The organism is Flagellimonas abyssi (assembly GCF_019457905.1).
Classification (GTDB): domain Bacteria; phylum Bacteroidota; class Bacteroidia; order Flavobacteriales; family Flavobacteriaceae; genus Flagellimonas; species Flagellimonas abyssi.
In genome coordinates, this window is sequence record NZ_JAHZSV010000001.1 from 403,700 (window position 1) to 519,042 (window position 115,343).

Here is a 115,343-nt window from a genome sequence, read left to right on the forward strand (position 1 = left end):
GGTCGAGGCACTATTTTTAAAAATCTTCAACATAAATCAAACAGATAATCTCATCACACAATACCGCAACAAAAATCAAGCCACAGTATTTTGCTACTCTCCCTCTACCCTCAGCATAAACCCACGGCGGCTTACGTTTACTATGCTCAGTTTGGGGTCGTGCGCCAGATGTTTACGTAAATGCGATATAAAAACGTTGAGACTTTTTTTGTTGAAATAATCATTCTTGTCCCAAACCGTGGTCAAGATTTCTTTATGAGTACACAATTGATTTTTGTTCTTGGCCAATAATGCCAGAAGGTCAAATTCCTTTCCTGTTAATTTGATAGGCTTCCCGTTGTGTTTGAGTTCAAAATTGTCCATGTTGAGAACGTAATCGCCAATCTCATATTCGGACACTTGAACTTCTTGTTCCTCATCCTTTACCAACCTGGCCAACAATGCATTGATACGCACAACAAGCTCTTCTTCATCTATGGGCTTTTTAAGATAGTCAACAGCACCCATTGAAAACCCTTTAAGAACATCTATTTTGAGCGACCTTGCTGTCAAAAAAATAAAGGGCAGCTCGGGATTTATTCCTTTTATCTTTTGTGACAGTTCAAATCCATCCATATCGGGGAGCATCACGTCTAATATGGCCAAGTCAAAAACATTGGTCTTGGTTTTTAGCACAGCCTCCGAAGCATCTTTGGCCCACGTAACCACAAAACCCTTCATTCCTAAATATTCCGATAATAGATACCCTAGGGAATTATCATCCTCAACCAATATCAACTTATATTTTTTATCCATTTTTGGTCAATTTAAAGGACATGGTAAATGTGGTTCCTTGTCCTGGTTCGCTTTGCACCGTAATTTTTCCACGGTGCATTTTGATTATTTTTTGCACATAATACAGTCCTAAGCCGTATCCTTTTACCTTGTGGACATCTCCATTTTTAACCCTATAATATTTTTTGAAGATTTTGGGCATATCCTCCTTGGCAATACCTTGTCCATTATCGGTGGCCCTGATGAACAATCGTCCCTTTTGTTTGCTTGCGGTCAATTTTATTTGTGGATTGTCCGAGTACTTTTTTGCATTTTCCAATAGGTTGCCCACCACATTTTCCAGATGGAACCTTTCGGCCCTAATAATGTATGGACCTTCTTCGAGTTCGAACTCAAACTGAATTTCTTCATGCTTGGCCAACAAACTAAAACCTTCGCAAATTCGCTCCAGTTCTGGTTTAAAATCAATCTCCTGAAACTGCAATAGTTTGTTTCCGGACTCCATGCTGGCCAGCTCCAAAACTTTATCGATATGCTTTTTGAGCCTGTTCGATTCGGCTCGAATCAATTCCACCACGGCTTTTTTATTCTCAGGCACATCTTCCTCCAAGATTTTGCTTGCCAATCCTATGGAGAAGACAGGTGTTTTTAATTCATGTGTCAGGTTATTGATAAAATCGTTCGTGGTAGTGTTGATGCTTCGTTGTAAATAAAATGATCTAAGTACCCATATTACCACTATGATTATCATCAACAAGAATAATAGTCCAGGAACGATGAGCCCCCGTAATTGTCCCAAAAAGTACTTGTTCAAATCTTCAAAACCAATCTCCAGAATAATTTCTTTTTGGAGCAATTCTGGTAAATATCCTTTCACTTTAATTGGGTAAGTAAGGTCTTCTTGCGCTTTTATGTGAGGGCGTACGGAACTCAAATATGTTATGGAATCGCGTGAATACAGTTTATAGGTGAAAGGGGCATCAATTCCGGAAAGGTTTAACTGGTAAGAGATATAGTCGTTTAAATAATATTGGGATGCCTTCTCTAGGCTATCCAACCCGATCCTGACCTCGGAAGTATCTTTTCTGATAGTATTTCCCAGTGTGTAGGTCAATGAGTTTACCGCTGAGAGCTCACTGTTTATATTGTCTCTGGCCTGATCCATTTTATCAGAAAATTGGACACGGGCCAAACCTAGTCCCACCCTCAGATATTGGTATTGCACCACCAACAAACCGACAACTGCGATTATAAAAAAAATAACATAGAGGTTCCTTTTGGTCAGCATACCGCTAAATAAACAAAAATATACCAGCTAATTACCCAATGGTTAACCCTATTAGTCTTTCATTAACCTTTTTGATCTTTCATTAGTCCCTGTGCTTAAACACAAGGTTTATATTAGCGTTGAGTTTAGTTAAAACATATAAAGTAGTAAATCTTCAAACCGACCTGTTCTAGGTCGGTTTTTTTATTTTAATGCAACGGAAGCCCTATTTTCATTTTTCGGCTATGGATTAAGGTTCTATATAGTTTATCTTTGGATTCCAAATTATATGGATGATAAGTATTTTTCAGAAGAAAATTTACTTGGTCGATTATTTGAGCGGCCTTGTGGATATCCACAACCACATTTTACCTGGTATTGACGATGGCGCCAAAACTGTTGGGGATTCGTTGGAGTTGATCAAAGGATTTTCCGATTTTGGGGTGACTAATTTTATATGCACGCCCCATATCATGCACAATTACTATGACAACACCCCAAGTACAATCAAAAAGGCACATGGTAAACTTTATAATGAATTGCAAAAAAATGATGGTTTGCAAGTCAATTTGGAGTATGCCGCTGAACACATGATCGATGATAATTTTGAAAGCATACTGCATGGCAAACAAGTAATGCCTTTGGGAAAGGATTATTTGCTAGTCGAAATGTCGTATTTACAGCCATCCTTTAATTTTGATGTGGCCGTTGACCAAATCGCCAAGCACAAATATTTTCCAATACTGGCACACCCGGAAAGGTATATGTACTATCATGGTAAATATGGGAAGTATGCGTCCTTAAAATCTGAAGGAGTCTTGTTTCAGCTCAATCTATTGTCGTTGAGTCCCAAATCCTATGGAAAGGCTGTGCATAAAACAGCTGAGAAACTATTGAACGACGGTATGATCGATTTTGTAGGAAGCGATGTCCACAACATCAGGCAATTGATGTTGTTGAAAGAAATCAAAATATCAAAAAAGACATTAGATCATCTCTTCCCTATTATCGAAAATACAATTCAGACCTTTTATTGATTATTAGGAGAAATTCCACCATTTTTTAACGGACTTTCCGTAACCATAGCCGTATTTTCCTCCATAGCCCAATTCGGATTGCTTTACATTGTTGACCACAAAGGACAGTCCTTTTAATTTGCCTTCCTCTTTCAGCTTTAATGGAAAATCGATGACTTTAAGTTCAGTTGCACCCGCCTTGACCACATATAGAATTTGGCTGGCATACTCACTGATCAACAACGTGTCGGTCACTACCATTAATGGTGCGGTGTCCACGATAACATAATCGTACATTTTGGATACCTTCTCAAATAATTCACCCATTCTAGGGTTCATGAGTAACTCTGTTGGGTTTGGCGGTATTTTTCCTGAAAATATAAGGTCTATTTCGTTTTCATTGATGTGTGCCGGAACGGTGATGTCCTGTACCTTTAAATCAGAATTGACGAGAAACTCTGTTAGTCCTGCCTTTGTACTCCTTCTGGGTTGAACACCCTCCTTTCCGACCTCAACATTTTCGTCACTGGAAAAGAAATCATAAAGCTTAGGGTTTCGGATATCAGCTCCCACCAATAAGACCTTCTTTCCAGTATCGGCATAAATCTTGGCCAGATTGGATGAAATGAATGTTTTACCCTCCCCAGGAACGCTGGAAGTTATAAATATAAGATTGTCCGGCTTCGATTTCTGGCTCTTTTGAATATAGTTGAGATTGGTCCTTAAGATTCTCAAAGACTCCGCCAAAACTGAACGGTCGTCCTTCTTTACAATCTTTCTGTCTTTTTTCCCAATCTTTGGAAGTTCGGCAATTACAGGGATATTGTTCCCTATGACACCTTCCAAATCCTGTTTGCTATTTAACGTGTTGTCCAATAATCCCGATACATAAATAAACATGAACGGAAGTACAAACCCAAGGAACAGGGCCGCAACATAGTTGATCATCTTGTTAGGTGCCACGGGGGCAGAACTGGTACTATACGCAGCATCTACAATGGATGATGGTGGAGAAGCTGAGGCAAAGGCTATTTGAGCCTCCTCCCGCTTTTCCAGAAGATATAGGTACAAAGACTCTGTGGTCTCCAATTTCCGTGTAATATCACGTAGTTCGCGCTCATTTCCAGGAGCTGAATAAATCCTACTGTTAATTCTGGATTGTTGCCGGGCCAAACTGTTGATCTGCAGTTCCAAGTTTCCCGTGGTATTGTTCAAACTCGAAAGCAAACTACTTTTTAAGGTATTAAGCTCCTTGTCCAAATTTTGAACCACCGGATTCAGATTACTGGAACTTTCCAACAACCTGTTTCTTTCTGCAACCAATTGATTGTACCGCGCGGTAGTTCCTGTAATCGTTTGGTCGGAGAGCCCAAGGTTTGATGGCAAAATCTCATAACCGTCTTGGTTTTCGACCATGTCTTTCATGGAAGATGCCATATTCAATTGCAAAGAAGCACTTTCCAACTGTTGGCGGTTCTCCATACCCACACTTAAGTTGATATTGGACTCGGATGATATATCCGTAATTCCACGATTGGTCTTGAATTCTTCCGCGGATTGATCGACATTGTAAAGGTTAGAGTAAATCTCTGTGATACGGGCATCAATAAAATTAGAGGTCTTGTCCGCTGCAATCTTTTTATCCTCAATAGCATTTTCATTATAGACTGCTATAAGTTCATTGATAATGTCCTGTGCCCTTTGCTGTATCCTATCTTGAAGATAAAGGGACAAAATATTCGAAGACCGCTCCAATGGAGTAATTTGAACACGGCCTCGATAACTATCAGCAACCACAGTAGCGGGTCTGATTACAATTCTAAATTCATTCCCTTTGTAAATCTTTATGTTTTCAACACTTGGCGTTATGATCATATCTCCCAATGGAGTTGAAATATTGGAGCCAAAAGTGTTTTGTTTATAGGGCTCATCTTCCTGTCTCTTGTAACCAAATGTTGCATCGGACATTACATTTAAATAAAAGCTGAAGCCAGATTGGCTTACTATGGAATCCGACTCCTTAAAATTTAAATTGAAAGGAGAGTCTTTGTATATCTCAGAATCTAGAATATTACCCAATCTAAAAATTTGTGTGTTCAGCTGAAGCTTTTTTACAACTTCTACAAAATTAGACCGAGATTTGATGATTTCAATCTCATCGATAATTGGATTCATCTGTCCCTGAAAAGCACCCAAATCCTGAAAAACCGCAAGTTCGGGGTTATTGTTTCCCTCCATCTCTATTTTGATTCGAGCTTGGGCATCATAGAGGGGTGCTGTATAGCGATTGTAAAGGAAGGCTATACCTAAACAAAATATAATAGCGAGCAAAAACAAATACCACTTGCTCGTATACTGTCTAATTATTTCCTTGAAATCAATACTTTTAAATGAAAACTTGTTTTCCAAAGATTACTATTTAAGAATTTGAAATGGTATTATAAATTAATTGCGCGTCAAGAATAACGTAGTTGTTACTATCAAAGAAAGTATGGAAAGTGCTATCGTAGTTCTATTGTCCAATGAAGAAGAGACTGCAGCCGATTTGTTGGGTTCTACATAGACCACATCATTTTGTGTGAGGTAATATGCTGGAGAGTTCATTACATTCTTGGAAGTCAAGTCCAATCTATTGTACACCTTTACACCATCAAAGTCCCTGATTACCATTACATTTTCCCTTCTACCTTTAATGGTCAGGTCTCCTGCCAATCCAAGCGCTTCCAATATGGTCACTTGTTCCCCAATAATCGGATAGGTTCCCGGGCTACGTACCTCTCCCAATACAGTTACGGTGAAGTTTCTCAATCTTACATTAATAATTGGATCTTTTAAGTAAGATGAAAGCCTTTCCTTAAGATCAATCTTAAGTTCCTCCGGGGACAACCCCAATACATTTACCTTTCCAATCACAGGGAACTCAATATCCCCATTTTTATCGACGATATAGTCCAATGATTCCGATTGTCCGTTGGCCGCAACCCCTATGGTCAGATTAAAAGGAGCACTTGCTTCAGGGTTTAGGGTCGCCACATAGATGCTGATAACATCATCCACCTTGAACTTGGGCTCAAACCTGTTTTCGGTAACAATTGTTTCAAAATCCTGTGAATCTTGAAAATACACAACTTTTTTTGATGATGTGCATGAGACTACAGCACAGGCTATGGCAAGCAGTATTATCGCGGGTTTAATTTTTTGATACATCTGGAAAGTGTTTAGTTATTGAATTGAGGATATCCAATCCTAGAGGTTTTCTGTGTTTCCTTTATTGGTGTTTTCTTGTCCAATTTACAAAAATCTGAATTGTTGGAAATATATTCCGGTACTATGTCCTTCATCAATTTCACTACATTGTCTTTGAAGAACAAGTTGGAAATACAAAGTTCGTCTATCATGGTTCGAGTTCCCACATAATCGATTTCACGCACCTTACTGATCATAATCTTGTCATGATAGGTAGGAAGCGTATTCTCACCATTTGCCAAAAGTTCTTCATAAAGTTTTTCACCTGGCCTTAGCCCGGTTACCTTGATATCGATATCATCCGGATAGTGAAGGCCTGAGAGTCGTATCATATTCTTGGCCAAATCCATAATCTTAACGGATTCTCCCATATCAAAAATAAAGATTTCACCACCTTTGCCCATGGCCCCGGCTTCCAATACCAATTGTGAAGCTTCTGGAATGGTCATAAAATATCTGGTAATGTCTTTGTGCGTTACGGTCAATGGGCCTCCCTTTTCGATTTGCTTTCTGAACAAAGGAATCACGGATCCATTTGATCCAAGTACATTCCCGAACCTTGTTGTTATAAATTTTGTTTTTCCCTCTTGCTGTCTACAGCTTATGTACATTTCTGCAATTCGTTTGGTCGCACCCATAATGTTGGTCGGGTTTACCGCCTTATCCGTCGATACGAACACAAACTTTTCAACTTCATATTCGCAAGCAAGGTCAACAATGGTCTTAGTACCGGCAACATTGATCTTGATCGCCTCATATGGATTTTGCTCCATAAGGGGCACGTGTTTATAAGCCGCAGCATGGAAAATCCTATCCGGTTTGTATTGCTCAAAAAGCACACGCATCTTGTTCTTGTCCCTAATATCGCTCACAATGGGCACGTAATTGAAGAAACCTGCCTGTTTTAACTCTTGCTGTAGATCATAAAGAGCTGATTCTGCTTGATCAATCACAATCAAAGAGCGATAGTTGTATTTGCAAATCTGCCTTACCAATTCACTTCCTATAGAACCAGCGCCCCCGGTCACCATGATGACTTTGTCATCAAAATCCTTCATCACCTTGCTGTTCTTGATTTCAATAGGTGGACGATCCAATAAATCCTCAATCTGTACACGCTTAATTTGCGAAACCTTGAGCTCTCCATTGATCCAATCCTCTACGGGAGGTACAATCTTAACCTTTACTGGAAGATCTACAATCTCATTGACAAGGATCCTCAATTGTTTGGGATTGATGCTCTGTATAGAAAAAATTACTTCTGAGATATTGTGGAACTTGACAAAATCCTCGGTCAAAATCGACTTGTCATATACCTTGACCCCATTGATCTGTTTTCCTACTTTCTGCAAGTTATTGTCTACAAAACCAATGACCTTAGCTCCCATTTTAGAGTGATTGGTCAATGTATTGTAAGTAATGATTCCTGATTCCCCGGCACCATAGATAATCAAGTTCTTTGTAGGTACCTGATTACCTTTCATCAAACTTTCAAAAGCAATCTTAAACACCATTCGAGATGCAGACAATGCTATGAATGTAAGCAAACTGTTAATGATTATTATGGACAAAGGGATGGTGAATTTTTCAAAAAACACCATATACCTATTGAACATTACAACGCCAATGGCACCTATACTTGCCAAACATACAGCATTAAAAATGGCATAAACATCCTTTATACCGGTGTGTCTTACCACACCCTTATAACTGCCAGATATAAGAAAGGCCAAAAAGAACAATACAACTACGACTGGCAATTGCATCCACAACTGCTCCACATCAAAATCGAAGCTTAGGTTAAACCTGATAAAATATGCAAGAATAAAGGAAAATGAAACTATACAAAGGTCTATCAAAAGTACGGTCCACTTTGATGCGTATCGCTGGCCGGTCCTAAAAAAGAATTCTTTTATCATTTTAATTCACTTTTGATAATTCCACAAATTCTTTCCAGATCAGTGGTTTCCAAACTAGACCCACTTGGCAAACATAGTCCACGATTAAACAGGTCTTCACTAACACCGTTTACATACGAATTGTTATTCTTGAATACTGGCTGTAAATGCATTGGCTTCCACAAGGGCCTTGATTCTATGTTCTCGTGTTCAAGGGCAATTCGTATACCCTCCCTGTCCTCAAAAGAAGGGGTTAGAATGCATGTGAGCCAACGGTTGGATATACTACCCTTAGGTTCTTCCAAAAAAGTGATTTTGGACTGGTCCGACAGGTGTTCCCTGTAGTATTCATAATTTTTCCTTCTTGCGGCCACTCTATCTCCCAAAACCTCCATTTGCCCTCGTCCAATACCAGCTAGCACATTGCTCATTCTATAATTGTAACCTATGTGGGAGTGTTCGTAATGGGGAGCATTATCTCTCGCCTGCGTGGCCAAGAAAACTGCCTTCTCCTTTGTCTTTTGGTCTTTGCAAAGCAGGGCACCTCCACCTGATGTGGTAATAATTTTGTTTCCATTGAAGGATAGGATTCCTATGTCACCAAAACTTCCGCAATTAAATCCTTGATATGAACTTCCCAGTGCCTCGGCACTGTCCTCTATCACAGGAATGTCATATTCCTTTGCTATGGCATGGATTTCATCCACCTTATAGGGCATACCGTATAAATGCACTGCTACAATGGCTTTGGGTTTTTCACCATTTGCCAATCTATCCTCAATGGCCTCCTTTAATAATGCAGGGGAAATATTCCAGGTTTCTTCTTCACTGTCCACAAATATGGGTGTGGCACCCAAATAAGTAATCGGATTTGCGGAGGCGGCAAAAGTAAAGCTCTGGCAAATTACCTCGTCACCATGGCCTACACCTAAAAGCTCCAGACCTAAATGTATAGCTGCCGTTCCAGAACTCAAGCAGGCTGCATGGACATTGTTACCTATAAAATCCTCAATTGATTTTTCAAATTGTTGTACGTTGGGACCCAAAGGGGCTATCCAATTGGTTTCAAAGGCTTCCTTTACATAGGTTTCCTCGTTTCCGCCCATGTGTGGCGGTGACAACCAAATTTTTTTTAATACTGTGGTTTCCATTATCAGTTTTGGGTTGATATAAGTAGGACAAGAATTTCTTCTCGAAAGTAAATGTAATAGTAAAATTGGGGCTGGAAACCATTTTGCTTTACTATTCGCCAAACACAAAAAATAATCGATTAAGTGTTGGAATGATGGTAAGTTGAAAGAAATGCAATCCGGTGAAACGTGAAAATCTCAGTTTACGGCACTGTACTTTTTACAGTGTATACAGAACCCTCCATACTTTCTAAAATAACAACACAAATTAGTTTTACTAAAAAGTAACCCGCGAATTCCATTAATTCCCCATTTTTGTATAAACTTTTCAACTATGAGAATTCTGGTAACCGGGTGTGCAGGATTTATAGGGTATCACTTAACCCAAAAATTGATTGAAAATGGCCATAATGTGATGGGTATCGACAATCTCAACGATTATTATGATGTCCGGTTAAAATTGGACCGTTTAAAAGAGCTCGGTATCGATTCGGATACTGCACTTCATCAAAATAAGACCGTGGCAAGTGATTCTTTTAAAGGCTTCAAATTTGTTAGAATGTCGATTGAAGACCGCGAAAATTTGCCACAATTGTTCAGTCACAATCATTTTGATGTCGTTTGCAATTTGGCCGCGCAAGCTGGGGTACGTTACAGTCTTGAAAACCCAGAAGCTTATGTGGATAGCAACATTGTCGGGTTCTTGAATGTTTTGGAATGTTGTAAGAACCATAGCATTGAACATTTGGTGTATGCCAGCAGTTCCAGTGTGTATGGAATGAACAAAAAAGTTCCCTTTAATACCACCGATTCTGTAGACCATCCCATAAGCCTGTACGCTGCTTCCAAAAAAAGCAACGAGTTAATGGCCCACACATACAGTCATCTTTATGGGATAAGAACCACCGGGTTGCGCTTTTTTACCGTATATGGCCCTTGGGGGCGACCTGATATGGCCATGTTTTTGTTTACGGACGCCATCCTAAAGCATAAACCGATAAAAGTCTTCAACCATGGGAAACTTGAAAGGGACTTTACTTATATAGATGATATTGTACAAGGAATCACCCAAATAGTTGAAAACAGGCATACGGCTGCCTATAATTCTGACAACCTTTATCATCTGTATAACATCGGAAACAGCAAAAGTGTGAAATTGCTAGATTTTATCGAAGCTATTGAAGATGAGATTGGCTTAAAAGCATCTAAAGAAATGATGCCCATGCAACCGGGGGATGTGGAAAAAACGTGGGCCGATGTATCAGGACTGGAAAGAGATTACAATTACCGGCCGAACACACCTATCAAATCCGGCGTAAAAAAATTTGTTGCCTGGTACAAAACGTATTATGGCAATTCAAATGAATAATATGGAATCGTAAGCTCGTTACCCTATAAATGGTTTGATCTCCAAAACACCTCTTTCCTCAATTAGACACTCATTTTAACACTAAACATGTATTTTATCCGTTTTATCAAAAGTTCACCTAAAACCAGCTTGGTTCTAATTACTTTTCTTCATATTTGCTCGAAATTTTCTTAAACACCCATGGATATATCACACCTTGACCTAAACAAAGAACATTCTATTTTAGTTACGGGAGGAGCTGGATTTATTGGCTCCAACCTATGTGAAGCATTGTTGGACAATGGAAATAAAGTAACCTGTCTGGACAACTTTTCCACAGGTAAAAGAGAAAATATCGCCCACTTACAATCCAATCCCAATTTTAAATTGATAGAAGGCGATATTAGAAATCTGGATGATTGCCAAAAAGCCTGTGAGGGCGTTGATTACATTTTACATGAAGCCGCTTTGGGATCGGTCCCTAGATCAATAAATGATCCCATTACAAGTAATGAAGTGAATGTTTCCGGATTTTTAAACATGTTGGTAGCCGCGCGCGATGCCAAGGTAAAGCGTTTTGTATATGCTGCCAGTTCTTCAACTTACGGGGATTCCGAGTCACTCCCAAAGGTTGAGGACAAGATAGGGAAGCCCCTATCCCCCTACGCAATTACTAAATATGTGAATGAGCTTTATGCCGATATTTTTTCCAAAACTTATGGGCTTCAAACCATAGGACTACGTTATTTCAACGTTTTTGGAAGAAAGCAAGACCCAAATGGGGCCTATGCTGCGGTAATCCCAAAGTTTGTTATGCATTTAATGCAGCACGAGTCACCGGTCATTAACGGAGATGGTTCTTTTTCAAGGGATTTCACCTATATCGATAATGTCATCGAAATGAATGTAAGGGCTCTGACCAGCACCAACAAAGAAGCTGTAAACACAGTATACAATGTAGCCTTTGGAGAGCGGACCGACCTAAATGAACTTGTTGGTCTACTAAAAGAATTTTTAGGGGAGTTTGATGACCAGATAAAACAAATCGAACCAAAATATGGCCCCAATAGACAAGGAGATGTCCCCCATTCCCTAGCCTCTATTGAAAAAGCAAAAACCCTACTTAACTACAGTCCTAAATACGATATGAGATCAGGTCTCAAAGAAGCCGTGAATTGGTACTGGAAGAATCTTAAATAAAATACGAGAACAAAATGAACTTAACGATAATAGGAACTGGATACGTTGGATTGGTAACAGGAACTTGTTTTGCAGAAATGGGAAACAAAGTGACCTGCGTTGATATTGATGAAAAGAAAATAGAAAACCTAAAAAAAGGGATTATTCCCATATACGAACCTGGCCTTGAGGCTATGGTACAGCGCAATGTGGACAATAAAACCTTATTCTTCAACACCCAACTCAAAGATTGTTTAGCAGATTGCGACATGGCCTTTATTGCCGTGGGCACTCCGATGGGGGAAGATGGTTCTGCGGATTTGAAATACGTACTCAATGTTGCTTCCGAAATTGGAAAGCACATGAGCCAACCTCTCATCATTGTAGACAAATCCACAGTTCCAGTTGGGACGGCAGATAAAGTAAAGGATGTTATCCAAGATGAATTGAACAAAAGAAATGCCAACATCGATTTTCATGTGGTTTCAAACCCTGAATTCCTAAAAGAAGGGGACGCCATTGGCGACTTTATGAAACCAGACAGGGTTGTTGTTGGTACCGAGGATAAAGCTACCGCAGAGAAAATGCGCCAGCTCTACGCTCCATTCTTTAGAAGTAGCATGGACCGGATGTTGGTCATGGATGTGCGTTCTGCAGAAATGACCAAATATGTTGCCAACGCCATGCTTGCCACAAAAATTTCGTTCATGAACGAGGTGGCGAACATTTGTGAACTGGTGGGCGCCGATGTAAACAAGGTAAGAATTGGAATTGGGTCCGACAGCCGAATTGGTTACAGCTTCATCTATCCCGGTAGCGGCTACGGAGGGTCATGTTTTCCAAAAGATGTTAAGGCACTTAAGAAGACAGCTCAACAACATGGCTATCAAGCACAATTGCTCAATGCCGTGGAGGATGTTAACGATAGACAGAAATTGGTCATCGCCGACAAGGTTATCGAACATTTTGGGAAAGACCTATCTGGTAAAACATTTGCCGTGTGGGGTCTATCCTTTAAACCAGGAACTGATGACATGCGGGAAGCCCCCTCAATTTATATCATAAATAAACTTACAGAACTCGGGGCTAAAATACAGGCCTATGATCCCAAAGCGGTTCACGAAGCCAAAGAATTTTATTTAAAGGACAACAAAAATATTGAGTACACTGACTCTAGGTACGAAGCATTGGAAAATGCCGATGCGTTGTTGCTTTTGACAGAATGGAAGGAGTTTAGATCACCCGATTTTATGGCAATCAAGAATAACCTTAAGAACCCTTTAATTTTTGATGGTCGTAATCAGTATGATGGGGAACGAATGGAAAGTATTGGTATCAGGTATTATCAAATCGGAAAAAAATAGGATTCAAAGAAAAACAAGATACGCTGTTCAAAAGCATCGCAGTATAACAAAAACACTAACATGAACAACAATAAAATAGCTGTAATAGGATTGGGATATGTAGGCCTTCCCTTGGCACGATTGTTTGCCACAAAATATCCTGTGGTCGGTTTCGATATCAACGAATCCCGAATTAAAGAACTACAGACCGGAGTGGACTCCACACTGGAAGTGGAAAACGAGGTATTGCAATCCGTATTGATTGACAAACCATTGGAAACCAACGGGCTCTACTGCAGCAATAAAATTGATGATATTGCCCATGCCAATATATACGTAATTACCGTCCCTACCCCTGTTGATAAAAACAATAGACCCGATTTGACCCCATTGAAAAAATCCAGTGAAACTGTGGGCAAGGTATTGAAAAAGGGAGATATCGTTATTTATGAATCTACTGTTTATCCTGGGGCAACCGAGGAAGAATGTATTCCTGTACTCGAGAGCATAAGCGGATTAAAGTTCAATGAAGACTTTTATGCAGGATATTCCCCTGAGCGAATCAATCCAGGGGATAAATTACATACGGTTGAAAAAATATTAAAGGTAACCTCTGGCTCCACTCCAGAAATCGGAAAAGTTGTGGATGAGCTTTACTCCTCTGTCATAACCGCTGGTACGCATTTAGCACCAACCATAAAAGTTGCCGAAGCAGCTAAGGTTATTGAGAATTCCCAAAGGGACATCAATATTGCCTTTGTGAACGAGCTTGCCAAAATTTTCAATCTCATGGATATTGACACGCATGCTGTTTTGGAGGCAGCTGGGACCAAATGGAACTTTCTGCCCTTTAAACCAGGGTTGGTCGGTGGACATTGTATCGGTGTAGACCCCTATTACTTGGCACAGCGTGCCCAGGAGTTCGGTTACCACCCTGAAATTATATTGGCGGGTAGACGCTTGAATGATAGTATGGGAGGTTATGTTGCCTCCGAGATCATCAAATTGATGGTAAAAAAAGACCTGCGCATTAAAGGGGCAAAGGTTTTGGTGTTGGGGATTACTTTCAAAGAGAACTGTCCGGATGTACGAAATACGCGCGCAGTAGATGTGATTAAGCAATTAATGGATTATGGCACCGATGTCACTGTATATGACCCTTGGGCCAACCCTGCCGAGGTGGAACATGAGTATGGTTTATCCATCACTAAAAACCTTCCTGATGAAAAGTTTGATGCCGTTGTGCTCACCGTCGCCCATCAAAAGTTTTTGGAAATGGAGTTAAGGCCATTGCTTAAACAAGATGGTGTACTTTATGACGTTAAGGGCATTATTAAGGAAGCTGTGGAAGCTAGGTTGTAATAGCTAAGCCCAACTAAATAATTAAAAGCATATGAGCCAAATCAAGAAGGGGGCTGCTCTTAACTATACCAGTATAATATTAACCAATATTGTAGGTCTATTGCTAACGCCTTTCATTATACGAAAGCTTGGTGATGCCGAATTTGGTCTTTACTCTTTAATAGGAGCTTTTGTGGGCTATATTGCCATTCTAGATTTAGGCCTAGGAAATACAGTTGTACGGTTTGTTGCAAAATATAGGGCTGAAAAGGACAAAACTGGCGAAGAAAATTTTTTGGCTACTACATTGATTATCTATGCAATTATTTCCTTTTGTGTAGTTGTCATAGGCACGATATGTTACTTTAACATTGAATCAATTTTTAAAGACTCTCTTACACTTGATCAGATCAGTAGTGCAAAAAACATGTTTGTCATTTTGGTATTTACCCTAGCTGTTGGTTTACCCGCTGGAACATTTGAAGCTACATCCTATGGTTACGAACAATTTGTATTTCCTAAAATTACTAAAATAATTCACTATGTTATACGCTCTCTATTAGTAGTTGGACTTCTATTTTGGAGCGGAAGGGCTCTTTCTTTAGTAATATTAGATGCTAGCTTGAATCTAGTATTATTTGGGGTTATGATTTATTTTGTTCTCGCCAAACTGAAAGTAAAAATCAAACTTCATTCATTTAGCAAACAACTACTCAAAAAAATATTTGGGTATTCACTTTGGATTTTTGTCTTCGCAATTGTCGGACAATTTCAATGGAGAGTTGGACAATTAGTGCTGGGAGTAATGACCGACCCTACTATCGTGGCGGTCTTTGCTGTTGGAGTAATGCTGGGCACCTATTATGGTGCATTTTCCACTGCGATTTCAGGGGTTTTTCTTCCTAGAGCAACACAAATGACAGTGACCAATGCGAACCCAAAGGAACTAACTGACATGATGATAAAAATTGGACGTCTATCATTTATAGTCTTAATGTTTATCTTAACCGCATTTATCCTCTTTGGAAAACAGTTCATATTTCTTTGGGTAGGTGAATCATATCAGGATTCATGGGTAATTGCTCTTATAATCATGTTTGCATATACCCTGCCTTTAGTTCAAGCCTTTGGAAATTCCATTTTGGAGGCTCAAAATAAATTATCATTTAAAGCTATCATCTATCTTATTTTTTTAATCCTAGGAACCATTTTTGGCGGTTATCTAGCAAAAGATTATGGAGCTATAGGAATGATAGCGGGAACCGTATCCGGATGGCTTATTGTTCAAAATGTTATGAATTTTTATTACTATAAAGTAATTCAATTAGAAATTCCTCGTTTTTTTAAAGAATTACTAAACAAAACTTTTTTGGCAATACTAATAATTTTAGTCTTTGGATATTTTATAAGATTTATTCCTGGAAAAAATTGGTTCAATTTTGTTTTGAAAGGAATCAGCTATTCTATTGTATACGTCTTGGTAATGTACAGAATAGGGTTGATAGAATTTGAAAAACAATTATTCAAAAGCACTTTTTCCAGCATAAGAACCAAATTTGGGATATAAAGTATGATTACTCTAGATAACATTTTAATTGCTGATAATGGTACCCGTATAGACTATGTGTTTACCGCAAGTCCAGATATCAATAAGTTTATAAATCAAAAAGATAATCTCTTTATAGAGTATCTGGAAAACATATCACATGTTCCCAAAAGCATTCTGGCGATTCCATTTATTAGCAATTGGCTTCCAATAGCATGGTTTGCAGGTTTTGATATTGTAGTCGACGAAATAGACAGTGAGTTTTACACTTCCATGAAGAACCTAAAAGATAAATTTGCAAAACAGTTCCCCGATTATAACCTAAAAGGAAGTTTAAAGGCGAAAACTCTTGTTGAGAATAAATGCATTGGTAAAAAAACAGCAATGTTATTCAGTGGAGGAGTTGATGCTTACGCTACCTATATACGCATAAAGCACAAAGAACCCGAGCTTGTCACAATATTAGGTGCCGATATAGAAATTGAAGATACGGAGCAGTGGAGTCGTTTCAAAAGCTTTCTTGAAAATGAAGAACTATTGGCCACGAATCAAAAACAATATATCACTACCAATGTAAGAAACTTTTATACCTATCAGGTCGAATTACTACTCAAAGACATTGGTTGGTGGGGAAAGGTACAGCACGGGCTCTCTCTAATAGGTTCTATAGCCCCTCTTGGCTTTATTAGAGGCTATGAAAACATCTATATCGCTTCATCCTACACCAAAGAAATCCAAATTGCATGGGGGTCAACACCTAAAACAGATGAGACAATCAGATGGTGTGGCACAAAGGTATTCCATGACGGATATGAACTTAAAAGACAAGATAAGGTAGATTTAATAGCTGATTTTGCCAAGACCAATAAAGTTCCTTTCAGATTAAGAGTCTGTTATTCAGAGTTACGTACAGATTTTAATTGTAGTAATTGTGAAAAATGTTTTAGAACTATCTTAGGTATTCTATTAAACGATGAGGATCCCAACGATTATGGGTTTGTTGTGGATGAAAGTGTCTATGATAAAATTTTTTCCACAATAAACCATGGTGGAGCTAGTAAAGGCATGCAATATTTCTGGCTCGAACTAAAAGATAAAGCCGATAAAGCCAATTCGTTTTTTGTCTTTAAGGATAAAGAATTGGAAGAGGCCAAACTTGAGAAAATCAAAACTGGAGAGCTTAATGCCATCATTGAATCAAAGTTGAAAAATAAAACCGGTATTCTAGCCAAAGGACAGTTTATTATACGTAATAGATTTCCTTGGTTAAGAAAAATATATAGAAAGATTAAATACTAGAATAAAATACTATTCACCTCAACACTTTTACTCAACCACAAAAAAATTCAAATGAAATACGGATTATTAACATACGATGAAAACCGAAAGTTTTTCAATGTCGGCGATAACATCCAAAGTCTTGCTGCAAAGCAATTTTTACCTCAAGTAGATGTTTATTTGAATCGCGAACGATTAGGTGATTATACAGGAGAAAGAGTAAAGTTGATAATGAATGGGTGGTTCACACATAATATTCATAATTGGGTACCATCAGAGGATATCGACCCTGTTTTTGTGTCCTTCCATATGAACAACACTGCAGCTCCTTTCATGTTAAGTGAAAAAGGGATATCGTACTTAAAACAACACCAACCTATTGGATGTAGAGATCAATTCACGGCAGATACTCTTAACGAAAAAGGAATAGAAGCCTACTTTACAGGTTGTCTTACATTAACATTGGATTCGTACAAAGTTGATGACTCTGAGCGTGGAGACAAAGTATATATTGTAGACCCACTTTATAACTATCCTAGGCCTGAAAAAGTGTTTTACAACCCCAAACTTACGGTTAAGAACATTCTTAATGGGAAAGCATTTCAACTCGGAAAAAAGAACAAGCATCTTAAGAATTTCATTAGTGAGGAATTATTAAAAAAGGCCGAATTTATTAATCAAGAGCCCCCTTCTAATACATATTCAGATGAGCAAAAATTTCAAATGGCCGAGGATTTATTGAACAAGTATGCGCGAGCTAAAATGGTAATTACTTCGAGGATTCATTGTGCTCTACCTTGTTTGGCTTTGGGCACTCCAGTCATATTTGTGAATGGTTTTGACAGCTTTGTGGATTCTTGTAGGTTCGATGGTATTCTTGAACTCTTTAACCGAATAGATATTAATAGTCAGACCGGGGATTTTACTTCCAACTTTGGACTTAACGGAAAGATTGACGCTAATACCAACATAAAAAATCTTGAAAAGCATCATGCCCTCGCCAATGCTTTGAAAAAGACTGTAAAAGAAGCATTATCCTAACGGTCCAAATAAGACTATGAAACTTCTTTACATCACAAATCAAATTAGCGGTCCGGGCGGATTGGAAAGGGTTCTGTCCATAAAAGCAAGTTATTTTGCCGATGAACTTGGACATGATGTACACATTTTGACTTTAAATGACACAACAGACTCCCTTTTCTTCGATTTTAGTTCTTCAATCCAAACACATAATATTGAGCTAAAAAACTCCCCTATCCATTATATTAAGGGGTATTTAAAAGGTATCAAGAATACCATCTCCAATGTTGACCCCGATATTATTTTGGTTTGCGATGATGGGTTAAAGGGCATGCTTCTTCCCCTTTTTATAGGAAGATCAAGGCCAATGATTTATGAAAGGCATGTTAGCAAAGAAGTGGCTAAAGGAATCGGTCCCAACAATCTTTTTAATAGATTAAAAACACGATTGATTTATTTACTGATGAGATTAGGGGGGCAAAAGTTTGATGCATTTGTTGTTCTAACTCAACAAAACCTAAAGGAATGGAATTTCCCGAACAACATTGTAATTCCCAATCCACTTCCATTTTGCAAAGGGAAGGTTTCAACTTTAAATAACAAAATTGTAATTGCTGTTGGTAAACAATCTTTCCAAAAAGGCTATGATCGGTTAATCAAAAGCTGGAAAGATGTAGAAAAGAAATTTCCGGAATGGAAATTACATATTTATGGTAGTGAAGATCCATCAAAAAAAATCGAAAAAGATATTGAGAAATTAAATCTCTCAGATTCAATTAAATTATTTAAACCAGTAAAAAACATCAAGGAAAAGTTTATTGAGTCTTCTGTTCATGTTCTCTCTTCTAGGTACGAAGGTTTTGGCATGGTCATTATTGAAGCTATGGCTTGTGGGGTGCCATCAGTTTCCTTTGATTGTCCTTATGGGCCTTCTGACATCATCGAAGATGGTAAAAACGGATTCTTGATCCCCAATGGCGATATTAAAGCCCTTGGAAAATCCCTTATATACATAATAGAAAATTCAGAAAAGAGAAAAAAAATGGGAGCGTACGCATTTAAGAGCGTTGACAAGTTTCAAATGTCCGTTATCGGTGAAAAATGGAATGATTTATTTGAGCAACTACAAAAAAATTAGCTAAGCCTTTAAGAATGATTTTTAATTCAGTAGTATTTTTAATTTTCTTGCCTGCTGCCTTCGGTCTCTATTGGTTGATATCCAAAAGGTCTCTAAAGTTCCAGAATATATATCTTTTGGCCATCAGCTACTTTTTTTATGGTTGCTGGGATTGGCGTTTTCTTTTTCTTATATCATTTAGTTCACTAATTGATTATCAAATAGGTAAGAGTATTCCGAAAGCAAAAAGTAAAAAGTCCAAAAAAATACTTGTGGGCATTAGTTTGCTCATGAATTTAGGGTTATTAGGCTTTTTCAAATACTTTAATTTTTTTATAGAATCGTTTACTGATCTTTTCAACCTAGTTGGATTTAAAGCAGATTATGTAACTCTTCATATTATCCTTCCTGTAGGTATTAGCTTTTATACCTTCCAAACTCTTAGCTATACTATTGATGTTTACAGGGAGAAAATTGAACCCTCGAAATCTTGGATTCAATTTTTTGCTTATGTAAGCTTTTTTCCCCAACTAGTAGCTGGCCCTATTGAAAGAGCAACAAACCTATTGCCTCAATTTCAGAAGAAACGTACATTCTCTTATGATAAAGCAGCGGATGGAATGCGTCAGATGTTGTGGGGATTTTTTAAAAAGGTTGTTGTAGCGGATAATTGTGCTGTTTTTGTAGATGCTGCATTCGACAATCCTGGAGCAAGTTCATCTGGCGAATTATTTATAGGCATGCTATTTTTTGCTTTTCAGCTCTATGGCGATTTTGCAGGATATTCTGATATTGCCATTGGCAGTGCCCGTTTGTTCGGGTTTGATCTTAAACAGAATTTTGCATACCCTTATTTTGCACGCGACATCGCAGAATTTTACAGAAGATGGCACATGTCTTTGACTAACTGGTTCAAAGATTATCTGTATTTTCCATTGGGAGGTAGCAGAGTCAGCTTAAACAAAAACATTCGAAATGTTTTTATTATTTACCTCGTCAGTGGCTTTTGGCATGGCGCTAATTGGACATTTATTTTTTGGGGGTTTTTAAATGCGTTGTATTACGTGCCTCTAATGCTTTTTAAGAGAAATCGTAAAAACTTAGAAATTGTCGCTGCAAACAGCTATCTACCCAGTTTGAGGGAGGGCTATGCAATTCTTGAAACTTTTATTGTGACCTGTTTTATACGTGTGTTCTTTAGGGCGAACACTATTGAAGATGCTTTCCTTTATATCAAGAGAATTTTTATGTTTGAAGGAAATTCCTTTGATAATTTAGATAAAGTTTCCGTTTTTGTGATTGTTTTCATGTTAATGGTTGAGTGGCTTAATCGAAGAAAAGAACATGGTCTTTCTATTGCTAATCAACCACTAGCATTACGATGGGGCACGTATTTCTTAATTTTCGGATTCATCCTCTTCTTTGGCAAAGCATCGGACGCATTCATTTATTTCCAATTCTAACCCATTATGAAGAAATACTTATTTAAGACACTCATATTTCTATTAGCCTGCTTTGCAGTGATTACATTTGTTTTACTAAAATATGGGGGCTATGTGGATTATTTCTACGTTAAGTTTACTACTCCCAAGGCAAAATCAATGATTATTGGAGATTCTAGGAGTATGCAAGGAATACAACCAAGTGTTGTAAACGAGGCCCTATCAAGTAAGGACTATTCCTTGCCAGTTTTCAATTATAGTTTCACGATTGCCCAAGCTTCAATGGGGCCCCTCTATAATGAAAGTATATTAAAAAAACTAGATACAACATCATCCTCTAATGGTTTATTCATTATTTCAGTTACCCCTTGGATGTTTGGTTCCGATAAAAACAATGACAACGCCAAAGGAGAATTTAGAGAGGAAAATAGTCCTCCACATAACATGCACTATGTAGATGTGAACCCAAACTATGAATATCTTTTAAAAAACCTCCAGTACTTTCATTTTAGAACTATTTTTAGACAATCCGCCGAAATGCACAAAGATGGCTGGTTAGAAGAAAAAAACTTACCTCAAAGTGAAGCGATTTTCAAAGCTTGGAAAGAGGGACAATCCAAAATATTTGACAATATGATGGAAGAATATGTGGTTTCGGACATACGTTTAGAAAGCTTTCACAAACTAGTCATCAGACTTCAAGAGCATGGTGAAGTCATCTTAGTTAGAATGCCTATTGATTCAGACTTTATAGAAAAGGAGCATTTATTTTATCCAAGTTTTGACAGTGATATGGAAAGGGCTGCACAAAAATTTAACATTCCTTATTTCAATTTCAACAAACAATTCTTTGCAACCAAATTCAAAACCTACGATGGGCATCACTTGGATAAAATAGGCGGACAAAATTTCACAAAAACCCTGTGTGATTCTATAATATCTATTAAAAACTCTATTAATATCCCTGCCACAAGATAGTTAGATGGAAAAACAAAAGTTAAATATTGTAATTCTAACAGACCAACTTCATAAAATTGGTGGGATTAATAGCTTAATCAACATAAAAGCGAATTATTGGTCCACCGTTAAAAAGCATAAAGTTGACATAGTCACTACAGAACAAGAAGGCAAAGCGACCTTCTACCCATTTTCCGAACAAATAAGTTTGTATGATTTAGGTATTCTGTACGATAGAAATAGCAGCTACTTTGGCAAAAACAATATTGTAAAAGTTTTCAAAAACTATAGAAAGCTAAAGAAGTTGTTGAAAAATTTAAATCCCGATTTAGTTATCATAGCCAATCATATTCCTGTAACCTTCTTTTTTCCGTTTTTGAACTCAAAAGCTAAGTTTCTAAAGGAGTATCACTTTACTCAATTTTACAGGTCAAAGGTAAAACCCACTCCCCTAATCCGATTTGAAAAGTTAGTTGAAAACAAATTGGATTTTAAAGTCGTGCTTAACGAAGAAGAAAAAGGTTTCTATAATTCTGGGCGTATTGTACATATTCCCAACCCAATACCACATAGTTTTATAGAGAAACCAAGCTTTAGCATTGAAACCAGAGAAAAAACCGCCATTGCCGCAGGACGCTTTTCACCTGTAAAACGATTTGATTTACTTTTAGAAATATGGAACGAATTTAAAAAATCAGATAATGAATGGAATCTGGAAATTTATGGAGATGGAACTGATATAGACGTAGCTGAGTTAAATAGTTTGATAACCAAATACCATTTAAAAGATTCAGTACGTCTTATAAAGCCAGTTGACAATTTGATGGAAATCATGCAAAAAAAAGGACTTTACTTAATGACTTCTATCCAAGAATGTTTCCCTATGGTTCTTCTAGAATCACAATCTTCAGGATTACCTATTATTGCTTTTGATTGCCCAACCGGACCAAGGAATATCATTGAAAAAGATAAAACAGGTTGTCTTATTGAGATGGACAATAAAGTTATGTTCATAAATAAATTGCTGGAGTTAACACATGAAGATAAAAAACGAGAAGAACTTGCGAGAAACGGATTCGAATCCGTACAAAAATATCTTTTAGACCCGGTGATGAAACAGTGGGATCAAAAAATTTTAAATCATTTGTAATGAGACATTTGTTTTTAAGCATATATCAACTTCTGTTTATTCCGCATGGATTGCTTTTTTCTTTCTCTGCCAATAAACACTTGATTAAAGAGGATTTATATTCCGGAGGAACAATCCCAAGCTTGAACAACAAAATATTTTTTGATTTATTAAAAAAATTAGCTGATGATAAATATTTCCGGACCCTATTTTATTTCAGAACAAGAGGACCAGCAAGTAACTTTTTGAGAATTTTTTATCCAAAGGACAATCGTTTTACTATAGATATCAACACTCAATTAGGTGGTGGGGTAATCTTGGCTCATCCTTATAGTTCCATAATAAATGCTGAAAAAATAGGCAAGAATCTTTATATAAATCAACTTGTTACTGTTGGAGAAAATAACGGACTAAGACCACGAATAGGAGATAATGTAAAACTTTACACAAATTGTACAGTTATTGGAAATATCTCTATTGGCAACAATGTTATAATAGGGGCTGGTTCGGTGGTTGTCAAAGATATTCCTGATAATTGCACCGTGGTAGGTAATCCGGCTCGGGTAATTAAAATTGATAACAAAAACCAACTTGATGATTAATTTTGTCCCTATAGAGTCATATTACCCAATCTATATCAACATTTGTCTGTTTTTGGTATTGTTCACAATTCTTCATACTAGAGTTGTGCCTATGGAGAGTCCTAAAAACTTATCATTTATAAATATTTCTGGACTATTACTTCTCGCCTTCCTTGTATTATATATAGGTTTAAGGCCAATTCACCCCATTTTTGGTGATACTGTAAACTATGTTGTTACATATTCGAACTATCAGATAGGACTTCCCATAAAAAACGCAGAAGACTATGGATGGCATGTATTTATGAAAGCATTGGCACCATATATGTCAATACATGCCTTTTTTACCATAATTAGTTTCATTTATATTTTCCCCCTATATAAAATTTCAACTACTTATTTTAAAGAGTACTGGTACTATGCATTCTTGATGTTCGTAGTGTCCTTTTCTTTTTGGACATATAGTGTTAATGGTATTCGAAATGGGGCTGCGTGCTCCTTATTTTTATGGGGACTATGTTACGAAAAAAGAAAAATACTTATGGTAATGTTTTTTGGATTTGCACTCTTGTTCCACAAAACACTTTTCCTACCTATTCTGGCTTACTTGGCCACCTATTTTTATAACAACCCGAAATTTTATTTCAAGGGATGGTTAATGTGTATTCCTCTTTCCTTGGTTCTTGGTGGGGTATGGATAAGCCTTTTTAGCAGTTTGGGGTTCGCAGATGATAGACTATCCGGATATTTATCCAGTAGCTCTGAAGAAGGAACTTTTTCGGCAACTGGATTTAGATGGGATTTTTTATTTCACTCAGCTTTTGCAGTTTTTGCAGGATGGTACTTTGTTGTTAAAAAAGGATTCTCCGATGTGCTTTATAATAGGTTATTAAATACTTATCTCATTTGTAACGGATTTTGGGTTCTTGTAATTCGTGCAAATTTTTCCAACCGCTTCGCATACCTTTCATGGTTTATGATGGCAATAGTTATCATATATCCTTTATTGAAGAAAAATTTTTTTAAAAATCAACATGCTCTTTTAGGAAATATTATACTCGCATATTTTTCGTTTACTTATCTGATGTTCTACCTTTATTACAGTTAAAATGAAAACCATAACCATATTTACCCCTACATTCAATCGTGCATATTGTCTACATCAATGCTACAATAGCTTGGTTTCACAAACTAATAAAGATTTTATTTGGTTGATTATTGATGATGGATCAACAGATAATTCCAAAGAACTAATTGCAAGTTGGATCAAAGAGAATAAGATTGAAATTAGATACCAATATCAAAGCAACCAAGGTATGCACGGTGGTCACAACACAGCCTATTCTTTGATAGAAACACCACTTAATATTTGTATTGATAGTGATGATTTCATGCCCAACAATGCTGTCGAACTAATTCTTGAAAAATGGGAGTCGATAAAAGATAAGCCTCAATTTGCCGGAATTGTCGGCCTAGATGCTGACAAAACTGGTAATATTATTGGAACTAGGTTTCCAGAACATCTTGAAGAGACTACGATTTATGACATATATAATAAACACAAGGTCAAAGGAGATAAAAAACTTGTATACAGAACAGAGGTTATCAAACAATATCCTAAGTACCCTATTTATGAAGGGGAAAGGTTTGTCCCATTGGGCTATTTATACCAATTGATTGATCAAGATTACAAACTTTATCCTGTAAATGAGGTATACTGCATTGTGGAATACATGCCGGATGGATCAAGTTTAAACATGTTAAAACAATACCGTAGACATCCTAAAGGTTTTGCCTTTACAAGGATAACAGGAATGAAATATGCTAAATCATTTGGTGTCAAGTTTAAGAATGCTGTCCACTATGTTTCTTGTGCTCTCTTTACAAAAAACGAAAAATTCCTTTCAGAGTCACCTAAAAAAATAACCACCATTGTTGCGATTCCCTTTGGAGTTTTGCTCAATTTGTACATACGCCTTAAAACAAAAAGCGGAATTTGAATATGGCCATGAAGAACAATAGTGCAGAACAACCCATACGTATACTCCAAGTTTTAACCATAATGAATCGTGGTGGAGCTGAGGCCATGATTATGAACTACTATAGAAATATAGATAGAAACAAGGTCCAATTCGATTTTCTATTACATAGGCAAGAAAAAGGTGCTTATGATGACGAAATAAAATCACTTGGAGGTAAAATCTATATTATGCCTAATATAAGTCCCAAGAATTATTTTTCTTATATCTCCGCTGTTCGGGCATTTTTCAAAACACATACGGAGCATCGAATAATACACTCCCATTTGAATGGATTAAGCGGTATAATTTTAAGCCAAGCTAAAAAAGAAGGTATTCCTGTTAGAATAGCGCACAGCCATACAAGTCTATTCCATTTAAACATAAATCCTTTTTCCAAAAAAAAGGCTTCATTGGGATATGTTTTTAAGTTCTTGGTACAAAACTTATTACGTAAGTCGGTACGGAAAAATGCTAATTATTACTTTTCGTGTGGGGATAAAGCAGCTCGATGGCTTTTTGGTTTGGATAGCAAGCCTAATGTGAAAATTATAAACAATGCCATAGCCGCAGACGAATTTGAATATGACCAAGAGACTTCTTCGAATTTGAGAAAAGAATTAGGTCTTCAGGGGTATAAGGTCATAGGGCATGTCGGAAATTTTGTGCCAGAAAAAAATCATGCCTTTCTATTAGATGTATTTAATGAAGTGCAGAAAAAATTACCGAAAACTAAATTAATCCTTGTTGGTGGAGGTCCAGGTCAGCAGTATTACAAAGACTTATCCGAGCAAATGGGAATTGCCGAAAATGTTATTTTTTTAGGTGTTAGAAAAGATGTAAACCATCTATTGCAAGCATTTGATGTTTTTCTATTTCCATCTACAAACGAGGGGCTGCCAGTTACCTTGATAGAGGCCCAAGCTTCTGGGCTAAAAATTATAGCTTCTGAAAACATTTCGAATGAATTGGATATCACTGGTAACATCACTTTTAAGTCCTTAGAAAGTACACCTGTGGAATGGGCGAACCAATTAATCGAAATGTTCAATTACAACCGTGTTAGCACCCACCAAAAAATAGTAGATGGGAATTATGACATCAAAAATAATGCGGCCGAGCTACAAAACTTCTATTTAACCAAAGTTAAAAACTAATATATGTGTGGTATTAATGGTATTCTCCAGAATAATCATATAGACTCCTCAGTACTTACCAATAAAATTAAACTGATGAATGATCAAATCATTCATAGAGGGCCTGATGATCATGGATGCTTTACAGAGTCAACCAAGGAATTTTCAATCGCCATGGGAATGCGTAGATTGTCTATAATAGATTTAAATTCTGGACAACAACCTATTTACTCCGATGACAATAATATTGTAATTGTGTTCAATGGGGAAATCTATAACTATAAAAAACTCAGAGCCGATCTTTCTTCTAAAAATATTACATTTAATACAAAAAGTGATACCGAAGTAATATTAAAGCTCTATCAATATGAAGGAGTGGAAGGGTTTAGGAAGCTTGATGGTATGTTTGGCTTTAGTATATACGACCGTATAAAAAAGAAGGTTTTTATAGGAAGGGATTTTTTTGGAGAAAAACCTCTTTATTTCACACAATACAAAAATCAATTTCTTTGGGCTTCTGAACTCAAATCAATTCTTAAAGCTATTCCAACAGTCCCTACAATAAATAAGTTGGGATTGAATCTCTTTTTTAAGTTAACATACATTCCTGCTCCTTTTTCAATATATGAAGGAATACATAAATTACAACCTAACCATCTTCTCATATATGATTTAAAAAAGTCGTCTTGGAGTACTGATTCAATAAAATCAACGCAGGTGAATGAAAAAGAAGACATTTCTTTTAATTCAGCAAAATTGAAAGTGAGAGAGCTGGTAGCGGAAAGTGTCAAAAGCAGATCCGTATCAGATGTGCCTATCGGTACTTTTCTTTCAGGTGGAGTTGATTCTTCCATAGTATCCCTATGTCTCTCAAGAATATCAAACCAAAAAATCAATACTTTTTCTATAGGATTTGAAAAAAAAGGTTTTGATGAAAGAGACAAGTCTAGAACAGTTGCCAACTTGATAGATAGCAATCATCATGAATTCGTACTTAATGAAGATGATTTAAAGACTAATGTTAGCGAAATATTGGACAATTTTGATGAGCCCTTTTCGGACTCTTCATCTCTCCCAAGCTATTTGGTGGCACACCAAACCAGTAAGCACGTAAAAGTTGCTCTTACAGGTGATGGAGGGGATGAAGTTTTCGGCGGATATAATAAATATTATATTGGCAAGATTAATGAACGTTACACTCAGTTAATTCCCAATCAGTTACATAAATTAAGCAAAAGAATATTGAAGCCTTTGCTTTATTCCAAAAGTGATAAGAGAGGTATTAGATTCAAAATAAACAAGTTGTTGAATTCAATTGATTATTCAAATCAATATTATTGGGACATAATTTCCTTAGGTTTCGCAAATAATAGCTTACAGGATTACCTATTACCAAATTTTATAGAGCTAGATCCATTTGCCTATTATAAATCTTTGACCGGAGTATCAGCTCCTAATTCACTCACTGATTATAGGGAAGTGGATAGAAATATTAGCTTGGAAGGTGATATGTTAGTGAAAGTTGACCGAACAAGTATGCTAACATCTTTGGAGTGTAGAGCTCCTTTTCTGAACAAAAAGTTATGGGATTATACCAATAGTCTTCCAGAAGACTTTTTGATGAAAGGGTGGAACAAGAAATACATTCTAAAAGAAGCATTTAAAGAAGATTTTCCGGAGGACTTCCTTGATAAATCAAAATCTGGATTTGGAGTTCCCATTGGGGATTGGTTAAGATCTTCACTTGAGAAAGAATTGAAGAAATATATTGAGCCCTCCTTTTTAGAAACCCAACAAATTTTCAATACCTCCTCAATACAAAAATTGGTGAACGATCATTTAAATGGAAAAGACAACACTTTTATGGTATGGACATATTTTTGTTTCCAAAAATGGTATTGCAAAAATTATCTAGGAAGTTCATCATAATTGCTTTTCTCAAAAATATAATCCTCCAATTTTTCATTTAAAATCTGTGAAAATTCTTTGGCTCCGGAAGAATTAAGATGATCTACGTTGTAATAAAGACTTTCATCCGATATAGCATTTATCAGGTTCCAATAAGGAACATCATAAGTTGTTTGCAATTGTTGAATGTACTCTGCATTCTTTTGCATTATTTCTTGGTCCAACCTATCTATCAAGCGTCTTTGCACTGGTGGCGTAAATAAGATGGGATTGATTCCATTATCTTTTAATTTTTGAATAAACGACTCTAAATCTGACTGGACCATTTCTCTTTCAACCGACTCGCGCACAAGATCATTGAAGTATTTAGCTCGAGCATTAATAGTAGATTCCTCGAATGCACCATGCTCCATCTCCAAAAGGGGCTCCCAGCCATTTATTAACCTAATATCCTTAACATTTTTTATTCGATCGAGTAATTTAGTTTTCAAAAGGGAGAATGTTATTCTGGGAGTATACCCGAACCAGAAATAAGATAATCTTTCTTTGAAATATGAGCTATCTTCATATGGTATTCCATACGAATAATAAGACCAAACATCCCTTATCCCTTGGCTAGAAAAATAAAGTGAATGATAATCCATGCTAATTAAAACATACTGAAGTTGAGGTAAATCATCAAGATATTTTAATGTAATTCTTTTGTCATAATAAATTGATTGGTTTAATCCTGCTAAATTGAAGGTCTCCTTTTCTATAATATCTGGAGCAACATCATTAAAAGCGTGGGAATTACCTAAAATAAGAACCTGAACATTATCTCTTTTTAAGTTTAAACCCTCTAACTTTTGAGCATAATCAGATTCATAGTTGCGCAGATAAAATTCTAGGCCCAGGGTGATAACTAAAATCGGCACGAAAAAAATAGTCAAAACTTTTAGAAACTTTTTCATATGCTAAAATTGGAAATAAATGAACTCTTGCTGCTGTCCGCCTAATAAAAAAATAGATGATATAATTAAATAGTAAATGAGAAACCTTAGTGGTCTGGGTATCCTCCAATCAGAAAAATCAAGTACTACTTCCCTATCTCTTCTGAGCCATTCAATGATAACAAAAATGATTATCAATATGATTATTTTAAGGGGCATCAATTCCGGCACCGCAAACAAGGATGGAGAAATTATTTTGAAATAAATTTGAGCGGCATGAGACATACTATCTGCTCTAAAAAAAATCCACGCTAGATTCACCATAACAAAAGTGACAAGCATTTGGAAAACTTCTCTAAGATTTGGCAAGAACTTGCCTTCCGCAACCAAATCTGTATTGATTCTATTTTTTTTCAAAACTAAAAGAGGTAAAAAGAACAATGCATTCAAAAAGCCCCAAGACATAAAAGTCCAATTAGCACCATGCCAGAATCCGCTTAACACAAATATTACAAATGTGTTTCTTACTTTTTGCCAAAGTCCTCCCCTACTACCACCCAAAGGAATATAAACATAGTCCCTGAACCAGGTGGACAAAGAAATATGCCACCTTCTCCAAAATTCAGCTATATCTCTTGAAAAATAAGGGAATGCAAAATTACGCATCAATTTAAACCCAAATAAACGAGATGTTCCAATAGCAATATCTGAATATCCAGAAAAATCTCCATAAATCTGAAATGAAAAAAGTATTACTCCTAAAAAAATTGTACTGCCAGAATAATTCTCCGTATTACTAAATATTATGTTTACAAACGTTGCTGCATTATCAGCAATTACAACCTTTTTAAAAAGCCCCCAAAGAATTAATTTTAGACCACTGACAGCAAAGTCATAATCAAAAGCCCTTTTTTTATAAAATTGTGGTAACAAATTAGTTGCTCTTTCTATGGGACCAGCTACTAGTTGAGGAAAAAAGCTTACATAGGTAAAAAAGGAAATTACATCCTTGGCAGGTTCAAGTTTCCGATTGTAGACGTCTATGGTATAACTTAGTGTTTGAAATGTATAAAAGCTAATACCAACAGGTAGAATAATATTGAGGGTGTCTAAATCAAAATTGTTTCCAAAAAATCGAACTGTATCATTAAAGCTCTCAATAAAAAAATTAAAGTATTTAAAGAACCCCAATAAGCCAATATTAAGAATAAGACTTATAGCGAGCAATCTCTTTCTATGTGATACTTTATTTGTTTTTCCCAGATACAATCCTATTGTATAATCAACAAAAGAACTAAATATAATAAGTCCTAAAAACCTCCAATCCCACCATCCATAAAAAACATAACTTGAAGCCAATAAAAATGCATTCTGCAATTTTAATTTCTTATTGAGGAGAAACCAATAAACTATAAATACTATTGGAATAAAAACGGTAAACTCGAAAGAATTGAATAACAAGTCGAATGATTTTGGAGTTGCCTTTCAAATATAAATTGAATTTATAATTCACATAATGATTGATTCGATAAGTGATCATTATATACGACCAAAGTTAGGACTATCTCATAAAGTGTGTAAATAGAAAATTAGCGGGGGCATGCCCCCGCTAATTTTTTGTCTAATTTTAAATATTTTCACATTATGAAGAAAGAAGAATTGTTCAACGACGATTTCCTGAAGCAGTTCAAATCGGGAGACGAGCTCAACGGTTTTCTCAAGGAACTCCAGAAGCGCGGCATCGAGAAGATGCTGGAAGGGGAACTGGACGGCCATCTGGATTACGAAAGGCACCAGAGGTCCAAGGACGGCAACTCCCGTAACGGGCACTCCAAAAAGAAGGTGCGCACCTCCTTCGGGGAGTCCGAGATATCCGTCCCCAGGGACAGGGATGCCAGTTTCAACCCCATGGTCGTCCCCAAGCGGGGCAACATGGTGGACGGCATCGAAAATGTCATCGTATCGCTCTACGCCAAGGGGATGAGCAACAGCGATATCGGGGAACAGATACGCGAGGTCTATAATTTTGACATCTCCACTTCCACCATATCAAGGATAACCGAAAAGGTGGCGGAGGACATCGTCGCCTGGCAGAACCGACCCTTGGAACCGGTCTATCTTATCGTATGGATGGACGGTATCGTCTTCAAGGTCAGGGAATCCTCCAAAGTAATCAACAAGACCGTGTACGTGGCCGTGGGCCTGCGCAGGGACGGGAAAAAGGAAGTGCTCGGCCTTTGGCTGGGCAAGAACGAATCGGCGGCCTTCTGGATGTCGGTGCTCACCGATATCAAGGCCCGCGGCACCGAGGACATCCTGATCACCGCCACCGACAACCTGAACGGGTTCACCGATACCATCAGGAACGTCTTCCCCGAGTCCAGAACCCAGATATGCGTGGTGCACCAGATACGCAATGCCTGCCGCTACGTGGTATGGAAGGACAAAAAAGCGTTCACCGCCGATATGAAGGGCATCTACAACGCACCCAACGAGAAGGCCGCAAAGGCCGCCCTGGAGGACTTTGCCAAGAAGTGGGAAACCAAGTACTCCTATGCCATAAGGAGCTGGAGGGACAACTGGGACGAACTCACCGTGTTCTTCGAGTTCCCCCTCGAGATACGAAAGATCATCTATACCACCAACCTTATAGAGAACCTGAACGGGAAGATCAGGAAGTACACCAAGAACAAGCTTTCCTTCCCCACCGACGATGCGGTGATGAAATCCGTATATTTGGCAACAAGGGAGGCCACCAAGAAATGGTCCATGCCCATCAGGAACTGGGGCATCATTTTAAACCAGTTCCTTACGATCTATGAAAAAAGGGTCAGGCTCTAGAAAAGCCCAACCCCCGTTATTTTTAACTTACACACTTATTGGGATAGTGTCCCAAAGTTGCTTATAAATTAAAAGGAGGTGCCAATGGCACCTCCTTTTAATTTATAAATCCAGTTTACTTTATTGGCAAGTATTGTTTCCAATCGACACACTACTACTTGTAGATTCGTCCAGAATACAAGTATAATTGCCGGTTACATTGATATTGTTGTCTCGAATGGTTGTTCCTGTCAAATCACCTTTTAAATGAATACCATTAGCATTACTTGGTGATAAAGTATTGTTTAATACATCAATATCTGATGCATTAATAACTTGAACCATTCCATTTGAAATATTGTTACTATAAGTCACTCCTGACGAGCTAGAGATAACAGAGGTTGCGCTACTTGCGAAATTATTTCCAATCACTTGCACAGAATTATCTAATCCTGCATCTCGATTTAACTGGACAAAATAAATGGCATTATTTCTAACATCAATGTCGTTGTTTTGTATAACGACATTGTTTGCAGTGGTAATTTGTCCTGATATACCTCGTCCGCTGGTGGTATTAGTAATCCTATTCTCACTTATAAAAATATCTTCAGCATCTTTTATTTGAATACCTGAATTACAATTATTTATGATGTTGCCCGTAACCTCTATATCTTTATAATATGTTGCAATGGCTAATCCATAACCCTCAATTGTATTACCAGACACTGAATTATTAAATACAGTCTCTCCTGGTCCGCCAACAATAATTGCAGGTTTACCAGCAGAAACATTACTTGCTGTAAATTTATTGTTTCTGATTTGTGTTTCTGAAGCTAAAGAAAAGGAGGCGCTCGTCTCAAAGTCATTGTTTTCAATTATGATTCTTTGACCAATAAAAACGATTATCGAGCCTTCCCTACTACCTCTTTCAACATTATTTCTTATTGTAACATCATGAACCTTTTGATATTCAACTAATTCATTGGATGAATTTCTTGTTCTTACAGGCTCAAGATTAATTGCAAAACCTACTACTCCTCCATCAGAATTTGAGGAAGGCTGAGCATTATTTAAAAAAGTATTTGAATTAATATCTATGTTATTACCATCCGTTAATGCAATACTCATCATTCTATTGGAATCGAAAACACAATTTCTGACCACAACATTGTTAGTTGGGTCATAGTTGGAATCAAAGGTATGTCCAACTGAATTTATGTTTAGTCCTCCTAATGATCCTTTTGTAAACTTTACACCGTCCAAAACAATATTCTTACCAGACCGAATCGTCATTAAATGGGCTCCCTCTTCTGCATTTTCCCTAGAATAGGAACGATTATCCCTATCTCCAACTAAAACACCTCCCCGAATGGTAACATTATCGACCTCTCTAACACCAATTAAAGCTGCTGAAGTAGTACCGATTGTTGGAAAGACTCTCAAAAAGGTATTATTAGTCATTGACAAAGTAAAGTCTGAAGGTAGGTTTACTGCCTCTAAACTTGGATAAAAATTCTGATTTGTTGTGGTAGAAGTAACCTTGGTAACCTCAAAATAGGCATCAAATTCATCAGTTTTAAAGGTAGTAGCCCCTAACTCTTTTACATAAAACATTAATCCTTCAAAATTGGTATTGTTCTTTAAGGCGCGATCAGAATTTACTTGTCCTTGAACAATATCCCATCGCTCCGGATAAAACTGAAAAATTGGGTCATCTAATTTAACATCACCTTCAATGGTCAAATCCTTATTGAGCAAGTCACCATCAATGGTACCTTGAGCAGAAAAGTTCAACGTTCCGTTTATAATTTCACCTCCTGCAAAAACAAAAGTGACTCCGGAAGGTACCGTTATGGTTTGTCCTCCCAAGTCCATGCGACAGGCAATTTCCAAGGTTGAGTTGCTTTCAATACCATCCAATGTGTAGTCACATGGTGTATTATCTATTTTAAGTCCCTCTGAGGAATCAAAATCAGGGCCATTGTCCGTTTCTTCCGAATCTGGAGTCTCTTGGTCATCGGAACCATCAGAATCTCCATCAGAATCTCCATCAGAATCTCCATCCGAAACATCAACGGTTTCCTCATCAGGGTCTTCCAAACCAACTAGGTCTATAAGGTCTTCATCTTGCGAACAAGAGATAAATGAGGCTTGAATTAGGCAAAGAAAAATTACCGAAAAGAAAAGTAATTTTGGGGTGTTCTTTTGCATCTGTTACTTTTTAATTTACAAATTTGTTCTTTTAAGTTCAAAAAACGACAAAATGTGTCTTTTTTTCGACGAAATACACCAGCACTTACGTTCAATACCAAACAATTAGACGTTGAACCTATCGATTTTAACAAAAAAAATCGATGAAATGCATCTTTCCTATGCTTTTTCTAGTTAGCCCTCAAATCCACTTTATCTATAATTTACCACACTAAATCTAAAAGTAATTTTTATTTAACCCTTTTCAACTTATATGGAATTATATTTGACATCCTGAAAAGTCCCCATATTTTTAAATCAAATTGCTACCTAACCCATCACCTATTCCATGAAGCAAAAGTTAATAAGGATAACCACAGTGCCTATTTCACTCGGGGGACTGTTGCAGGGACAATCTAAATTTATGAGTCAGTTCTATGAGGTTGTCGGTATCTCATCGGATAAGGAAAACTTGGAAAAAGTGGGGGCCAAGGAAGAAATAAGGGTGATTCCCGTAAACCTTACTAGAAAGATAACCCCTATTCAGGATCTTAAGGCATTAATAACTCTTTATAAAATCCTAAGAAAAGAAAAACCGTTCATTGTCCACTCCCATACACCAAAGGCAGGAACAATCGGCATGATGGCCGCGCGCTTGGCCGGTGTTCCACACAGATTACACACCATTGCCGGGCTACCTCTTGTGGAAGCTACCGGACCAAAAAGGGTTTTGCTGAATGCCGTAGAAAAATTGACCTATTACTGCGCAACTAAAGTATATCCAAACTCGGTGGGACTACAGGACATCGTACTGGACCACAAGTTCACGGATGCAAAAAAATTAAAGGTGATCGGCCATGGCAGCTCCAATGGTATAGATACCTCCTATTTTGACCCAAGCTTATATTCCAATGCATCAAAACTTGAGCTTCGCAAAAAACTAAAGCTCGCCGATGATGACTATGTGTTTGTATTTGTCGGCCGATTGGTTGGGGACAAAGGAATCAATGAACTTATTGCTGCCTTTAAAAATATTTTGAAGGAGCATACCAATGTACAACTGTTGCTGGTGGGGAATCCTGAAGAAGAGCTTGACCCAATGTTGCCCGAAACAGAGGAGTTCATCTTCAAGTCCGATAAAGTAATTGCCACGGGATGGGCAGATGATGTGCGCCCTTATTTTGCCATCAGTGATTGTTTGACGTTTCCCAGTTATCGTGAGGGCTTTCCCAATGTGGTAATGCAATCTGGGGCAATGGGGCTTTACAGTATTGTAAGCGATATCAATGGTTGTAATGAGATTGTAGAAGAGGGAGTCAACGGAAGCATTATACCAACAAAAAATACCGAGGCACTTTTCAACGCTATGAAACACGTGTTGGAGAACAAAGAGAAGTTTGCCGCAGAAAAAGATGTTTACCGGGAGATGATCAAGAAGAGATATGAAAGGTCCTTTATTTGGAACGAACTCTTAAAAGAATATCAAGAGCTGGAAGGCACCAAAGATTGATTCAAAACATACAGTTTACCCAAAGCTACATTTCAATATCTAAAGGATTCTTTAAAGTTCAATACTAAATGGAATTGAAGCCAAACCCTTGTTTTAATCTAGAACTTTTACAATTCGTCTAAAATATCATTTCCTTAAACCATTAATCAATGCATTTTGCCAATGTTGCCCTAATTTTAAAGTGTCTTAGTGCTTTTTGTTTGTACTAAATAGAATATTATCCCTAAATCCCTGTTTAACCTCATATATGTACAGCGTTTTTATAAAACCGATCATAGATTTTCTCATCGCATTAGTTCTACTTGTGCTCCTGTCGCCATTATTGTTGGTCCTGATACTTTTACTATTGGTCGTTAACCATGGTAAACCGTTCTTTTTACAGCCACGTCCCGGAAAAGATGGAAAAATTTTCAGAATCATTAAATTCAAGACCATGCGCGATTTTAAACCTGGCTCATCAATCGATATCCATAGCCCCAAGCGAGTAACACCTATAGGTGGATTCGTTCGCAAATACTCTCTGGACGAGCTCCTGCAATTGGTAAATGTGCTTAAAGGCGATATGTCCCTTGTAGGCCCAAGACCTTTATTGGTAGAATACCTGCCGCTTTATAATGAAGAACAGAGCAAACGGCACAATGTAAGACCCGGAATAACAGGGTGGGCCCAAGTAAATGGCAGAAATACAATCGATTGGAATCAAAAATTCAAGTTGGACGTTTGGTATGTTGAAAACATTTCTGCAATGTTGGACTTGAAGATTATCTATAAAACATTTATAAAAGTGATCAAGAAAAGTGACATCAATCAAAATGAAAACAAAACAATGCCCCAATGGGCCGGTAATTGACCGATCTATATAAATTAATTTCCCTGAACACTATATAACATGAAAAAAGTAAGAATCTATGGAGCAGGCGGACACTCTCAGGTTATTCGAAAAGTTCTCGAATTAAACGACATCGTCGTTACAGACACTTATGATGACAAGCCGTCAACGGTTCACAGTGCTTATCAAAATACAAATATTGAAAGTGGGGCGAGGGATGGAAAGGATGCATTCCCCCACGAAGGAGATCCGGTGATCATAGCTGTTGGCAATAATTTACAACGAGCGGAAATTGCTGAATTTTTGAAAAGTACATTTGAGAAAGCTATTCATCCATCATCAATAATTGCCGAAAGCGCAATAGTTGGAGAAGGAACAGTTGTTTTTGCCGGCGCAATCATACAACCGAACACTACGGTAGGCAAACATGTCATCGTAAATACGGCAGCAAGTATAGATCACGATAATAGTATTGGTGATTATGCCCATATTTCTCCAAAAGCTGCACTTTGCGGACATGTGGAGGTTGGTGAAGGTTCGCATGTAGGAGTAGGTGCAGTTGTGATACCAAAAATAAAAATAGGAAAGTGGTGTACCATAGGAGCAGGAACAGTGGTCATTAAAGACGTTCCGGACTACGCAACCGTGGTGGGCAACCCTGGTAGGATAATTAAAATCAATAATCCATTTGTATCGCAATAGTTTAATGGCAGTTGACATTTAAATGTAGTGAAAAGTCAAGTTAAACATATAAGGTTATATGGTGCAGGGGGGCATTCCGGCGTTATTAAGGATGTAGCCCAACTTTTAGGGTACAATATCGTTGATGTTTTTGATGATCATCCATCCGATAGTGTGCATTGGGATTCCGATGGAGTGAAGATTGGCCTTACATTTTCTAACGACTTTCCGCATGAGGGACCACCTTTCATCATTGCAATTGGTGATAATAAAACAAGGGCAGAACTGTCCCATAAAATAAAAGCTGTTTTTAAAACATTGATACATCCATCTGCGGTCATAAGCAAAGAGAGCAGTATTGGTGAAGGAACAGTAGTATATGCCGGAGTGGTAATTCAACCCAATACAACCATTGGAAAACATGTAATAGTAAATACTTCGGCAAGTATTGATCACGACAATTACATAGCTGATTTTGTACACGTAGCTCCCAAAGCTGCACTTACAGGCCATGTTGAGGTAGGAGAAGGTTCGTTCATAGGAGCCGGTGCCGTGGTAATACCAAAAATAAAAATCGGTAAATGGTGCACAATAGGTGCCGGAAGTGTCGTTATAAAGGATGTCCCGGACAATGCGGTCGTTGTAGGAAATCCTGCGAAAATTATCAGATATCAAAATTTAAACGAAAGTAATGGAAAATAAAATTCCTTTCAATCTTGCATTCATTGGTTCGGGAATTTCGTCAACTTTCACCTTGTATCATACCCTCAAGAAACTGGAGAAAAAAGAACATGGTGATACAATTCGAATTGCCGTTGTGGAAAAGTTTGAAACCTTCCATAGTGGAATTCCCTATGGTGAAAGGTCGGGAAGTACAACCTTACTGATCACCTCACTCAAAAACTTTTTGCCGGAACCCGAATTGTCAGAGTTTATAGAATGGCTCAACAAAAACAAACAACAGCTTTTGAATGAGCTTAAGGAACAAGGAGGACCATTGTCGCTGGAATGGATACAAAAACACCATCATGAACTAGAGAACAACCAATGGGAAGACCTCTTTATCCCAAGAAGGTTCTTTGGTTATTACATGGACGAAAAAATAGGGACGGTTGTACAGGCCCTAGAAAAGCAAAAAGGAGTCTCAGTTTCATATATCAGAGGTAAGGTAATCGACTTGGCACAAAATGAAGGAGCATGGGAAATCCATTTTAAGGAGCAATCCCCCATTTTTGCAGAAAAGGCCATCTTGGCCATTGGTTCTTTGCCTTCCAATTACTTGTGGAAAAGAAAGAAACGATTTAAAAAAGACAACTTCCTCTTGATCAATGACCCTTACAAACCAAGGTTATCGAAAACCATTGAAAGTATCAGGGACTTCGCTTTTCAATCCAAAGAAGCCATTAATGTTTCCATTATAGGAGCCAATGCCAGTGGTCTAGAAATGCTTTACCAGCTCAACGACCATCCGGATATCAAGGAAAGGATCAACCATTTTTACATGATATCCACTCAAGGACTCCTACCCGATTCAAAAATAGACCATACTAAGCTAAAGCAGTTTAAAACTGTCCATTTAGATGGTTTAAATGAAAAAGAATACTTAAAGGCATCAGAAATTGCCGAAGCCGTATATCAAGATCTAGATTTAGCGGACAATATACAATTGGGTGCTTCCAGTACCGTTGGTATTGTATCCCAAAAATTCGGGGCGCTCCTGGAAAAGCTCGACCGGGATGAGTTGGAAAGATTCGCCTGTCATTATGGAAACCAGATAGGCAGAAGACAGCGTTGTGCAGGGGAACATTATGCCAACGTGGCAAGGATTCTAAAAATGAAAAAACAGTTTACCCACATTGCCGGTAGATTCTCGGATATAATTCCAAACCCTTCTGGATATGAGCTTGCATATACGGACAAGGACAATTTGCATCAAACTGTTGGGGAACCAATACATATTGTTATCAATTGTATTAGTGGGATTACGTTTTCGCATCCCAATATTCCAAAATTGATCGCTAGTCTGATTTCCAAAAATATGATTCAGGCAAATGAATCCGAGATAGGTATACGGGTGAACAACGAGTTTGAGGCCGCTGAGAACCTTCATGTCATAGGCCCTTTATTGGCCGGCAACATTATTGGCGGCAAAGCAGTTTGGCATGTCGAGCATTGCGGAAGAATCATTGCCTTTTCGAAAATGCTCTCAGATTTTTTAGTGGATGATTCCCCATATGATTTTGATCTCGACATCATTGAGTTGGACCAGCAAGAAGGCATAGACTCCTACAAGCATCTGATAAAAACAGAATGGAACAACAATCCATATTATTTATACGAGTACTTGTCCCATCACAAATCGGATAATAACAAAATCATAGCGTTCAACTTTAAGGTAAACGGTGCATCAACCATAGTAATGCCTATGATATTGCGAGAAATTGAAGTTTCAAAAGAACCATTTTATGATATTATTTCACCTTATGGCTACAATGGGCCACTCTATGAAGAGGGGGTAAATGAGCAAATAATCAAAAAGTTTTGGGAGCTTGTTGATGAATGGTACACTAAAAACAATGTGATTTCAGAGTTCGTTCGGTTTCATTTAAATGGGAACCATCAAAATTATTCTGGTGAAACGGTATCAACATTGAACAATGTTTTTGGTCCATTGATGAACAATTTTGAAGAACAATGGGATTCCTTTGTTTCCAAAGTAAGAAACAACTATCGTAAGGCAGAAAAGGAAGACCTTACCATAAAATTTCATGAAGGAACAGCTATTGAAGACCATCATATAGCTACATTTTACAACATTTATGTAAGTACGATGAAAAGGAACGGAGCTTCCAAGATGCTGTACTTTTCTTTGGAACATTTTGAAAACATGATCCTTAAAAATAAGGAAAATTTCACCATAGTGCTTGTATATAAGGATGATGTTGCCATATCCACAGAACTTATCATCCATCTCAACGATTGTATGTATGCATATCTGGGTGGCACACTGTCGGATTACTTCAATTGTCGTCCAAATGACTACTTGCGGGTAGAGGTCATCCGCTGGGGCATTGAAAAAGGGAAGAGCCATTATATTCTTGGAGGGGGAATCACCAATGGCGACGGACTGTACAAATTCAAGAAATCCCTGTTTCCAAATTCCACTGACCGTATTTTTTATACAGGGCGAAAAATCATAAACAAAACTAAATACGATGAACTTTGTGAGTTGGTCTGTGGACCTGTGAACGAAAAAGAGACAGGGTCCTTTTTTCCACTTTACCGGATGAATCCTTCATCATAGAGATGAACCAAACTATTGTATGTTTAAAGTTATTACAGAGGAAAATGAATGGAACAGGGCAATAAGTTCTTTTGAAAAAAAGGACTTTTACCACTCCTATGATTACCACCAGGTCTGCATAAAGGACAATGAAGTGGCAAAGCTTCTTGTGTACAGTTCTGGTGATACGTCCATTGCATTCCCTTTAGTAATAAGGCCCATCAATGGTAGTGGTTTTTTTGACGCTACATCGGTATATGGATATGCTGGGCCATTGATATCCAACCTCTCCTCCCACTTCGATTTTCAAGATTGGAAAGAACAAATGCTCGGGTATTTCTTGGATGATAAGATTATCAGCATTTTTTCAAGTACAAACCCTTTTATCGATGATCAAGAACAGCTTCTTTCCCACATGGGAGAAATCGAGTCCCTTGGCGATATTGTATATTTTGACCTAAAGGAATCCACAGAACATCAAAAACAGTACTCAAAGACTACAAAAAGATACCTTAACCGCAATAAAAGGCTTTTCAATATTAGAGAGGGAAATTCTGAAGATGATGCCCGTCAATTTTTGGAAATATATTATCAAAGTATGGAACGCGTAGGAGCTAGTAGCCAGTATTATTTTAAACTTCCCTATTTTATCAAACTTTTACACAACAACAGTTTTTTTGATGCCAGTTTTGTATTTGCAACTTCCAAAAAAAACGGAGATGTTGCCTCTGGCGCTTTTATCATCCGTACCAAAGATCACATCGTTCAATATCATTTGTCCGGGACGGTAGATGCTTACAGGCACCTGTCCCCTATCCGTGGGGTTATCGACCATGTACGGAGCAAAAACAAGTCCGACAAATTTAACTTCTTTAATCTGGGCGGGGGCGTTGGCAGTAAAAATGATTCTTTATACGATTTTAAGGCTTCCTTTTCCAAGAAAAGGGCACCTTTTAAAGTTTGGAAGTATATCTCCAATACCGAGGTATATGACAGACTGTGTAAAATAGCAAAAGAAAAGGAAGGAAAAGAAAGTTTAAATACCAATTATTTTCCGGCGTACCGTACCAATTCCTATTTTGATACTCCCTAATCTCTAATACTTCCTAGAATCAAATTGGAGAATAGTTACTTTTTCAAGTTGATCTCACACCCTCTTCAAGCTGTTTCTTTCGGTGCACATCAAAACTCTCAATAAAAGCATCCGGGTCTTCTGCGACATCTTTTCCTGATAAGGCCTTTTTAAAAGTCTGTACCAATATTTTGGAATCCATCAAGAGGCCAATATTCTCTACATATTCTACGTCTAGGTCAAATCTTTCCTCCCAAGTCAAAAAATTTCTTCCGGATATTTGAGCAAGACCGGTAATACCAGGTCTCACTGAATGTCTTTTTTTTTCTCTCTCATTGTAGAACGGCAGGTAATATGTTCTCAACGGTCTGGGTCCAACCAAGCTCATATCCCCTTTTACTATATTGATAAGTTGTGGGATCTCGTCCAAGGAGGTCTTTCTTACGAATGCGCCTACTTTGGTTATACGTTGGTTGTCGGGCAGCAATTTTCCGGAATCATCGGTTTTGTCGTTCATAGTCTTAAACTTTAGAATATGAAAAACCTTTTCATTTTTACCTGGCCGTTCTTGCGTAAAAAAAGGAGTTCCCTTAAAATCGATCCAAAGTAAAATGGTGACTAAAATAAAGATTGGAGAAAGCAAGATCAATCCAACAAATGATGCCGTAAAGTCAAAACATCTTTTAAAAAAATTACTGTACACCGGAATATAAGTTTAGTTATTTTTCAATTTGAAAATGTATTAATTCTGATTTTCCATCAACTTCATACTTTCAATGATCAACGGAAGTCCCTTACTTGAAAACTTCGGATATAACGTATCAAAAGTATCTCCCTCATCTATTCTAACAGGCTCTTGGCACAAGATGGTTCCACGATCGAACCTGTCATCGATAATATGTGTCGTAATACCTGTTACCTTCACCCCGTAATCAAGGGCATCCTGTATGGCTGTCTTGGTTGCCAAAAAACTAGGAAACAAGGAGGGATGTATATTCGCTATTTTATTTGGGAACGCATCCAACATTTGCTTTCGGATAAGGTGTTCGAATCCAAGAAGGAAAATGTGCGTTATCCCGTTTTCCAATAAAATATCGATCATTCTAGCTTGATGGTCCCGCTTATTGTTAAAATCTTTCAAGGGCATACGAACATGCTTTATCCCATTTAGCTTTGCCTCATCAGCCGCGCCACAGTTCTCCTGTTCATAAATGACCATCCCTATTTTGTCAATTTGACCATTTTCGGCATGCCATGCAATGGCATCTTTGGCATTTTTGCCCCAAAAACTACATAAAAAGGCCCATTTGATTTTTTTATCCATATAAAGTGTTCATTAATAGCATCTACAAATAGGAAAGATATGCTCATTCTGATTGACCACTTTCCTAATTCAGTAAAAATAAATGATGCCGTTGCAATAGTATTTGCTCCAACAATCGCTAAGATAATCCCGGGCATTGCAATACTCCAAGAATTTCTGCCGAACGTCCTTATTTTACCCGTAACATGACGAACATCCTTAATTAGTAAGTTCATCGATGAAACCTGTGAGATTAACTCGATCCTGTGTTGAAATGTCCAATTAATCTTACTTTTACAATGAACCGACCAATAGTTTCCCAAACACAAGGATTATCCATGCTTTTTAATTCTTTTGAGTTCCTACTTTTTTTTCCAATAGTACTTTTAATGTACTATCTGCTACCTCATAAACTACGGTGGCTGTTCTTATTGGCTTCAAGTTATTATTTCTATGCCGCATCGGAACCCTACCTGATTATTCTATTGCTCATATCCACTCTGGTGGATTACTATTGTGGTCTAAAAATCGGCGACGTAGTTTCCAGAAGGAAAAAATATTACCTATGGCTCAGCATAGTGGTCAACATAGGCATTCTTGTTGCCTTCAAATATTTATTTTTCTTCATTGATTCCACAAACAGCATCTTGGAATATTTTGGGGTAGAGATATCCTCTTCCGAAAAAATACAGTCGTACAGAATTGATCAAATCTTGTTACCGGTAGGTATCAGCTTCTATACGTTTCAGACCATGAGCTACACCATAGAGGTTTACCGGGGCAATATGAAGCCCGAGAAACACCTTGGTAGATTCGCCCTTTTTGTTGCTTTCTTTCCTCAATTGGTCGCTGGCCCTATTGAAAAGGCCACTAGGCTATTGCCTCAGTTAAAAAAAACCATTTCTCCCGATATATCCCAAATCAAACGAGGAATGATAATCATGGCATGGGGGTTCTTTTTAAAAATTGTCGTGGCCGATCGTTTGGGCATTTACGTGGATGCTGTTTATGCTGATCCAGACGGTCATCAGGGACTCCCCTCTTTGTTGGCAGCTTTCTTTTTTGTATTCCAGATATACTTTGATTTCGCTGCCTACACTTATATTGCTATAGGAGCTGCAAAGACCATGGGGATTTCATTGATCAATAATTTTAACAGACCCTTGTTCTCGATCAATATTACGCAGTTCTGGCAACGCTGGCATATATCGCTGACCCAATGGATTAGGGATTATCTCTATAGTCCCTTGAGAAGAAAGGCCCATTTAAACCGGGTGGTCTCCGTACTATTGGTCTTCTTTATTATGGGACTATGGCACGGAGCCAATTGGACCTTTGTGGTCTGGGGATTGATCAATGCCCTGTTTTTGATAATAGAAGTGGCTACCAACAAATGGCGGAAAAATAGTTTTGACTTTTTACACATTCCCTCCAAGCTTAGGTACTTTATGGGTTGGGCGGTGTCATTTACCCTAATGATGCTGTCCCTAATCTTCTTTAGATCGGCATCAATACAAGAAGCTTTCAACTTTATTGGCAATCTTTTTGTTGTTCCAAACTTGCACATCAATGTACTCAACAACTATTTGGAGCTCTTTTTGAGCATCCTTTTGATTTTTGGTGTACAATGGGTTCACTTTGTTAAGGGGAACAATAAGATATATGAATTGGTGGAAGGGCGACCGGTCTGGGCCCGGTGGTCCATGTACTTGGCATATATCGCCATTATTGTGATGCTGGGCATCAACAGGCAAGAGAGTTTTATTTATTTTCAATTCTGATCACAATGAGATATTTTATCCTAAAGCTCCTCCTTTTTTTCGCGCTATTGGCCTCGGCGTATGCCTTTATGGTCAATAGACTTTCCGAAGGCTATGTAGATATGTATTATCCTAAATATACCCAAGGTGCCAGTAGTTTGGTCATTGGACTCTCGAGGGCAGATCAAGGAATTGACCCCAAAACAGTCACCGAAAATATCAATCAGGAAATAAATCTGCCATTGATAAATTTCGCCGCTAACCAATACTATTATGGAGAGGTATATCTGGAGGCCATCAAAGAAAAACTTATTAGGGCCAATGGCAAAGGAGTGTTCATACTAAGTGCATCTCCGGGTAGCTTTACCGCCCCTATTGGCTTTGGAGCCGAAGGAATCAAAAAAATGGACGAGAAAGCGGCCATAGGAAAAACCGAAGACTTCAACTCGAACCCCAACTATAGTTACATCATAAACTGTTATGGACAGGGGCTTTACCATGCCCTGTTTGCCCAAAGGGCACCAGGAAATGTAATTACGCATGACAATGGATGGAACGAGGTCTTGGTATCTGGAAGCGACTTTACCCTGAGCGATGCTTTGAAAATGGACTGGAAAAGACAAAACCTTGCCTATTTTCAACGTAGACTACCCAAGGAAGAAACAAAAAACTATAGATGGGAATGGTTTGGAAAGACCATTGAATACCTTAAGGACAAGGGACAGGTAATTCTGGTAAGAATGCCGGCCGACAAAGAAATTATTGATTTCGAAAATGAGAATTCCCCCAATTTTAGAAAATCAATGGACAGCATTACAAAAATTCATCAAATTCCTTATCTCGACTATTCCAAAAATGCCTCTGGTTACAAAACCTATGATGGGTCGCACCTACATTCTGAGAGCGCTATCCAATTTTCTACACAATTGGCCAAGGATATCGCCGTTCATATAAAAAAGTGATAGCCGCTTGATAAGTGAAAAAAAACATATAATTCCCCCACCACTTGATGACCCGTATACTTCGGATACCTTCACGTCCATTTGGTCACAGCACTTTGCAAGAGGTTTGGACACCATGAATTGTGATTGTTTTGAAGGAATATCGTTTTATAAAAAGGGAAGACTTCCCGTATATAACAATGTAGGGGCCACAAACACTAAAGGGATTCATTATTGTGTCAATCCCTCAACCATGCCCATTGCAAATGACAACAAGGTCTATCTTATTTATGATGTTCCGGATTTTGGATTCCACAGGGAACAAATACCAAATGGACTCCGATTGATTTCTATACCACAATACGAAGGTTATATTTGTGATTTGGCCAATGAAGGGTCCGCCGAAGGATACCTCACAACCAACCTAAGCTCACGGAGCCGGTCCAAGTTGAGGAATTACGGAAATAAGTTGAAGAAAAAGTATTCAGTAGAATACCAGATGATATGGGGCGATATGCCAGAAAAAGAATATGACGCCCTTTTTGAAAAATTCCATGAACTTCTTGTACGCAGGTTCGATGAAAAACAGATAGTGAACAACAATCTGGACCCAAAAGAATGGTCATTTTTCAAGGATGTTACTTTGCCAATGATGCGCAACAAAGAAGCAGGTTTATTTGTTGGCTCTGTTCAGGGCAATCCAATAGCCATTACACTACTCAATTTTTCAAAGGACCATGCCTATGACGTCATACGGGTTTTTGACATCGATTTTTCAGAGTATAGGATAGGGAGTCTCAGTTTAGTTGAACAAATAGATTGGTGCATTAAAAACAATTTTAAGGTTTTGGACTTTTCCAAAGGTCATTTTGATTATAAGGAGAGATGGTGCAATCGTTCCTATATGCTAAATTATCATATCTGGTACAATCCCAAGAGCTTGATGAGCAGGGGAATTGCCCAACTATTGGCTACAAAGTTCAAACTTAAATACTGGGCCCGTACACAAGGAATTCATAAAAGCTTGCATAAAATACGCTATAAACTGGGACACAAACCTAAGTGAAATGTTGAACAATGACTGGCCTTCCCAAGCACTATACCGACCATTGTCTGTTTCAGTTATACCTGAACAAAACACTGCATGCCGTACACCAAGGGAAAGTTCGGAACCTGCTTGTGAACCGTTATTTATCACTTACCCCCTCAATCTATCAAGAAGATGGGAAATCATTTTATATAATTAAAGACGTACCCGACTATCTTGATTTTCAAAAACATACTCCCCTTGACCATGGCTTTATCAAGGTACCACAATATGATGGACATTTAGTCAACCTACATTCCTACCAGAACCTCTCTGAGTATTTGAACGACCAACTCAGTAAACGCAATATCAAAAATCTTAGGAGTAAAAAAAGAAAACTGGAATCCTTGGGAGGCATCAGGTATAAGGTGTTGTCTGGTGATTTGGTGGAATCTGAATATGAAAAAATATTCGACTATTTTAAAAAACTACTGTCCAAAAGGTTTGATCAAAAGGGTATTCTGAACAGGGACCTTGCCTACTGGCGGCAATTGTATGGTTTTACACTGCCCAAGTTACGAAATGGCGACGCCAAATTGTTTGTTATATATAAGGATGAACTGCCTATATGCATTGCCTTGAACTACATTGTGGATCATGTAATGTTCAGTCATATTCAAACCTACGACATTGATTATTCACCATACAATTTGGGCGATATCCATATACAGTTCCAGTTGGAATGGTGTTTCTCCAATAATATTGACATCTATGACGTTTCCAAGGGTACCAACCCTTACAAGGAAAAATGGTGCAATCATCGCTATCGTTTGTTCCACGAAATCGTATATTCCAAAAAATCCGTGGTGGGCATCATAAGAGCCAAGTCTAAAAAAATAGAACTGAACATCTTGCAATGGTTCAGAAATATAGGGATTTTGGGAAATCTAATACAAATGGACAAATGGTTATATGCCATAAATAAATGGCGCAAATAGGTTATTTTAATAACAGGTGAGAGTCACTAATTATGGCGAGAATTCTTAACATACTATCCAATCACATCGATTTTCATGAACTTGTTCTTCTTGAAAAAAAGACGGACAAGTTGTATCGCTGGATAAGGAATTCATTTACCGGCAATTTGGCATATCAAAAAAAGCTTCCCCGAGAAAATCCTAACTACGGTGGACAAAGGCCCATGGTACTTACCAGTGTACCTAGTTATATTGATACGGAACTGGACCTTGGAACCGATATAATCATTAAAAAAGTCCGGACCTTCCCTGGCTCATTGATAAAACTATCGGCCTATAAAAGTTACGAGGAGTACTTAAAAAAGACCTTTGATCAAAAAGGACGGTCTCATTTTGCCAAATGTCAGAATCTCCTGAATGAGTGTTTTACCATCCGGCATCAAATCTATTATGGTTCCATGGAAAAGGAAAAATACCAAATAGTTTTTAATGCTTTTGAGCAAATGCAGGCTAGGCGTTTTAAACAAAAGGGCTTACAGTCCGGTACTGATCCTATGCTATCTGAATACCGAGAAAAAACCTTGGAACTTGTTCGTAGTAAAGAAGCTTGCATTTCGGTCATCTATAATGGGGATACGCCCATCGCCATAAGTCTGAACTATATACTTGGAAAAATTGTTCATGGATTCACCAAAACCTTTGATTCGGCCTATTCCAAATTTAGTCTAGGCAATATTGAACTTCTCAATGTCATAAAGTGGTGCTTTGATGAAGGGTTTGAAGTGTTCGATTTTATGAAAGGAGAATATAGTTACAAAAGTAGGTTTGCAGATACCTCCTACCCTTTTTTGATAGAAACTATCTACTACAAAAAAGAAGCTTTATCAAGGGTTTGGGGGCATTCCGTTTTCTTTGGATTGAAACTTTTCTATTTTGTCTATCACGCTACAAAATCCATTAGATCGATCAATACCGAAAAATCAAGGGACAGCTCCAAGAATAACATCAAGGTTCAGAAAACACTTTTGGACAGCACCACCGTAGGGAGTGATGAAAAGAGAGTGAATTTCAATGAAATACAAAGCCAATATATACAAAGAGCAATTTGTGATTATTGCTATCGAAGGCGGGAACAGATGGATTCCTTGAAGTTTTATAAAAAAAGGGACCGAATAAAAATGGTCTCCCAAAGAGAAGTTTTGATATTTCAGGTCAATGGCCCAATGGATACAAAAGAAAACAGACAATGAAGAACGTTTCCTTTTTAGCAGAGCTGCTCGAAAAAGACACTATTGCTGAGCATGTAAGGTCTATTTCCCTAAAAGATGATCCTAACAAGGTGTATCTAAATACAACTGATAAGCTGGAGCCTCGTAGAGAAAATGTGCTCTATACTGACGTGCCGGGATACTTGAACGTTACTTTTACACAAAACGGCCAGAAAAAATGGGGAAAATCAGTGGCTACTTTTGAGGGTTCCTATATTGATTTAAAAAAATATACCGACCTAGACCAGCTCTTGAAAAGTAAGTTGAGCTCTAAAAGAGTATCGAGGTTGAGGGCCTATAAAAGAACCTTGGAAAAGGTATTCCCAATAAACTATCAATATTATTATGGCGAAATACAGGATCGCACTTATGAAAACTTGATGAACACCTTGAAACAGATGGTCACCTCCCGTTTTGATGAAAAACAAATGAGCCATATGGCCCTCACGGAATGGGATCGATTCAAGGAACTGGGAAAAGGACTTATTCGAGAAAAAAAAGCATCCTTGATCGTTATTTATCATGGTGATGAGCCTATCCATATTTCCTTCAACTATATCTGGAAACAATTGGTTTTTGGATATGTCAGGGGCTTCAATATTGATTACTCCAAGTTTTACCTGGGGTATATCGATATCATGATCCAACTACAATGGTGTTTTGAGATGGGTTTCGAAATCTATGACCTTTTGCGTGAAAATATGGAGTACAAACTTCGTTTTGCGGATCATACCTATCTCTATGCCTGCCATATGGTGGTTGCCAAACAAGGACCTCTTTCTATAATAAGTCCTTTGATAACGTGGCTATCGCTCTCACTAAAATTTGACATCTATTATCCATTCATGTCAAGATTAAGAGCCATTTACCACCGAATCCCATTCTTGCCCAAAAGAAAGGAAAAAAGGATTCAGCCCTTCTACCATTTGGAAAAACTCGACAAGGAACAATGGGCAAAAATGGACAAGAAAAGGTTCTCGCAAACTGGAATCGACTCTTTGAACGAACCCTATGGAAAACGAGCCATATATCACTTTTTGTACCTTTCCAAGGACAAACTGGAGCATCTCAAAATCTACACCAGTTTGGACGATGAGCATTCAATTATTTTGGAATGCCCCAACAGTTTAGGAAAAGTCGTTTTCAAAAACAGAGTGGAAAAGCATGGGAAATAAACCATCCAATAAAATCATCTTTTTAAGATCACTATTGGCGGAAGAAAAGTTTCCGGATGCCATCGAACAGGTGTTGGACTCCAGAAATGGCCTTCCTCTCTATGAAAAAACTTCAGCCAAACCACTATTCATAGAAAATAAGTCCTTTGTCCTTCAAGATGTGCCCGGGTACGTAAATTTGATATTGGCTCAACATCAGAGAAAGCTTTCAACACACACCATTACCACTCAACGGACATATGTTATCGAACTTAACCGCTATTCCGACGGTAACCAATACATGGAGCAACATTTTGGTTCAAAAACCCGGTCCGCCCTTAGAAGATATAAAAAACGCTTGGAGGAATGTTTTGATATCCGTTATGAAGCATATCAGGGCAACATCGATAAAAAATGGTACAATGAAATCTTTGAACAACTAAGAACACTCATGACAAGAAGGTTCAAAGAAAAGAACGAAGAGAACTATGAACTGCCGCATCTTGACCAAATCAAGGCTGATCTGTACCCGATGCTATTGCAAAATAGGGCAACATTATTCGTTATATATGCAAATGGAGAACCGGTAAGCATCAGAATCAACATGATGAAGGATAAACTGGCCTTTTACATACTCAGTGCGTATGACCCGGATTATGATGTTTTTCGGTTGGGAAAGTTGGATATGTGGAAGAATATTTCTTGGTTCATAAATCAAGGTTATACCACATACGACCTGCTAAAAGGATATGCCTACATCAAAGAAAAATGGGCTGACAGAACGTATGCCAACAATCTGGTTTTTGTAAATGAAGCTTCAAATTTATGGAACCGGCTAAAGTTCTTCGTTACACTAACGAGTGTACGATTTAGACATACCATGGTAAAAAAATTAAAATATATAGGGCTGGACAAAATCATACTCCGAATAAAAAGGAGAAAGATAAATCATCTTGACAAAGCCAACTATGTGGTTTTACCTTTGAAAGAAACGGAAGCTATCAAAACAATCCATAAAAATGCCCAGATAAACCTAAAAGAAAACAAATCACTGATTGCACCGATTATTGAACTTGCATATAAGCACCGTTCCCGTTTCGACCAGATACAAGTATTCCTAAAAAACGGAAATTCCAAGGAATACTATATCCATATCAAGGGCCGTTACTATGTACTAACGTTATGTTGATTCCTTCCAAAACCACAGACCAATGAGAGCAAGGTTTCTTATTGATATACTTTTGGGGCCTTCCCATATCGAAACACCGGTTCTTACGGGCAAGGTCGATGAAAATGGCATATATCAGGTGTCATTGGCCGAAAACCAAGATAACGATGAAGCTTACACCATAATCGATGTTCCTGACCACCAATCCGTAAGGTTTTTGGAATCCCTAGAATCCCGGAATAGGTTTACTTCCCCCCTATACCAAGGCTATCTTATTGAATTGAGCGAACATGATAGTTTTGAAGATTATTTCAGGTCACATTTTAATGCAAAAGGGTCCAGAAATCTGAGGAGGCAAGGTAAAAAGCTTTTCAAGGAAATTCCTGCCCGTATGGTGACTTACTATGGAAAAATCGAAAGAGGAACGTTGGACATGCTGTTTGAAAGCTTGGGAGAGTTCCTTGAAAAACGGTTTGAGCAAAAGGAGGTATCCAATTATGAAATACCCTTGTTGCCCCTGTACAAAAAAATGTTCCGCAAATTGCTTCCAGAAAAAAAGGCCGTGATTTTTTCCTTGTTCGATGCGGATGATCCAATAGCTTTGGGCATCGGTTTTGTTTATGGAGACACCCTTTATCTTTTCAATATCGCTTATGATGTTGACTACTCCCAATATGGGCCGGGAAACCAAATTATGATGGAGGCTGTGGCTTGGTGCTTTGATAAAGGAATCACCCGTGTGGATATGGGCCGGGGCGACTTTTTACACAAAAGAAAATGGGTAAATACTTCGTACACTTATACACAAATAGACTTGTACGACCCTAAAAATGTTGGAAGAAGATTGCGGGCTTTACTTTCTTGGACCTTGAACACCTCTCGTTTTTATGGAATCCGATTCCTAAAAAAACTCCAAGTGCACCAATTGGCCAAAAGATGGTTTATCTGGAAATACAGGACCAAACAATTCCTGAGTAATAAAAACGACCATTCCACAAAAAATATATCGGAGTCCTGACCATGAGCAACGTAAAACACATAAATATCTTTCAATCCCTTTACGAACGGGGGAGTTTGCCCATGGAATTTGCCCATTCAAAAATAATGGACAATTCTTTGCTGTTTGATGCATATTCATGGGCAAAACAGGAAAAATATGCTTTTTCGTGTCGTTTAATTCCGTCCTATTTTATCATTGATCAAGCGAAATCTTCATACAATATCAAGACCGTTGACCAACATAATTGGGGGTACTCCATTGATCTCTCCAATTGCTCCTCCATTGATGACTACCTATCTTCCCAGTTCAAGTCGAAACCAAGGAGTATCATTCGACGTTATGTCAACAGACTGGAAGCTTGTTTTCCCATATCATACAAGCTGTATCATGGGGAACTTGAAAAGGAGATTTACAACGCTGTTTTTGATGCTCTACGAGATATGATCAAGAAACGGTTTCAAGAACGCGAAGAAACCCATAAAGAAATGTGGAGATGGGAGGCGCTAAAACAAAACACCTATCAACAAATCTTAAACAAACAGGCCTCATTATTTGTGATTTACGATGAATCCAAACCCATAGAGATATCTTTAAATTATCATTTGGGTCCGGTTCTTTTCAGTTCGGTATCGTCATACGACCTTGACTACGGAAAGTTCGGCCTTGGTCATGTAGAAATCTACAAACAGCTGGAGTGGTGCCTATCCAATGGATATAAATTATTTGAAATGGGTGTCGGCGGAATGGATTACAAAAGAAAATGGAGCAACCATATCTACCAGTTTTCTCATTGGATAATCACCCCAAAAGAGAATTTGTTCCTAGGGTTGGTCAGTAAGATTGAACTCTGGAAGGTTCGTCTAAAGGAATATCTAAAATCAAAAAAAATGAACGAACTCCGTGATAGGGTTATTGAACTCATCAATTTTGGTAAAACAAAGAAAATAGTTTTGGATGAAGTTGATTTTTCAACTGAAGCGGTCAATGGTCATACCAACCTTCAAATGCTAATGCTGTTAACTCCCAAGGAGGTGGAACAGATAGAAGGGCTTAGAAAAGCTATAAATGATTTTCTCTATACCAATACACTGGCCTATTCAAAAATAAAAGTATATAAGGACAATAGTAATTCTAGATGCTTTTTGATAGGGTATAATTACAAGGGAAAAGACCAATTCACCAAAATAACACACAAATAAAATTAAACAAACCACTATTGGTTAGGTTAATTAGGAACATAATAAATAAATTATGTCGTCTAATTTGAGCATTATATCATAAAAATATCCCTATTGATAATTTCTCTTTTTATTTTTAAACCCTATAGACAAATAAAAGAATTAGACTGGCTTAATTAAAAGCCTATCCATAAAAAAAGATGACAATATACTCCCCCAAATTGTCTTTTCCTGAACTTATTTATTATGATAAATCATTTTATACTTATTGATATGGTACGGACCAAATCATGGAGCTTTACCCGATTGGTAAATAACATTGTGAAACAGGGATAAGGCTTATGGACAAAAATGATCTACAAGTAGTTCTTTTGACCAAAAAAGAACTGCTGAAATATCTTGAATCACCACACGAACAACGTAAATATCCACTGCCCTTTTCCCAGAACAAGGCACAATGGTTGTTGGATAAACCGGAGCTTGATGAGAACGACTGTTTGGCCGTAATGGCCGTGTCAGGAGGAAAACTACTTAGTTTTGCCCACTTGGTACCGGATTTTCTGTCTTCTCCCGACCAAGATACCGGAACTAAGATATACTGGATAGTGCAATGGTGGGCGGCACCTTCTGCCAAAAGTACTGTTATCTCCACCTATGTTTTTAGTGAAGCCCTACGGTTGAGCAACAACATGGTATTGACCAAGGCCTATGAAGAAAACGCCGATACCTTTTATAAAAAACAACCTTTTTCTGTCATCGGAACCATGGACCGGCACACCATTTTTATAGGGGTGGCCAAGGACATGGTAAACCAAAAGCTACGTTTGCCCAAATGGTTAAGCCCCATAACGCGCTGGGTCGAATCCATTTCAATGAAATACTATAATGCCATCAATAGTTCCCGGATCTATACTTTGACAAAGGATTTAGACCTCAGGTATATGAACCAATTGGATGTAGAGGCTTGGAATTTTATCGAGCCTTACCTCCAAAGTGATTTGGTTGCAAAAAATTTGGCACAAATCAATTGGCAATTAGACCCTAGACAGTATGTATCAAAACCATGGAACCATGGTAAAATGGATGATTCAAAAATCAGGGGATTTGCCGAGAGAATAGGTATTGTCAATTTTCTAGTGTACCGCGATGGGAAGGCAATCGGTTTTGCTTCCTTCCACTACATACACAGTACGGCCTATATGAAATATTGTATTGCCAACGATGCCGATATGCCAGGAGTATGTGCCTGTTTATATAAGAACCTATACGAATTGAACATTTCCTATATGTTCACGGACAATCAAACTTTGGCAGAACATTTCACCAAGACGTTGTCCGTTTTTTATCATTATCGTCAAACCAAAAAATCCATGGCACATAATGCCTTGCACAAAGAACTGCAGGTATCGCAATTGGCCGAACAGGATGGACACTTTATATAACCCTGCAACATGAAATTTCTCGAGACCCTTCAAAATTCCATTAAGGTACACAGTGACCTAAATGCTTTTTTTATCAACGGAAATCATTACACCTATCAGGAATTGGGCACAGCCGTAAATGCGATCAGGGTGGCCATACAAAAAGAAATTCCAATATCCGAAAAGTATGTGGGCCTTATCACCAATGATGACCTGGAGACCTATGCAGCGATCATTGCGCTTTGGTTCGAGGGGAAGGCCTATGTTGCTATCAATCCTATTTATCCTAGATCAAGAAACGAAGAGATACTTGCACAGACCAATTCAGTGTTTGTAATGGACTCTTCACCATCACCTTATTTTGGAAAGGGATTTAAAGTGATAGCTACCCATAGTTTGGATATGGTCAATAACATTCACCACTCTCCTCCTAAGAAAGTGGAACAAAATGATATTGCCTACGTCATCTTTACATCGGGAAGTACGGGCATACCTAAAGGGGCTCCGGTCAGTTTCAAGAACCTGAACGGTTTCGCAAATGCGATTGACAATAACCTCTCCTTCTCGCTGTCCGAGACAGACCGTTGCCTGCAAATGTTCGAATTGACCTTTGACATGTCCGTGGTATCCTACCTTGCCCCTTTGTTAAAAGGAGCTTGTGTATATACGGTGCCAAAGGATAGCATCAAGTACTTTCAGATCATAAAATTGTTATCGGAGCACCAACTTACCCTCTTGATCATGGTCCCCTCCATTATTCATTTCCTAAGACCCTATTTCAAAGAAATTCGAAGTGAGAGTGTAAGATATTCCTGTTTTGCAGGGGGTAAACTCTATGGTGATATAGGCAAGGAGTGGAACGCCTGTATTCCAAATGCCCAGATTATTAACTATTATGGCCCTACCGAGACCACCATATATTGTGGGGGCTATCTGTTTGACAAAGAAGGAAACAACAAAGAGGAAAACGGAGTAGTGTCCATAGGCAAACCTTTTGACAATACCACCTATTTGGTCATTGATGAAAACAATAATGAAGTAGAGTATGGACAAACGGGAGAATTATGTATCGCGGGAGAGCAATTATTCCCTGGATATATACAAAACGAAGAAAGGAACAAGCTCGTTTTTTTTGAAAAACAGCATAATGATAAAACACTATTATTCTACAAATCAGGGGATATGTGCTATCGCGACCAAGATGGGGACTACATGTACGTGGGACGGGCCGACTTTCAGGTTAAAATAAGGGGGTTCCGTGTGGAACTGGGAGAAATTGAATACCACGTAAAGAAAAAATTACCGGGCTTGGATATCACGGTAATCGATTTGGATGATGGAAACGGGAATACCGAACTCGGGCTGGCCGTTTGTTCAAGAGAACTGGATCTGAAACCTACGCTTTCCTATTTGAAAGACAACTTGCCACCATATATGATCCCAACAAGGTTCCTATTTATAGACAAATTGCCCCATAGTGTCAACGATAAAATTGATATGAAGAAACTTAGAACACTTTTTAAATAAAATAGAACATAAAATGACGAACGACGAAAAGATACTGGCTGAACTAAAAGAAATATTCATAGAGACCCTTGGTCATGATAATTTTGAGCTCGATGGCAACACCACGGCCAATGATGTGGACGGTTGGGATTCCGTGACACATATGATGCTCATCAATGAGGTCGAGAAGAAATATGACATGAAGTTCTCTTTAATGGACCTGATGAGCCTAGAAAAAGTAGCAGATCTGGTGAAGGCTATAGAACAAAGGCAATCCTAAATCCCCAACTAGTTGGCAACACCGACACTTTTTAGGTCTTGGACAAGTAGTTCCGCAATCAAGGTGCGCCCATAATTATTCCAATGCCGATCGTATACCAAAGTGGTATTTCGATTGGCATTGTTGAGCTTTTCTCCAAAATCGATATAATCAAAACCATTGGTGTCCAAATAGTCTAAAAACAGTTTTGGCGTAGTGGACACATCCATCAGCAGAACGGTTTTGTCCTTATCATATCCGTACAGGGCCACTAAATTCTTAAAGTTTTCAAGGAACGTTTGATCTTTTGATTCCGTCTTCTGCTGTGTTACCGATTTTGGCCTATTTCCACCTTGCGCCAATACTCTGGCATCATTGATCATATTCTTCATAGGCGTCAGTGCCCCTATTTCCGAGAGGTACACCAAAAACTTACTTTTTTTCAGGATTTTGTTCAAAGGCGACTCCAAGCTCAACCTTTCGTTCTGTACATAGTACTCTCTCCTATTGAGATCGTTGGAGAATTTCATTTTGATATAGATACGGTCAATAAGCTCAAAGTCCTCCCGATAAGCATGGATCAAATGCATCTGGTCTGCCATATCATAACCGGCATAACCATATTCAAACACTTTTATTGTTTCCCCTAGTTCCAGTTCCATTTTTCTTCCTATGGAAGATTTATAGGGTTGATGAAATCCTTCGATAAAGGAATCCCCCACCAAGGCAACCTCATAGCCCTCTTTGGTGGGTTCAAACTCTTGATAGGAATTAAAGCCTGAACTGTTTATATTATATCTTACAAAGTTTTGGTTTCTATTACCGGTAACAGAATATCCTTCTTGGTTGGGCTTCCATTTTTCCACTTTGTTTTCGTCCACAAAACGGGACGGCTTATCCTCTCCCAAATAAAATATCCTGACTAAGACCTCCAAGGAAATCAGAATGAGAAAAGCGTAAACTCCTAATTTGATGACTAACTTTTTCATGGTTAAAACTGAAAATATATGAACGATCTATCAAAACCACTGTCATAGAACAGTAGCATGGTAAAAATCACCAAAGTATACGCAAAAAAACGAACAGCCTTGGACTTGAACTGGAACGGATTCCGTTCATCCCTTCGAATCCGATATTCATAAAGCACAAATACGGCCAAAAGGATAAAGTAATCCAACATACGATACCCATTGGGATGCTCATAGGGAGCATAACTAAAATCACTGAATATCCTCCCAATAAAATTAAAGGAATCTGTCAAGGATTCGGATCTAAAGAAGATACGGGAAAAGGTGACGATTCCAAAAGTAAGTACCAATTGGCCCAATTCTGTCAAAGAAGGAAAAAGGGAGTTCTCCCCTACTACATTATCCTTGTAAATGGTATTCCTTCCCATCAAAAAAACCGGGATATAAGCCAAGGCATGAAAACCTCCCCAAAATATAAAGGTCCAATTGGCCCCGTGCCAAAATCCGCTCACCAAAAATATGATACAGATATTTCGTATTGCCCTTCCCTGACTAACGCGCGACCCTCCCAACGGGATATAAACATAGTGCCTAAACCAAGTGGATAACGATATGTGCCACCTTTGCCAATACTCGGCTACATTTCTTGAAAAGTTAGGGAACTTGAAATTGGACATCAATTCCACGCCGAACAATTTGGCCGTACCAATGGCTATATCGGAATATCCGCTAAAATCCCCGTAAACCTGAAAACTGAACAGCGTTACACCCAGAATCAATGTGGATGCAGGATAGGTTTCATGGTTCAAGAAAATATCATCCACAATCGGTGCTATACCATCCGCTATCACCAACTTTTTAAAAAGTCCCCAAAGAATGAGTTTGAGCCCACTTACTATTTGATCGTAGTTAAACGTTCTTTTATTCGTAATTTGATGTAATAAATTGGAAGCCCGCTCGATGGGACCGGCCACCAACTGCGGAAAGAACGCTACAAAGGTTGCGAAGGACAGAAAATCGTGGCAAGGCTTTATTCTTTTGTAATAAATATCCATGGAGTAGGACATCGTTTGGAAGGTATAGAAGGAAATCCCAACTGGCAATATAATCTTGAGTGTCCAAGTACTTTTGATGGAATATCCCATAACCTCAAATAGATCTATAAAGGAATCCACAAAAAAATTATAGTACTTAAAAAAACCGAGCAAGGATATATTGAATATGACACTTACCCATAACCACAATTTCTGCTTTGGCCTATCGCCCTCGTTCCTGTGGATCATAATGCCCACAAAATAATCTACGACCGTACTGGCAATTATAAGAAACAAAAACCTCCAGTCCCAGAGCCCATAAAAGAAATAACTCCCAACAAGAACAAGTACGTTTTGAAGTCTTGATCCCTTACCAAGAACGAACCAGTACAAAAGGAACATTATCGGCAGAAAAATAAAATACTCAAGGGAGTTGAACAACATAATATCTTCTTTCCTTTATTATGATGGCTCTTTAAAATTCAATGATCAAAAACTCGGACCTCCGGTTTTTTGAATGCTTTTCCTCGGTACAATAAACCCCATCAGTACACTCGTTGACCAATTGTGTTTCCCCATAGGCTTCATATACAATCCTGTCCTTTGAGATTCCTTTGGACACCACATAATCAACTGTTCTTTGCGCCCTACGCTCGGATAACCATTGATTATATTTTTCCGTACCCCTGGAGTCCGTATGGGCGGTAACTTTAATATTTAAATTAGGTTCTTCTTCCATAATATTGACCAATTTGTCCAATAGCTCCTTATCATCTGTAGTCAAATATGATGAATTGAATTTGAAATATACGTTCCCCAATTGGTGCAATCTTGTCTGTAACGCATTTCTCTCGGCCTCTTTTGCTTCCTTCTTCGCTTTTTCGGCAGCTGCCAGTTCGGCCGCTTCTTTTTCTTTTTGCAATTGCTCTGCAAGCAAACGAGCTTTTTCATCAGCTCTTGCAATGGAATCTTGTACTCGCTTTTGCTCCTTTTCCATTTCTTGTAAAAGCGCCAGTTTTTCTTGACCTTTTCGGGAAAGCCCTTTCTCTACTTTGAACCTGTAAGCAACAGCAATGGCATGTTGGATATGATTGGTGACGTTCTCCGTGTCCATAGCCCATTTTCCTGTTGTATTAAAATCCAATCCCCAATGATCCGAAAACCAAGTTTTAAAACCGAGCACGCCATTATAGGTTCCCCTGCCCTGATTATTCGCGTCGGTATATCCTGCACCGATACCAATATAGGGATCAAAAAAACCGGTATGTCCCAATATTTTGTTCAGGTCATAGCTTACCCTAAAGTCAAAGCCCCAATAATCTATATCATCCGTTAAGGTGAGTTCGTCAACAACTTTACCTTCTTTGTATCGGTTATGAGATCCAATAGCCTCCAACCCAACACCATTCTTGAAATAACGCCCTATACTAACCCTCGATGGATAAGGAGCAATATTCCAACCAGAGCGAACATCAAAAAGTTCACGGAATTCGTCTCCGGAGTCATCAACGGCATTGGTTCCAAGCGAAACCATCCAATAACTCTGAACAATACTGTCCTTTTTTGTGAGTTCCATATCTTGAGCAACTCCAAGAGTAAAACAAGCCAATGCCATCACTATAATGGTAGGACGTAGAATGTGCATTCTTAATGATTTGAGGTTTATGCTTTCAAAGCTATGCCAAGCGTTCCAATCTGGGAACTTTGCCCTTTCAAGTGCGTTATTTATCGATAAGAAGTAGGAATAATTTTGAAAAGACTATTCCTCAATCTTTTGGAAAACCACGGTTTTATCGACCAATGGCATTTTGTAGAGATAAAATGGGAAGTATATGGGTTGTATAGACATTTCTTCTTCGGAAACGTTATGCACCTCTATAGCTATCAACATTTCTTGGTCCGTTTCCTTTAATTTGGATAAAACCGTTGTTTTTTCCCCGTGTTGCTCACCTAAACAAACCAAAATCAACATTTCCTTGGAAAAGTCGACCATCGGCACCGACAATCGAGGTTTACGTGTTTTGTTGATTTGCTTATAAAATTTGCCCAATGTTTTCGTATCCCTGATTACACGGGTTCCAAAAGAATCAATATTGGTAAAGTTTTGATGCTCGATCAATGTCAAACCATCAATATGCTCGCCAACGGTGGAGCTTTCAGGCTTTTGAGCCTTGCAGGAAAGTAAGCAAATCGACGCTATGAGAAAAAAGTATTTGATATTAAAATGTGTTTTTAAAACGTGATTTAAATGCCTTTTCATAAAGGTCTTCATATAAGGGAAGAATGTGTACAATGTCGAATTTAGAAGCTACATTGAAAGCGTTTTCCTTGAACCTTTCGAGGGTTTCATCGTCCTTCAAAATCTCAATGGCCTTTGTTGCCATGGTCTCTACATCGCCAACATCCGCCAGATAACCAGATACACCATCGATGTTAACTTCTGGTATACCTCCCGTATTGCTGGAAACTATCGCTACCTTATTGATCATGGCCTCCAATGCCGCCAAACCAAAACTTTCAGTTTCCGAGGGCAACAGAAACAAATCGGAAAAGCAAAGAATACGGTCAATCTCATTGCTGTTACCTAAAAACAGGACCTTATCCTTAATCCCCAATGAATCACACAAATCTTCTGCTTTTTCCTTTTCCGGGCCTTCACCCACCATGATAAGTTTAGCTGGCATTTCCTTTTGGATGCGATGGAATATTTTGATGACGTCCGGAATACGCTTTACCTTTCTAAAATTACTTATGTGTGTTATGATGCGTTCATTTTCCTTCGCCATCATACTACGTTGGCAATCTGTGTAGGTCTTTTTGTACTTTGTTGTTTCTATAAAATTAGGAATCACCTCGATTTCCTTCTCTAAATCAAAAAGTTTTAAAGTCTCACTTTTAAGGGCTTCGGAAACAGAGGTCACCACATCGGATTTGTTTATACTGAACGTTACCGCTGGTTTGTAAAAAGGGTGCTTGCCCACCAAGGTAATGTCCGTTCCATGAAGCGTTGTGATCATAGGGATAAAAATCCCATATTCCTGAAGCATTTTTTTTGCCATATATCCAGCATAGGCATGTGGAATGGCATAGTGCACGTGCAACAGTTCAATATCATATAGTTTGATGGTGTCCACCAACTTACTTGACAGGGCCAGCTCATAGGGTTGGTAATGGAACAACGGATATTCCGGCACATGCACCTCATGAAAATGGATATTGTTTCCCAAAAGTTCCAATCGAACAGGCTGACGGTACGTGATAAAGTGTACTTCGTGCCCCCGTTCTGCAAGGGCAATACCCAATTCCGTGGCAACAACGCCACTACCGCCAAAGGTCGGGTAACACACAATCGCTATTTTCATAAGAACAAATCTACGGCAATATTTTATACCTAATTAATAATGGAATCATAAATGGCCTGTTGTATACGGGTCCTCAGCCCGGATTTTATGAGCAAGGTGTTTGTTGCCGAGGGATAGGTCCTATTGGACAAAAACACATAAACAATTTTCTCATCAGGGTCTGCCCATGTATAGGTTCCAGTAAACCCACTGTGTCCAAAACTCTTTTGGGAGACACATCCACAAGTTGGCCCACTTTCATTCAACTGTGGCTTATCAAAACCGACACCTCTCCGTACGTTCTTATTACAGAAATAGCAGGTATTGAAACGCTTTACCGTTCGTGCATTAAAAAACTGTTCCCCACCATAATAACCTCCCTGTAAATACATCTGCATAATCTTGGCTACCTCATTGGCTGTACTAAAAAGACCTGCATGGCCACCTACTCCGCCCTGCATGGCCGCACCCATATCATGTACATAACCCTGCACGGTTTGATACCTGTAATAGTCGTCCTCTTCCGATGGAACTATCTCTTCTTTGGAAAATTTTTTGAGCGGATTAAACGTTGTTCGCTGCAGTCCCATGGGGATATACAGAAATTCATTGACCAGTTCATCTATGGGCCTACTATATGTTTTTTCGATATATTCCTTAAAAACGTAGTAACCTACATCGCTATACCTGTACCGATTCGATTTTAGGCTTTGCCGACCAATTCTGTTGTAAATGGAATCTTTGTATGACCTTGTGAGGTATAAATGCTCAGCTACTTTATAAGGAAATGCTTCGGATGGATTAGGGCTATAAAACTCTGATGATGGTTTCCTGTCCTTGTCCAACGTATCCAAATAAAAAGCAATCCAGGAAGGTAGGCGCCCATAATGCGACAGAGCCTTGAGCACTGAAACATCTTTGAGCTCGGTATCTGCATACGCTGGAATTAGGTCTTTAAAAGTATCGTTCAAAGCTATTTTTCCTTCCTCTTCCATTTTCATGATCATTGGCAAAGTAGAAAGTATCTTTGTCAGTGAAGCTAGGTCGTAAATGGATTCTTCAGATATTTTTTCTTCAGAATCATACGTAGGGTGACCAAAATTCTTGTTGTAAATAACCTTTCCTTTTCTGGCAATCAATACCTGCGCACCCGGAAACATTAAGGAATCCAATCCCTGCTGTACCAATGTGTCCACCTCGGCCAATAATTCCGAACTCATACCGACCCTTTCCGGAATACTGTAGCCCAAACGTTGAATGGGTTCCACAGCAACTCCTGTTCCTACGGGGAACTCATCATGGGCCGAGACTGGAAGTTTTCCCGTAGCTCCTATAGCACCAAATATCACTTCTGCCACCTTTTCTTGAGCTATCTTACTGTTCTGATACCCTACCACTACGCCATCCATGGTATCAAAGTTGAGAACGTCCAACAAAGCATAGGGTCTTGCAAAAAGGGCCAAGATAGTATTACTGGTTCGCAAGCGGGAGATTTCCTCCATCCAAAAAAGTTCGTTCTTGGAAAATTTATATCCTTTCCAAGGACTTGAATTGTCTTTATGAAAACCGATAATGACCAAGTTGTAATTGGCGAGCTCTTTTTTATATTGTGCAATATCCTTGGCTTTGATGTGGGTTACCTTATAGTATTTGTTAAGTGATTCATGGAAAGTGCTCCCGGAATCATCGCCAAAATGTACGTATGCAATTTTCTTGTTGTCCAATTTTTTGATGGGCATCAAGGAAAAATTGTTTTTCGCTACCGTTATGGCCGCTTCAATGGCCTGTTCATAGATTACATCGTTCTCAACTCCATTCAAATCTTCATACAAATTCTCCAACTTTACGGGTTGATAATTGTACAGACCAGCTTTGTATTTGGCCATTAATATCTTTTTGACGGATTCTGCCAACCGTTCCTCCGTAATCAATCCCTCACCATATGCCTGGATGAAAGTTTCTTTTGCCTTAAGGACATTCTCGGGCATCAATAGCAAATCGTTACCTGCCAAAAAAGCTTCCAGTTCCACTTTGCCCTCTGGAGCAAATTCGGATACCGCCTTCATATTCAAAGCATCGGTGATAACCAAACCTTCAAAACCCAATTGGTTTTTCAATACTCCGGTAACAATACTCTTGGAAAGCGTGGATGGGTGGCCCTCCCTGCTCTCCAAGCTGGGAACATCCAAATGTGCGACCATGGTAGAGCTTAGTCCGGCCTCCATTGTTTTTTTGAAGGGATAAAGTTCTATGGAATCCAACCGTTCCACGGAAGAGGTGATGATAGGTAAGGATTTATGGGAATCCGTGGCGGTATCTCCATGGCCTGGAAAGTGCTTGCCACTTGAAAGCACGCCAGCCTTTTCCATTCCACGAACAAAAGCACGTCCTTTTTGGGCCACATTTTTAGGATCTTCCCCAAACGAGCGATTTCCGATAATAGGGTTCTGCGGGTTGTTGTTCACATCCAAGTCCGGCGCAAAATTAATGTGGACGCCCAAACGCTTGGCATGTTTTCCAATTTGATAACCTATCTTTTCTACGATGGTACTATCCCGAATGGCTCCCAAGGTCATGTTCCACGGAAATGCATAAGTAGAGTCCAAACGCATGGCCAGTCCCCACTCTGCATCGGAACCGATGAGCAACGGTACTTTGGAAACGGATTGGTATTCGTTGGTCAATTTAGCTTGTTGTTCCGGTCCGCCAACCAAAAAGATGACGCCTCCTATACCTTGTTCCTCAACAATGTTCTTGACCTTATCGGTCGCAGCTTTGCTTTGGTTCGATGCAACGCTTACCATGAACAACTGTCCTACTTTTTCCTGTAGGGACATGTTCGCGTATTGATTTTCGACCCATGCCATTTGAGCCACCGAGTCTTTGACAATCAAGGGATTTGACTGTCCAAAGGTTTGAATGCATACGAGTAGGAAAAAGGGGAATTGGAGTATTTTCCGCATAAATATCTTGTCTTGAACCACAACTTAATGCCAATAAAAATATTGCATTTCGTCGAGGAAAGTATGGAAATTAAGATAAATTAAGGGTTTTGCTATACAAATCTGGAGTGCCAACTTTCGCTAGCGGGAACCTCCCAGTTTTCCAAGTATTCCTGTTTGGTAGCGACCAAGTTGTTGAATACGATGGTACTTGGGGAAACTGATTTGGCCTTGGCCAGTTTCTTAAAATCAATCAATGGCTTATAGGTTATAAACTCCCCTTGTTTAAAAGAAACGTTCATTCTATCCAGTAGTTCCACATTATATTTTTGCTCCAAACTTTGGATAAAGTGCACAGAGGCGTCAATGGAACATCCCGAAGCACTGACATTGGTCTGGTCCAATCCAATGACGATAAACCGTTTGTATTTTATCTCAAAACCTGCATGCAGGTCACTTCCATGGGCCGTCCATTCCTTTAAAAAAGCGGTCAGGCTTTCCTCCAGTTCTTTCTGTTCTTCCTCCGTAAAGCTCCTGTTGGCTTGGTAAATCCAAACTCTGGAGTGGTCCGGCAATTCTTTAAAATCTGCTAGCATATATTTTTTCAATAAGGTCTCGACAATGCTCGACTTGAATTATAAACTTCTTTTACAATCCCTGGGAATTCGCCAACACTTCGGCCACATCCAAGACTGTAACACTATCCTCTTTTTCGTATGCCTTGATACCATCTGTCATCATGGTATTGCAATATGGGCATCCTGTGGCTATAATATTAGGATTGGTCTCCAAAGCGCCTTTTGTACGCAGCACGTTGACGTCCATATCTCCCTTTTCGGGCTCTTTGAACATTTGTGCACCACCAGCCCCACAGCACAGTGCCGCTTTTTTATGGCGCTTCATTTCTACCAATTCTGCATTGGTTTTGGCAAGAAGTTCCCTTGGAGCATCAAAAACGGAATTGGCCCTGCCCAAATAACATGGGTCATGAAACGTGATACGTTTTCCTTTGTATCCGTCACCGGTAATGGTCAAACGACCGTTGTCGATAAGTTCTTTAAGGTATTGTGTATGGTGCAGTACATCATAGTTCCCTCCCAAACTTGGATACTCGTTTTTTAACGTATTGAAAGAATGTGGGTCACAGGTTACAATTCGCTTAATTTCATAGCCATTCAACAACTCGATATTCATCATGGCCTGCATCTGAAACAAAAACTCGTTCCCTGCCCGTTTGGCCACATCGCCCGTTGAACTTTCTTCTGTTCCCAAGACCGCAAAATCAACATTGGCCTTGTTCAGCAACTTTACAAAAGCTCTTGATATCTTCTTGGCACGATCATCAAAACTACCGGCAGAACCGACCCAGAACAATATCTCTGGCTGTTTTCCTTCTGCCATAAACTCCTGCATGGTCTTGACCTTCAATTGTTCGCTCATAGTTTTAGATTTATTCGTTTACCCAGTTTAGACGGTCCATTTGGTTGTACGGCCAAGGGGCCCCGTTGTTTTCGATATTGGACATCATATTGTTCAACTCGGTAGGCGCCGCAGACTGTTCCATCACCAAATACCTACGCATTTCCACGATAATGGACAATGGATCTATGCTCACGGGACAAGCCTGCACGCACGCATTACACGTTGTACATGCCCATAGTTCCTCCGGGGTAATATAATCGTTCAATAATTGTTTGCCATCGGAAACAAACTCTCCTTTATTGGCATCCATGATTTTACCCACCTCCTCCAACCGGTCACGGGTATCCATCATTATTTTTCGGGGTGATAGTTTTTTACCTGTTTGATTGGCCGGACATTCTGATGTACATCGCCCACACTCGGTACAGGTATACGCATTGAGCAATTGCACCCAGTTTAGGTCCATGACATCGGATGCCCCAAATTTTTCCGGCTCGCCGGTATCTTGTTCGGCCGGAGCAGCATAAGGGTCTGCATCAGGGTCCATCATCAATTTGACCTCCTTGGTGACCGATTCCAGATTATTGAACTGCCCTTGTGGCTTCACTTTACCATAATAAGTGTTAGGAAATGCCAAAAGGATATGTAAATGTTTGGAGTAATACAGGTAGTTCAAAAAGGCCAAAATGCCTAAAATATGTAACCACCATGCTGTTCTTTCAACCAAGATCAAGGAAGATTCGGAAAGCCCATCCAAAATTGGAACAATAAATTGACTTACTGGAAATGCTCCTGCTTCGTGATAATGCTCGGCACCCAGTTGCTGCAACTGAAAATCGGCTGCGTTCATGGTGAGAAACAAAATCATCAGTACAAACTCAATGTACAGAATCATATTTCCATCTGTTTTGGGCCACCCTTTCATCTCAGGTTTTATAAAACGCTGTATCCTGATGATGTTCCTTCGTATCCAAAAAACCACCACGGCCACAATGACCAGAAGCGCCAATACCTCAAAAGAGCCTATCAAAAAGTCATAAATAGAACCTAGGGGAGAAAATAACCTGTGGGTTCCAAAAAGCCCATCGAGGATAATTTCCAGTACTTCGATATTGATGATGATAAAGCCCACATAAACGATCACATGCATAATGCCCGCTATTGGACGTACCACCATTTTTGTTTGGCCCAAGGCTATTCTTGCCATGTTCTTCCAACGTTTTGATTTGTTGTCGCTTACATCAACATCTTTACCTAGTTTGATGTTACGGGACAACTTTTTTACGTTCCGGGCAAAAAAACCAATACCCAAAATAAGGGCCACGGCAAATATGATATTGGGCAAATACTCCATTTATTGATTTTCTTTTTGTTGTATGGAATCAAGCTGCTCGGCCGGATCGTCCTCCGGCAGGGTATATTCTTTTTGCTTTTTGCCAAACACCGAAACATTTACGTAGCGTTTGGGGTTAAGCCTAAAATCCTGTAGCAAAAGGTCCAACTCCTTGGATGCCTCGGCCAGATTGTCGTAAAGGGCATCGTCTTGGTGCAGTTTGCCCAGAGACCCTTCGCCTCTTTCTATTTTGGCCAAGATGGCGTTCAACTTGTTGACGGTAGTTTTGAACTCGGTCAATGTTCCTCCCAAATCAGAATTTACAAGCGAATCGGAAAGTTTTGAAAAATTGGAGGTAATATGACTTACATTTTTTAGAGAGCTGTCCAATTGCATTTTGTTGTTATCCAACAGAACGTTCAAATTATCGGCACTTGTCTTAAAAGATTTTACCAACTGGTTCAATGAAGTGATGGTTTCCTGCAGCTGCTTTTTGGTCGGGTCGTCCAATATTTGGTTTACGTTCATCAACAATGAATCTGCATTGGAGACCGCTCCCTCCACCTTCATCTGCAAGGGCGTCAATTTCTGCTGTACTAATTCGGTAAGCCCTGGTTTTATTTTGGATTGTAGCGTATCTCCCGATTTTGCCGGTGGCGCATTATCCAATACTGGTACAATTTGCACTCCCTTACCACCAATAATACCCGTATCAAACAATTCTGCGATACTATTACTGGAGAACTCAAATTCGTTGGTAACGGTCAAGGTCACCAATAATTTCCCGGACCCATCCCTGAACCTGATATCGGTAACATTACCGACATCAAAACCGTTGATCGTCACCTTTGTTCCTGGTTGCAAACCTCCTACATCATCATAAACGGCGTAAAAAGTTTTACTTTTTTCAAAAAGAGCGGAGGATTTTAAGTAGCTAAGTCCAAAGATCAAGGCCACTATTCCAGCGACTACAATGATCCCAGTTTTTATTTCCCTGGATAGTTTCAAAAGATTCGGTTTATGTTTTAAACAAAATTAGGAATAATTTTCACAAGAGGGCATTTGAAGCATTGCTACTTCAACGCGTCCGTTATCGGAACCCTTACCCCATTTTTGTATGCAACTATATAGGATGTGGTATAACCCTTTGCATCCGCATCATTTTTCAACCGCTTAGCCGCCTCATAATTGCTGGCATTACCATACATATATCTAAACATGTTCTTATATGGCTCTTTGGACAATTGATCCAGCCCGTTAAAATTATCCGGTCTTAAAGGTATCGTTTTTCCACTTGCCATTAGCTGTACTTTAAAAACTACATCTGTATCCTTGGATTCAACAACAATTTCTTTTTCCGATTCGGATGAAGCGGCAGTATTGATTTCTTGTTTTACCAGTTCCTTTTCAACTGTTGTTTCTTTGATTATTTCTTTAGGCGTTTCTTCTTTGACATTGTCAACAACTTCAACGTCTTCAATCTTTTGTGCCTCAGGAACGGAAATTGAAGTAGTAAGGCCCATTTCTTCTTTATATGCCAAAACCGCTTTAGCAATGGCATTTCCCATTTCTTCCTGACCGCTTTTTGAATTAAGATAGCTTCCTTCACTCTTATTGGTCAAAAATCCGGCCTCGACCAAGACACTTGGCATAAAGGTCTGGTGCAGTACAATGAATCCCGCTTGCTTGACTTTTCGATCCTTACGCTTTAACTGTTTTGTAAAATTGTCCTGAAGTTTTTTGCCCAATTGTATGCTCTGGTCCAAAAACTCTTCCTGCATAATGGTAAGACCAATTACCGATTCAGGGGAATTAATGTCGTACTCGGCATACCGTTGTTCATAATTATCCTCCAAATAGATTACAGAGTTCTCTTTCTTGGCCACCTCAAAGTTTTGACGGTTGGCATGCAACCCCAATACATAGGTCTCGGTACCATAAGCATCAGAACTATGGGCATTGCAATGTACGGATACAAATAAATCCGCATTGGCCTTGTTGGCAATCTCCCCTCGCTCGAACAGATCCACAAATGTGTCATCATCACGTGTGTAGACCACCTTAATATCTTGATGCTTTTCCAGCTGTTTTCCTACATTGAGTACAATGGCCAGGGCAATTTTTTTCTCCAAATAACCATTTCCAATGTTTCCGGGGTCATGTCCACCATGCCCTGCATCCAAAACAACAACAAATTTATCCTTCGATTGAACCTCGGTATCATTTTTGTTGAATGAGGTCAAAGGAAGGGCCAGAAGTATAACAACTAAAAATGCCAACCGACTTTTATTCATAAGATTTGAGTAATTATAGTGTCCAGTAATGGTTAAAAATATTGTAATCCCCAATTAGTAGAACAAAAAATATATGTAAGTTTGATCCCTGAACTGGGCCAACTAGCACAAAAATAGGATTTATCACGTTGCAACCAAATAAACATCTTTTACTTTTCCTATTTGTTCTTCTTTGTGGCATCGCTACCTTAAGTGCTCAGGAAGATCCAATTAAACCCTTGCCCATCAAGGCCATCAAGGACACGATTTATGCTCCTTTGCTTCCTCCGAACATCCTTAGCGGTTCCAGCAAAACTGATTCTGTTGAAACAGATACCGTGCCAAAAAAGCAACCTTTGCTATTAGATAAAATAAAATATAAGGCTAAGGATTATGTAAAGTTAAGTCAAAAGGACAATAAAATTTACCTGTACGACGAAGCGGAAATCTATTACCAGGACACCGAACTCAAAGCTGGTGTAATTGTAATGGATTATGTCAAAAATGAGGTATATGCCGGCCGTATGAAGGATTCGTTGGGGAATTACTCCCAATTGCCTTTTTTTAAGCAGGGAAGCCAAGAGGTACGGCCCGATTCGATACGGTTCAATTTTGATACGCAAAAAGCATTGATCTGGAATTCGAGGACGGAACAAGAAGCAGGTCTTGGACAATTGGGAAGTGATGCAATGAAAGTATATGCAGAAAAGACCAAAAAAGAGAACGATTCCGTCTATTTTTTGAACGAGGGTAAATTGACCACCTCCAATGACACTGTTAACCCGGACTATTACATTAGGGTGCGAAAGGCAAAGTTTGTCCCCAAAAAGAAAATTATCGCAGGGTACAGTAACATGTACATTATGGATGTGCCCACGCCCATAGCGCTTCCCTTTGCCTATTTCCCTTTAACCACTGGAAGGGTGGCCGGTATCCTTTTCCCTACCTTCGGTAACGACCCAAGAAGAGGGTATTTTATACAAAATGGCGGGTATTACCTGCCCATTAGCGACTACGTCGACCTTAGTATTACGGGTGATTATTATACCAATGGCAGTTATGGGTTACAGGGTAGGTCCATTTACTCCAAAAGATATAAGTTCAATGGAAACGTAAATATAAGCTACGAGAACCTGGTCACCAGCCAAAGAGGATTTGATGATTACAGTCGAACGAGCAATTATAATATTCGGATTTCCCACTCTCAAGACCCAAAGGCCAGTCCAAATTCCCGATTTTCGGCTTCCGTTAACTTAGGTTCCAGTCAATATTATTCGAACTCCCTGAACCAATTTAACCGGAACAATTCACAAACGAACACCTTTGCATCCTCCATAAGTTACTCCAAAACATTTCCAGAATACCCGTCCGTAAATACCAGCCTTACGTTGAGCCACACACAAAACAACCGTTCGGAAGAAAGGACGATAAACATGTCATTGCCGACCTTTCAGGCCAGTATGGAACGTATCTACCCTTTTGTGAAACGGGATGCGGTGAAAAAGGGCGTTTTTGAGAACATCAATTTTCAGTATGATGTGAATGCACAGAACAGCATCACCACTACGGAGGAAAACTTTTTTAAAAGTGGAATGTTCGATGATGCCCGTATCGGGGCCCGCCATAGGATCCCTGTTGCTACCAACTTTAAGCTGGCAAAGTACCTTAGTGTAAGCTTGAACGGTAACTACGAGGACGTATGGACCATGGAAACTATAAGGCGCCGTTATGATGCCGAAATAGAAGAGGTAGTGACAGACACCATTTCCGGATTCGATAGGTTCAACAGGTACAGTTTCGGAACAAGTATCGGAACAACGGTCTATGGTACATGGAACCGCGGAGAAGATAAAAAAATACAGGCTTTGCGCCACGTAATGCGTCCCTCCATAAGCTATAGCTACACCCCATCCTTTGAGCAATTCTACGATAGTTATATTGATGAAGATGGAGATGAAGTGGAATACACCCCCTACGAAACTAGTTTATATGGGAGGCCTTCATTGAACAAAGGGAGTTCCTTGAGTTTTTCCCTTCAAAACTCCTTAGAGGCCAAGGTAAGGGACAAAGATTCCACGGCTACGGAACCGAAAAAGGTCAAAATCCTTAGCAACCTGAGTTTCAATGCCAGTTATAACCTTGAAGCAGATTCATTAAAGCTCAGTCCAATAAATATGAGCGGTGCAACGGAAATCATAAAAAATGTGCCCATCAACTTTGCAGCAACTTTTGACCCCTACGCCATCGACAACAGCGGTAGGCGGATAAATACCCTTAACATCAACAATGGAGGCGGCATCGCCCGTTTAACCTCGGCCCGAGTCAACACCAGTTTTTCCTTGAACAGCGAAATGTTCCAAAAAGGAGGAGCTAAAGAAAAGACCGACGAGGAGAAACAGTCCAACTTTAGTGACAACCCTTTTGCCATGGATGATGTTCGAGGGGAACAGTCGCGTTTTAACAGAGGAAAGACTAATGAGAAGGACAGTAATAAGGGCGAAGAGCAACAATTGTACAACAACAAATTGCCATGGGATGCAAGGTTCACCTACGTTGCCTCTTACAACAATAGTAACAGACAAAGTGAGATAACCAACCACTCCCTGATGTTTTCGGGCAACATTCAGCTAACGCCCAAATGGGAAGTAGGGTTCAACTCCGGTTATGATTTAAAGAACAAAGGCTTTGCCGATACCCGCTTTGCATTTAAACGCGACCTTGGTAGTTTTAGGCTCAGTTTTGACTGGACTCCCTTTGGAAGGTACGAGCGCTGGTACTTCTTTATTGGGATAAAGAGTTCCATTTTGAGCGATATTAAATGGGAAAATAGAAGCCAGCGTTAGTAGATTCTATTTTATCTTTATCCTAGATTAAATAAAAACTATTCTCATGAAAAAAATAATCAACACCTCAAAAGCACCAGCTCCAATCGGGCCATACAATCAAGCAGTACTTGTAAAAGACACTCTTTACATTTCTGGACAGATTCCCATAGACCCAGCTACGGGAAAATTGGTCGAAGGCGACATCAAGAAGGAAACAAAACAGTCCATGGAAAACCTAAAGGCCATTCTGGAAGAAGCGGGAATGACTTTTGAGCACGTCATCAAGTCCTCTATTTTTATAAAGGACATGAACCAGTTCGCTCAAATAAATGAGGTTTATGGAACTTATTTTGATGCTGATACTGCCCCCGCCAGAGAAACAGTAGAGGTTGCAAACCTTCCGAAGTTCGTAAATGTGGAAATATCGATGATCGCGGTTAAATAGTATCCCTGTGGAACTCCACCAAGCCTTCTATAGGTCTTCTTCTTATAACACCAAGAATCAGGTCGTTTCGCTCTATACAAGCTTTTAATTCGTCTTGCAAGAAATGTGCAATACTGCCCACGAAGCTTACGGGAACCTTTGTAGCCAGTTCATATTGCATAATATAGTTGTTAACGAACTGCTGTAGACCTTTTTCAATGACTCCCTTGCAGTAGGGATGCTCCTTGTTCTCTATAATGAACCTGGCAAAAGTGGCCAAATAGGTATTGGGGTTGGGCTGTTTATATAGGTGCTCTTTGATTACATCTGCATCGAGATCGTATTCTTTGGCAAACTTCATTCCCAAATCCTGTGGCATTTTGTGGAAATAATAGTCCCTGATCAGTTTACGTCCAAAGAAATTACCACTACCATCGTCCATTAGGATATATCCCAAAGATGTTACCTTTTGTATCAATTGGTGACCATCATAATAACTACAATTGGACCCTGTACCCAAAATACATACAATGCCCTGTCTTCCAATTTTTGTAGTGGCGTAGATGGCCGCATAGGTATCTTCCCGTACTTCTGCCTTGGCATTGGGAAAGAAATCCTTAAATATGGTCTTTAAAAAATTCTTCATTCTATCGGTTCCGCAACCGGCACCGTAGAAATAAAGCTGACGTACTTTTTCTTTGTTCTTGGACAGTTCAAAATTGTTGGCCAACCTATCCTCTATCACTTCTTTGGTAAGCACTTCCGGACTAAGTCCAAGTGTCTGGGTAACAAAAAGCTGTTCCCCTTTTTCATCAAGGGCAATCCAATCGGATTTAGTGGCGCCACTATCCACGATCAAAATCATACGTCGAGATTTTTTATATTAAAATCCTGAAGAGGGGGAAAAATCCCTCTTCAGGAAAAAATTATTCTGAGATAAATATTTACAGGCTAGCTGCGTGCAGTGCCAATTCTACCAGTTTATTGGAGTACCCTGTTTCGTTATCGTACCAAGATACTACCTTGAAGAATTTGGAATTCAATTCGATTCCTGCATCTGCATCAAATATGGATGTTCTAACATCGCCCACAAAGTCTTGAGAAACCACCAACTCCTCAGTGTAGCCCAAAACGCCGGCCAATTCACCTTCAGAAGCAGCCTTCATTGCAGCTTTGATACCTTCGTAAGAAGTTTCTTTTTCCAATTTAACGGTCAAATCCACTACAGAAACGTCAGCAGTAGGTACCCTAAAGGCCATACCTGTCAATTTACCTTCCAATGAAGGAATAACTTTGGTTACGGCTTTGGCCGCCCCTGTTGCTGCTGGAATAATGTTCAAAAGGGCACTTCTCCCTCCTCTATAATCCTTTTTGGATGGACCATCAACCGTCAATTGGGTAGCTGTGGTAGCGTGTACCGTTGTCATCAAGGCCTCTGCTATACCGAACTCATCGTTAAGTACTTTGGCAATTGGCGCCAAACAGTTGGTAGTACAAGAAGCATTCGAGATAATGGTATCCGTTGCTTTTACATCTTTGTGGTTAACGCCCATTACGAACATAGGAGCATCTTTGGATGGAGCAGAGATAACTACTTTCTTGGCACCACCATCAATATGTGATTGGGCCATATCCAATGTGGTAAAGATACCTGTACATTCTGCAACGATTTCAGCACCAACAGCGTCCCATTTCAAGTTCTTTGGGTCGCGCTCTGCAGTAATCCTAATAGTGTTCCCATTTACTACTAGATTTCCATCCTTAACTTCCACGGTACCGTCAAAGTTTCCGTGAACGGAGTCGTACTTTAACAAGTAGGCCAGATGCTCAACATCCAACAAATCGTTGATCGCAACAACATCCACATCACCTCTTTTTACGGTTGCTCTAAATACCAACCTTCCTATTCTACCGAATCCGTTGATTCCTATTTTCAAATTTGACATGTTTACTTTTTTTGTGTTTAAATTTAAGTTGTCATTATATCGGAAACTCTAATGAGTTCTTCGTCTATTTCTGTATGGGCCTTAATGGCTTCCGCCAATGGGGTAAGCACCAATTTGGTATCCCGGATACCGACCATAAGATTGGTCTTCCCCTCCAATATACTTTCTACCGCCTTTACTCCCATTCTACTGGCCAGCACGCGATCAAAACAAGTTGGGTTGCCTCCTCTTTGCATGTGCCCGAGTACGGAAACCCTAACATCGTAGATGGGCAGGTGTTCCTCTACATATTCCTTGAGCTCAAATACGTTTTTACCGATTTTATCACCTTCTGCAACAATGACAATACTGGACGATTTTCCAGAAGCCTTACTTCGTTTCAATGAATCCAACAAACGCTCCAAACCAAGATTCTGCTCCGGAATCAATATCTCTTCCGCTCCGGCCCCAACACCCGCATTGAGTGCAATATGACCAACATCGCGGCCCATTACCTCAACAAAAAAGAGCCTGTTATGGGAGCTAGCTGTATCACGTATCTTATCAATGGCATCCACCACTGTGTTTATAGCGGTATCAAAACCAATGGTAAACGATGACCCCAGGATATCGTTGTCAATGGTACCGGGAATTCCTATTACCGGAAAATTATATTCTTCTGTAAACAAAAGTGCTCCTGTAAAGCTTCCATTTCCTCCAATTACAACAAAGGCATTGATACCCTCCTTGGTTAATTGGTCGTATGCTTTCTTCCTTCCTTCCTTGGTTCTAAATTCTTCGCACCGGGCAGATTTTAATATAGTCCCTCCCTTGTTGATAATATTGTTTACACTACGTGCATCCAAGGTTTTAAAATCTCCTTCGATCATCCCCTGATATCCACGATAGATTCCAACACACTCAATATTCAAATATGCACAAGTACGGACTACGGAACGAATTGCGGCATTCATTCCAGGAGAGTCTCCGCCAGACGTAAAAACTCCTATTTTTTTGATTTCTGAAGCCATTCAAATTTTTAAGAAATCAAAACTAGGAAACTTTATTCAAATTTTAAATGTCTTAATAATTTATTTGTTTTTAAGGCCTCTCTCAAACGTTTTCGTAATAAATTAGTACAAAAACATTTAAAAATATAAAATATATCAGATTGATTATGGCCGATTTATAGGCTTTTCCGAAAAACGAATCAGGCTATCCTTCCCCATGACCTGAACCTGCCGTTCTTTAGGTAACGAATCCTCCGCTTTTGACGGCTCTTCCCGCTTATTGAACACCTTCCTCATCAACTCTCTAAAACTATCAAAATCCACCTGGTAGGACAATCCCAGTCCTTGGGTATAGCCCTGCCGTTCGGCCAAGAATTGTTGTATTTGATTTTCCCGGTTAAATATCTTGGCGCTCAATGTACCTTCATCGTTCAACAGTACTTGCACTTCCACATCTCCTGCGACCACGGTCTCCGAAACTCCTCCTACCGGCACCCCTACTCTTCCGTTCACCAAGATTCGGTCGGATAATTGGGTGGATACCGTTACCCCTATCCTGTCCTCTGTGGCAATATCTGCATTGGGATCGTTATAGCCCTGTTCGTAGGATACACCAAAATTTAGTTTATCATTATTGCCCGATAGGATTTGATTGAAAAGTCCGGAAGCAGTCTGAATCAGGTTGCCGGTTACGGCCTGTTGATTGATCCCTCCCGATTGTGGGTTCACAAAAGTGCCCTGCGCCAGCAAGAAAAAGGCATTCCTTTCCTTAATTGTAGGGTCTTGCAATCGATACTCCAGTTCCGATTGCACAACGGATGTGGTGCCCGGAAAGTCGATATCGAACGTAATATTGGGACTTTCAAGTTCACCATCCAATCGCACCACGACCTCGGTAGGGATTCTACCCGTGTATCCTGCGTTGTCCAAAAGTGGGGCGGGGTTGGCATTCAGGGAATATACGGCTTCCAGACCCAATTGGGCTGCCAATGGATCTTGCTCCCATAAAATGGTACCACCTGGACGTACTTGAAACTTTTTATCGATGACACCTCCATATTTAAAGTTATACTCCCCTGTGACCACTACGAAATCCCCATACATATTGAACTTTCCATTGGTGTTGATCTCTATCAGCAAAATACCTTCACCGGTTCCCTTCAGAGAACTCCCGGTGGTCTGATCGACCACTATCTCCACTTCAGCCTCAGGGGTTACAGCAAGGTCAAATGCCATTTCCAGTCCTTGGTATTCTTCCAGAATCCGTTCTTCTTCCAAGGCACCTTCACCTCCCCGCTCTATAAAGTTGATAAAGGAATAATCACCTACGCTGGTTACATCGCTCAATGGAATCTTTAATGAGGTTCCCCTTGCTGTGCTAGCATCAACCGATATGGTCAAGGCGTCAACGGGACCATAAATACTCCCAGTTCCATTGATAAATCCTTGTCCGTAGTACAGTGATTCCTCGTCGTACTCGGTATTCAATATCATAAAACGATCGTTTTTGGTATCAATATCCAATCCAAGATACCAATCATCAAAACCTGTATGGCTAATGGTCCCGTCCAGGGTTGCTGTGGTTCCCTCTTCCACATCCGACAATAGCACATTTTCAAAATAAAAGGTTTGATCAAAGAGCCGTACCTGAGAGCGCGGAGCAAAATCATAGTCTACGTTAAGGTATGGGATTCCGATTCCTGCATCGTTCAAGGTCAACAAACCGTTGATCGATGGATTTTTGACATCTCCTGTAATCACTGCATCCCCGCTTATAAAGCCCCGAATATTCGAGATAATATCTTGTCCCAATGGCTTAAAGGGTTCCATTGCAAAATCCTTAAAATTGGCCGTTAGGTCAAGTTCCTGTTTGTTATTGATATTGGTTACCCTACCGTTTAAGCTCATACGTTCCTTTCCATCATCATTGAGCCAAGTACTGACACCAAATTCGGTAAGATCGTTGTTCCCATAGATTCCGACCTCCAAATCACCCATTCGCATGTCGTTGACGGTAAAGTTTTTGATATTTAGGCTGGATGTGGGCAAATAGTTGCCATCTTTCTGCAAAATGTTGAGAAACCCCTCCACTTCTCCATTGAGCTTTAAACTATCTATAGTCGGAGTGATCTTGTTGAGGGATACCAATTTGAACTGAAGATCCAAATCTTTATACGTTGAATCGGCCAACTCGCCCCTTAACCGGATCTGTTCCTCGTTATTGTTGTCCATCACCACATCCTCTATCCGGATGCTGTCCAAGGAACTATTGAAGATGACCTTGTTCTTGTCGTTTCCATTTTTGTTAAGTACCCACGTATTGCCCTTGAAACTCACATCCGATTTTTTTAGACCGATCACCGAACGATTGTTCTCGTTGAACGTATGGTAAAAATTGAGGTTATAACTGTCATTGAACTCGCTCCCTCCTTTGAACTCCGTTCTAAAGAAGAGCGTATCCTTCAAGGTGGTATTGATCAAACTAAAATCCTTGATATCGTAATACACCGTGGACATGTCCTCAACGGATACGAAGGTATTGAACAACGGGTTTTTATTATCGATCTTTAATTCAATATTATCGAACTTGTTCCCGAACGCTTCAATACTGGGAGATCTAAAGGTGAGCTTAAAATCGCTTTGGTCGGCCCGAATGGCCCCTCGGATAAACGTGTTTGCATCAAAAGCAATTTCTGGTACGAACACATCAACGATTTTATTGTAAATCTTAAAATTGAAATCGAGGTATTGTCCATCAGAAATCTTGAACGGTTGATAGTTAGTATAAATGCTACCCACTGAGTTCTGAACCAATTGGCCCAGCTCATTTATTTTAAAGCTGCCCCTCATGTATCCTGTAATAATATCCGGAGAGTTGATCTCTATGGTACGGATAGTATCGCTATCAAAAGAGGATACCACGCTAAAATCCTCAAAATAATAGGTGTCATTTTTATTTTGATATGTGGTGTTGGAAAATCGCAATTGTCCGGCCATATCGTCCAGATTGTTGCCTTCGATATCCATGTTAACGTGCCCCTTGAAAATTGAAATGCTATCGTTGATGAATTTCAAGGCTTTTAAATCCGCGTAATCGACGGCTGCAACAAAATTGAATTTGTTCTCACGCTCACCAAAGTTGGCCAACCCTTGAAAATCGAATCTGAAGTTTTCGTCGTTACAGAGAAGGACCCCATCGAACAGTTGATTCCTTAGGATACCTGATACTTTTATTTTATTGTATTCGTAGCCATTGAATTCAAATTTGTAAACATCACCGGAAATCTCCGTGTTCAAACTCTCTGCAACAAAGCCCTTTCCTTCCACATTCATATCCATCGACGCCAGCCCCAATTGGTCATTGTCTATAAATTCTCCGAGATTAAAATCGATCAAGGATATAAAACCAATGTAAGAAGCATCTTCAATAGTCTGCACATTTGTCATTTGCAAATCAACATAACTATCCCCTACTGCAGTATTCAGGTTCACGGTAACGTCTATTGAAGTTTCTGTAATCTCCGTATCGCCACGTACGGTAAATTGCCCTAGTTTTTGGACCGAAGCTGGAATGTTGTCCCCCAAGATTTTAGGCAAAATGCTCCGTAGCTGGTAATAGCTGGAGGTCAGGTTATCTATATCGCCCCGCAGTACGAAAGGAGCCTGCTCGCTGAACATGTTGTCGAACCTAAAATCTCCCCGTATACCCGTATTGTCCGTAAAAAGAAACAGATCATCTACTTGGAGCTGATTAAGTTTACCGCTAAAATCCCCAGTGAAGTTCACAATCTTATCTTGCCCAAACTCATCAAAAAAAGCATTCACTTCGTTAAGGGCAACAGTGGATTCTGTAAAATTCGCCTCTATTTCCACCAAGTCCACAAAGTGTGCCAAATCCTCACGTTCGTACTTAAACATGAGGTTCCCTTTGAGCTCGGACTGTTCGGTATCTATCAAGAGAGAATCAAAACGCATGTATTCCGTGGTATATTGAAAATCCGCAGCAAGTTTCTCTAACCGAATTCCCCTTTTGGCCAACGTGGACAAGTTTTCAATTTTTAAAGAAACATCCGGCCCAAGGATTTGAAAATCATGTGCCAGAATATCTATTTCGGAAAAGTTCAACACTTCGGCAGCTTCCAAGTTTTCATCTACCAACCTGAACTTTCCATTATGGATCTCTACCTCTCCCGACGACAAGAAAAATGGAGGAGTGCCTGGGTCACGAGGTTTTCCATCATCCAACTTATCCACAAAAACATCCAAATTAGTCTGAGATTCGTCTTTGTAAGTCTTTAAATTGAAGGTGAGACCGTCCAATTCCATATCGCCAAACTCCATTTTGTTATTAGCCATGTTCCGAAGGTTTAGAACCGAGGTAGTGAGTTTGCGTATATAAAAAAGAGTGTCCTGTTTGTAGTCTTCCACATAAACGCCCTTTAAGCCCGCATTTAAATTAAAGAGTGATATACTTACCCGATCAATTTGGATATTGGTCCCAAACTCCTGGTTCAACCTATCCGTTGCATATTTTCCCAGGCTGGTCTGGACCGATGGCATGGAAAGCACCAATGACCCCAAAACCAGAATAAGGATGATGGCCATTAGGATACGTAACAGTATTTTACGAAGTTTTTTGATAGGGCTTTTATGTTTTACCTTTGATGACCAATTTTTGTTCCAAAACCTGTGGAAAATTCAAAAAAATATATTCTAGCAATCGAATCATCCTGCGATGATACTTCGGCGGCCGTTCTTTGCAATACAAAAGTACTGAGCAATGTTGTAGCCACACAAGAAATTCACAAGCAATATGGGGGTGTTGTCCCAGAATTGGCATCCAGGGCACATCAACAAAATATTGTTCCCGTAGTGCACCAAGCCTTGGCCAAGGCAAATATCGATAAAAAACAACTATCTGCCATAGCCTTTACCAGAGGTCCCGGACTTATGGGGTCATTGTTGGTCGGAACTTCATTTGCCAAGTCGTTGGCCCTGGGACTGAACATTCCCTTGATCGAGGTCAACCATATGGAAGCCCATATCCTGGCTCATTTTATCGAGGATGACGCCCAACGCTCCCCCACATTTCCTTTTTTGGCCATGACCATTAGTGGTGGCCATACACAAATTGTGAAGGTTACCGACCACTTTACCATGGAAGTTTTGGGCGAGACCTTGGACGATGCTGTCGGGGAAGCTTTCGATAAAAGCGCCAAATTAATGGGACTGCCCTATCCTGGAGGCCCGCTCATCGACAAGTATGCCAAACTTGGAGACCCAACTGCATTTGCCTTTCCCAAACCAAAGGTTGATGGACTGAATTTCAGTTTTAGCGGATTAAAAACCAGTATTCTTTACTTTTTGCAACGCGAGACCCAAAAGAACCCTGATTTTGTTGATCAAAACATAAACGATATCTGCGCTTCGGTACAATATACTATTTTAGAAATTCTAATGGAAAAGCTTCAAATCGCTGTTGAGCAGACCCATATAACCCAAATCGCCATTGGTGGCGGAGTGGCCGCCAATTCGGGAATCCGCGGTAGATTAAGAGATGCCGAGGAAAAGTTGGGCTGGCAAACCTTTATTCCTAAATTTGAGTATTGCACGGACAATGCCGCCATGATCGGTATTGTAGGCTATCTCAAATTCAACAAAGGGGAGTTTTCCCATCAAAATATTGCTGCCAAGGCACGATATGCCATCGGCAGCTAACTATTTAAACCTTAGCTATGCAACTTTTTTACAACGCCAAATTGGACAATAGTGCCAAGCAATTTGTTTTTCCTCCTGACGAAAGCAAACACATCGTAAAGGTGCTCAGAAAATCCGAAGGGGATACCGTCCAAATTACAAATGGCAAAGGCTACCTGTTCGAAGCAGAGATTTTGGAGGCGGATCAAAAAAGATGCAAAGTGCGCATTATTTCGGAAAGTAGGACCATTCCCAAAAGGTATAAACTGCACATGGCAGTGGCACCTACCAAAATGAACGATCGTTATGAATGGTTTTTGGAAAAGGCCACGGAAATTGGCGTGGATGAGATTACCCCTATTATTTGTGACCATTCCGAAAGAAAGACCATCAAACTGGAGCGGATGGAAAGAGTGCTGCAATCGGCCATGAAACAATCTTTGCAAACCATTTTACCCAAGATCAACCCGCCCATTTCCTATAAAGAGTTCATTGAAACGAATATTTCTGTGGGCTTCAAGTTCATAGCACATTGCCAGAACGGGGAAAAGATGGAATTAAAACGAAGAGTTATCGCAGATAACGATGTCACCATACTTATTGGTCCAGAAGGTGACTTCTCCAAGGATGAAATCGACCTGGCCAAAGAAAAGGGGTATATCCCCATTTCCTTAGGTCAAAATAGGCTTCGTACCGAGACTGCTGCCATTGTGGCTTGCACAACAGTTGCCATTATCAACAACTAAACACCGGCACTTCATTTTTTTACAAATGATTATCCTATTTTTAGGGTCGGTTAACCGTTTCTCATGAAAAAGAATATGTTATTAATGGGTTTGCTACTTTTATTTATAACAAATCCAACAACCGCCCAACAAATAGCCATACTCAAATACGGAGGTGGCGGTGATTGGTATTCAAACCCCACCGCACTACCTAATTTGATACAGTTCTGCAATACTAACATAGATACCAAAATAGATGTGCAACCCGAAACTGTTGAGGCCGGGAGCGTTTCTATATTCAAATATCCATTTTTGCACATGACCGGACATGGAAATGTATTTTTTAATGATGGAGAAGTCCAAAATTTACGGACCTATCTTTTATCCGGCGGGTTTCTGCATATTGATGACAACTACGGTATGGAACCCTATTTAAAAAGGGAACTGGAAAAGCTGTTCCCGGACAGACAGTTGGAAGAGCTTGGGGTGGACCATCCTATTTTTTCCCAAAAATTCACTTTTCCGGATGGGTTGCCCAAAATCCATGAACACGACGGCAAGCGTCCTCAGGCGTTCGGCATCTTTGAAAAGGGACGGCTTGTTTTGCTGTATACCTACGAATCCGATCTTGGTGATGGCTGGGAAGATCCTACCGTACATAACGACCCTGAAGAAGTTAGGACAAAGGCTCTTCAAATGGGGTCAAATATAATTGAGTATGTTTTTAAAGGTTGATCAATGAACTCCAAAACAATAGCCAACGGAATATTGAGGGCAGTAGCCATAATGGTAGGTGCAGTACTCATTTGCTGGTTCTTTTATAAAATACAGTCCGTACTGGCCTATTTGGCCATAGCCGCCGTAATAGCGTTGCTGGGGCGCCCCATTGTTAGATTTTTGAGGGATAGGCTAAGATTTCCGAACACATTGGCAGTAGTGGTCACCATGATATTCATGTTGTCCCTTTTCTTGGGAATACTTGCGCTATTTATCCCGCTTGTTGCCGAACAGAGCAAAAACCTTTCCCTATTGGATATGGAAACGCTCAAGAGCGACCTTAATGTGCTCTACCTTCAGGCATTGGATTATTTTGGAGCATCCACACGGAGCGTGAACAATATGCTGGACGAATCTAAAATCGAAGAAAACGTGCTCAAGGGACTGGATCTAAAGTTTATTCCCAACTTCATCAATTCGATTGTCAATGTTTTGAGCAATTTTAGCATTGGTCTATTTTCAGTACTCTTCATCTCCTTCTTTTTTTTAAAGGACAGTAAATTGATGCAAAACGGTATCCTTACTTTTGTTCCCGATAACAAGGAAAGTAATCTGGTTAAATCCGTTGAAAAGATCAATAATTTACTTTCAAGATATTTTGCCGGTATACTACTACAATTGTTTATTCTCTTTGTAATTTACACTATATCACTCTTGATTGTAGGAGTTGAAAACGCCATCGTGATCGCATTCCTCTGTGCCCTTTTCAATATCATTCCATACATAGGTCCGATCATAGGTGGTGTAACTATGGTTCTTTTAACAATGACCACTTTTATCGATGCCGATTTCAGCACCGTAATTCTCCCAAAAGCAGTGTTTGTTTTAATAGGTTTAACGGTGGGACAATTGATAGATAATTTCTTTTCCCAACCCTTTATTTTTTCCACAAGTGTTAAATCGCATCCGTTGGAAATCTTCTTGATCATTATCATCGCCGGACTTCTTTTTGGCGTGGTGGGAATGGTTGTCGCAGTTCCCGGATACACGGCGATAAAGGTAATTTTGAAGGAGTTCTTAGCCGAAAACTCCTTTGTTAAAAAACTAACCAAGAATTTATAGTTTTAGTTTGAATAAATTAATTTTAAATACTGGTCCGCAAGGTTTTATATTAAAAAATATTTCAGCTGACATCATGTCAGTTTTATTGACAAAACCTGCTTTTGAGGGAATTCTCCAAAAAGAGTTGGCGGAACAGATAGAAGCGAAAAATAAGTGTAAGGAAAAACTCCCAACTTGGTTCCACGCACCACACATTTATTACCCCAATAAGTTAAATATTGAGCAAACCAGCTCAGAGATTACAGCAGCATATAAAGCCAAGTTAACAGATGGAAAATCACTCTTGGATGTTACCGGAGGGTTTGGTGTTGACAGCTACTTTTTTTCCAAAAGAATCACCACCATTTTTCACTGCGAAATCAATAAGGATTTGAGTGAAATTGCATGCCATAATTTTAAAGTTTTAGGGCAAAAAAATATTGAATGTCTTCCTGAGGACGGTATTGAATACTTAAAAAATTCCTCCTATAATTTTGATTGGATATATGTAGATCCTTCTCGAAGAAATGATGCAAAAGGAAAAGTATTTTTGTTGGAAGATTGTCTGCCCAACCTACCCAAAAATCTCCCCTTACTTTTTCAAAAAGCCCAGAATATATTGGTAAAAACTTCACCTCTTTTGGATATAAAATTGGGTGTTGAAGCGTTGAATTTTGTGAAGGAAGTAGATGTAGTTGCCGTTCAAAATGAAGTAAAGGAACTTTTGTTTGTTTTGGAAAAGGAGTACCATGGAAGTATCAAAATAAGAACCACAAACATTACTCAGGTACGGGAAGAGGCCTTCGATTTTGAACTGGAACAAGAGCAAGGTTCCCAAGTTGATTTTGGAGAACCATCATCCTACTTGTATGAGCCCAATGCCGCTATTTTAAAGTCAGGAGGGTTCAAATCCGTTGGAAAGAGCTACAACCTTGCCAAATTACATCCTCATTCCCATTTGTATACTTCGGATAATATCATTGACTTTCCTGGAAGAAGATTTAAAGTTATACAAGCATTGCCCTATTCAAAAAAATCAGTTAAATCAATGGGGTTGACCAAGGCAAATATTACTACACGCAATTTCCCCATATCAGTGGCCGAGCTCCGCAAGAAACATAAAATAAAGGATGGTGGAAATAGGTACCTTTTCTTCACCAAATCCATCAATAATTCATTGCTAGTATTGGATTGCGAAAAAATACAGGACTAGTCCAGATTGGCCATCCAATCAAAAAAGAGGTCTATCCAACCTTTCAATTTTTTATCCTTCAAAGCCAGCGAAAATCCGTGACCACCTGTTGGGTACACATGCATGGTGGTCGGAACATTATGCTCCCTCAAAGCATCAAAAAACATGATGGAATTTTCCACCGGAACCGCATCATCATCCATAGCATGTAACAAAAAAGTTGGTGGCGTATCCTTGTTCACATGTTTTTCGTTGGATAAATAATCCACTTCATCATTCGTTGGTTTTTCTCCTAATAATGACGTTCTGGAACCTGTATGGGTACTTGGCGCCCCCAACGTAATAACGGGGTAAATCAATGCCATAAAATCTGGACGGGCAGATAGATCATCAGCTTCATCCTGTTTTTCATATACACTTTCACTATAGTGTGTCCCCAATGTTGAAGCCAAATGTCCGCCTGCTGAAAACCCCATAATCCCTATTTTATTGGACGCAATGTTCCATTTCTCTGACTTGGACCTGACCAATCTAATGGCGCGTTGTGCATCTTGCAGGGGCACTACATTTTTACCTTCGGTAATGGATTTTGATCTTGGCAATCGATATTTTACCACAATTCCAGCTATTCCATTGGCCGTCAAAGCCTTGGCTATATCGGTTCCCTCCCAATCATACGCAAGACCATAATATCCACCTCCCGGGAAAATAACAACTGCCTGTCCGGTCATGTTTCTTTTTGAAGGAAGGTACACTTCCAATGTCGGTTTTTGAACGTTTGTCACCCAAAGAATACCATCATCAGATTTACTTATTACCTCTTCTTCATTAGATTGATGTTGATTAGGTATGGATTTTGGCCAAAGTGGCATAATGGTATCTTGTGCCGACATTCCAACTGAAATTAGGGCCAAAAATATGGTCGATTTTTTAAGTGTTTTCATAAGGCTGATAAATCAATCGTTACATTCCCATTTAAAATTGGCCACCGGGTCATTGGAGGCAGCGGAAAGATTGTAATGCCACCACTCGGTTCTTATGGACCAGAAACCATGTGCTTCCATGGTTTCTTTTAGTAATTTTCGGTTGTCCAATATCTTTTGTGGCAAATCCACATTGTCGTGATAGGCCCTTTTTCCAAAGTAATCAAAGTCAGTCCCCATATCCAGTTCATTGCCTTCCATGTCCACTAAAGTAATGTCCACGGCTCCACCTTTGTTGTGAATAGAGCCCTTATCAGGATTGGCAACATATTGGGGGTTAGGAACAATTTCCCACATTTTATATTGGACGGAATTAGGACGATAACAATCATAAAATTTGATTTTGACGCCCTTTTCCATAAAATCCTTATTGGCTTCTATCAATGCTTTTGCTGTTTTTACGCGAGTGTAACACTCGGCACAATCATACACTTGAGCTTTTAAAAAATTGTTCTCGGTGGCGTAGCGCATATCATACACAAAATCCTCGCTAAAGTCGGCAAGCCTTACGAAAGTAGTGTCGGCCAAACCCTCGAAGGATTTTAAGGCAGGTTTGGCAACCTTATCCATCGAATCTTTTGAAGCAGAATCCAAAACCATTTTGGTTTCAACATCAGCAGTATCGTTTTGATCAGTATTTTTCCTTTGATTACAACTTATTGTAAGAAGAAGTGAGAGTAAAACAACTGAATATTTCATAGGGTTTATTTAATTCGTTTTTTACTGGCCAACCAAGTATATAGTGAGTCTGTTGTATACGCCCTATCCCATGCATTATGGCCAACTCCATTATATCTCGTATAGCGAACATCGTATCCCATTTCCTGCAACTTATCGACCATATTATCAGACTCATCAACATTGATTACATCGTCTTTATCTCCATGGAAAACCCATATGGACATTTCTTTATCTATCCAATGGGCATAGGGCAAGGGAGTCATGCCACAGACCACGGCCATGGCGGCAAACTTTTCGGGGTATTGGGTCGCCAATTCCCAAGAGGCACTTCCTCCTCTGCTCAATCCGGTTAAATAGATCCTGTTCTTATCCACCCGATTAGTTTGGATAACGGAGTCCAACAATTGGACGACCGCATCGGTATTCCACCATTTTTTTTCGTGTGGATTTTGTGGGGCAAGTATTAAAAATGGAAATTGTTTGCCCTCAACCAACATTTTGGGCGGGCCTGTATCTTTGATTTCTTCCACATCCCTACCTGACTCTCCGCCACCATGAAGAAAAAGCAATAAGCCAAATTCCTTGTTCGTGGATTCAAAATAATCCTCAGGATAGTAGAGGTAGTATTTTAAATGTTCTTTGGTAACGGTTTCCAGCTCATCTTGAACCAAATGGGATTGTCCGGCACAGGCCTGAAGCATCAATAGACCGAAAAAAATAAAAACCCGGGATAGTTTATTTTGCATTGTAGTTGCAAGTTACAAAAGTTTCTTCGCTATATCCTTCCAAGTATCTGCCCTCTCAAATTCGGTTACATTGGTGTTATGTGGCGAAGTAAACATAATGGACCTACCATCAAATGGTCTTAAGTTTTTGCTTCGGTCATCAATCAGCACATCACCCTTTAAAATATGTTTGTTACCGCAAAGTATCCGGTTTTGCCATGGAATAAATGGAAAATGTGCATCCAGCCAATCTGACTTTTCCCGTAAAGATTGTGGAAACTCCATAGCTGCGGAGGCAATGTACACCTCATGTTTTTTGCTCAAATCCTCGAGTACTTCTTGACTATCGGGCATCACCTTTAAACCGCCAAAAAATCCATCGCGTCTTGTATGGCCTTTTATGGATTCTTGATGTATTTCGGGAACGGTTTGCCAAAATTCCTTACCCAAACAGTCCTGTATTTTTACTTGGGCGTTAAACTCTTGATTGTAGATTTCCAGATGTGCGGTGTAAGCATCTGCAATAACTTCGTCCATATCGACAAAAATGACCATAGAAATATATTTAAGTTGTGAAGTACGCAAAAACTGAAGGAAAAATCAAAGTTTTCAACAATTCAAAATACAAGATTTACATTTTAGTCATAAGGGTACGCTACATCGACGAAATACGTATTTAAGAATTACTTAACGTGATTAAACGTCAATAAAAAGCCGTTAAAAAAACTCTTTAAAAACCGTAAGGTCAAACATCTATCCCCCAATACTTTTGCAGCCGAATTTGAAAGATATGAAAGGGTTTAGCTGCATATTGGGTTTGATGTTTTTTTTGGTTTTTAACACCTCATGTACATCCACTTCTGTAGAAGAGGTTGAGAGTTTTCATTATGAAGCTCAAGTATCACCTATGGAGATGCAGATTCTAGAACTCGTTAACCAACATAGGGCATCAATTGGTTTGAACACACTAGATTTTAACAAGGTAGCCTATGATTATGCGATTGAACACACCAAGGAGATGATCAACAAAAAAGAGATCAACCATGATGACTTTGACCGTAGGTCTTCTGACTTGACCATTGAAGTTAAGGCCAACTACGTATCAGAAATTGTGGGACGGAATTATATTACCGCCGAAGGTATTGTGAATGCATGGCTAGAAAGTGAAACCCACCGAAAAGCCATTGAAGGAGATTATATGTATACTGCCGTCAGTGCAAAGGCAGATTCTGAAGGTGTTTTCTACTTCACTCAGTTGTTTTACAGATAGTTAAAAAATCATTGCTTTTCATCGATTAAATTTAATTTTCCTACAAAACAAAAAAGTAATGTTTTTATCAGGAGGCAATCTTCGCTATCCCCTGATTTTGTTGGTATTTCCACAATCATCTAAAGATCAGCTTATTGTTCATTTTTCTTATTTTTAAAGATGTATTTTCCTACATGATAAAATATTGTCCAATAATATGCGTTTTCAATAAAAATGAAAACATATTTTTATGGATAAAACATTACATTCATTCAAAAAGTGCTTATTCCTCATTTTGATATTGTTCATAAATTGGACAATTGGGGCACAAACCTTCGCCACTTCCATTGTAAGCGAAGATGAGGTCGACAACTCTTCAAATGCTATTGATGCCAACCTAGCTACCCAAGCAACTATTAGGGCAAGTTCAGGTCTTGCAGCCGGAATTGGTGCCTATGACGGGTACTTAGAACTGGAATTTCCTTCCACTTTGTCATCCAACACACAGTCATTTGTAAAGATTGATACAGAAGATGACTTATTGCCTTCTCTATTGGGAGGGAGTTTAGGGGGATTATTGGCAGATATTCTAGGAACAGTGCTTATAGGCAATCAAGAATTTACGGTAACCATAAGTAATAATGGTGCCATGGTACTACAGCAATCATCAAGCGATGCCAATGCATTTTCCTCTGATCAACTTAGGGTGGTCACGGATGCCAACAATGACTTTTTTCTAGCCATATCTCCAAATGCGGATTACAATCGTATCAGAATCGATAACCAAATAGGTGCCATCCTTGGGTTGTTCAATACACGGACTTTAGATGTATTCGGAGCGTTTTCTGGTAGTGATCCCAATGCATGCGGAACACCAAGCTACACTTCCTTTGACGGAAGCGGCATTTCCTTGGATCTACTGGGACTAGGAGGGGCTGGCGTTACAGATACACACTTGGCCATTGATAGTGACCCAAACACTGCTTCTGAGATAGGTCTTGGTGTTTTAGGGGTGGCTGCGAGTATCGAACAGACTGTTTATTTTGATTCTCTGTCACAGTCCGGGGATAATTTCTACGTTCAACTTGCCATTGACCCATCACTATTAAGTTTGGGATTGGCAGACAACATTCAGGTAATCGCACAAAATGGTTCGAACTCACCTACCTTTAACGGAAGCCTTTCCTCATTACTGGATTTAGACCTTTTAGGGCTTTTGGAAGGAGGTCAAATCGCTACCATACCTATAGACCCTACTGGTCAGGCCAATAGAATAACACTTCGCCTATCATCGCTATTAAATGTTGACATTGCACAATCCATCAATCTATATGAGGTGTTCCGCGCTCCGGCATTGCCCGATTTGGATGCCGATTCACAAGACGTGAGCATCTGTTCGGGGGAATCTGTTGATTTGGTCGCCACTACGGTTGGTGGCGCTGAGTTAAGATGGTACGATACCCAAACCGGAGGTACACTTTTGGCTACGGTAAATTCAGGTGATCCATACACAACCCCTGTTTTAACTTCCAGCACTACCTATTTTGTTGCTTCTGCAGATCCTGCGTGTCCAGAAGAATCACCAAGAATTCCTGTAGAGGTAAATGTTGTGGATATTCCAACGGCCGCCGATATAGACATTTCTGGAGATGAATCACCCATATGTTCATCCAACGATGTGGTACTGATTCCTTCAAGTGATATTGATGGAACATACACTTGGTTTTTCGATGTCAATGCGACCACTGAAATTACCGATGGACTTACCGTTGGTTCGGTCACCTATTCCATTGACCCCCAAGATGGATCACTCACTATTACCGGATTGGATGAAGCTGGTAGCCCATACACCTATTTTGTACGAGTGACCGAATCATCCGCAGGCTGTGAAAATCCTGCTGGAGATCTGCAATCCGCAACAGTGGAAATTGTGGACTCGGGAGCAAGCATCTCCATAGATGCCACACCAGAAATTACACTAGATATCCTGGCGGATATTTTTCAACTGGATCCTACATTTAACGTATCGGGAAGTATAAGTGGCGATGCCAGTCCTGGCGATGCCATTATTCTCAACGTAAATGGTCAAAGTTTCAATGGTGTCTTGGATGCCAATCTAGATTTCAGTGTAGACGTGAATGGTATAGACCTATCCTTGGATGCCAACAGCACCATTGATTTATTTGTAGATGCCGGCCTATGTACGTTGACCGGGGGCATCGAAATCGACATCCCTGATTTGATCATCGATGATTTGGTTCAGACATTCTGCGCATCGGACAATCCCACCCTACTGGATTTAGTGGTCAATGTAGACGATGTCGTCTTCTTTGACAGTCTGGATGCCGCCCTTGCCTTAGACCTCAACACGCCCTTGGTTGATGGCGAAGTATACTTTGCTGGAATCTTGGACGTTCCCATTGAAGTACTGGTGCGTGTAGGCATTTCAGTAAACCTTATTGATCCCCCAGCTCCAACCACTAGCGAAACTGAGCAAACTTTTTGTGCAAGTGAGAATGCAACCTTGGCCGACCTTCAAGTCAACGAATCCAGTGTTCTGTTCTATTCGGATGCCGAAGGAAATAATCTTCTTGACCCTTCCACACCACTTGTAGACCAAGACTCCTATTTCGTTTCCAATGTAAGTCCAGAAGGCTGCGAAAGTACATCGTTATTGGAAATATCCGTAGTGGTGGAAGAAGGAGAGCCCATTACCCTCAGCGGCCAATCCGAAGATACATGTCTGAATGAAGAATACACCTATACTACCGAAAGTGGTAAACAAAATTACTCCTGGACCGTTACCGGAGGAGCAGTTGTTGACGGTGGCGGCACATCCGATGACTTTGTTTCTGTTACTTGGAACAGCCTTGAGAACAATTCTGTAAGTGTAGCATATGACGACCCTATTTCTTGTACATCTACAGATTCATTTCAATTGGATGTTGAAACCATAGAATGTGGGGAGGTATTGGATGAGGAGTTTTGCCTACGGGTCTACAATGAATTTTCTCCCAACAATGACGGCTTCAACGATTTCTTTGAAATTGAATGCATTGAAGACTACTCCAATACCATTGAAGTTTTTAACAGGAATGGGAATACTGTGTTCAAAGCGGTCGATTATCGTAACACTTGGGACGGTATAGCAAATGTGAACGGAATCCTGAACAAAGGAGACCATCTTCCTTCAGGAACATATTATTATGTGATCAACATTCCAGAACTGGACCGGAATCTTGTAGGCTGGTTACAACTCGCCCGATAGTCCAAATATTAAAAATCAATTCCATCAATTATGATAAAGAACATTCAATATAAAATGGTTGCTTCTCTGTGCATAGTCTTGGCTCACTTTGGCACAAAAGCACAGCAAGCTCCACAGTACACTCAGTATATGTACAATACCACTGTACTCAATTCCGGATATACCGGTACATCTGCCAACTTTGAGGCAAATGTTCTGTACCGTTCACAATGGGTAGGTTTGGATGGGGCTCCGGAAACCCAATCCTTTACCGTTCAGGGAAGGACTGGTGAAAAAATAGGGCTCGGATTAACAGCGATCAACGACAATATCGGAGCGTCCAACAATGTTCGCGTCAACGGCCATTTTGCTTATGAACTTACCACTGGGGCAACCACAAAACTATCCCTTGGAATCAATGCAGGTGCCGATATTCTAAGCATTGACTGGTCCAAAGGAGTCTTTAATGATGATTTGGACCCTGTTTTTAGCGAAAATCTGAACAAGACAAGGCCCATCGTCGGGTTTGGGGCATTCTTTTATAGCGACCATTGGTACTTGGGAGCTTCAACAGATAACTTTCTGAACTCAGAAATATACAATGATGATGACCGGGAAGTAACCGATAGAAAAAGTCAATATTATTTTATGGGAGGCTATGTGTTTGACCTATCCCCATCCTTAAAGTTCAAGCCTGCACTGCTTACAAAACACATAGCAGGTGCACCCTTAACGGTAGACATCTCGGCCAACTTTTTGATTCAGGAAAAAGTGAACCTTGGTCTGGCCTACAGATACGACGATGCACTAAGTGCATTGGCCGGTTTTCATTTAAGCAGCAAGTTCTTTATCGGTTATGCCTATGATTACTCTTTAACAGGACTCGAAAACTATAATGATGGGTCCCATGAGATCATTCTAAAGTTTACCGTTTTTGATAGAAGCAAAAGAGCATTATCACCCCGATTTTTTTAAAAAACCGCATCATGAAAAAAATAATACTACTTATAGTTCTCGGTTACTCAATAGCGGGCCTCGCCCAGAGCAAACTGGATAGGGCCGATCAATACTTCGATGAGTTCAAGTTCGAAAAAGCAATTGCACTTTACAATGATCTTGCTTCCGAAAGCAGAAAAACCTCCATTCACGTAATCCAGCGTTTGGCGGATGCCCATTTTAATATGAGCGAATACCAGAATGCGAAGGATTGGTACGTGAAACTCTATACCATACAAGGACAAAATGTTGGCGAAAGCAACATTATAAAACTTGTGCAATGTTTAAAAGCCAGTATGGAACCCGAAAAAGCGGATCAGTTGCTCAAGGACTTTTATTCTTCCGATCAAGATAGGTTGAACATGATTCTGGCACAAAAGGAACAATTGGAAAGTCTTAAGGAAGAAAATCCAAAGTTCGAAATCAAAAAATTGGCATTTAACAGTAAAAAATCCGATTTCGCCCCGGCAATGTTCAACGATATGCTCGTTTTTGCTTCGGCAAGGGATACCCTTAGGTCCAGCGGTAAAATTTACCCTTGGAACAATCAACCCTATCTGGATGTGTACCTGACCAACCCGAACGTTGCTGATTATATTCCAGAAAAGTTCTTGGACAATATGGACTCGGATTTCCACGACTCCAATGTAGCCTTCGCCCCAGGGTCACAGACCGTATATTTTACCCGAAACTACATTAAAAAGAACAAGTTGAACGCCAACAACGATGGCCTATCCAATATGCAGATATTAAAAGGTAGTATTTATCAGAACAAGCTTATAGAGGTTACATCACTCTCGTTCAATAGTAAAAATTACTCCTGCGGCCATCCTGCAATAAGCCCTGACGGTAAATTCTTATACTTTACCTCTAATATGCCCGGAGGATATGGGCACAGTGATATTTATATGGTAGAACTCGGAATGGACGGGGATGCCATATCACCACCAAAAAATTTGGGAAAACAGATAAACACCAAGGGACGTGAAATGTTCCCCTTTGTTGATGGTGACACCCTCTATTTTTCTTCCGATGGGCATTATGGCCTTGGTGGATTGGATGTTTTCGGCTCCGCCATATTATCTGAAAACAAGTTTGAATTGCCCACTAATTTAGGGGAACCAATCAATGGAAACATGGATGACTTCTCACTCATCTACAATACTAAAAAAGACCTTGGTTTTTTTGCATCCAACCGATTCGGGGGTGCTGGGGATGACGATATTTACCAAATCAATAAGGCCAAACCAGTGGACTGCCTAGTATATTCCGGCTATGTCTTGAACAAAAATACAGGGGATCCCATACCTCTTTCCAAAATTGAACTTTACGATGGCGCAACTGGATTTGTAAGTGCGCTTCAAACAGATGAGAATGGCTATTTTAACATCACCCTGCCCTGTAACAAGGAGAATAAACTTGTATTCTCCAAACCCCGTTTCACCAAAGAGGAAGTAAGCATCATTACCGGAGAAAATCCTCAAGAACCCTCCGAGGAAAATATGATCTACCTCACTCCTTTTGAAAGCCTGGTTGTAAAGGAAGGAGACGTTGAAAAAATTAAGGTCAATCCCATTTATTTTGAATATGACAAATCGGATATCACCCCTAGAGCAGAAATAGAGCTGGAAAAAGTGCTCTACGCCATGAGGGAGTTTCCAGGCATCAAAATAAAGATCGAATCCCATACCGATTCCAGAGGTAGTGACCAATATAATTTTAAGCTATCGGACGATAGGGCAAAATCGACCATGAGATATTTAATATCCAAGGGCATAGACCATGATAGAATCGTAAGCGCCGATGGTTATGGGGAATATCGATTAAAAAATAGATGTTCCAACGGTGTCAAATGCAGTGAACAAGAACATTTACTCAATAGACGTTCAGATTTTATCATCGTTGAAAAAAATGAAAGTCTAGAGAACGTCCAAAGATAATGTAAGCGGTAATCCAATTGTGGCCATGAATGATTTTGAAATTTTAAATTAAAGGTCAATCCTCATAATTCCCCTAGTCAAAACCAAGTATCCATAGTTTGTGGGTACTTGGTTTTACTTTTGGCAAATATCCACTACCTTCACACATTACAATTACGCAAAGAGACACCCATATTTCTTTACGTTAAAAACCAACCTTGCATGCTGCCAAAAGGAAATTTTCCCGAAAAAGTCTTTTTGAATGGAGAAATCGTATCTGCCGAGGATGCCAAAATATCGGTTTTTGATCGAGGTTTTTTATTTGGAGACGGCATTTACGAAGTTATGGTACAATTGGAGAACGGAATATTCTACAAAAAGGCCCACTTGGACCGATTACAGGACAATTTGAACAAAATAGGTATCTCCTACGATGTCAAAAATATTGATGACGCATTGGAACCACTGCTAAAAGCCTCGGGGCTCACGGAAAAATCTTGTTTGATCTATATGCAAGTAACCCGTGGAACGGCTCCAAGAAAACATTCCTACCCAAAAGATGTTCCTGCAAGCGTGATGATGTATGCGCTGCCCTATGCGCTTCCCCTCATCAACCCAAAACATATGAAAGCCATTTTAGCACCTGATTTTAGATGGCATCGATGTGATATCAAATCCATCTCCCTTCTGGGAAATATTATGGCCAATGAAGCTGCAATGAATGATTTGGCCGATGAAGCTACGTTGGTACGTGATGGTATGATTTCGGAGGGCTCGCACACCAACATCTTTTTTGTAAAGAATGGAACCGTGATCACCCACCCTGCTGACAATCATATTTTGAACGGTATTACTAGGATGATTGTACTGGAACTTTCCCAAAATCTTGATATTCCAGTAATAGAAAGGCCTATTGCCGAAGACGAAATTGAACACATGGACGAAGCATTTTTTACAGGTACAACGACCCAAATTGCATCCATTGCCATATTAGGTGAGCATCGATTTTATGAAAACGGCAATATTGGCAAAACAACAAAAAGACTCCAAGAGACATTTGCCAAACTAAGAACCATGGACACATCTCAATCAAAACTCTAAAGTTTACTCTTTGAAACGAACCACTAAAACTTCAATTATGAAACAAATCACCTTAGGCCTAGTTTTGACGTTTGCTTTATTTGGCAATACAATGATGGCTCAAGAAATCGAAAAAAAATATTCCAAAGAAGTAGAACGCTTGACCAAGAAAAAAGAGGTCGGGCAAGCTTTTGATATTATAAGGTCACAAAAAGACCAGACCACTCAAGACCTGATTACCTTGACCGAGGTCTTGGCCCCTCCATTTATGGAAGATGAAAGAGGCAAAGTATTTGCCAAGATGCTGGAAGAAGCTGGGGTAGACAGCTTATGGACAGATAAAGTTGGAAATGTTATCGGATTACGGAAAGGAACTTCTGGTGAGCCAGGCTACGTGGGTGTTGACGCTCACTTGGACGTTGTTTTCCCCGAAGGAACGGATGTTACCGTGAAAAAGGTCGGAGATACCCTTAAAGCACCTGGAATTGGTGATGATACCCGAGGGCTGGCCATGCTCATAAGTATGCTTAAGGCCATGAACAAATCTGGAATAAAAACCGAAAAAGACCTGCTTATTGTTGGGTCTGTTGGCGAAGAAGGTCTCGGTGACCTCCGTGGCATGAAATATATGTTCAATGAATCCGGATTGGATATTGATTCATGGATAGCTATTGATGGGGGAAGTCTCGGCAGGATAAGCAATGCTGGATTGGGCTCCAAAAGGTATAAATTGCTCATCAAAGGAAAAGGTGGCCATTCTTGGGGGGCTTTTGGACTCGCCAATCCTCATCATGCTTTGGGAAAAGCCATCGATATCTTTTCAAAAAATGCTTGGGAATATACTTCTGGCGACATTACGAAAACAAGTTTCAATGTGGGCCGGATCGGTGGAGGAACTTCGGTCAATTCCATTCCATTTGAATCGTGGATGGAGGTGGACATGAGGGCCATTGACCCTAAAAATCTTGATGAAATCGAAATCATTTTTAAGGAATCCGTGAAAAAAGCAATTACAGCTTATAATGCCAGCGGTGTGCGAGGGAGAGTTACTTACGAACTTATTAAAATTGGCGACAGGCCATCGGGAGAATTGCCAGCTTCGCTGCCCTTGGTCCAGAGAACCATGGCCGCTACCAAGTTCTTTGGGGAAACCCCGAGACTGGGGCGTGGTTCCACCAACATCAACATCCCTGTTGCCAAAGGAATACCTGCGGTGTGCATTGGCCGAGGCGGACAAGGTGGTGGGGCCCATTCCCTACACGAATGGTACTTGAATGATGAAGAAGGAGATGAGTCTATTCAACTAGCCTTATTGATTACATTGGCTCAAGCAGGCCTTAGCAAATAGCATATAAATAAACATGGTTTGCTCACTCAAAAGGGCAAACCATGTTTATCTAGTTTCAACTAAAAAGTTTATTTTGTTTTGGTAAAAACCAAAGCTTTGCCCCTATTTTGCGTTACCACAATGTAAGGGTCTCCTCCTCCAGCTCTTTCCACCTGTACCATATCCTTAGCGTCTCCGGTAACTTTAAAACCACTTTCCTCGGCATTCTTAAATTCAAAACCTCCTTTGTTATCGCCAAGCAATATTCCTCCATTGAAAGCATCATACCTTCCAATGAAAGCCTCATTGCCAAAATCGTTCCCTATCATTAGAATGTCGGTCGCAGTGTTTCCTGCATTAGTGGTTATCATACATTTGATTGGTGCCGATTGTGTCTCCCAAGGAAGTTTCCCCATTTTAAATTGTCCAGTTCCATCATTTTCAAAATAGGTGGTTTGGTCATGGTTCGCCATGAGTTCCTCCGCTCCTTCGAGCTGTTCTGGAGTGAACAGGTTATCCTTTGTAGTTTTGGCATACTCCCTAAAATAGTTGAATTTTTTCCTGAACAGGGGACTTTGTCCTATTAGATCACCCCAAAAATTAACTGGATAGGGGTTGTAAACGGTATCGCCAAAATTGCCCTTAAAGTAAGCGAACATTACAGGGTCAATGGCCCCATTATTATCAAAATCTTTAGCCAACATGGTAACCGGTCTTTCCTGTGATGGTTGGTAAAAATTGTTTTTTCCTAAGTTTCCAGCAATCAAATCCACATCTCCGTCATTATCAAAATCTTGGGCCAAAACGCATTCCCACCATCCGGAAAGTTGTTGCATCCCGGTTTGATCCATCCTTTGAAAAGAGTCTTTTTTATTTATAAAAACGGTCACGGGCATAAACTCTCCCACCAAAATCAAATCCTTTAAATCATCATTGTTTAAATCGGCCCATTTGGCATCGGTGACCATCCCTGGTTTTCTAAGTTCTTTACTATAGGCATCGGTCACATCGACCAGGTTTCCCTTTTCGTTTTTTAACAGATAGCAATCATCTGGCTTGGGATACTGGGAAAATGGAGTGCGTCCTCCAACAAATAGGTCAACATAGCCGTCGCCATCAAAATCCTCCGCTTCCACTACGGAACCACTTGAATTTATTTTTGGCAATTTATCCGTTGATCTTTCGAATTTTCCATTTCCTTGATTGATCATAAGATAATCTTGATAGTACGGTGAGTCCATATCAAATTCGTTACTGCCTGCTACCATGTATATATCTAGGTCTCCATCGTTGTCCAGATCAAAAAGGGAAATACTTGTTTCCTCTCTTTTTTTACTGGCCTCATCTTCAAATAGAGCCGTACCTTTAAAGGTCCCATCTGAATTTTGGGTAAAGATCATAGGTGAGTATCCTGATGAACTACCAATAATAAAATCCTCAAAACCATCCCCATTGATATCTCCCTTTGCCAATCGTGGACCATTCTGGGTAAGTTTGTGCGGCAGTGTCGGCTGTACGTAAAAATCGGCCTTATCGGTTTCTTCATGAACATAGCTGACCCCAATCTGGTCAGAAATTTCCTGATATATTGGCTCGGTTTGTTTAGGAGCCAGAGGAAATGCCAGCTCTTGTCGGTCTATGGATTTGGACTCGCTATGATCAATGGTCAACTTTTGATTGACCTCTATATTTTTTATTGTTTGATATCTCCCATCTGGCCATAACACTTCGAGCGATTCTATTGTTTTTTGCGATCCAAGACCAAAGTGTGCCATACTTTCCACAGTGGATAGGTACCCCCTATTCAACTGATGCTCATAATACTGGAAAGTTCCATCTGCAAACCGAACCGCCACTTTTGTACCAAGACCTGCGGTATTGGGTTTTGGCCCTTTTAGGTTTAGTTGCAGGTAATTGTTGGTTCCTGTTTGCTTACTTTCCAAATTATTCTTGAACAAGAACGCCTCATCATTAATGTTGCTCACTACATAGTCCAAATCGCCATCACCATCCAAATCGACAAATGCTGCACCATTTGAAAATGATGGTATGCTTAAGCCCCATTCTTTGCCTACGTCCTTAAATTGCCCATCACCTTCATTGCGGTAAGCGTAGTTTGGTATTTTCACAACAGGGATGGAATCCAAGATTTGGGCCGTGCTCAAATACTTTTGTACATTAAAATTGAACTCACCAAAATCGAGATCGGTTATATCCCTTGGGAAGCCATTGGTAATCAATAAGTCTTTGCGACCATCGTTATCGGCATCAACAAAAAGTGGCGACCAACTCCAATCTGTTTTGGCGACACCTGCCATAAGGCCAATTTCGCTGTATGGCATGTTGGGACCTTGACCCATTTGAAGCATGTTACGCATATACTGGTAGTCGTAACCATACCTATCGTTCATGTAGTAATCGTTATAATTTGTTGCCTTGATGGTGGTCTTTAATCTATAATTTGTTTCACCGAGCATATCCAAAGTGAGAATATCCAAGTAACCATCGTTGTTAAAGTCGGCAACATCGGACCCCATGGAAAATTTGCTTTGGTGTTTTACATATTCCCCAATTTTATCGGTAAACGTTCCATCTCCGTTGTTTATATAGAGGATATCGTTGCTCAAGTAATCATTGCTTACATAAATATCGGGCCATCCATCGTAATTGAGGTCGGATACGGCAACACCCAGTCCATAACCTTCAATGGTAATACCAGCCTCCAATGTTACATCGGTAAAAGTGTTGTCGCCGTTGTTACGATAAAGACGGTCGTTACTTAAGGACGAACCGTCGGTTATTTTTTCTCTGTAATTGGCAGGTAAAATATGTATGTCCACATTATTAAGTACATAAAGATCCAAGAGGCCATCTTTGTTGTAATCAATAAATGCAGCGTTCATGCTGTTACCTGTATCTGCCACGCCATACTCTTCTGCCATTTCCTTGAAAATGGGAACGCCCTTATCATCAACACCTTGGTTGATGTACAATATATTGGCCTTTTCTTCAGGACTTTCATACATCGCCGCGCAGACATAAATGTCAAGAAGTGAATCATTATTGATATCGATTACCGCTGCTCCTGTCTTCCACTTATCCAAAGCCTCGACACCTGATGCAGCAGAAACATCCTTGAACTTGAAATCTCCTTGGTTAAGGTAGAGTTTATTGGCGACCTGATTTCCTGTAAAAAAAAGATCGGGCTTGCCATCATTATTAAAATCCCCAACTGCTACGCCTCCCCCATTGAAGATATACTCACTGGTAAGGATATTAAAGCTGTCGGTCTCTACAATTTTATTGTTGAAGTCTATACCTGAATGATCGGAGGAAACTTTAGAGAACAACGTGTCCTCTTTTTTCTTTGAGCAAGAAGCGATCAGTAATAATGAAAGTGCAATTAAAACATAACTTTTATTCACTGTGCTGAAGTTTTTACGATTAACCAAAATTTTGATGAAATTTAACCGGTCTTAAAGCAGTTGTCTCCGTTCCATTAAAAATTGGATGTGTTTATGTTGATGGATATACCTAAGTACTAAAAATACAAATTCGATTATTCCATCTTGCCTATCTATGATTAATATTGATTAAAAACGAATTAATTTTTAATTAATAGGATTTGTCCCTAATTAAAATAGGTTGCCAATAAAATTGACAACCTATCTCTCTACTCGAATTAAATTAAACTAACTCAGATCTACTTATCATTATTGCCATAGAGGGCTCTGTTCCAATACATTTCCACTTTGGTCAATAGCATTGATAGGAATAGGGAACAAATCATGTTTTGGTTGATATTCATTGAATTTTGAATCATAACCAGCTTGATCTAAATCCTCTGCTTCGTTTTCTATATAGGTATTGATTGTTTCCATAGCATTGCCCCATCTTCTTAGGTCGAACAATCTGTGGCCTTCCATACCAAATTCCAAGCGACGCTCAAAACGAATTGCTTTTCTAGCAAAAGCTTGGTCGGGAAAAGATGCATAAAGCTCTATTTGATAATTGGCCGCATCTGTATTTGGAATAGGGTCATCGTTTTCATCCAAGGCCTGTACATATGTCATGTTCTTTGCCCTGTCTCGCACCCTGTTCACATATTCCAACGCCAAAGGCAAATTTGGAGTGGATTGTTCTACAGCAGCCTCGGCAGCCATTAGCAATACATCGGCAAAGCGCATAATATTATAGTTGATACCGGACCAGTCCGATCCCCAGCCACCCGTTCCACGGTTGGCACCAACTTCATCTGCTTGGTATACGTTCTTCTTGGGCAAATAAGGTCCTGAAATATCACTAAATGTTGCTCTGATCCAGGCCTTCCCTGGATTACGCCCAAAACCGTTATAATCGATTCCTCTACGGGAAACTGTATAATCCAACCTTGGATCTAATGGTCCTGTATGAGGTGTAAAATCTGTTGGGATTTCTGGCGTCTCTTCATTGTCATCATGATCAAAAGTGGAGTTGATTCCGTAATCACTGACTACATCGGTAGCGGCGTAAGTATCCAATAGTGGCAATCCAGAGCCATCTGTCTGATATGCATTTACCAAATCTTGAGTTGGCTGATAAAAACCACAACATGTACCCAAAGGTCCACCACCTGGGAAATTTAATGTACCGGCACCGTTACCATTAAAAGAACGTCCATCATCGGATGCAAACTGAATGGCAAACATTGATTCAAGACTATTTTCTCCTGCAGCGTTAAAGTTGTCTACAAACTCTGTGTTTAATGTGTATGGTCCATTATTGATAATATCATTGAACAATGGCAAAGCCTCGTCATACTTTCCTTGGTACAAGTATGCCTTTCCTAAAAAAGCCTTGGCTACCCAAGCATTTGCCCTACCAACAAGTATTTCATCATCCAACCTTTCTATGGCAGCTTGAAAGTCAGCTTCTATTTCGGCCCAAATAGGACCCGGATTGGGTTGATTGAATTCTTCATTCACCAAATTCTCAACAGAAATAAAGGATGGATATCCATAGAACTTTTGAAGTTCAAAATTAAAATACCCTCTTAAAAAATAAGCTTCACCAGCTTGTCTCGTAAAGTCTTGGTCTGTGATTTGATCGATCAACGCCAAAACCGCATTACTCCTGTTTACACCGCCATAAAGCGCACTCCATCTTCCTAAAAACCAGCTATTACCGGTTTGCCAGTCCAAGGTCTCTACTTGGAACAAGGCCGTGTTGTCACCATCGGTACTTCCACGGTGCGCATCATCGGAAACTACATCGGCCCACCAGTTGTCACCTCCAGCAGCAACGCCCTCACCTTGTCTGTTTACACGCTCACCATCCATGGCCGAGTATGCTGCGGTCAACTTTAACTCAACACCGGTAGCTGTCTGTAAATCTTGATCAGGTATGTTCCCGGTGGCCGCTTTCTCTGTAAAATCATCTGCACAGGCCCATAGCAATAGACCTACCAGCATTGTTGAAAATATTATCTTCTTTTTCATTTTTTAAAATTTAAGATTAACTCCAAAGGAATAAATTGCAGCCAAAGGGTAGTTGTTGTCCGAAACCCCTATAGTAAGGTTGTCTATAGCTCCCCCATCAAGTCTAGGCTGTAGTTCTGGGTCTACTCCATCGTAACCTGTAATGGTAAACAAATTGGTTCCCTGAAGATACAAACGAACACTGTCCATTCCTAAATAGCTTGAAACCTCTTCGTCGAAAGTATAACCTATCTGTAGGTTTTTCAATCGCATATAGGAACCATCCTCCACGAAGAATGAGTTTGCCGCACCTTCATTGTTTGTAATACTCTGGCTAAGTGCAGGTAATTCAGCGTCCAAGTTGTCCGGAGTCCAAGAATCCAATACCCTCACACTTCTATTCGCGTTGAAGAAAGAAGGGAAATCGGTGTATACCTTATCATTATTGAATATATCGTTACCTTGTGAACCTTGGAAGAATGCAGACATATCAAATCCTTTGTATGCCATTCTCAAGTTAACACCATAAGTGAAATCAGGGTGAGGAGAACCGATAAAAGTTCTGTCATCATCATTTATAGTCCCGTCACCATTAATATCTCGGTATCTAAATCTACCAACACCATCAGCATTGGTTGCAAACCCTTGGCTTGGTGCATTGGCCACTTCGGCCTCAGAAGCAAAGATGCCATCCACAATTCTACCATAGAAAGAGGAAATAGGTTGACCTTCTTGTGTTCTGGTTACAGTTCCTGTAGTTCTAAAACCACCAAATCCTGTTTGGAAAGCACTGATTAAATCAAGTACTTCGTTCTTGTAATGTGAAAAATTAACATCGATACCATAATTAAAGCCGGAATCGGTTTGATCTGAAAAGCTTAAAGTGGCATCCACACCTTTATTTCTAAATGAACCCAAGTTTACATAAGGAGGGGCTGCATCCAAAGCTGTAGAACTATATAAGCTACCATCTTGATTAATCAAATCTTTGGTCGTAATGGTAAAATATTCTGCTGAAAAGTTCAGTTTATTGTCAAAGAAGCCCATTTCAATACCAAAGTTGGTGGTCTCTGAAGTTTCCCATTTTAAATCTGGATTCCCAGCAGCTGACAGTATTGCCCCCTGAGTTATACCTGCAGCACTTCCATTATAGGCATAATTTGCATACTGCTCACTTAATATAGAGAAGTTTACTGTTGGGTTGTCCACTGGTAAGCTTTGGTTACCCAACTGTCCCCAAGATCCTTTCAACTTTAATCTGCTCATAAAGGAATCAGTTGGCCAGAAGTTTTCGTTGCTCACGACCCAACCTCCACTAAACGAAGGGAATATATCGCTCTTATTGTCTCCAATAAATCTTGAAGATTCATCACGACGAACCGTAGCGGTCAAAAGATATTTGCCATCGTAGTCATAGTTGACCGTACCAAACACTGAGAACAAAGATGATGCATTGTCATAGGCATAAGCCACGTTAGGTGCACCACCACCATTGCTCAATAAATAATAATCAGGTCTTTCGTAAAAATAGTCGGTTCTAGAAATCTCCTTCCCTTTACCATGGTTGTCCAATGCTTCAATACCAATAAGGGCATTGATACTATGATCTCCAAAAGATTTGTTATAGTTCAACGTGTTTGTCCAAACCCATTCGTAAGTATCTTGGTCCGCTTCGGTCAAGGTATTCGTAGCAATTGGTTCAGAAGATTCTGGAATCAACGCTCTGAAACGTCTATCGTTATAAGCCCTGATAGATCCACCAAATGAGGTTTTGAACTGCAATCCGTCCAAAATATCAACAGTTGCATAAATATCACCGAAAACCCGGAAAGTCTTAGCAAAATCATCCTTTTGACGGGTTGCCTCCGCAACAGGGTTATTGGGGTTACCCAACTTCGCATCATTACTATAGTTGCCTCCAAAATTACCTTCATCATCATATACAGGTACCAATGGAGACATTCTTTGTGCAAAATTGAACCAAGATTGCCCTCCACTTCTTCTATCAAATGAAATATTTGCGTGTTCCCCTATTCGGATTCTATCTCCGACTTTAAACTCCGAGTTCAACCTTACGTTTCCTCTTTTGAATCCTGTATGAATCTGGATACCTTGACGGTTCAAATAACCGGCAGAGAATAGAAACTTGGATTTTTCGTTACCATTCTCCAATGTAATGGAAGCATTTTGGGTAATGGCACTTCTGTAGATTTCGTCCACCCAATCGGTACCTCCTGGCCTAACAGTCATACTGACAGGTACACCTTGCACCTTATCGGGAACAACTGGACTTGGCCCATTCCCATATTGTGCATGTTCAGGAGTAACTCCATCATTCAAAAAACTCTGCCAAATCATTTGTCCATGCTGGGCAGGCGTCAACATTTCAGGTAAATTGGTAGCCACGGAAAATCCGGTGTACATATCCAAAGATACTCTTGCTCTATCCAAATTATATCCACCACTTTTGGTAGTTACGATAATAACCCCGTTTGATGCCCTAGCACCATAAATAGCTGCGGCACCATCCTTAAGTACGTTCATCTGTTGGATGTCAGCTGGGTTTATTGAGTTCAATATACCAGGGTCATCCGTTTGGACACCATCAATAATGTAAAGCGGATCGTTACTGTTACCAGAACCGAAACCCCTAATACGAACAACAGGAGCAGATCCTGGCTGTCCGTTGTTGGTTATGGTAACACCCGAAACCCTACCTTGTAAGGCCTCTGCTGCGTTGACCACAGGCGTTTTGGTAGCCTCGGCAACATCAACCGTTCCTACGGAACCTGTCAATTCACCTCTGGTCTGCGTACCATAACCCGTTACAACTACCTCATCCAAGGCAGCGGCATCTTCCTGCATGGTCACATCCATAGTAGAATTACCGTTTACCGGAATTTCTATGGTTTTAAACCCTACATAGGAAAATATTAAAGTTGCATCGGAAGCTGCAGTAATGGAGTAGTTTCCATCAAAATCTGTCTGTGTTCCATTAGTGGTACCTTTTACAATAACATTGGTACCTGGCAAAGGTGTTCCAAAATTATCCACAACCGTACCCGTTATGGTTAATTGGTAAGGGGGCGAAGTAGCATCACCCGAGTCCGGGGCCGCTGCAAACGCAGATCCACCCACCAACATCATTGTCATTGACAAAAAGAATGTCTGAAAAGCCTTTAGGGCACCAGACAACCTTGTCAAAACTTGAATTCTGTTTTGATTCATAGATAGTCTATTTAGTTTAGTTATTTCTAATGATCTCGACCGTGCATATTGTCTCAATCAGGAACAATAATAGTTATTTTTTTATAATTGGCAATATTTTAACAGTAAATATTGAATATGACAAAATCCATACTTTCAAAATATAAATCTGGTAATCCTAAAAAAACGTTAATAATACTGGGCGTACAGCGGGATGTCAATTAGGGTAATAAAATATTCATCTGCACAGAAAACAAAAAACAAACAAATTAGTCCACCTATGTTACAATTATAATATACCTCTTCTCCTGTCTGAAAAATGTTAGCAATCATTAGAAAAAAATAAACTCCTGACTAAATTATAGTTCATGTTCAGTAATTATTTCAGTGTCTCCCCTTTATATTGTATCAATTTGATACAATAATGCCCCTATTTTTTTATTTTTATATTTTTTTAGTGTAAATTTTGCGATGTTTACAATATGTTGCCTTCAGAAAACAAATACCTAACCAACGTTTCTTTTGATACCGTAATCTTTGGTTTCACAGGGGAAGAACTAAAAATTTTGGTTCTCGAATACCAGAACACAGGTTTATTTGCATTACCTGGAGGCTACATTAGAAGAGATGAAAACTTATTGGATGCCGCTAAAAAGGGTATTATGAGGCGTACGGGCCTCAAAACAATTCATTTGGAGCAGTTCCATACGTTTGGAAAGCTGAACAGGTCCAATCCTGAACCATCTAAAAGGATTGCCAAGGGCCTGGGCTATGAGATGCCGGATGATCACTGGGTATTGGATAGGTTCATTACCGTAGGATATTACTCTTTGATCAACTACAATGAGGTTCGTCCAACACCTAACAAGTTCTCCGATTCCATAAATTGGTATAGCATCAATAACCTTCCTCCTTTGATGATGGATCACGAGGAAATCGTAAAAAAAGCATTGGAGGCCATCAGGACTGACCTCGGTAAAAAACCTATTGGAACCAACCTGTTGCCCGAAAAATTCACCATGAAAGAATTACGAAAAGTATACGAGGCCATTTTGGACAAAAAACTTCGACGGACTACTTTTCAACGTAAAATTCTAAGTATGGACATCCTTATAAGGCATGAAAAACTCTATACCGGAGCAGCCAACAAAGCACCTTACCTTTATAGCTTTGATAAAGAAAAAATAGAAAAGCTATAACCCATTGAACAACGTCCATTAGAATTGAGCAAAAATTATAACCTTTAAAACCTAAACTAAATACCGAAATGCCAAATTTTAATATTGATGCCGACCCAAAGCATACCTACGACGCTATTGTAATCGGTTCAGGAATCAGCGGTGGTTGGGCTGCCAAAGAACTCTGTGAGAAAGGGTTAAAAACCTTAGTTCTTGAGCGTGGCCCTGTTGTTGAACATCCAACCGACTATAAAACTGCCAATCTTGATCCTTGGGACATGGAGCTTCGCGGTGGGCTTACACCAGATCAAAAGGAAAAACATTATAAAGCTATAAGGTCTGGGTTTATAGGCCAGGACACCGAACATTTTTTTGCCAACGACAAAGAAAACCCGTACACAGAGGTTAAGCCATTTCTTTGGATACGGGGACACCAAATGGGCGGTCGCTCCCTACTTTGGGGAAAACAGACCTATCGTTGGAGCGAGATGGACTTTGAGGCAAATGCCAAAGATGGTCATGGTGTGGATTGGCCCATTCGCTATAAAGACCTAGAGCCATGGTACACCTACGTGGAAAAGTTTGCAGGGATCAGCGGTGAAGCTCTTGGCTTGCCACAACTGCCGGATAGCCACTTCCTCCCGCCCATGGAATTGAACTGTGTGGAAAAAGACATCAAAAAACGTATTGAAAGGGATTTCCCGGGAAGGCACATGATCATAGGAAGAGTTGCGCACTTGAACCAGCCCTTGAACGGTAGGGGGCAATGTCAATACAGGAACCGATGCAGTCGAGGCTGCCCCTACGGGGCCTATTTTAGCAGCAACGCGGTTACTCTTCCAGCTGCCAACGCCACAGGAAACCTTACTTTTAGGCCTTATTCCATTGTACAATCCATAATGTACGATGAAAGTACAGGAAAAGCATCTGGTGTGCGCATCATTGATGCCGAGACCAATGAGGACGCTGAGTTCAAGGCCAAAATCATTTTCTGCAATGCCTCAACGTTGAGTACAACGCAAATTTTACTGAATTCAACCTCCAATCGTTTTCCGAACGGAATGGGGAACGATAGTGGTGAACTGGGCCACAACCTTATGGATCACACTTATCGTGTTGGGGCCTTGGGAAAAGTTGAAGGCTATGAAGATAAATATTATAGTGGGCGTAGACCCAATGGCATTTATATTCCGCGCTACTGGAACATTGATGAAAAATCAAAAACCGACAAGTTCCTTCGAGGTTTTGGTTTTCAAGGTGGAGGATACCGAATGGGCAACAGTGAAGCTGCCAACCGTAAGGAATTCGGAGGTGATTATAAGGACAGTATCATGAAACCGGGACCTTGGGAATTCTTTATTACTGGATTTGCCGAATGTTTGCCCTATCATGACAATAAGGTTTTCCTCAACAAAGAAGTCACCGATAAATGGGGGCAACCTACCCTATCCATTGATTGCGAATACAAGGAAAACGAACTGGCCCAAAACAAACAAATTCAGGAAGATGCTGTGGAAATGTTGGAAAAAGCTGGTGTAAAAGATATAATTGGTTTTGATAACGAGCACGAACCTGGATATGGAGTTCATGAAATGGGAACTGCACGAATGGGACGTGACCCAAAAACTTCCGTTTTGAACGGCACCAACCAAATTCATTCAGTGAAAAACGTATTTGTTACCGATGGGGCTTGCATGACCTCCAACTCCTGTGTGAATCCATCATTGACCTATATGGCCCTCACCGCTCGTGCCACCAATCATGCTGTAGAACAACTTAAAAAATTCAACATTTAACCTCATGGACCGTAGAAAAGCTTTAAAATTTACAGGAAGTATGGCCGCATTAGCCGTTTCTGGCCCGTCCTTGCTATCATTGTTACAATCATGTAAAAATGAGGCCCGAATGGATTGGCAACCCATATTTTTGACCATGGATGAAGCAGCATTCGTCTCCAAAATCGTGGATATGATATTGCCACGAACCGAAACTCCTGGAGCACTCGATGTAAAAACGGATATATTCATCGATAAGGTTTACGCCAATCTTTATGACACCGATGCTCAGGAACATGTAAGGAAAGAAATAGAAAAATTCAATCAAGATTGCATTGCGGATTTTGGTGACAGTTTTGTAAACCTCTCCGAATCGGACCAAATCAAGGTTTTGCAAAAAGCGGAAGAGAATTCAGGACAATTCGGAAGCGGCGTGTGGGGAACCACCGTGGGTAAACCTGAACCCGTAGGTTTCTATCGTTCCTTAAAATCAACGGCGCTCTGGGGCTATTTCACTTCGCAAGAAATCGGTGAAAATGTTTTGAATTATGATCCCATACCAGGGGGATATAACGGTTGCATCCCTTTAAGTGAGGTAGGCAACAAATGGAGTCTGTAATATGGACTCCAAACCCTTTTATATCAACCGAAGAAAGTTTTTGGCCAGTTCCACGGCAGCTCTGGCACTCTCAACATTTGGTGCCTACGGCCTTGATTTGATCTATGCTCAAAAAAAATGGAGAGTCGGGCTTATTGGTTGTGGCTGGTACGGTAAAAGCGACCTCTTCAAACTCATTCAAGTGGCCAATGTAGAAGTGGTATCACTTTGTGATGTGGACAAAAAACATCTCGAGGAGGCTGCCATTTTGGTGGCACAAAGGCAATCATCCGGAAAAAGACCTCGTTTGTACCACGACTATCGTAAAATGCTGGCTGAAAAGGATTTGGACATAGTTTTGATTGGCAGTCCAGACCATTGGCATGCCCTACAGGCGATTGAAGCTATGGAATCCGGAGCACATCTCTATCTACAAAAACCTATTAGTTTAGATATTTTGGAAGGCGAAGCTATTTTGAGCACTGCCCGGAAACTTGGAAGAAAAGTACAAATAGGTACCCAACGAAGAAGTACACCACATTTGATAGAGGGCAAGAAAAATATCATCGATGCCGGGCTATTGGGAAAAATATCCCATGTAGAAATGTGCTGTTATTATCACATGCGATGGAACGCTAACCCTCCCGTACAAGAAGTTCCAGATTATTTTGATTATGATTTTTGGTCGGGACCTGCCCCACTCCGCCCCTACATTGGGCTGCCTCACCGAAGTTGGCGTGCCTTTATGGAATATGGTAATGGCATTGTGGGTGATATGTGTGTTCATATGTTGGATGCGGTACGTTGGATGCTTGACCTTGGTTGGCCCAAAAAAGTAAGCTCTACTGGGGGAATCTATGTTCAAAAGGATTCCATCGCCAATATTTCCGACACCCAAACAGCCATTTTTGAATTTGATGAACTAAACTGTGTATGGCAGCATCGTAGCTGGGGCAATCCGACGGACCCAGATTATCCATGGGCATTTTTCATTTATGGTGAAAAAGGTACGTTTAAAGGAAGTGTTCATCAGTATGAATTTATTCCCAACGGAGATGGAAAAACCATAAAAAAAGAAGTGGTCTACGAACGTGAAAAGTATCCCGAAGATTTAAAAGAGAAAGATATTGAACTACATACCGCACCTGCTACCCGAGGACACATGTTGGACCTATTGGACTCCATAGAAAATGATAGACTACCTGTGGCAGATGTACAACAGGGCCATATTTCAACGGCCAGTTGCATCATGGCCAATCTTGCCATGAAATTGGAACGACCCTTGGCGTACAATCCTCAAGAAAAGGCGATAATCAATGATGCCGAAGCTTCGAGTTTACTGAAGAATACGTATAGAGGGCCATGGAAGCACCCTTTCGAATCCATTTAAAAAACTTTAATAAGTTGTGTCAATCGGTGGCACCTGAATATATTATGAAAAATATCAGCCTCCTACTCTTCTGTATTTGTTTATGCACCATATGCCCGGCCCAGCAAAACAATAAACGAACCATTGTAACCACAGATGGTGAAATCGACGATGTGGATACCTTTATCCGCTTTTTGATGTACACCAATGAGTTCGATACCGAAGGATTGATCTACTCCAGTTCCATGTGGCATTGGAAGGGAGATGGCAAAGGCACCACCATGGTATCGGAAATGGAAATGACCCGAAACATGTATGGAGAGCGGAGCGAATTGCGATGGCCCGGTACCACTTGGATGGAAGAATTATTGGCTGAATATGCCAAAGTTCACCCAAATCTTCTTTTGCACGACAAGAATTATCCTTCAGCAGAAGCACTTTTGGCATTGGTGAAGGTGGGCAACATCGATTTTGAAGGTGAAATGGACAAGCGTACCGAAGGTTCTGAATGGATTGCAAAAAAATTATTGGACGATGATCCGCGGGAAATATTTCTTCAAGCTTGGGGAGGAACTAACACCATTGCCCGTGCCCTAAAATCTATTGAGGAAGATTATTCAAACCATAAGAATTGGGAAGAAATCAAAGAGACAGTATCCAAAAAAGCCATTATCTACACCATAATGGACCAAGATGCTACTTATAAAAACTATATAGGACCCAACTGGCCCAAAATCCGTATTTTCTACAATGCCAACCAATTTTGGTGCTTTGCCTATCCATGGAAAAGAGTGGTTCCAAAAAGCCAACAACCTTTTTTGGAAGGTAGTTTTATGGGCCCCAACATCATAAATGACCATGGTTCGCTTTTTAAAAAATACTATTCCTACGGGGATGGACAAAAACAAGAAGGAGATCCCAATCATTTTGAAGGTGACATTTCCAAAATTACAAATACCGAACGGGGCAGCTTTTCCAAATATGATTTTATATCCGAAGGAGACTCGCCGGCATTCCTGCATTTGGTAGATGTGGGATTGGACAACTACGAAGACCCGTCCAGAGGTGGTTGGAGCGGTCGTTTTGTACAATCAACAGAAAATCCATACCGATATGAAGACGGGGAAGCTGCTTCCGACCTAAATCCAGAAACAGGAGAAATGGACAAAAGCTATCCACAGACCCGATGGATAAAGCCTATGCAATTGGATTTCGCGGCTAGGGCGGATTGGTGCGTTAAATCATTTTCCGAAGCAAATCACCCACCCAAGGTTACTGTAATGGAGGGGAACACAATAGTCTCAGCAGCAGGGGAAACAGTTACGCTGAACATATCCGGAAAGGATGTAGACGGACATCCTGTTTATTTTAAAGTTTGGCCCTATGCGGAGGCAGGAGATGGTACGGTACAGATTGAATTGAATATGGATAAAGCCAAAGTAGACGTTCCAAAAACAGCAAAGGCTGGTGAAAAATACCATGTGATAATAGAAGGTACGGATACCGGATTTCCTGCTTTGACAAGATACCAGCGGGTAATCATTGAAATTAATTAACTTTCAATTTTCTGATTGAGCACATAAAACTAAATAACAATATGCATACTTTAAAACAAAACCTCAAACTGGGCAGCTTGTTCCTAGCAACAATTTTTGTGGGTTGCAGTCCCAAATTTACAGAAGAAACCAAAGAAGGTTTCAACCTTGTAAAAAATGAAAATGGGGCAACCCTCGGATATAGTCAAGATTCTGGTGTCTCAATCTTGACCGTTGACCAGATGGCATTTAAAGACCTGAACAAAAATGGCACGCTTGATCCTTATGAAGACTGGAGGCTCACGGCAGATGAAAGAGCCAAAGACCTTGCTTCAAAAATGAGTGTGGAGCAAATAGCTGGATTAATGTTGTACAGCGCGCACCAATCCATTCCCGGGGGAGGTAACAGTTTTTTTGGTGCAGTCACGTACAATGGAAAACCCTATAAAGAAAGTGGCGCTAAACCTAGTGACCTCTCTGATGCACAGAAGAAATTTTTGCTCGAAGATAATTTACGTCATGTATTGATTACCAGCGTTGAATCACCAGGAGTATCTGCACAATGGAACAATAATGCACAAGCGATGGTTGAAGGTATCGGGTTGGGTATTCCAATAAACACGAGCTCAGACCCAAGACATGGCAGTGATTCCTATGCAGAATTCAATGCGGGTGCGGGCGGAAAAATTTCCATGTGGCCCAGTACATTGGGACTGGCAGCTAGTTTTGACCCATCTTTAATGCAACAGTTCGGGAAAATCGCTTCCCAAGAATACCGGGCATTGGGAATTGCAACTGCGCTTTCCCCTCAAATCGACCTTGCTACAGAGCCACGTTGGTCCCGTTTTGATGGCACCATGGGAGAAGACCCAAAGCTAGCGGCAGATATGGCCCGTGCCTATGTGGAAGGTTTTCAAGCATCGGAAAATGGCGATTGGGGCATGCAAAGTGTCAATGCCATGGTAAAACACTGGCCAGGTGGCGGACCGGAAGAAGGTGGTCGTGACGGACATTTTGGCTATGGGTCCTATGCCGTTTATCCCGGAAAAAATCTGGAAGATCACTTAAAGCCCTTTACAGAAGGTGCATTTGCCTTAAAAGGGCCAACCAAAATGGCAACTGCCGTAATGCCCTATTATACCATTTCATACGAGCAGGATACCAAAAACGGGGAAAACGTTGGAAATGCCTACAACAAATATTTGATTACTGACCTTTTGCGTGGAAAGTATGGTTATGATGGCGTCGTCTGTACCGATTGGGGCATCACTGGCGATGCGCCCAATGTATATGAGTTCAGGGGCAAGCCATGGGGTGTAGAAAATTTGAGCGTTGCTGAAAGACATTATAAAATTATCGAAGCTGGTTGTGACCAATTTGGGGGCAACAACGATATGGGTCCAGTTATAGAAGCTTATCAAATGGGGGTTGAGGAACATGGAGAAGAATACATGCGGAAACGTTTTGAAACTTCTGCTGTCCGCTTGCTGAAGAACATATTTAGAACCGGGCTTTTTGAAAATCCTTATTTAGATGTGGCACAAACAGAAAAAATCGTTGGCAATTCAGAATTCATGGAGGCAGGGTACAATGCGCAGCTCAAATCCATAGTGATGCTGAAAAACAATGAAAAAACACTTCCTGTGGAGAACAAGAGAAAAGTCTATGTGCCCCAGCGTTATGTAGCTCCCACAGTAAATTGGTTCGGGGTAGCTACCGAAGAACGCACGGAACATCCCTTTAACATGGAAGTGGTCGCCAAGTATTTTGAGGTAGTGGACTATCCCGATGAAGCTGATTTTGCCCTTGTTGGTATTGAAAACCCAAATGGTGGGGTAGGTTACGATGTCGCTGACACCGAAAATGGTGGCAATGGTTACGTTCCCATAAGCTTGCAATACGGTACTTATACCGCAACCAATGCAAGAGAACAAAGCATAGCGGCTGGAAGTCCGCTGGAAAAAGGTGTGGACAACCGTTCCTACAATGGTAAAACGACCACATCCATAAATATTTCCGATATGAGTTTGGTGACCGATACAAAAAGAAAGATGGGAGACAAACCTGTTGTAGTTATAGTGAGAGTCGCCAAACCCCTGGTCTTTGCAGAAATTGAATCGTCTGCTGATGCCATAT

Annotated in this window: 89 protein-coding genes (2 of these 89 running past the window's edge); 55 read left to right on the forward strand and 34 right to left on the reverse strand. The window is 39.8% G+C overall.

Annotation, left to right across the window (positions count from 1 at the left end; translation table 11 throughout):
- The 3 genes in view from K1F36_RS01890 to K1F36_RS01900 are tightly spaced (at most 60 nt apart) and all read right to left on the reverse strand, a layout consistent with a single transcriptional unit that may run on beyond the window.
- Window positions 1-33: the start of a hypothetical protein gene (locus K1F36_RS01890; RefSeq protein ID WP_220112270.1), read on the reverse strand. The gene continues 210 nt to the left of window position 1, outside the view; the window shows 33 of its 243 coding nt (coding positions 1-33); it begins with the start codon at window positions 31-33; its stop codon lies beyond the left edge, outside the window.
- 60 nt (window positions 34-93) lie between these two features.
- Window positions 94-795: a response regulator transcription factor gene (locus K1F36_RS01895; protein ID WP_220112271.1), complete on the reverse strand. Its 702-nt coding sequence runs from the start codon at window positions 793-795 to the stop codon at window positions 94-96.
- On the reverse strand, window positions 788-2,062 hold the full coding sequence (locus K1F36_RS01900; RefSeq protein ID WP_220112272.1) for a sensor histidine kinase: 1,275 nt from the start codon (window positions 2,060-2,062) through the stop codon (window positions 788-790). The genes K1F36_RS01895 and K1F36_RS01900 overlap by 8 nt, the downstream gene beginning before the upstream one ends.
- 272 nt (window positions 2,063-2,334) lie before the next feature.
- Between K1F36_RS01900 and K1F36_RS01905 the strand changes: the two genes are divergently transcribed.
- Window positions 2,335-3,078, forward strand: a complete 744-nt coding sequence (locus K1F36_RS01905; protein WP_220112273.1) for a tyrosine-protein phosphatase — start codon at window positions 2,335-2,337, stop codon at window positions 3,076-3,078.
- 3 nt (window positions 3,079-3,081) lie between these two features.
- Here K1F36_RS01905 and K1F36_RS01910 read toward each other — a convergent pair whose 3' ends face one another.
- The 4 genes from K1F36_RS01910 to K1F36_RS01925 are packed head-to-tail and all read right to left on the reverse strand — an operon-like array spanning window position 3,082 to window position 9,352.
- Window positions 3,082-5,466, reverse strand: a complete 2,385-nt coding sequence (locus K1F36_RS01910) for a GumC family protein (RefSeq protein ID WP_220112274.1) — start codon at window positions 5,464-5,466, stop codon at window positions 3,082-3,084.
- 36 nt (window positions 5,467-5,502) lie between these two features.
- Window positions 5,503-6,264, reverse strand: a complete 762-nt coding sequence (locus K1F36_RS01915) for a polysaccharide biosynthesis/export family protein (RefSeq protein ID WP_220112275.1) — start codon at window positions 6,262-6,264, stop codon at window positions 5,503-5,505.
- 11 nt (window positions 6,265-6,275) lie between these two features.
- Window positions 6,276-8,222 carry a polysaccharide biosynthesis protein gene (locus K1F36_RS01920; RefSeq protein ID WP_220112276.1) on the reverse strand — a complete coding sequence of 649 codons (1,947 nt, stop codon included), beginning with the start codon at window positions 8,220-8,222 and terminating at the stop codon, window positions 6,276-6,278.
- Window positions 8,219-9,352, reverse strand: a complete 1,134-nt coding sequence (locus K1F36_RS01925; RefSeq protein WP_220112277.1) for a DegT/DnrJ/EryC1/StrS family aminotransferase — start codon at window positions 9,350-9,352, stop codon at window positions 8,219-8,221. The genes K1F36_RS01920 and K1F36_RS01925 overlap by 4 nt, the downstream gene beginning before the upstream one ends.
- A 313-nt stretch (window positions 9,353-9,665) precedes the next feature.
- Here K1F36_RS01925 and K1F36_RS01930 point away from each other — a divergent pair, with 313 nt between their 5' ends.
- The 16 genes from K1F36_RS01930 (at window position 9,666) to asnB (ending at window position 28,695) form a co-directional block, all read left to right on the forward strand.
- On the forward strand, window positions 9,666-10,700 hold the full coding sequence (locus K1F36_RS01930; protein ID WP_220112278.1) for an NAD-dependent epimerase: 1,035 nt from the start codon (window positions 9,666-9,668) through the stop codon (window positions 10,698-10,700).
- Between the two features lie 180 nt (window positions 10,701-10,880).
- A complete protein-coding gene (locus K1F36_RS01935) occupies window positions 10,881-11,879 on the forward strand; it encodes an SDR family oxidoreductase (protein WP_220112279.1) in 999 nt (332 codons plus the stop codon).
- A gap of 14 nt (window positions 11,880-11,893) precedes the next feature.
- Window positions 11,894-13,222 (forward strand): UDP-glucose dehydrogenase family protein, encoded by a 1,329-nt coding sequence (locus K1F36_RS01940; RefSeq protein ID WP_220112280.1) that lies wholly within the window; start codon window positions 11,894-11,896, stop codon window positions 13,220-13,222.
- 60 nt (window positions 13,223-13,282) lie between these two features.
- Window positions 13,283-14,563: a nucleotide sugar dehydrogenase gene (locus K1F36_RS01945; protein ID WP_220112281.1), complete on the forward strand. Its 1,281-nt coding sequence runs from the start codon at window positions 13,283-13,285 to the stop codon at window positions 14,561-14,563.
- A gap of 31 nt (window positions 14,564-14,594) precedes the next feature.
- A complete protein-coding gene (locus tag K1F36_RS01950) occupies window positions 14,595-16,109 on the forward strand; it encodes an oligosaccharide flippase family protein (RefSeq protein WP_220112282.1) in 1,515 nt (504 codons plus the stop codon).
- Window positions 16,110-16,112: 3 nt separating this feature from the next.
- A complete protein-coding gene (locus K1F36_RS01955; RefSeq protein WP_220112283.1) occupies window positions 16,113-17,387 on the forward strand; it encodes a hypothetical protein in 1,275 nt (424 codons plus the stop codon).
- 51 nt (window positions 17,388-17,438) lie between these two features.
- Entirely contained in the window at window positions 17,439-18,407 is a 969-nt protein-coding gene (locus tag K1F36_RS01960; protein ID WP_220112284.1) for a polysaccharide pyruvyl transferase family protein, read from the forward strand.
- A gap of 16 nt (window positions 18,408-18,423) precedes the next feature.
- On the forward strand, window positions 18,424-19,524 hold the full coding sequence (locus K1F36_RS01965) for a glycosyltransferase family 4 protein (RefSeq protein ID WP_220112285.1): 1,101 nt from the start codon (window positions 18,424-18,426) through the stop codon (window positions 19,522-19,524).
- Window positions 19,525-19,640: 116 nt separating this feature from the next.
- A complete protein-coding gene (locus tag K1F36_RS01970; protein ID WP_313790054.1) occupies window positions 19,641-20,966 on the forward strand; it encodes an MBOAT family O-acyltransferase in 1,326 nt (441 codons plus the stop codon).
- 6 nt (window positions 20,967-20,972) lie between these two features.
- Window positions 20,973-21,923 carry a hypothetical protein gene (locus tag K1F36_RS01975; RefSeq protein WP_220112287.1) on the forward strand — a complete coding sequence of 317 codons (951 nt, stop codon included), beginning with the start codon at window positions 20,973-20,975 and terminating at the stop codon, window positions 21,921-21,923.
- A 4-nt stretch (window positions 21,924-21,927) separates the two neighbouring features.
- Entirely contained in the window at window positions 21,928-23,052 is a 1,125-nt protein-coding gene (locus tag K1F36_RS01980) for a glycosyltransferase (RefSeq protein ID WP_220112288.1), read from the forward strand.
- Complete coding sequence (locus tag K1F36_RS01985) at window positions 23,052-23,633, forward strand: serine acetyltransferase (protein ID WP_220112289.1); 582 nt, start codon at window positions 23,052-23,054, stop codon at window positions 23,631-23,633. The genes K1F36_RS01980 and K1F36_RS01985 overlap by 1 nt, the downstream gene beginning before the upstream one ends.
- Before the next feature lie 91 nt (window positions 23,634-23,724).
- A complete protein-coding gene (locus tag K1F36_RS01990; RefSeq protein WP_258538898.1) occupies window positions 23,725-24,720 on the forward strand; it encodes an EpsG family protein in 996 nt (331 codons plus the stop codon).
- Between the two features lies 1 nt (window position 24,721).
- Window positions 24,722-25,612 carry a glycosyltransferase family 2 protein gene (locus K1F36_RS01995; RefSeq protein ID WP_220112291.1) on the forward strand — a complete coding sequence of 297 codons (891 nt, stop codon included), beginning with the start codon at window positions 24,722-24,724 and terminating at the stop codon, window positions 25,610-25,612.
- A 2-nt stretch (window positions 25,613-25,614) separates the two neighbouring features.
- Window positions 25,615-26,787 (forward strand): glycosyltransferase family 1 protein, encoded by a 1,173-nt coding sequence (locus K1F36_RS02000; RefSeq protein WP_258538899.1) that lies wholly within the window; start codon window positions 25,615-25,617, stop codon window positions 26,785-26,787.
- A 3-nt stretch (window positions 26,788-26,790) separates the two neighbouring features.
- Entirely contained in the window at window positions 26,791-28,695 is a 1,905-nt protein-coding gene (gene asnB / locus K1F36_RS02005) for an asparagine synthase (glutamine-hydrolyzing) (RefSeq protein WP_220112292.1), read from the forward strand.
- On the opposite strand, the gene K1F36_RS02010 is transcribed toward asnB, so the two are convergent.
- Both K1F36_RS02010 and K1F36_RS02015 read right to left on the reverse strand, forming a co-directional pair.
- Window positions 28,674-29,627, reverse strand: a complete 954-nt coding sequence (locus K1F36_RS02010; RefSeq protein ID WP_220112293.1) for an SGNH/GDSL hydrolase family protein — start codon at window positions 29,625-29,627, stop codon at window positions 28,674-28,676. The two genes, asnB and K1F36_RS02010, sit on opposite strands and share 22 nt — an antisense overlap.
- Window positions 29,628-29,630: 3 nt before the next feature.
- On the reverse strand, window positions 29,631-31,067 hold the full coding sequence (locus K1F36_RS02015; RefSeq protein ID WP_220112294.1) for an MBOAT family O-acyltransferase: 1,437 nt from the start codon (window positions 31,065-31,067) through the stop codon (window positions 29,631-29,633).
- A gap of 183 nt (window positions 31,068-31,250) precedes the next feature.
- Here K1F36_RS02015 and K1F36_RS02020 point away from each other — a divergent pair, with 183 nt between their 5' ends.
- Complete coding sequence (locus K1F36_RS02020) at window positions 31,251-32,447, forward strand: IS256 family transposase (RefSeq protein WP_062787294.1); 1,197 nt, start codon at window positions 31,251-31,253, stop codon at window positions 32,445-32,447.
- 120 nt (window positions 32,448-32,567) lie between these two features.
- On the opposite strand, the gene K1F36_RS02025 is transcribed toward K1F36_RS02020, so the two are convergent.
- On the reverse strand, window positions 32,568-34,637 hold the full coding sequence (locus tag K1F36_RS02025; protein WP_220112295.1) for a right-handed parallel beta-helix repeat-containing protein: 2,070 nt from the start codon (window positions 34,635-34,637) through the stop codon (window positions 32,568-32,570).
- 328 nt (window positions 34,638-34,965) lie between these two features.
- Between K1F36_RS02025 and K1F36_RS02030 the strand changes: the two genes are divergently transcribed.
- The 6 genes from K1F36_RS02030 to K1F36_RS02055 all read left to right on the forward strand — a co-directional run bounded on the left by K1F36_RS02030 (window position 34,966) and on the right by K1F36_RS02055 (window position 42,012).
- A complete protein-coding gene (locus K1F36_RS02030; protein ID WP_220112296.1) occupies window positions 34,966-36,126 on the forward strand; it encodes a glycosyltransferase family 4 protein in 1,161 nt (386 codons plus the stop codon).
- A gap of 247 nt (window positions 36,127-36,373) precedes the next feature.
- A complete protein-coding gene (locus tag K1F36_RS02035) occupies window positions 36,374-36,976 on the forward strand; it encodes a sugar transferase (protein ID WP_220112297.1) in 603 nt (200 codons plus the stop codon).
- A gap of 39 nt (window positions 36,977-37,015) precedes the next feature.
- Window positions 37,016-37,657, forward strand: coding sequence for an acetyltransferase (locus tag K1F36_RS02040; RefSeq protein WP_220112298.1), 642 nt, complete (start codon window positions 37,016-37,018; stop codon window positions 37,655-37,657).
- A gap of 27 nt (window positions 37,658-37,684) precedes the next feature.
- Entirely contained in the window at window positions 37,685-38,338 is a 654-nt protein-coding gene (locus tag K1F36_RS02045; RefSeq protein WP_220112299.1) for an acetyltransferase, read from the forward strand.
- Window positions 38,328-40,940, forward strand: a complete 2,613-nt coding sequence (locus tag K1F36_RS02050; RefSeq protein WP_220112300.1) for a GNAT family N-acetyltransferase — start codon at window positions 38,328-38,330, stop codon at window positions 40,938-40,940. The genes K1F36_RS02045 and K1F36_RS02050 overlap by 11 nt, the downstream gene beginning before the upstream one ends.
- Before the next feature lie 19 nt (window positions 40,941-40,959).
- On the forward strand, window positions 40,960-42,012 hold the full coding sequence (locus K1F36_RS02055) for a GNAT family N-acetyltransferase (protein WP_220112301.1): 1,053 nt from the start codon (window positions 40,960-40,962) through the stop codon (window positions 42,010-42,012).
- Between the two features lie 43 nt (window positions 42,013-42,055).
- Here K1F36_RS02055 and K1F36_RS02060 read toward each other — a convergent pair whose 3' ends face one another.
- Window positions 42,056-42,694 (reverse strand): sugar transferase, encoded by a 639-nt coding sequence (locus tag K1F36_RS02060; RefSeq protein WP_220112302.1) that lies wholly within the window; start codon window positions 42,692-42,694, stop codon window positions 42,056-42,058.
- A gap of 39 nt (window positions 42,695-42,733) precedes the next feature.
- On the reverse strand, window positions 42,734-43,315 hold the full coding sequence (locus K1F36_RS02065; protein WP_220112303.1) for a formyltransferase family protein: 582 nt from the start codon (window positions 43,313-43,315) through the stop codon (window positions 42,734-42,736).
- A 368-nt stretch (window positions 43,316-43,683) separates the two neighbouring features.
- Between K1F36_RS02065 and K1F36_RS02070 the strand changes: the two genes are divergently transcribed.
- From K1F36_RS02070 to K1F36_RS02125, 12 genes are all read left to right on the forward strand, one after another.
- Window positions 43,684-45,075, forward strand: a complete 1,392-nt coding sequence (locus K1F36_RS02070; RefSeq protein WP_258538900.1) for an MBOAT family O-acyltransferase — start codon at window positions 43,684-43,686, stop codon at window positions 45,073-45,075.
- 5 nt (window positions 45,076-45,080) lie between these two features.
- Window positions 45,081-46,016, forward strand: coding sequence for a hypothetical protein (locus K1F36_RS02075; protein ID WP_220112305.1), 936 nt, complete (start codon window positions 45,081-45,083; stop codon window positions 46,014-46,016).
- 7 nt (window positions 46,017-46,023) lie between these two features.
- The gene (locus K1F36_RS02080; RefSeq protein ID WP_220112306.1) at window positions 46,024-47,061 is read left to right on the forward strand and encodes a GNAT family N-acetyltransferase; all 1,038 of its coding nucleotides are present in this window, start codon (window positions 46,024-46,026) and stop codon (window positions 47,059-47,061) included.
- Window positions 47,062-47,072: 11 nt separating this feature from the next.
- Window positions 47,073-48,020 carry a GNAT family N-acetyltransferase gene (locus tag K1F36_RS02085; RefSeq protein ID WP_220112307.1) on the forward strand — a complete coding sequence of 316 codons (948 nt, stop codon included), beginning with the start codon at window positions 47,073-47,075 and terminating at the stop codon, window positions 48,018-48,020.
- Between the two features lie 32 nt (window positions 48,021-48,052).
- A complete protein-coding gene (locus K1F36_RS02090) occupies window positions 48,053-49,249 on the forward strand; it encodes a GNAT family N-acetyltransferase (protein WP_220112308.1) in 1,197 nt (398 codons plus the stop codon).
- Window positions 49,246-50,442 (forward strand): GNAT family N-acetyltransferase, encoded by a 1,197-nt coding sequence (locus K1F36_RS02095; RefSeq protein ID WP_220112309.1) that lies wholly within the window; start codon window positions 49,246-49,248, stop codon window positions 50,440-50,442. The genes K1F36_RS02090 and K1F36_RS02095 overlap by 4 nt, the downstream gene beginning before the upstream one ends.
- Window positions 50,432-51,610: a GNAT family N-acetyltransferase gene (locus tag K1F36_RS02100; RefSeq protein ID WP_220112310.1), complete on the forward strand. Its 1,179-nt coding sequence runs from the start codon at window positions 50,432-50,434 to the stop codon at window positions 51,608-51,610. The genes K1F36_RS02095 and K1F36_RS02100 overlap by 11 nt, the downstream gene beginning before the upstream one ends.
- 22 nt (window positions 51,611-51,632) lie before the next feature.
- Window positions 51,633-52,607, forward strand: coding sequence for a GNAT family N-acetyltransferase (locus tag K1F36_RS02105; protein ID WP_220112311.1), 975 nt, complete (start codon window positions 51,633-51,635; stop codon window positions 52,605-52,607).
- 2 nt (window positions 52,608-52,609) lie between these two features.
- Window positions 52,610-53,788: a GNAT family N-acetyltransferase gene (locus K1F36_RS02110; protein WP_220112312.1), complete on the forward strand. Its 1,179-nt coding sequence runs from the start codon at window positions 52,610-52,612 to the stop codon at window positions 53,786-53,788.
- Between the two features lie 320 nt (window positions 53,789-54,108).
- Window positions 54,109-55,209, forward strand: a complete 1,101-nt coding sequence (locus K1F36_RS02115; protein ID WP_220112313.1) for a hypothetical protein — start codon at window positions 54,109-54,111, stop codon at window positions 55,207-55,209.
- Between the two features lie 9 nt (window positions 55,210-55,218).
- On the forward strand, window positions 55,219-56,715 hold the full coding sequence (locus K1F36_RS02120; RefSeq protein WP_220112314.1) for an AMP-binding protein: 1,497 nt from the start codon (window positions 55,219-55,221) through the stop codon (window positions 56,713-56,715).
- A gap of 13 nt (window positions 56,716-56,728) precedes the next feature.
- Window positions 56,729-56,974 carry an acyl carrier protein gene (locus tag K1F36_RS02125; RefSeq protein ID WP_220112315.1) on the forward strand — a complete coding sequence of 82 codons (246 nt, stop codon included), beginning with the start codon at window positions 56,729-56,731 and terminating at the stop codon, window positions 56,972-56,974.
- A gap of 8 nt (window positions 56,975-56,982) precedes the next feature.
- On the opposite strand, the gene K1F36_RS02130 is transcribed toward K1F36_RS02125, so the two are convergent.
- The 11 genes from K1F36_RS02130 to K1F36_RS02180 all read right to left on the reverse strand — a co-directional run bounded on the left by K1F36_RS02130 (window position 56,983) and on the right by K1F36_RS02180 (window position 70,287).
- Window positions 56,983-57,942 (reverse strand): hypothetical protein, encoded by a 960-nt coding sequence (locus tag K1F36_RS02130; RefSeq protein ID WP_220112316.1) that lies wholly within the window; start codon window positions 57,940-57,942, stop codon window positions 56,983-56,985.
- 2 nt (window positions 57,943-57,944) lie between these two features.
- Window positions 57,945-59,399: an MBOAT family O-acyltransferase gene (locus K1F36_RS02135; protein WP_220112317.1), complete on the reverse strand. Its 1,455-nt coding sequence runs from the start codon at window positions 59,397-59,399 to the stop codon at window positions 57,945-57,947.
- Window positions 59,400-59,430: 31 nt separating this feature from the next.
- Window positions 59,431-60,600: an OmpA family protein gene (locus K1F36_RS02140; protein ID WP_258538901.1), complete on the reverse strand. Its 1,170-nt coding sequence runs from the start codon at window positions 60,598-60,600 to the stop codon at window positions 59,431-59,433.
- Window positions 60,601-60,714: 114 nt separating this feature from the next.
- Window positions 60,715-61,215: a hypothetical protein gene (locus K1F36_RS02145; RefSeq protein ID WP_220112318.1), complete on the reverse strand. Its 501-nt coding sequence runs from the start codon at window positions 61,213-61,215 to the stop codon at window positions 60,715-60,717.
- Window positions 61,175-62,317, reverse strand: coding sequence for an N-acetyl-alpha-D-glucosaminyl L-malate synthase BshA (bshA, locus tag K1F36_RS02150; RefSeq protein ID WP_207031922.1), 1,143 nt, complete (start codon window positions 62,315-62,317; stop codon window positions 61,175-61,177). The genes K1F36_RS02145 and bshA overlap by 41 nt, the downstream gene beginning before the upstream one ends.
- 29 nt (window positions 62,318-62,346) lie before the next feature.
- Complete coding sequence (locus tag K1F36_RS02155) at window positions 62,347-65,259, reverse strand: glycoside hydrolase family 3 N-terminal domain-containing protein (RefSeq protein ID WP_220112319.1); 2,913 nt, start codon at window positions 65,257-65,259, stop codon at window positions 62,347-62,349.
- 92 nt (window positions 65,260-65,351) lie between these two features.
- Window positions 65,352-65,834: an ABC transporter ATPase gene (locus tag K1F36_RS02160; RefSeq protein WP_220112320.1), complete on the reverse strand. Its 483-nt coding sequence runs from the start codon at window positions 65,832-65,834 to the stop codon at window positions 65,352-65,354.
- 52 nt (window positions 65,835-65,886) lie between these two features.
- Window positions 65,887-66,678, reverse strand: a complete 792-nt coding sequence (locus K1F36_RS02165) for a (Fe-S)-binding protein (RefSeq protein ID WP_220112321.1) — start codon at window positions 66,676-66,678, stop codon at window positions 65,887-65,889.
- Window positions 66,679-66,688: 10 nt separating this feature from the next.
- Window positions 66,689-68,014 carry a 4Fe-4S dicluster domain-containing protein gene (locus K1F36_RS02170; RefSeq protein WP_220112322.1) on the reverse strand — a complete coding sequence of 442 codons (1,326 nt, stop codon included), beginning with the start codon at window positions 68,012-68,014 and terminating at the stop codon, window positions 66,689-66,691.
- Window positions 68,015-69,001 carry an MlaD family protein gene (locus K1F36_RS02175; protein ID WP_220112323.1) on the reverse strand — a complete coding sequence of 329 codons (987 nt, stop codon included), beginning with the start codon at window positions 68,999-69,001 and terminating at the stop codon, window positions 68,015-68,017. It lies immediately after the preceding gene.
- Window positions 69,002-69,066: 65 nt separating this feature from the next.
- Entirely contained in the window at window positions 69,067-70,287 is a 1,221-nt protein-coding gene (locus tag K1F36_RS02180) for an N-acetylmuramoyl-L-alanine amidase family protein (protein WP_220112324.1), read from the reverse strand.
- Between the two features lie 128 nt (window positions 70,288-70,415).
- On the opposite strand from K1F36_RS02180, the gene K1F36_RS02185 reads away from it, so the two are divergent.
- Window positions 70,416-73,109 (forward strand): putative LPS assembly protein LptD, encoded by a 2,694-nt coding sequence (locus K1F36_RS02185; RefSeq protein ID WP_220112325.1) that lies wholly within the window; start codon window positions 70,416-70,418, stop codon window positions 73,107-73,109.
- Between the two features lie 46 nt (window positions 73,110-73,155).
- Window positions 73,156-73,536, forward strand: coding sequence for a RidA family protein (locus K1F36_RS02190; protein WP_220112326.1), 381 nt, complete (start codon window positions 73,156-73,158; stop codon window positions 73,534-73,536).
- Here K1F36_RS02190 and K1F36_RS02195 read toward each other — a convergent pair.
- The 4 genes from K1F36_RS02195 to K1F36_RS02210 form a co-directional block, all read right to left on the reverse strand.
- Window positions 73,529-74,380 (reverse strand): N-acetylglucosamine kinase, encoded by an 852-nt coding sequence (locus K1F36_RS02195; RefSeq protein WP_220112327.1) that lies wholly within the window; start codon window positions 74,378-74,380, stop codon window positions 73,529-73,531. The two genes, K1F36_RS02190 and K1F36_RS02195, sit on opposite strands and share 8 nt — an antisense overlap.
- A gap of 79 nt (window positions 74,381-74,459) precedes the next feature.
- The gene (gene gap, locus K1F36_RS02200) at window positions 74,460-75,461 is read right to left on the reverse strand and encodes a type I glyceraldehyde-3-phosphate dehydrogenase (protein ID WP_108244267.1); all 1,002 of its coding nucleotides are present in this window, start codon (window positions 75,459-75,461) and stop codon (window positions 74,460-74,462) included.
- Between the two features lie 23 nt (window positions 75,462-75,484).
- Window positions 75,485-76,471, reverse strand: coding sequence for a 6-phosphofructokinase (pfkA, locus tag K1F36_RS02205; RefSeq protein ID WP_220112328.1), 987 nt, complete (start codon window positions 76,469-76,471; stop codon window positions 75,485-75,487).
- 144 nt (window positions 76,472-76,615) lie between these two features.
- Window positions 76,616-81,091, reverse strand: a complete 4,476-nt coding sequence (locus K1F36_RS02210; RefSeq protein WP_470295093.1) for a translocation/assembly module TamB domain-containing protein — start codon at window positions 81,089-81,091, stop codon at window positions 76,616-76,618.
- Between the two features lie 48 nt (window positions 81,092-81,139).
- On the opposite strand from K1F36_RS02210, the gene tsaD reads away from it, so the two are divergent.
- The 5 genes from tsaD to K1F36_RS02235 all read left to right on the forward strand — a co-directional run bounded on the left by tsaD (window position 81,140) and on the right by K1F36_RS02235 (window position 85,903).
- A complete protein-coding gene (gene tsaD, locus K1F36_RS02215) occupies window positions 81,140-82,168 on the forward strand; it encodes a tRNA (adenosine(37)-N6)-threonylcarbamoyltransferase complex transferase subunit TsaD (protein ID WP_220112330.1) in 1,029 nt (342 codons plus the stop codon).
- A gap of 17 nt (window positions 82,169-82,185) precedes the next feature.
- Window positions 82,186-82,893, forward strand: a complete 708-nt coding sequence (locus tag K1F36_RS02220; protein ID WP_220112331.1) for a 16S rRNA (uracil(1498)-N(3))-methyltransferase — start codon at window positions 82,186-82,188, stop codon at window positions 82,891-82,893.
- A gap of 63 nt (window positions 82,894-82,956) precedes the next feature.
- Window positions 82,957-83,607, forward strand: a complete 651-nt coding sequence (locus K1F36_RS02225; protein ID WP_220112332.1) for a DUF4159 domain-containing protein — start codon at window positions 82,957-82,959, stop codon at window positions 83,605-83,607.
- Between the two features lie 3 nt (window positions 83,608-83,610).
- A complete protein-coding gene (locus tag K1F36_RS02230; protein ID WP_220112333.1) occupies window positions 83,611-84,711 on the forward strand; it encodes an AI-2E family transporter in 1,101 nt (366 codons plus the stop codon).
- Between the two features lie 73 nt (window positions 84,712-84,784).
- Entirely contained in the window at window positions 84,785-85,903 is a 1,119-nt protein-coding gene (locus tag K1F36_RS02235; protein ID WP_313790055.1) for a class I SAM-dependent methyltransferase, read from the forward strand.
- On the opposite strand, the gene K1F36_RS02240 is transcribed toward K1F36_RS02235, so the two are convergent.
- The 4 genes from K1F36_RS02240 to K1F36_RS02255 are packed head-to-tail and all read right to left on the reverse strand — an operon-like array spanning window position 85,900 to window position 88,826.
- On the reverse strand, window positions 85,900-86,826 hold the full coding sequence (locus K1F36_RS02240) for an alpha/beta hydrolase (RefSeq protein ID WP_220112335.1): 927 nt from the start codon (window positions 86,824-86,826) through the stop codon (window positions 85,900-85,902). The two genes, K1F36_RS02235 and K1F36_RS02240, sit on opposite strands and share 4 nt — an antisense overlap.
- Before the next feature lie 12 nt (window positions 86,827-86,838).
- Complete coding sequence (locus K1F36_RS02245) at window positions 86,839-87,564, reverse strand: M15 family metallopeptidase (RefSeq protein WP_220112336.1); 726 nt, start codon at window positions 87,562-87,564, stop codon at window positions 86,839-86,841.
- Between the two features lie 5 nt (window positions 87,565-87,569).
- The gene (locus K1F36_RS02250) at window positions 87,570-88,292 is read right to left on the reverse strand and encodes a carboxylesterase family protein (protein WP_220112337.1); all 723 of its coding nucleotides are present in this window, start codon (window positions 88,290-88,292) and stop codon (window positions 87,570-87,572) included.
- Between the two features lie 12 nt (window positions 88,293-88,304).
- Complete coding sequence (locus K1F36_RS02255; protein WP_220112338.1) at window positions 88,305-88,826, reverse strand: 5' nucleotidase, NT5C type; 522 nt, start codon at window positions 88,824-88,826, stop codon at window positions 88,305-88,307.
- Between the two features lie 265 nt (window positions 88,827-89,091).
- Here K1F36_RS02255 and K1F36_RS02260 point away from each other — a divergent pair, with 265 nt between their 5' ends.
- The 6 genes from K1F36_RS02260 (at window position 89,092) to K1F36_RS02285 (ending at window position 98,110) form a co-directional block, all read left to right on the forward strand.
- Window positions 89,092-89,541, forward strand: a complete 450-nt coding sequence (locus K1F36_RS02260; protein ID WP_220112339.1) for a CAP domain-containing protein — start codon at window positions 89,092-89,094, stop codon at window positions 89,539-89,541.
- A gap of 229 nt (window positions 89,542-89,770) precedes the next feature.
- Entirely contained in the window at window positions 89,771-92,788 is a 3,018-nt protein-coding gene (locus K1F36_RS02265) for an Ig-like domain-containing protein (RefSeq protein ID WP_220112340.1), read from the forward strand.
- Between the two features lie 30 nt (window positions 92,789-92,818).
- Window positions 92,819-93,742, forward strand: a complete 924-nt coding sequence (locus K1F36_RS02270; protein ID WP_220112341.1) for a PorP/SprF family type IX secretion system membrane protein — start codon at window positions 92,819-92,821, stop codon at window positions 93,740-93,742.
- 11 nt (window positions 93,743-93,753) lie between these two features.
- Window positions 93,754-95,703 carry an OmpA family protein gene (locus K1F36_RS20320; RefSeq protein WP_220112342.1) on the forward strand — a complete coding sequence of 650 codons (1,950 nt, stop codon included), beginning with the start codon at window positions 93,754-93,756 and terminating at the stop codon, window positions 95,701-95,703.
- A 201-nt stretch (window positions 95,704-95,904) separates the two neighbouring features.
- Complete coding sequence (locus tag K1F36_RS02280; protein WP_220112343.1) at window positions 95,905-96,783, forward strand: aminotransferase class IV; 879 nt, start codon at window positions 95,905-95,907, stop codon at window positions 96,781-96,783.
- Between the two features lie 37 nt (window positions 96,784-96,820).
- Window positions 96,821-98,110 carry a M20/M25/M40 family metallo-hydrolase gene (locus K1F36_RS02285; RefSeq protein ID WP_220112344.1) on the forward strand — a complete coding sequence of 430 codons (1,290 nt, stop codon included), beginning with the start codon at window positions 96,821-96,823 and terminating at the stop codon, window positions 98,108-98,110.
- A 68-nt stretch (window positions 98,111-98,178) separates the two neighbouring features.
- Here K1F36_RS02285 and K1F36_RS02290 read toward each other — a convergent pair whose 3' ends face one another.
- From K1F36_RS02290 to K1F36_RS02300, 3 genes are all read right to left on the reverse strand, one after another.
- Window positions 98,179-101,514, reverse strand: a complete 3,336-nt coding sequence (locus K1F36_RS02290) for a VCBS repeat-containing protein (RefSeq protein WP_220112345.1) — start codon at window positions 101,512-101,514, stop codon at window positions 98,179-98,181.
- Window positions 101,515-101,802: 288 nt separating this feature from the next.
- Window positions 101,803-103,566, reverse strand: coding sequence for a RagB/SusD family nutrient uptake outer membrane protein (locus tag K1F36_RS02295; RefSeq protein WP_220112346.1), 1,764 nt, complete (start codon window positions 103,564-103,566; stop codon window positions 101,803-101,805).
- Window positions 103,567-103,569: 3 nt separating this feature from the next.
- On the reverse strand, window positions 103,570-106,773 hold the full coding sequence (locus K1F36_RS02300) for a SusC/RagA family TonB-linked outer membrane protein (RefSeq protein ID WP_220112347.1): 3,204 nt from the start codon (window positions 106,771-106,773) through the stop codon (window positions 103,570-103,572).
- Window positions 106,774-107,234: 461 nt separating this feature from the next.
- Here K1F36_RS02300 and K1F36_RS02305 point away from each other — a divergent pair, with 461 nt between their 5' ends.
- The 6 genes from K1F36_RS02305 to K1F36_RS02330 all read left to right on the forward strand — a co-directional run.
- Window positions 107,235-107,951, forward strand: a complete 717-nt coding sequence (locus K1F36_RS02305) for an NUDIX hydrolase (protein ID WP_108244287.1) — start codon at window positions 107,235-107,237, stop codon at window positions 107,949-107,951.
- Window positions 107,952-108,019: 68 nt separating this feature from the next.
- Window positions 108,020-109,726 (forward strand): GMC oxidoreductase, encoded by a 1,707-nt coding sequence (locus tag K1F36_RS02310; protein WP_220112348.1) that lies wholly within the window; start codon window positions 108,020-108,022, stop codon window positions 109,724-109,726.
- A 4-nt stretch (window positions 109,727-109,730) separates the two neighbouring features.
- Window positions 109,731-110,324: a gluconate 2-dehydrogenase subunit 3 family protein gene (locus K1F36_RS02315; protein ID WP_220112349.1), complete on the forward strand. Its 594-nt coding sequence runs from the start codon at window positions 109,731-109,733 to the stop codon at window positions 110,322-110,324.
- A gap of 1 nt (window position 110,325) precedes the next feature.
- Window positions 110,326-111,693: a Gfo/Idh/MocA family protein gene (locus tag K1F36_RS02320; protein ID WP_220112350.1), complete on the forward strand. Its 1,368-nt coding sequence runs from the start codon at window positions 110,326-110,328 to the stop codon at window positions 111,691-111,693.
- 44 nt (window positions 111,694-111,737) lie between these two features.
- On the forward strand, window positions 111,738-113,228 hold the full coding sequence (locus K1F36_RS02325) for a DUF1593 domain-containing protein (RefSeq protein ID WP_220112351.1): 1,491 nt from the start codon (window positions 111,738-111,740) through the stop codon (window positions 113,226-113,228).
- 41 nt (window positions 113,229-113,269) lie between these two features.
- On the forward strand, window positions 113,270-115,343 hold the 5' portion of the coding sequence (locus tag K1F36_RS02330; protein WP_220112352.1) for a glycoside hydrolase family 3 protein. It continues 239 nt past the right edge of the window; the window shows 2,074 of its 2,313 coding nt (coding positions 1-2,074); the start codon lies at window positions 113,270-113,272; its stop codon lies off the right edge, out of view.

What these genes read in the sequence shown, in the direction of transcription:
- pfkA (WP_220112328.1), bottom strand. Translation starts at nt 76,471, where the DNA reads ATGGCTTCAGAAATCAAAAAAATAGGAGTTTTTACGTCTGGCGGAGAC.
- bshA (WP_207031922.1), bottom strand. Translation starts at nt 62,317, where the DNA reads ATGAAAATAGCGATTGTGTGTTACCCGACCTTTGGCGGTAGTGGCGTT.
- K1F36_RS02315 (WP_220112349.1), top strand. Translation starts at nt 109,731, where the DNA reads ATGGACCGTAGAAAAGCTTTAAAATTTACAGGAAGTATGGCCGCATTA.
- K1F36_RS01920 (WP_220112276.1), bottom strand. Translation starts at nt 8,222, where the DNA reads ATGATAAAAGAATTCTTTTTTAGGACCGGCCAGCGATACGCATCAAAG.
- K1F36_RS01915 (WP_220112275.1), bottom strand. Translation starts at nt 6,264, where the DNA reads ATGTATCAAAAAATTAAACCCGCGATAATACTGCTTGCCATAGCCTGT.
- K1F36_RS01940 (WP_220112280.1), top strand. Translation starts at nt 11,894, where the DNA reads ATGAACTTAACGATAATAGGAACTGGATACGTTGGATTGGTAACAGGA.
- K1F36_RS02125 (WP_220112315.1), top strand. Translation starts at nt 56,729, where the DNA reads ATGACGAACGACGAAAAGATACTGGCTGAACTAAAAGAAATATTCATA.
- K1F36_RS02135 (WP_220112317.1), bottom strand. Translation starts at nt 59,399, where the DNA reads ATGTTGTTCAACTCCCTTGAGTATTTTATTTTTCTGCCGATAATGTTC.
- K1F36_RS02090 (WP_220112308.1), top strand. Translation starts at nt 48,053, where the DNA reads ATGGCGAGAATTCTTAACATACTATCCAATCACATCGATTTTCATGAA.
- K1F36_RS02240 (WP_220112335.1), bottom strand. Translation starts at nt 86,826, where the DNA reads ATGAAAACACTTAAAAAATCGACCATATTTTTGGCCCTAATTTCAGTT.
- K1F36_RS01955 (WP_220112283.1), top strand. Translation starts at nt 16,113, where the DNA reads ATGATTACTCTAGATAACATTTTAATTGCTGATAATGGTACCCGTATA.
- K1F36_RS01990 (WP_258538898.1), top strand. Translation starts at nt 23,725, where the DNA reads ATGGAGAGTCCTAAAAACTTATCATTTATAAATATTTCTGGACTATTA.
- asnB (WP_220112292.1), top strand. Translation starts at nt 26,791, where the DNA reads ATGTGTGGTATTAATGGTATTCTCCAGAATAATCATATAGACTCCTCA.
- K1F36_RS02010 (WP_220112293.1), bottom strand. Translation starts at nt 29,627, where the DNA reads ATGAAAAAGTTTCTAAAAGTTTTGACTATTTTTTTCGTGCCGATTTTA.
- K1F36_RS02040 (WP_220112298.1), top strand. Translation starts at nt 37,016, where the DNA reads ATGAAAAAAGTAAGAATCTATGGAGCAGGCGGACACTCTCAGGTTATT.
- K1F36_RS02225 (WP_220112332.1), top strand. Translation starts at nt 82,957, where the DNA reads ATGAAAAAGAATATGTTATTAATGGGTTTGCTACTTTTATTTATAACA.
- K1F36_RS02235 (WP_313790055.1), top strand. Translation starts at nt 84,785, where the DNA reads ATGTCAGTTTTATTGACAAAACCTGCTTTTGAGGGAATTCTCCAAAAA.
- K1F36_RS02265 (WP_220112340.1), top strand. Translation starts at nt 89,771, where the DNA reads ATGGATAAAACATTACATTCATTCAAAAAGTGCTTATTCCTCATTTTG.
- K1F36_RS02030 (WP_220112296.1), top strand. Translation starts at nt 34,966, where the DNA reads ATGAAGCAAAAGTTAATAAGGATAACCACAGTGCCTATTTCACTCGGG.
- K1F36_RS02320 (WP_220112350.1), top strand. Translation starts at nt 110,326, where the DNA reads ATGGACTCCAAACCCTTTTATATCAACCGAAGAAAGTTTTTGGCCAGT.
- K1F36_RS02295 (WP_220112346.1), bottom strand. Translation starts at nt 103,566, where the DNA reads ATGAAAAAGAAGATAATATTTTCAACAATGCTGGTAGGTCTATTGCTA.
- K1F36_RS02160 (WP_220112320.1), bottom strand. Translation starts at nt 65,834, where the DNA reads ATGCTAGCAGATTTTAAAGAATTGCCGGACCACTCCAGAGTTTGGATT.
- K1F36_RS02280 (WP_220112343.1), top strand. Translation starts at nt 95,905, where the DNA reads ATGCTGCCAAAAGGAAATTTTCCCGAAAAAGTCTTTTTGAATGGAGAA.
- K1F36_RS01985 (WP_220112289.1), top strand. Translation starts at nt 23,052, where the DNA reads ATGAGACATTTGTTTTTAAGCATATATCAACTTCTGTTTATTCCGCAT.
- K1F36_RS01960 (WP_220112284.1), top strand. Translation starts at nt 17,439, where the DNA reads ATGAAATACGGATTATTAACATACGATGAAAACCGAAAGTTTTTCAAT.
- K1F36_RS01945 (WP_220112281.1), top strand. Translation starts at nt 13,283, where the DNA reads ATGAACAACAATAAAATAGCTGTAATAGGATTGGGATATGTAGGCCTT.
- K1F36_RS02155 (WP_220112319.1), bottom strand. Translation starts at nt 65,259, where the DNA reads ATGCGGAAAATACTCCAATTCCCCTTTTTCCTACTCGTATGCATTCAA.
- K1F36_RS02120 (WP_220112314.1), top strand. Translation starts at nt 55,219, where the DNA reads ATGAAATTTCTCGAGACCCTTCAAAATTCCATTAAGGTACACAGTGAC.
- K1F36_RS02100 (WP_220112310.1), top strand. Translation starts at nt 50,432, where the DNA reads ATGGGAAATAAACCATCCAATAAAATCATCTTTTTAAGATCACTATTG.
- K1F36_RS02110 (WP_220112312.1), top strand. Translation starts at nt 52,610, where the DNA reads ATGAGCAACGTAAAACACATAAATATCTTTCAATCCCTTTACGAACGG.
- K1F36_RS02270 (WP_220112341.1), top strand. Translation starts at nt 92,819, where the DNA reads ATGATAAAGAACATTCAATATAAAATGGTTGCTTCTCTGTGCATAGTC.
- K1F36_RS02260 (WP_220112339.1), top strand. Translation starts at nt 89,092, where the DNA reads ATGTTTTTTTTGGTTTTTAACACCTCATGTACATCCACTTCTGTAGAA.
- K1F36_RS02230 (WP_220112333.1), top strand. Translation starts at nt 83,611, where the DNA reads ATGAACTCCAAAACAATAGCCAACGGAATATTGAGGGCAGTAGCCATA.
- K1F36_RS02300 (WP_220112347.1), bottom strand. Translation starts at nt 106,773, where the DNA reads ATGAATCAAAACAGAATTCAAGTTTTGACAAGGTTGTCTGGTGCCCTA.
- K1F36_RS02170 (WP_220112322.1), bottom strand. Translation starts at nt 68,014, where the DNA reads ATGGAGTATTTGCCCAATATCATATTTGCCGTGGCCCTTATTTTGGGT.
- K1F36_RS02310 (WP_220112348.1), top strand. Translation starts at nt 108,020, where the DNA reads ATGCCAAATTTTAATATTGATGCCGACCCAAAGCATACCTACGACGCT.
- K1F36_RS01995 (WP_220112291.1), top strand. Translation starts at nt 24,722, where the DNA reads ATGAAAACCATAACCATATTTACCCCTACATTCAATCGTGCATATTGT.
- K1F36_RS02130 (WP_220112316.1), bottom strand. Translation starts at nt 57,942, where the DNA reads ATGAAAAAGTTAGTCATCAAATTAGGAGTTTACGCTTTTCTCATTCTG.
- K1F36_RS01935 (WP_220112279.1), top strand. Translation starts at nt 10,881, where the DNA reads ATGGATATATCACACCTTGACCTAAACAAAGAACATTCTATTTTAGTT.
- K1F36_RS02115 (WP_220112313.1), top strand. Translation starts at nt 54,109, where the DNA reads ATGGACAAAAATGATCTACAAGTAGTTCTTTTGACCAAAAAAGAACTG.
- gap (WP_108244267.1), bottom strand. Translation starts at nt 75,461, where the DNA reads ATGTCAAATTTGAAAATAGGAATCAACGGATTCGGTAGAATAGGAAGG.
- K1F36_RS01950 (WP_220112282.1), top strand. Translation starts at nt 14,595, where the DNA reads ATGAGCCAAATCAAGAAGGGGGCTGCTCTTAACTATACCAGTATAATA.
- K1F36_RS02000 (WP_258538899.1), top strand. Translation starts at nt 25,615, where the DNA reads ATGGCCATGAAGAACAATAGTGCAGAACAACCCATACGTATACTCCAA.
- K1F36_RS02035 (WP_220112297.1), top strand. Translation starts at nt 36,374, where the DNA reads ATGTACAGCGTTTTTATAAAACCGATCATAGATTTTCTCATCGCATTA.
- K1F36_RS20320 (WP_220112342.1), top strand. Translation starts at nt 93,754, where the DNA reads ATGAAAAAAATAATACTACTTATAGTTCTCGGTTACTCAATAGCGGGC.
- K1F36_RS02020 (WP_062787294.1), top strand. Translation starts at nt 31,251, where the DNA reads ATGAAGAAAGAAGAATTGTTCAACGACGATTTCCTGAAGCAGTTCAAA.
- K1F36_RS02025 (WP_220112295.1), bottom strand. Translation starts at nt 34,637, where the DNA reads ATGCAAAAGAACACCCCAAAATTACTTTTCTTTTCGGTAATTTTTCTT.
- K1F36_RS01905 (WP_220112273.1), top strand. Translation starts at nt 2,335, where the DNA reads ATGATAAGTATTTTTCAGAAGAAAATTTACTTGGTCGATTATTTGAGC.
- K1F36_RS01925 (WP_220112277.1), bottom strand. Translation starts at nt 9,352, where the DNA reads ATGGAAACCACAGTATTAAAAAAAATTTGGTTGTCACCGCCACACATG.
- K1F36_RS01965 (WP_220112285.1), top strand. Translation starts at nt 18,424, where the DNA reads ATGAAACTTCTTTACATCACAAATCAAATTAGCGGTCCGGGCGGATTG.
- K1F36_RS01895 (WP_220112271.1), bottom strand. Translation starts at nt 795, where the DNA reads ATGGATAAAAAATATAAGTTGATATTGGTTGAGGATGATAATTCCCTA.
- K1F36_RS02180 (WP_220112324.1), bottom strand. Translation starts at nt 70,287, where the DNA reads ATGAATAAAAGTCGGTTGGCATTTTTAGTTGTTATACTTCTGGCCCTT.
- K1F36_RS02165 (WP_220112321.1), bottom strand. Translation starts at nt 66,678, where the DNA reads ATGAGCGAACAATTGAAGGTCAAGACCATGCAGGAGTTTATGGCAGAA.
- K1F36_RS01900 (WP_220112272.1), bottom strand. Translation starts at nt 2,062, where the DNA reads ATGCTGACCAAAAGGAACCTCTATGTTATTTTTTTTATAATCGCAGTT.
- K1F36_RS02325 (WP_220112351.1), top strand. Translation starts at nt 111,738, where the DNA reads ATGAAAAATATCAGCCTCCTACTCTTCTGTATTTGTTTATGCACCATA.
- K1F36_RS02065 (WP_220112303.1), bottom strand. Translation starts at nt 43,315, where the DNA reads ATGGATAAAAAAATCAAATGGGCCTTTTTATGTAGTTTTTGGGGCAAA.
- K1F36_RS02085 (WP_220112307.1), top strand. Translation starts at nt 47,073, where the DNA reads ATGACTGGCCTTCCCAAGCACTATACCGACCATTGTCTGTTTCAGTTA.
- K1F36_RS02105 (WP_220112311.1), top strand. Translation starts at nt 51,633, where the DNA reads ATGAGAGCAAGGTTTCTTATTGATATACTTTTGGGGCCTTCCCATATC.
- K1F36_RS02050 (WP_220112300.1), top strand. Translation starts at nt 38,328, where the DNA reads ATGGAAAATAAAATTCCTTTCAATCTTGCATTCATTGGTTCGGGAATT.
- K1F36_RS02255 (WP_220112338.1), bottom strand. Translation starts at nt 88,826, where the DNA reads ATGGTCATTTTTGTCGATATGGACGAAGTTATTGCAGATGCTTACACC.
- K1F36_RS02095 (WP_220112309.1), top strand. Translation starts at nt 49,246, where the DNA reads ATGAAGAACGTTTCCTTTTTAGCAGAGCTGCTCGAAAAAGACACTATT.
- K1F36_RS02070 (WP_258538900.1), top strand. Translation starts at nt 43,684, where the DNA reads ATGTACTATCTGCTACCTCATAAACTACGGTGGCTGTTCTTATTGGCT.
- K1F36_RS02245 (WP_220112336.1), bottom strand. Translation starts at nt 87,564, where the DNA reads ATGAAATATTCAGTTGTTTTACTCTCACTTCTTCTTACAATAAGTTGT.
- K1F36_RS02305 (WP_108244287.1), top strand. Translation starts at nt 107,235, where the DNA reads ATGTTGCCTTCAGAAAACAAATACCTAACCAACGTTTCTTTTGATACC.
- K1F36_RS02190 (WP_220112326.1), top strand. Translation starts at nt 73,156, where the DNA reads ATGAAAAAAATAATCAACACCTCAAAAGCACCAGCTCCAATCGGGCCA.
- K1F36_RS01975 (WP_220112287.1), top strand. Translation starts at nt 20,973, where the DNA reads ATGAAGAAATACTTATTTAAGACACTCATATTTCTATTAGCCTGCTTT.
- K1F36_RS02195 (WP_220112327.1), bottom strand. Translation starts at nt 74,380, where the DNA reads ATGATTTTGATCGTGGATAGTGGCGCCACTAAATCCGATTGGATTGCC.
- K1F36_RS02075 (WP_220112305.1), top strand. Translation starts at nt 45,081, where the DNA reads ATGAGATATTTTATCCTAAAGCTCCTCCTTTTTTTCGCGCTATTGGCC.
- K1F36_RS01930 (WP_220112278.1), top strand. Translation starts at nt 9,666, where the DNA reads ATGAGAATTCTGGTAACCGGGTGTGCAGGATTTATAGGGTATCACTTA.
- K1F36_RS02145 (WP_220112318.1), bottom strand. Translation starts at nt 61,215, where the DNA reads ATGAAAAGGCATTTAAATCACGTTTTAAAAACACATTTTAATATCAAA.
- K1F36_RS02140 (WP_258538901.1), bottom strand. Translation starts at nt 60,600, where the DNA reads ATGCACATTCTACGTCCTACCATTATAGTGATGGCATTGGCTTGTTTT.
- K1F36_RS02285 (WP_220112344.1), top strand. Translation starts at nt 96,821, where the DNA reads ATGAAACAAATCACCTTAGGCCTAGTTTTGACGTTTGCTTTATTTGGC.
- K1F36_RS02220 (WP_220112331.1), top strand. Translation starts at nt 82,186, where the DNA reads ATGCAACTTTTTTACAACGCCAAATTGGACAATAGTGCCAAGCAATTT.
- K1F36_RS02055 (WP_220112301.1), top strand. Translation starts at nt 40,960, where the DNA reads ATGTTTAAAGTTATTACAGAGGAAAATGAATGGAACAGGGCAATAAGT.
- K1F36_RS01980 (WP_220112288.1), top strand. Translation starts at nt 21,928, where the DNA reads ATGGAAAAACAAAAGTTAAATATTGTAATTCTAACAGACCAACTTCAT.
- K1F36_RS02250 (WP_220112337.1), bottom strand. Translation starts at nt 88,292, where the DNA reads ATGCAAAATAAACTATCCCGGGTTTTTATTTTTTTCGGTCTATTGATG.